The sequence below is a fragment of the Arthrobacter sp. WCS2018Hpa-7 genome, assembly GCF_031843805.1.
Taxonomy (GTDB): domain Bacteria; phylum Actinomycetota; class Actinomycetes; order Actinomycetales; family Micrococcaceae; genus Arthrobacter.
The window spans coordinates 1-114,242 of the sequence record NZ_JAVTJB010000011.1; the positions used below are offsets into that span (position 1 = coordinate 1).

Sequence of the window (114,242 nt, forward strand, 5' to 3'; positions counted from 1 at the left end):
CCTCCAGACCCACGCTCTCTCACATCCCACACCCTCCAGACCCACGCTCTCTCACATCCCACACCCTCCAGACCCACGCTCTCTCACTCTCTTGAGGAAAGCGAGCGAGCGTCCGCCCCAAACCCGAGGGACATGAGCGAGCGTCCGCCCCAAACCCGAGGGATGTGAGAGAAGGTTCGGGAAACGACAAACGCCCCCGCATCGGATACGGGGGCGTTTGGCGCGAAGAGAGTGTTTAGCGCTCGATGTCGCCGCGGATGAAGGCTTCAACCTTGTCGCGCGCGAGGTCGTCGTTGAACTGCTCAGGCGGCGACTTCATGAAGTAGCTGGAAGCGGAGAGCAGGGGGCCGCCGATGCCGCGGTCCAGTCCGATCTTCGCGGCGCGGATGGCGTCGATGATCACGCCGGCGGAGTTCGGGGAGTCCCACACCTCAAGCTTGTATTCGAGGGACACCGGCGCGTCACCAAAGTTACGGCCCTCAAGCCGGACGAAGGCCCACTTGCGGTCATCGAGCCAGGCAACGTAGTCGGACGGCCCGATGTGGACGTCGTCGGCGTGCAACTCGGCCTCAACGTTGGAGGTCACAGCCTGGGTCTTGGAGATCTTCTTGGACTCGAGGCGGTCGCGCTCCAGCATGTTCTTGAAGTCCATGTTTCCGCCCACGTTGAGCTGGTACGTGCGGTCCAGCGTGACGCCGCGGTCTTCGAAGAGCTTGGCCATGACGCGGTGCGTGATGGTGGCACCGATCTGGCTCTTGATGTCATCGCCAACAATCGGGACACCGGCCTCGGTGAACTTGTCAGCCCACTCCTTGGTTCCGGCGATGAAGACGGGCAGCGCGTTGACGAATGCAACACCGGCGTCGATGGCGCACTGGGCGTAGAACTTTGCTGCCTGGTCCGAACCGACGGGCAGGTAGCAAACCATGACGTCGGCCTTGGTCTCGCGCAGCGCTGCGACGATGTCCACGGCCTCGTCCGGGGCCTCAACAATGGTCTCGCGGTAGTACTTGCCCAAGCCATCCAGGGTGTGGCCGCGCTGGACGGTGACACCGGTGGCGGGGACGTCGGCGATCTTGATGGTGTTGTTTTCGCTGGCGCCGATGGCGTCGGCCAGGTCCAGTCCAACCTTCTTGCTGTCGACATCGAAAGCAGCAACGAACTGGACGTCGTTGACGTGGTACTGGCCGAACTCGACGTGCATCAGACCCGGGATCGTGGCCTTGGGGTCAGCGTCGCGATAGTACTGAACACCTTGGACCAGCGATGCGGCGCAGTTACCTACGCCGACAATGGCAACACGAATCGGATGTGAAGACACGGAACTCCTTTTGAGAACTAAACCTCATGTGCCAGGCGCAGCCCTGACTGGGTCCAGGGCACGACTGATTGGCACGGCGCCATTCGGCGCACTCTTGCATTGTAACCAACACAGCAGGGGCCGGCTTTGTTCCCGGCCGGCCCCTGCTGTTTTATGGCGAAACTTGGTGGGCTACTTCTGGGCCCACCGGTTGATGTCCGACTCGACCGCGAATTCGTCGATCGCCGTCAGTTCGTCCGAGGTGAACTTCAGGTTGTTGATGGCGCTGAGCGTGTCCTCAAGCTGGGCCACGCTGGAAGCGCCAACAAGCGCGGAGGTTACAGGCGATCCCTTCGGCTGATCGCGCAGGATCCAGGCGATGGCCATCTGGGCGAGCGTCTGGCCACGGCCTTCGGCGATGGCGTTCAATCCCCGGACCCGGTCCAGCTTCTCCTCGGTCAGTTGTGATTCGGACAGGAACCGCTCCTTGGCAGCCCGCGAATCGGCCGGGACGCCCTTGAGGTAGCGGTTGGTGAGCATGCCCTGGGCGAGCGGCGAGAACGCGATGGAACCGGCGCCCACCTGATCCAGGGCCTCGTAGAGGTTGGGCGAGCCGTTCTCTGTCCACCGGTTCAGCATGGAGTAGCTGGGCTGGTGGATGAGCAGCGGAGTCCCGAGCTCCTTGAGGATCCGGGCAGCTTCGAGGGTCTGCTCCGGGGTGTAAGAGGAGATGCCGGCGTAGAGCGCTTTGCCGGAGCGGACAGCGTAGTCCAACGCGCCCATGGTTTCTTCCAGCGGCGTCTCGGGGTCGGGACGGTGGCTGTAGAAGATGTCGACATAGTCAAGGCCCATGCGTTCCAGCGACTGGTCCAGGCTGGAGATCAGGTTCTTGCGGGATCCCCATTCGCCGTACGGGCCGGGCCACATGTAGTAACCGGCTTTGGTGGAGATGACCAATTCGTCACGGTAGGGCTTGAAGTCGTCCTTCAGGTGGCGCCCGAAGTTGGTCTCGGCTGAGCCGTCCGGCGGTCCGTAGTTGTTGGCGAGGTCGAAGTGGGTAACGCCGAGGTCGAACGCACGACGCAGGATGGCACGCTGTTCGTCAAACCGTTTGTCGTCGCCGAAGTTGTGCCATAGGCCCAGGGAGATGGCGGGGAGCTTGAGTCCACTGCGTCCGACGCGGCGGTAGGGCATGGTTTCGTAGCGGTTTTCCGCAGCCGAATAAGTCATACGTACCATCCTGCCACTGCACAATCCGGGGTGACGGCGCTGTCCGCCATGTGGGCGCCGTCACCCCGGATTGGCGACGGCTTAGTTGACGCGTACGACGACGGCGCTCCCGCCCGGAAGCGTCAGTGTCCCTTCATCGAGGACTGCTTCATGGTCGGTGGCCAGCAAGATGGAGCCGCTCAGGGGTGTCCCGAGTGCCTCGTCCCCGAAGTTGCATACCACCCGGACGGTGCCGCGGGAGAACTGCAGCCAGTGTTCGTCGTCGTCGTATTCCACCACTGTGCTGCCGAAGCCGCCGTCCACCAACTCGGGGGTGTTTCGGCGCAGCTGTGCTAAATCCTTGTAGAGCTGGAGCAGGCGTGCATGGTTTCCCTCGCCGGCTTCTTCCCACTTGAGCTTGGATCGGAGGAATGTTTCTGGATCCTGCGGGTCCGGCACCACCGCAGGATCCCACCCCATGCGTTCGAATTCCTTGATGCGGCCCTCGGCTGTAGCCTTCCCGAGCTCGGGCTCCGGATGGGAGGTAAAGAACTGCCACGGCGTGGACGCGCCGAATTCCTCGCCCATGAAGAGCATGGGAGTGAACGGAGATGTCATGGTCAGCACAGCACCGATGGCCAGCTTCCCATAGGACAGCGACGCGGTGAGTCGGTCACCGATGGCGCGGTTGCCGATTTGGTCGTGGTTCTGGAGGCATACAACCAAGGCTGAGGGGTGCGCCAGATCCCGTCGGATCGGCCGGCCGTGGTGCCGCCCCCGGAAGCTGGAGTAGCTGCCATCGTGAAGGAAGCCGTGCTCCAGGACCTTCGCGAGGACTGCCAGCGAATCGAAGTCCGCGTAGTAGCCGGTAGTCTCGCCGCTGAGGTTGACGTGGACGGCATGGTGGAAGTCGTCGCTCCACTGGCCTTCAAGTCCGTATCCGTTGTCCTGGCGGGGATAGATGAGGCGCGGGTTGTTCAAGTCCGACTCCGCGATCAACGTCCGGGGGATTCCCGTCTCGGCCTCGATCTGATCGCCCAATGCCCCGAAGTCCTCCAGGATGTGCACGGCCCGTTCGTCACGCAAGGCATGGACGGCGTCGAGGCGGAGTCCGTCCACGTGGTAGTCCCGGAGCCACATCGCCGCGTTCTCCAAGATATAGCGCCGAACATCGTCCGAGCCTGGTCCATCGAGGTTGACGGAGTCACCCCAGGTATTTCCCTCCCCTGATTTCAGGTAGGGGCCGAACTTGGGCAGGTAGTTTCCGCTGGGTCCAAGGTGGTTGTAGACGACGTCCTGGATAACGCCCAATCCAGCAGCATGAGCGGCGTCGACAAATCGCTGGTACGCCGCCGGGCCGCCGTAGGGCTCATGGACGGCGTACCACAAGACGCCGTCGTAGCCCCAGTTGTGGACACCGTTGAAACCGTTGACCGGAAGCAACTCGATGAATTCCACTCCGAGGTCCACCAGGTAGTCCAGCTTGGCGGTGGCAGCATCCAGCGTTCCTTCCGGGGTGAAGGTACCAAGGTGAAGCTCATAGATGAGGGCTCCCTTGAGTTGCCTGCCCTTCCAGGCTGTGTCTTTCCACTCGTGGGCAGAAGGATCGAACGTGGCGGATAATGCGTGGACGCCGTCCGGTTGCCTCCGCGAGCGTGGATCAGGGAACGGGCCCTCTCCATCAACGATGTACCCGTAGGGGACCCCGTCACCTTCCTGGCCGGCCACGTCAGCCGGCGCCCGCCACCACCCCGGGGCGGCGGCGTCGTGGTGTTCCATGGCGTACTCTCGTCCATCGGCAACAAGCCGGACCGAATCAGCGTTCGGCGCCCAGACGTCGTAGCGGTTTTTTCCAGCAGCGTGCTCCAGCATCATGCTCCCTTAGGCGTGTTCAAGCGTGCGTTGCAGTGATGGTCTGCGGTGGTGAGGGTCAGTCCGTAGGCACCAGCAGGGCCACGGGGTACTGCTCCAACAACGTAGCCAACGGGACAGTGCCGGCACCGTACGTGGCTCCAGTGAGTTCGTCCCGGGCGTTGACGGACAATTCGATGGCTGTGTCACGCCAGCCGCCTTCCCGCTCAAGTCGCTTGGGCAGTCGGGTGGCAACTGTAAGGGCACCACCTCGATCAGCTCCGCGGTCGAAGGCCACCACATGATCTGCGGCCGCACCTTGTGCTGCCACCGGCAGGTATCCGCCGAAAAGCTCAGGCCGATCGCGCCGCAACCGCAGTGCACGTGACACCACCAGCAGCTTGGCTGCTTCTTCCGTGAACAGTGGAACAGCGCCGTTGTCCAGCTCTGCCAAGGCAGATGTGCGGGCTTGGAAGTCAACAGGGCGCCTGTTGTCCGGATCGGTCAGGGAGCCGTCCCGGAACTCTGTGCCCTGGTAGACGTCCGGAACCCCGGGCATGGTCAGCTGGACCAGCTTCGCCGACAACGAGTTCGATGTCCCGTACGGTTCGAGCTCAGCGACAAGATTGGCCAATGCCGCTGCAACCTCCGGCACATCAAAGACAGAGTCGACGGCGCCGGCCAAGTGGCGCTCGAAGTCCTGGTTGGGGTCGGTCCAATTTGTTGAGTTACCGGCCTCGCGCGCCGCCTTCAGGGCATAGGACTGAAGACGCCCTCGGTCTGCCGGCCACGCACCAACTATTGACTGCCACACAAGGGCAGCCAACGGGCCGTCCGGAATCGGAGCCAACTCCTGGACTGTCCCCAGGAAGAGTTCCCACTCCGGGACGGCCTCGGAAATGACCGATATACGCGCCCGGGCATCCTCGCTTCGCTTGGTGTCATGGGTGCTCAGCGTGGTCATGGACAGCGGCAGGACCTGCTGGCGGCGGGCCATGCGCTCGTGGAAGACCTCGTTGGACACGGCGAATTCGGTGGGATCGGCCCCCACCTCGGTGAGGGTCCCCAGACGGGTGTAGCGGAAGAACGCAGTGTCCTCCACGCCCTTGGCCATCACCATTCCAGAGGTCTGTTGGAAACGCCGGGCCAAGGCGCCGGAGGAGTCGAGCAACAGCGGCGTGAGGTCTTCCAATACCGCCTTGAGGTCTGCCCGGTTTTCCGCAGCCCGGCGGATGGATTCCACCAAGACGTCCCGGCCGTACGGGAGGTAGGTGCGGTAGATCGGGAAGCAGCAAATGACTTCTGCGATGGCATCAGCCACCTTGTCAGCCGGCAAATCCATGGACGGAGGCACCAGGCGTGCGAGCCTCAGAATCTCCGACCGCAGGATGCCGTCCGCGATACGGCGCTTGGTTCCATGGATCATGTCCTCGTAGTCCGCCGGGGCGTCCGCGTCCCGCAACCTGGCATCGAGTGAGTCGAGGTATTCCTCCGCTGCGGGGTCCACGAAGAGCCGGTCCACGTCAGCGAGGGCGTCGTAACCGGTGGTTCCTTCGCAGTCGAAGGTGTCCGGCAATTGCTCCCCCGGCTCCAGGATTTTTTCGACAAGCAGATAAGCGCCGCCCGTCGCTTCCCGCAACCTGGCCAGATAGCCTTCGGGATCTGCCAGCCCGTCCGGGTGGTCGATCCTGAGTCCGTCCACCAATCCCTCGCGGAACCATCGCACGATTTCCTGGTGGGATTCGTCGAAGACCCACGGGATCTCCACCCGAACTCCGGCCAAGGTGTTGACTGCGAAGAAGCGGCGGTAGTTCAGCTCGGCGTCGGCCCTGCGCCAGCCGATGAGCTGGTAGTGCTGCCGGGCATGGACTTCCTGGGGACTGTCACCATCGGCAAAGGTGCCCTCGGCCAAGGGAAAACGATGATCGTAGTAGTGCAGTTCACCGTCCACCACATTGAGTTGTTCCAGGTCCTCGTCGCTGCCCAGGACCGGAATGCGGATTTTCCCGCTTCCGAAATCCCAATCGACGTCGAAGGCCTCGGCGTACTTGGACCCGCGTCCCTCCTTCAGGAGTTGCCACCACCAGGCGTTCTGCCCGGGAGTAGCGACGCCCATGTGGTTGGGCACGATGTCGGCAAGAATGCCCAGGCCCTGCTCACGGGCCGCCTCCGAAAGCGCAGCGAGCCCCTCGGGACCACCCCGAGCGGGATCCACGGTGGACGGGTCCGTGACGTCGTATCCGTGGTCCGAGCCCTCTTCCGCGGTGAGGATCGGTGACACGTAGACCCAGTCGATTCCGAGGGAGCGCAGATAGCCCGTGAGCTCCGCCGCGTCTTGGAGTGTCAGTTCCGGCCGGATTTGGAGTCGGTAGGTCGAGACGGGCGTTTTCATAAGTCCGCCTTCTTCGCTGCTCCGGACTCCTCGTCTGCCGGGGCGTCTCCCTTGTAGTCGAACGGCAGCGATGTCACCGCCGGCGCCGTGATGGATGCCGTCTCCGGGGTGCTCGTCTGCGTCAGAGCAGCCAGGGAGGCCGCCACCGAGTGATCGGGCTCTACCTCGGGAGTGCTGTGCGCCCGAAGCACCACCAGGGACTTTGCCCCGACCATGAGGATCTGATCCGGCTTGACGACGCCTGCTTCGGCGCCTTCACCAGCGGTATCGATCATGAGGTCCCACGCCGGCGCGTACTCATCGGAGGGGATTCGGAAGCCTACCTCGTCCTGGTCCGCGTTGAAGTAGAGCAGGAAGTTGACGTCGGTGATACGCCGGCCTTGGTTGTCGCGGCCGTGGATACCATCGCCGTTGAGGAACACTCCAACCGAGCGGCCCAATGCCTCATCCCAGTCCGAGGGACTCATGGTGCTCGCGTCGGCGTCCAACCATACGATGTCCGGCAGGCGTTCACCCTCGCCTCGGAGCACCGGGCGTCCGTCAAAGAACCGGCTTCGCCGAAGGCTGGGGTGCTTGGCCCGCAGGGCGCACACGGCAGCGGTGAACTCGATGAGCGGCTGGTCCACGTTCTCCCAGTTGATCCACGTCAGTTCGGAGTCCTGGCAGTAACCGTTGTTGTTGCCGCGCTGGGTCCTGCCGAGTTCGTCGCCGTGCAGGAGCATGGGGACGCCTTGGGAGAGGAACAAGGTGGCGATGAAGTTGCGCTGTTGGCGTGCCCTCAGGCCAAGGACCGTGGGATCGTCGGTGGGCCCCTCCGCCCCACAGTTCCATGATCGGTTGTGGGACTCGCCGTCGTTGTTGTCTTCGCCGTTCGCCTCGTTGTGTTTTTCGTTGTAGGAAACGAGGTCGGCCAGGGTGAAGCCATCGTGGGCAGTAACGAAGTTGATCGATGCCACCGGACGGCGGCCCGAGTGCTCATAAAGATCTGCAGAGCCGGTCAACCGGGACGCGAATTCACCCAAGGTGGAGGGCTCCCCGCGCCAGAAGTCGCGGACGGTATCGCGGTACTGGCCGTTCCATTCAGTCCACTGCGGCGGGAAGTTACCCACCTGGTAACCGCCGGGACCGACGTCCCACGGCTCGGCAATGAGCTTCACCTGGGAAACCACCGGGTCCTGCTGGATGAGTTCAAAGAACGTTGAGAGTTTGTCGACGTCGTAGAACTCGCGGGCCAGCGTGGAAGCGAGGTCGAAGCGGAAACCGTCCACGTGCATCTCGGTCACCCAGTAGCGCAGGGAGTCCATAAGCAACTGGAGGGAGTGCGGGCTGCGGACGTTCAGCGAGTTTCCGGTGCCGGTGTAGTCCATGTAGTACTTCTGGTCGTCTTCCACCAGGCGGTAGTACGCGGAGTTGTCGATGCCCTTGAAGGACAACGTGGGTCCCAGGTGATTGCCCTCCGCAGTGTGGTTGTAGACCACGTCCAGGATGACTTCGATGCCCGCAGTGTGCAGGGCACGCACCATGGCCTTGAAGTCCTGGACCTGCTGACCGGTATCGCCCTTGGAGCTGTAGCTGTTGTGGGGCGCAAAGAAACCAATGGTGTTGTAGCCCCAGTAGTTATTCAGGCCTTTGTCCTGCAGGATGCCGTCGTTGACGAACTGGTGCACAGGCATCAGTTCAATGGCGGTGATGCCCAGTTTCTGCAGGTGCGAGATGACCGCGGGGTGGGCCACGCCTGCATACGTACCACGTTGCTCTTCCGGCACCTCCGGGTGCATCTGCGTCAGGCCCTTGACGTGGGCCTCGTAGATGACCGATTTGTGGTACGGAATCCGCAGAAGCTTGTCTCCGTCCCAGTCGAAGAACGGGTTGATGACCACGCCCAGCATCATGTGCGGTGCGGAGTCCTCATCATTGCGGGAATCCGGGTCCCCCAGATTGTAGGAGAACAAGGCCGGGTCCCAGTCGATCTGACGGTGGATGGCCTTGGCGTAAGGGTCCAGCAGCAACTTGTTGGGGTTGAAGCGTTGGCCGGAATCCGGGTCGTAGGGCCCGTGCACACGGTACCCGTACTTTTGGCCGGGTTGAACCTGCGGAAGGTAGCAGTGCCATACATAACCATCAACCTCGGTGACGTCCACGCGGACTTCGCCGCCGTCGTCGTCGAAGAGGCACAACTCAACTTTTTCGGCATTCCCGCTGAACAGCGCGAAGTTGGTGCCGGTGCCGTCAAAAGTGGCTCCCAGCGGATAAGCCGATCCAGGCCAGACTTCCATGCGTTCTCCTCTTGATGATGCGAACAACTGCTGCAAGCCTACTCATGACCCATGACACGGACAGTAACCTTAGGGTCTTGTACGGTCGCATTCCGCGTTGAGCGAACCAACGACCCCCGGAACCGCAGCCATGATCGCCGACGCTGTAATGGGGCCGCCAGCCAATTCCGCGGACGCCGCTGACCCTGCCCGTCCATGGACGCTCGCCGCCAAAGCAGCCAAAGCAGCCCAGCGGTCGGCGACGTCCAGTCCCAAGCCTGCGTAAGCGCCGTCGTCGTCCTTGATCGTTTCCGCACTCTGCGCCAGCAAGGCCCCCAACACTCCGCCCAGGACATCGCCGCTACCCGCGGTCGCCATCCACGCTGTGCCTTCGGCTTGGCTGAATACAACGCCCGACGGCGACGCCACCAGTGTGGTTGCTCCCTTCAGGAGCACGGTGGCGCCCGTTTGTTCGGCGGCCTTCCGTACGAAATGCAGCGGACGGGACTCTACGTCATCGCGGGTCACAGCAACCTCACCCGTGGAGGGAAGGGAGTCCAGCAGGGTGGCCAGTTCTCCAGCGTGTGGCGTCAGGATCCAATGGGGCGGGCAGCGTTCCGGCAGGAGGCTCAGCGCACCGGCGTCCACCACCACCGGTACATCAGCGGCCAGGGCGGCCGCAGCAGCGTCCTTGGCGCGCTCCAACTGTTCTTCCCCATCCACGCCCGATCCCAGCAACCATGCCTGGACCCGGCCGGGTTCATCGGGTTCCCAGAGTGCTTCCGGGGTTTGGGCGAGCACCAACTGTCCCACCGTTTGAGGGCCGGCGTACCGCACCATCCCTGCTCCGGCGAGGGCTGCGGCATGAACACCCAGGACAGCAGCACCGGCAAATCGAACCGAACCGGCAACAACGCCCAGGACACCCCGGGAATATTTATGTGCTCTGCGCCCAGGATGAGGCAGCACGGATCCTGCATCCTGGAAGGTGAGACGGCGGAGCTCCGGTTGCTGGGACTCCAGCGATCCTTCGATGCCGATCTCCACCAAGCGCACCCGCCCGGCACAGCCCTCGCCCGGATCGGTCATGAGCCCCGCTTTGACGCCGCCAAAAGTGACCGTGACGTCTGCTTCGAGCACCGGCCAGTGGACTTCACCGGTGTTGGCGTCCAGGCCGCTGGGGAGATCGCAAGCCACGACCAACCGTGGACGCAGTTCCTGGAGGGATGCAATCAGTTCAGCTGACGGGCCACGCAGGCCCCCACGCGCACCCGTACCGAGCAGGGCATCGATGATGACATCGTCGCCGGCGCACAGGACCGCGAGTTCTTCAGCGTTCCCGGGTTCGAGGTACAAGGTCCTCCCGCCGGCCGTTGAAAAAGCAGCCAGCGCCTCCGGGTGGACTTCTGCCGCGGCGAGTACCGCCGTCGTGCGCATTCCCCGGCGGGCCAGCAGGGCCGCAGCGAAGAGACCGTCGCCGCCATTGTTGCCCTTGCCTGCCAAGATAGTCACGCTGGCGCCGGCCAGCTTGCGCCGTGTTTTGACCTCATGCACTACGGCTTGGGCCAGCCCGTAGGCTGCCCGGTGCATAAGAACAGCGCCCTCACCGGCGTCAAGGAGCGGTTGTTCCGCATCCCTGATCTGTTGTCCGGTGAAGGCGCTGATCATTGCTGTTGAGAGTCCGTCTAGCCCTCGGCGAGGACAGTCGCCGTAGCGATGCCGCCGTCGTGGCTCATGGACAGGTGCCAGCGTTTGACGCCCTTGGCCTCGGCCACTGCCAGCACGGTTCCCTTGACCTGGACTGTAGGGCCGTTCTCATCGAGACCGATCCAGCAGTCCTGCCAGTTCATTCCCGCGGGAGCACCCAAGACCTTGGCCACGGCTTCCTTGGCCGCAAAACGAGCAGCCAAGGAACGGGTGTTGAGCTCCCGTTCGGCAGGAACAAACAAGCGGTCCCGGAGTCCGGGCGTCCGTTCCAGTTGCCGTCCGAACCGTTCGATGTCTACGACGTCTACGCCAATGCCAACAATCATGGCGTTATTCTACGGTCACGCTCTTGGCGAGGTTACGCGGCTGATCCACGTCATAGCCCTTGGCTCCGGCCAGTTCAGCAGCAAAGATCTGCAGCGGAACCGTCGTGAGCAGCGGCATCAGCAGCGTAGGCGTCTCAGGTACGTAGAACACGTGCTCTGCGTAGTCCTTGACCGACTCGTCTCCTTCTTCAGCGATCACCAAGGTACGGGCACCACGTGCACGGACTTCCTGGATGTTGCTGACCACCTTGGAGTGCAGGGAGTCACGGCCGCGCGGGGACGGCACCACAACGAAGACCGGCTGGCCGTCGTCGATCAGGGCGATCGGACCGTGCTTGAGCTCACCAGCGGCGAAGCCTTCAGCGTGGATGTACGCGATTTCCTTGAGCTTCAAGGCGCCTTCGAGGGCAACCGGGTAGCCAACGTGGCGGCCCAGGAACAGCACGGACTTTTCGTCCTTCATGCTGCGGGCGAGCTCGCGCAGGGGCCCAGCGTTGTCCAGGATTTTCTGGATCTTGGCCGGGATCTTGTTGAGGTCCGCGAGGACGTCCTTGATCTGGCCGGAGAAGATGTTGCCGCGCAGCTGTGCCAGGTACAGGCCCAGCAGGTAGGCGGCAGTGATCTGCGCCAGGAATGCCTTGGTGGAGGCCACCGCGATTTCCGGGCCGGCGTGCGTGTAGAGCACGGCGTCGGATTCGCGCGGGATGGTTGAACCGTTGGTGTTGCAGATGGAGATCGTCTTGGCGCCCTGTTCACGGGCGTAGCGGACGGCCATCAGCGTGTCCATGGTCTCACCGGACTGGCTGATGGAAACCACCAGCGTGTTGGAGTCGACGATCGGATCGCGGTAGCGGAACTCGTGGGCGAGCTCCACCTCCGTGGGGATGCGGCACCAGTTCTCGATGGCGTACTTGGCAACCAGGCCGGCGTAGGCCGCAGTTCCGCAGGCGAGCACGATGATCTTGTCAACCTGCTTGAGGAGCTCGGGATCGATGCGGACCTCGTCCAGGGTCAGCTTGCCATCGAGGTCCGAGCGGCCCAGGAGGGTCTGCGCAACGGCGTCAGGCTGGTCGTGGATTTCCTTCTCCATGAAGGAGCTGAAGCCACCCTTTTCGGCAGATGCCGGGTCCCAGTCAACGTGGTATTCCTTGCCTTCGGCGGGAGCGCCGAAGAAGTCGGTGATTTCCACGGAGTCCGCGGTGATGGTGACGATCTGGTCCTGGCCCAGTTCCACGGCACGACGGGTGTAGTCGATGAAGCCGGAGACGTCGGATCCGAGGAAGTTCTCGCCGTCGCCCAGGCCAACCACCAGCGGGGAGTTGCGGCGGGCAGCTACGACGACGTCGGGCTGGTCTGCGTGGACTGCGAGAAGGGTGAAAGCGCCTTCGAGTCGCTGGCAGGCCAGGCGCATCGCTTCGGTGAGGTTTCCGCCGTCGCCATTGAGTTGGGTGCGGAAGATGTCGCCAACCAGCGCGGCGGCAACTTCGGTGTCGGTTTCGGACTCGAAGGTAACGCCCTTGGCCAGCAGTTCCTGCTTGAGCTCAGCGAAGTTTTCAATGATGCCGTTGTGAATAAGTGCAAGGCGGCCGCCGTCAGAGAGGTGCGGGTGCGCGTTGCGGTCGGTCGGTCCGCCGTGGGTGGCCCAACGGGTATGGCCGATGCCGGTCAGGGATTCAGGTACTGGATTTGCTTCCAGTTCGCTGATCAGGTTGCTCAGTTTGCCGGACTTTTTACGGGACGAGATTGCCCCGTCAGCCACCACTGCGACGCCTGCGGAGTCATAGCCGCGGTATTCAAGACGACGCAGCCCTTCCACGACGACGTCAAGGGCGCTGTGACCAGCTGCCTTGCGAGACGAATTGCCAACATAGCCTACGATTCCACACATGGGTACAAGCCTAACGGCTAGCGCAAACAACTGACGTGGGACATCCCAGCTCCTCCCCTTGCCAGTATGATGTCCGACCCTCACAATTCACCCTCCCGTCGTCGCGCATTTCCTGATCCGCCGTGCGGAGGGCAGAATCATGAGCGTGACTTTGCAACGCACCGAAGCTAATGGCGACGGCGCTTCCCCGTTTGTAGAGCTGGACCGTCAAACGTGGTCCAGGCTCGCAGCGCAGATGGAGCAGCCCCTCAACGAAGAGGACATCTTCCGTCTCCGCGGCCTCGGCGACCCCCTGGACATGAAGGAAGTCAGAGAGGTTTACCTCCCACTTTCACGGCTTCTGCACCTCTATGTAGAGGCTTCCCACCAGCTTCACGCGGCAACAACGACGTTCCTGGGCGAACAGACCCAGCGCACTCCGTTCGTGATCGGCGTTGCCGGTTCGGTGGCTGTCGGCAAGTCCACCATCGCCCGCGTGCTCCGGGAAATGCTCCGGCGGTGGCCCGGAACCCCCAACGTGGAACTCATCACGACGGATGGCTTCCTCTATCCCTTGGCCGAACTGAAGCGCCGGCACCTCCTTGAACGCAAGGGTTTTCCTGAGTCCTATGACCGGCGGGGGCTCCTCCGCTTTGTGTCGGAAGTCAAAGGTGGCGCCGAAGAAGTCCGCGCACCGTGGTATTCCCACGTAACGTACGACATCGTGCCGGGCAAGGAAGTGGTGGTCCGGCGTCCCGACGTCCTGATCGTGGAAGGGCTCAACGTCCTCGCCCCCGCCAGGCCCCGCATGGACGGCAAACAAGGACTGGCTGTCAGCGACTTCTTCGACTTCTCCATCTACGTAGATGCCAAAACCTCCTATATCGAGGAGTGGTACGTGGACCGTTTCCGGAAACTGCGCACTACAGCCTTCGCACAGCCGGAGTCCTACTTCCACCGCTATGCCACGCTGTCCGATGACGACGCCGAATCCACCGCGCGCGGCATTTGGAAGCGCATCAACGAACCCAACCTTGAAGAAAACGTGCTGCCCACCCGCGGCCGCGCCCAGCTGGTTCTCACCAAGGACGCCGACCACTCCATCCGCCGCATGCTGTTGAGGAAGGTCTAGGGTGGCCGATCCCCAACCGCTGCCCAGCAGGCGCGTTTTTGCGGGCCTGATTGCTGCTGGCGCCGGAATGGCAGCCATGTCCGCGTGCACGCCGGATACTGCCGTTCCCTCCCCCGCAGCCGCCAACGCCGCCAGTGGGGCTGTTACGCCTTCTGCTGCCCCTTCCAGCGCCGCCACCACGGATCCGGCAACGGCAGCGCCTGAGACTGCTGCGCCGTCGCCCAGCGCCTTGCCGTCCAGTGCCGCACCCTCCAGTGCGGTTGCACCGCAGCATTCGCTGACGGACCCCACCAGCCCTTGGGTGATCGTCAACAAGCACCGCCCCCTCAACCCCCAGGACTTTGTACCGGCCGATCTGGTTCAACCAAACATCCGCCTCGCCGTCAGCGGCGAAGCCTCCTTGCTTAACAGCACGACGGCGGCTGCCGCAGAAAAGCTGTTCGCGGCCGCTGCAACCGAGGGCGTCGTCATGACGTTGGCTTCGGGCTACCGCTCCTACTCAACCCAGGTAGCCACCTACGGCGGCTATGTTGCCAGCACTGGCCAGGCTGCGGCGGACCGTGCCTCAGCACGCCCTGGACACTCCGAACACCAGACAGGCTGGTCCTTCGACATTGCCGACGGCGGAGGGGCCTGCAGCTTCCAGCCGTGCTTTGCTGAACAACCTGCAGCGTTGTGGGCGAAGGCCAACGCCCATAAGTTCGGTTTCGTGGTCCGCTATCCATGGATGTTCCATGACATCACCGGATACTTCTACGAGTCATGGCACCTGCGTTACATCGGCGTGGAGGCAGCAACTGACATGACCGCGCACGGCATCGCGACCCTCGAAGAGTATTTCGGCCTCGAAGCGGCCCCGGATTACCTTTAGCCCTTAAATGGCTTCGGCCCGCTCCCCTGCCAGGCAGAGGTGCGGGCCGAAGTTGGTTGGGGCTTCTTAGACAGCCATTTCGCTGGAAGCGCCCAGACGTTCCTTGACCACAGCGGCAAGACTGTTGCAGATGCGCTCGGCTGTTTCCATGTCAGCGGCTTCCACCATGACACGGACCAGAGCCTCAGTACCCGACGGGCGGAGCAGCACACGGCCGGTCTCGCCCAGTTCACGTTCGGCTGCAGCGACAGCAGCCGCCACGCCTTCGTCGGTACCTGCGCGGGCCTTGTCCACACCCTTGACATTGATCATCAGCTGCGGGAGCTTGGTCATCGCCGTGGCGAGTTCCTTGAGGCTGCGGCCTGTCAGGGCAACCTGGGCTGCCAGCTGCAGACCGGTCAGGACACCATCACCGGTGGTGGCGTAGTCGGAGAAGATCACGTGGCCGGACTGTTCGCCGCCCAGGTTGTAGCCGCCCTCGCGCATTTCCTCAAGGACGTAACGGTCCCCGACTCCGGTTTCGCGGATGGTGATTCCGGCATTCTTGAGGGCGATCTTGAGGCCGAGGTTGCTCATGACAGTCGCCACAAGGATGCTGTCCTTGAGTTTTCCGGCCTCGTTGAGGGCCAGTGCCAGGATGGCCATGATCTGGTCGCCATCCACTTCGTTGCCTTCGTGGTCCACGGCGAGGCAACGGTCGGCGTCGCCGTCGTGGGCTACGCCAAGGTCTGCGCCGTGTTGGAGAACCGCTTCCTTCAGCGGGCCCAGGTGGGTGGAGCCTACGCCCTCGTTGATGTTCAGTCCGTCCGGCTCTGCGCCGATCACTACGACGTCAGCGCCCGCATCCTTGAACACCTGGGGTGAACAACCGCTCGCTGCGCCGTGGGCGCAGTCCAGGACGACCTTCAGGCCTTCCAGTCGCTTGGGCAGGGTGCCAAGCAGGTGCACGATGTAGCGGTCTTCGGCGTCGGAGAAGCGCTGGATGCGTCCGACGTCGGCACCCACAGGGCGCTGCGGCTCTTTGCCGAGCTGTGCCTCGATGGCGTCTTCGACGTGGTCCGGGAGTTTCTGGCCGCCGCGGGCAAAGAACTTGATGCCGTTGTCCGGCGCGGGGTTGTGGGAGGCCGACAGCATGACGCCGAAATCGGCGTCGAGATCTGCCACCAGGTAAGCGGCCGCAGGGGTGGGAAGCACACCGGCGTCGTAGACGTCGATTCCGGAGCTGGAAAGCCCGGCTTCCACCGCGGCGGCGAGGAACTCGCCACTCGCTCTGGGGTCCCTGGCGACGACGGCGCGTGGCCGCTTGCCGTTGGTTGTGCGGTCATGGCCGAGTACGACGGCGGCGGCCTGGGCGAGCTGCATAGCCAGCTCGGCGGTGAGCAATCCGTTTGCGAGACCGCGCACGCCATCTGTTCCAAATAATCTAGACATCGGCTCAAGTTTAGACGACGCCGGGACACCATCAGTTCAAGGGCGTGGCGGAGCGTCACATGCGCGACGCGCAACGCGCGTGTTTAACGGCGAAAGCCCGCCCCGCCGAAGTGGCGGAACGGGCTTTCGATACCCCAGCGAAGGGGCGAAGCGAATTAACGCTTGGAGTACTGCTGAGCCTTACGTGCCTTCTTGAGACCAGCCTTCTTACGCTCGATGACGCGGGCGTCACGGCGCAGGTAACCGGCCTTCTTGAGGGTGGCGCGGTTGTTGTCGACGTCGATCTCGTTCAGCGAGCGAGCAACACCGAGACGCAGTGCACCGGCCTGGCCGGAGATGCCACCGCCGTGGATACGGGCGATGACGTCGTAAGCGCCTTCGAGATCAAGGATCTTGAAGGGCTCGTTGACATCCTGCTGGTGCAGCTTGTTCGGGAAGTAGTTGTCCAGCGTGCGGCCGTTGATGGTCCACTTGCCGGAACCCGGAACAACGCGAACGCGTGCAACGGCTTCCTTGCGACGGCCAACAGCTGCGCCGGCAACGGTCAGTGCCGGGCGCTCCTTCTTGGGCGCATCTTCAGCAGATGTGCTTTCAGAGGTGTAGCTGGTGAGTGTTTCCTCGGCCTCGACGGCTTCGGCGGTCAGTTCTTCGTTCTGAGCCACGGTTCTCCTTGTAATAAAAAGTTTAGTTGGTGGCCAGGACTACTGGGCGACCTGGGTGATTTCGAAAGTCTTCGGCTGCTGAGCGGCGTGGGGGTGCTCGGGGCCTGCGTAGACCTTGAGCTTGCCCAGCTGCTGAGCGGCGAGGGAGTTCTTGGGGAGCATGCCCTTGATGGCCTTCTCAACAGCGCGAACCGGGTTGGATTCCAACAGCTCGGCGTAATTGACGGAGGTCAGGCCGCCCGGGTAACCGGAGTGGCGGTATGCGCGCTTCTGCTCCAGCTTGGCGCCGGTGAGGGCAACCTTTTCAGCGTTGATGATGATGACGAAGTCGCCCATGTCCATGTGGGACGCAAAGGTCGGCTTGTGCTTTCCGCGCAGCAGTGTTGCGGTCTGGCTGGCAAGACGACCAAGGACAACGTCGGTGGCGTCAATGACGTGCCACTGGCGGTTGATATCGCCGGGCTTCGGGGTGTACGTACGCACGGTTTTGCCTCGTTCTTGTTCTGGCGTTCATGTTTTAGGCGACACGCAATAAGGCGTGTACCTACTATGTATGCGCTACCGGAGCAGAGGTGAGGGCTCTATGTACCAGTCATCCCAGGATCTCGAAATGCCTCCGGAGTTAGCGATCCTGCAACTGGATCCCCCATAAGGCATGTGTCATCGAGATAGGACACGCACAACGACTCTAAACAATACCTTCAACGGGGCGTCCGGGTCAAAATGGGGTAACCGCCCCTGGGGGCCGCGCACTGATTGAGGGAGAGCACATGACCGACGGGCCCGCTTTTCCACTCATTATCGCCCTCGTCGGCTTCCTCCTGAGCCCAGCAGTCGAGTGGCTCATCTCCCTGCGCCTGCCGCGCCTTGGTGGGCTCCCTTCCCTGCACGTCCGGATCACGACGGCGGCTGTCACCTCGCTGCTGTTTGGCTTGCTCGCATGGCGATTCGGCGGGTCATGGGAATTGCCGGCATTTCTTTTGTTGGCATTACTTGGCGTGCAGCTTTCGCGGATCGACTTCGCCCTTCACCTGTTGCCCAACGCCCTCATTGTGATCCTCCTGGGAGGCGGCCTGCTGCTCCTGGCGGCATCCGCAGCGCTTGCTCCGGGATGGCCGGAGCTGTTGCGCGCCCTCGCCGGCGGTGCCATTTTGTTCGCGGGCTACCTCATTCTTGGAATTATTTCGCCGGGAAGCATCGGAATGGGCGATGTGAAGCTCGCAGCACCCCTGGGACTGTACTTGGGGTACTTGGGTTGGCAGCAAGTACTCTTCGGGGGACTACTGGGATTTGTGGTGGGCGGGGTGCTCACGGTGTTGATGTTGCGCCTGCGACGTGCGGAAAAGCCCACGGAAACAGCCCATGGCCCGGCAATGGTCATCGCCGTGCTTGGCGTGACCCTGCTCATGAGCTAGCCCGGCTTAGTACGCCCTTACCTCCCCCGCAGCGGGTCTCCCAATTAATAAGGCGGCTTTCGAAACCAGGTAGTTTCGACCCCTTTTTCATCGGAAACCGAGTACTCCCTGCCCTCGGCCCGGGCCGGCGAGTAGCGGCCACTCCCCCAAGTCGAGTACGGCTACGCATTGTCGCAACTGCTTCCCAGGGTGAATTCTTATCTCATCGAATTCCGGACCGCTAAAGGAAACATGGGGGTAGTTCGGGAATCGAAGCAAATTCCTATAATTTGCTGGACCTATAACCCAATTCGCAAATATTTTTTCTGGGAAGGAAATTCCAATGTCTGCTTTTATGTTCACCATTACCTCGTACATTGCCGGCGTCAAGGACCGCTTCACCAAGGACGAGAAGGGAGCGACGATGGTTGAATACGGCATCATGGTCGCCGGCATCGCCGTCCTGGTACTCGCAGCTGTATTCGCGCTCGGCGGTCGAGTCGATACCCTCTTCGACGGCATCACCTTCAACGCTCCTGCGGCCTAGCCTGCATCTTGGTTGGTCGTGGGGGCTCGTTAGCCACCACGACCAACCAATCGCTTTAACCACACATTCTGTCTGGATCTGGGACCGGGAGAAAGCCTTGAAATCTACGACAAGAGAACGGGGAGCCGTGGCCGTCGAGATGGCCATTTTGTTACCACTCTTACTCTTAATTCTTACTGGAATTATGGAGTTCGGCCGCGCTTACAATGTTCAGGTTTCGCTGACCCAAGCCGCGCGTGAAGGAGCCCGCTACGCTGCCGTTCATTACCAGGACGGCAACTTGGACGTGGCCGGCGCAGCACTGGCCGCCGCCCCGGCACTCGACGGTCTGGGTGTCACGGTCAGCGACAATGCTTCCAACTGCTCACCGGGTTCCAATGTGGAAGTGACCGCTACGGTCGCTTTGCCATCGATGACAGGATTCCTGGACGCGGGGTTCTTCGGAGGCTCCGGCATCTTCCCCCTCAACATGTCAGGAATTGGGGTGATGAGATGCGGCGGCTGACCAATATGTGGCATCGAATGCCTGCACGAGCAGGTTTCGGTCAGGAGAACGAACGTGGCGCGAGCACCATAATTGTTGCCGGCATGATGGTTGTCCTCCTCGGGTTCGCTGCACTGGCCGTGGATGTCGGGGCACTCTATGCCGAGAAGGCTCAACTACAGAATGGTGCCGATGCAGCCGCGCTGGCGGTCGCATCGGATTGTGCAAACGGAAGTTGCGGAGACAGTTCGGCGACTGCCAACATGTTCGCCAACAATAATTCAAACGACACCTCAAGTGGCGCTTCGGTCACTTTCCCCTCGTCGACCACGGTGCGGGTACTCACCAATGCCCGTGACGCGCAGACCGGGGCCAATAGCTTCACGCTCTTCTTCGCTCAGGTCCTGGGAAACGACACGGCCCAAGTCAGCGCTGTGGCTGAAGCATCGTGGGGCGCCCCCTCGTCCGCGACCACGTTGCCTTGGACAGTCAGTGAATGCGTCTTCAAGAAGTATCTCTCCCCCGCACAGCTGGCCTCTCTGAACTCCACTGGAAATTTCACAGGGGATCCGGTCCCAACTCACATTCTGTTGCAGTACGACACAAATGCACCGACCGTCCCAGGGTGCGCCACACAAAACGGCTACCAGCCAGGCGGCTTTGGTTGGCTGGTGACCAACTCAGGATGTTCCACAGATATCGATCTTGATATGACAGTCAACGGTCAAACAGGAAACCATTTCCCGAATGCAACCGGCTGCAATGCGGCCTTGGCCACCATCATGGATGAGCCCGCGCTCATACCGCTGTTCGAAACAGCAACTGGAAATGGCAGCAATGCAAAGTACACACTGGTCGGCTTCGCGGCCTTCCAGGTCACCGGCTACAAGTTCAGCGGCTCTGGGGCCGTTGTTGATCCCCTTGCTCCGAGCTGCAGCGGAAATTGCCGCGGACTCCAAGGGTTCTTCTCCCGCTTCGTATCGCTCGAAGAGGGCATGCAGACAACCGAAGGAATCCCCAATTATGGGGCCTCCGTTGTCTTGCTCACCGAGTAGTCACTCAAAGAGTCCCTGCTCTCGAACTCACGAAAGCTCAAAGGAGTAGAAAGTGAAAACACGCCTACTGGGAGGCATTGCAGCACTGCTGTTGGCAGTCATAGGCACCGTTTTGCTGGTTACCTATGTACAGGGAGCCGACAAGCGGGCGCAGCAAGGGCTTGATCCCGTAACCGTACTTGTTGTGAAGGAACGCATTCCGGCCGGCACCAAGGCTGAAGAGCTTCAGTCCAAGGTCAAGACTGAGACCCTGCCACAGTCGGCCGTTGCACCAGGAACCATCAACGCACTTACCGATCAAAAGGGCAAAGTTACCTCAGCCGACCTTCAGCCCGGTGAACAGTTGTTAGGCGTCAAGCTCGTAAGCCCCACAGAGTTGGCGCCAGGGACGGTGCCTGTGCCCGAAGGACTGCAGGAGTCTACTTTCGTCCTAGCGCCTGAACGCATCCTCGGAGGCCGCATCGAAGCCGGCGATACCGTGACCGTCTTCGCCTCCTTCAAACTCGACGAGGCTGTGCCCGCCGGAGCCAACTTGCCCGCAGGAATGACCGGGTGGAAGGACTTCACTGAGCTTTTGTATCACGATGTCCTGGTGACAGCTGTCCAGCAAGCCACCCCTGATGCAGAGAAGTCTGCCGGGACGGACAAGGGAGTTGCACTTCCAAACGGCTCCGCCTACGTGACGGTGGCTTTGAGCGATGCAAACGCAGCCAAGATGGTCTTCGGTGCCGAGTTCGGCACACTCTGGCTGTCCAAGCAGACCGACAAGACGGTCAAGAGCGATCCGCCAACAACCACGTTTGGAGGGCTGGTCCAATGAGCCGCTTCGTAGCCATCACCGCGGTCCGGGATTTTGAAGCCCGGATTCGACAAGCCATTACGGGGGCCCTGCATGGTGACCTTCAGACCTTGTCACCGACAGTTCTCCAGGCCGGCACCGACGAAATCTTCAAGCAGCTGACAGGAGCTCCGCCCGAAGTCATGATTCTTGGCCCAGGCGTCAATCCTGACGATGCGTTCAAGCTGGCCACAGTGATTGATCTGCAGTACCCGGAGATCAGCCTTTTGATGGTGGCCGAGCCCAGTGCCGACATTATTTTAAAGGCGATGCACGCAGGAGTTAGGGATGTGGTGGGACCTGAAGCTGAGGTCAACGAGCTTCGAGTCCTCTTGGAGCGCGCTTGCTTGGCCGCCGCGAGCCGGCGACGCGGGATGCAGCCTGCAGCCGAATCCGGACAGGAGCGGGGACGAGTCATCGCTGTCATGTCACCGAAAGGCGGCGTGGGCAAAACGACAGTCGCTACCAACCTTGCTATCGGTCTAGGAGCGCTTGCACCGATGAGCGTGGTGATCGTCGACCTGGATCTGCAATTCGGAGACGTTGCTTCCGGATTGTTGCTGGAACCCGAGCACTCCATCACGGAGGCGGTCCACGGCGCGGCGGCCCAGGATTCCATGGTCCTTAAGGCATTTCTCACGGTCCATCCCGCTGGCATTTACGCACTTTGCGCACCCCAAAGACCGTCGGATTCGGACTACATCACCGCTGACCACGTCACCCGCCTTCTCAACCAGCTTGCCACCGAGTTCAAGTACGTCGTGGTGGACACTGCCCCGGGCTTGGGCGAACACTGCCTGGCCACCCTTGAATTGGCCACCGACGGGGTCTGGGTGTGTGGCATGGATGTACCGAGCATCAGGGGTCTCCGGAAGTGCTTCAGCGTGCTGAAGGAACTCCAACTTTTGCCGCAAGGAAGGCATACCGTTTTGAACTTCGCGGACAGGAAAAGCGGGCTCTCCGTCCAGGACGTGGAGGCCACCATCGGAGTTCCTATAGACACAGTGATTCCCCGGTCCCGGACACTCCCTTACTCAACGAACAGGGGGATTCCGATCCTTCAGGGAACAGCGCGGGATGCGGCGATCAAAGGATTGCGGAAACTCGTCCAGCGGTTCGATCCGCGACTGGATACGGCGCAGCAGAACAAATTGCACCGGAGGGTGGTGGTGTCATGAAGCTCTCAGAGAGGCTTTCGAAAAACAACCCGCTTGCTGTAGTTGGCACAGACGATCCAAAAACCACTGACGTGGTTTCTGGTGGCATTCGGGTCACGGCCCCACCGGCAGCTACCCCGATATTGGGGGGCGCACCGACAATTCCGGCAGTGGATGCCTTGGCTGGTCTCAAGCAACGAGCTGCTTCAGCCCTGTTTGAGCGTATTGGAAACCGGATGGGCGATACCTCATCTTCAGAAGAGGATCTCCGGTCTTTTGCCGTGGACGAGTTGTCAGCCGTCATCGACGAAGAGCAGGTTCCTTTGTCTCCCGAAGAGAGGCGCCGGCTCATCCGCGAGATTTCCGACGAGGTGATGGGCTATGGTCCGCTGCAGCGCTTGTTGGAGGACCCCTCCGTTACCGAGGTTATGGTGAATCGGTTCGATCAGATCTACGTGGAGCGTCACGGTCACCTGGCAATAACGGAGCTGCAGTTCAGCTCGGATGACCACCTTCGGAAGGTCATCGAACGGATCGTTTCCAAGGTGGGACGGCGCATCGACGAATCTTCTCCGCTGGTGGACGCACGGCTCGAGGACGGCTCCCGTGTCAACGCGATCATCCCTCCCCTTGCGGTTAACGGCCCATCGCTCACAATCAGGAAGTTCAGCCACGTTCCACTCACGGTCAGAAACCTCATTGACTGGGAATCCATGAGCCAGGAAATGGCTGAACTGTTGAGCGCGTGCGTTCGTGCCAGGCTCAACGTCATCGTTTCGGGCGGCACGGGTACTGGTAAAACAACGCTCTTGAACGTTCTGTCGTCTTTCATTCCGGAATCCGACCGCATCGTCACTATTGAAGACGCCGTAGAGCTGCAGCTACAACAACAGCATGTGGTCAGGCTGGAGAGCCGCCCACCCAACATCGAGGGCAAGGGTGCCATCACCATCCGCGACCTCGTTCGAAACTCACTTCGTATGCGGCCCGATCGGATCATTGTCGGTGAGGTTCGTGGCGGCGAATCCTTAGACATGCTGCAGGCCATGAACACTGGCCACGACGGCTCGCTGTCCACGGTCCATGCCAACTCTCCGAGAGACGCAATTGCACGCTTGGAAACCCTGGTACTCATGGCCGGAATGGACCTTCCACTCCGAGCGATCCGTGAACAAGTCTCCTCTGCCGTGGATCTCATCGTTCAAGTCACCCGCCTCCGCGATGGGAGCCGCCGGGTAACCCACGTAACCGAAGTGCAGGGGATGGAAGGAGACGTTGTCACACTTCAGGACGCTTTCCTCTTCGACTACTCGGCTGGGTTGGACGCCCAAGGACGCTTCTTAGGCAAAGCTATCCCCACAGGTATTCGACCCCGTTTCCTCGACAGGTTCACAGAGCTCGGCATACAGGTATCCCCAGCGACCTTTGGTGTATCTCCAATACCAGTGGGGAGGCGGTAGCGATGGATTCTCCAGCATTCTTCGTCCTGGCCATCACACTCTGCGTGGCCGCCCTGATTGTCCTGGTAGCCGTTGTCTTGAAACCTCAGAACGGCCGTATCCCGGTCGAGCGTCGCCGGGTCGACCTGCCGCAGGACAGTTCAGCTGTGGGGCGTGTCTCGGAGTCTGCAGTCCGCTTCGTTGATACCGCAATAGGCAAGTCAGGTGGCCCGTTCAATCGAGAGGTGCTCTACAACGCCGGCGTCAAACAGGCACCCGCCGACGTCACCGTAGTGGTGGCCATCGCAACTGTGCTCATTGGTGCCTTCGGCTGGTTCCTGATTAACCCCTTCATCGGTGTCCTGTTGGCTGTTGCCGCTCCCTTGACAGCCAAGTTACTCCTTCTGGTGAAGACAGAAAAGCGCCGCGGCAAGTTTGAAGTGCAATTGACGGACACCATCCAGATGTTGATTGGCGGCCTCCGCGTGGGACACAGCATCATGCGGTCGCTCGAGGCCGCCGCATTGGAGTCCCAAGCTCCCACTTCGGAAGAGTTGGCCCGCATCGTCAATGAGGTCAGGATCGGCAAAGACGCGAGGCAGGCACTTGAGGACAGTGCCATCCGAATGGACAGTGAAGACTTTCGCTGGATCGGTCAGGCCATCCAAATCAACCGGGAAGTCGGAGGAGACTTGGCTGAGGTGATGGAGCAAGTGGCCGGTACCATCCGAGAGCGCAGCGAAATCAAGGGACACATACGCTCGCTCAGCGCTGAAGGAAAGATGTCGGCGGTGATTCTGATGGCGTTGCCCGTGGTTGTTGGCATGGCCATTACCGTAATCAACCCGGGTTACGTCCGCCTGTTCGTTGATCATCCCGTCGGCATCGCGATGATGGTGGTCAGTTGCCTCATGTTCGTCGCCGGCGGTTTTTGGATGAACCGCACTATAAAGATCAAGTTCTAGGAGGCTGCCATGACTCCCGTAGCGTGGCTCATCATCGCCATCATCGTCTTGCCGCTGTCCTACTTTGCTTGGTCATTGGCCACAGTGGACCGCAAAGGCATTGTTGCCATCCAGACAAACCTCGGATCCGGATTCGCGCAGGGGCATGGTGTCACAGTTCAACGCCCGCCCCTTCTGCTTGGTATTGCCCGCAGGCTGACCCCGGGCAGTTACGAAGCCAAACTCGACCACTGGCTTGCCCTCGCCGGCCGGCCACGATCCATGCCATTGACCAAGCTTATTGCCATGAAGCCGGTCCTAGCCGCGGCGGGATCCCTCATCGGAATACTGCTCTTCGTCGTTAGCCCAGGTCCCGGAATGGTGATCCTCGGACTATTTCTTACGGTGTTCCTCTACTTCATCCCCGACCTCCTGATCTACAACACGGGGATCAAGCGCCAGGAAGCCATCAAGCTCGAATTTCCGAACACTCTGGACCAGATGCTGATTTCTGTCGAGGCTGGGCTGGGGTTCGAGTCCGCCATGGAGCGGGCGTCATCACAGGGAACCGGCCCCCTAGCCCAGGAGCTGATGCGCACGCTCCAAGACATCCAGGTGGGCCGTCCACGGCAGGAATCCTACGAGGCTCTGGCCGAACGGTGCACCGTGCAGGATATCCGCAGTTTCGTCCTGGCGGTGATCCAAGCCGACAAATACGGCATCGGTATCGCCAACGTACTACGAGCTCAAGCAAAACAAGCGCGTGTCAAGCGCCGTCAGAACGCAGAAGAGAAGGCTATGAAGTTACCGGTCAAAGTGCTCTTTCCTCTGCTGTTCTGCATCTTCCCGGTGCTGTTCATAGTCCTTCTGGGTCCGGCGGTCATCAGGATCATGCAAGCCTTCTCCTGATCTTGCCCCGCGGGAAATAGACCGGCACTTCGCGGATCCCAGACCACGGAGTGCCACAACGGCCCCCTTCCGGTACCCAGAGCCGGGAGGGGGTCCTCCAACGTCCGGACCCCAACGGGAAAAGCTACGCCCGCCGCGCCCGCGTCAGCTCAGCCCGGGCCAGCATCTCGGCAGCCGAAGGATAGGCAACTTCCTCCAGCACCAAGGGATGCGGCGCAGCAAGCACGGACTTGGCATCCCGCTTTCGTTCCAGGAGGCGTGAGTGCAGCCAGCCCGGGGACTCCAACTCCTCCCCCACCCGCAGCGCAGATCCCACCAAGGACCGCACCATGTTGTGGCAGAAAGCATCAGCCTGAACGGTGGCAACAATGACACCGTCGCTTCCCCGGGAAAAGGAGAACTTCTGCAGCTCACGAATGGTGGTGGCACCTTCGCGCGGCTTGCAGTAAGAACGGAAATCCTGCAGCCCCAGCAAGGCCAGGACACCGTGGTTCATGAGCGACACATCCAGGGGCGCTTTGTGCCACAAGGTGATGCCCCGCAGAAGGGGATCCCACCGTTCGGGACCGTCGGCAATGCGGTAGCTGTACCTGCGCCACAACGCTGAAAAGCGGGCGTCGAATCCTCCAGGCGCCAGACCGGCGTCGTGCACTTCCACGGCACCGGTGAGGTCGCCGAGGATCCGGCTCAAAGCGCCGCGGAGACGCCGCAACAGCGCGACGGCGGGATCGAGTTCATGCCCGCGGGGCAGTGACAACCACTCGGCTTCGGTCAGGTCCAGGTGAACCACCTGGCCGCGGGCGTGGACACCGGCGTCAGTCCTGCCGGCCACCGTGACGCGGATCGGCCGTTGGAGCAGGAGCGCCAGTGCTTCCTCCAGCGAGCCCTGGACAGTACGAAGCCCGGGCTGCAGCGCCCACCCGTTGAAGGGTCCTCCGTCGTAGGAGAGATCAAGCCGCACACGCAAAAACCCGCCGCCCCCCAAAACGGGGGCAGCGGGTTTTCGTTCGTTCATAGACTTAAGTCTACTGCGAAGAATTCAGTGAATTACTTCTTGTCCTCAGCGGCCGGAGCCTCTTCGGTTTCAGCAGCTTCAGCTTCAGCAGCGTCGGCTTCAGCGGCCGGAGCCTCTTCCGTCTCAGCAGCTTCTGCCTCTACAGCTTCGGTCTCAACGACCTCTTCCTCGGCAGCCGGAGCAGCCTTGGCAGCGGCAGAAGTTGCTTCAGCAACAACGGCCTGCTTCGCGGAAACCGGCTCGAGAACGAGCTCGATGACAGCCATGGGAGCGTTGTCGCCCTTGCGGTTGCCGATCTTGGTGATGCGGGTGTAGCCACCATCGCGGTTGGCAACGGCGCCGGCGATGTCGGTGAACAGCTCGTGGACAACGCCCTTGTCGCTGATCAGGCCGAGAACGCGGCGGCGGGAAGCGAGGTCGCCACGCTTGGCGAAGGTGACCAGACGCTCTGCGTACGGCTTAAGGCGCTTGGCCTTGGTGACCGTGGTGGTGATGCGCTTGTGCTCAAACAGAGCAGCTGCCAGGTTCGCGAGCATCAGGCGCTCGTGAGCCGGGCCGCCTCCGAGGCGCGGACCCTTAGTGGGGGTAGGCATAGTTATTTCTCCTGTTGTGTAAGCCGGTCAGGTCCATCGCTGGACCCGGCGGCCAAGATCTGCTGTTTAGAGCTCGTCGTCGCTGAACGCGGCGTCGTCCTCTTCGATGGCTGCGGCGCGGGCTGCGAGATCGAAACCGGGAGGGGAGTCCTTGAGGGACAGACCCAGTTCGACGAGCTTTGCCTTGACCTCGTCAATGGACTTCGCACCGAAGTTACGAATGTCCATCAGGTCAGCCTCGGAGCGGGCAACGAGTTCACCCACGGTGTGGATGCCCTCACGCTTGAGGCAGTTGTAGGAACGGACGGTGAGGTCCAGATCCTCGATCGGCAGAGCCATGTCAGCTGCCAGGGCAGCGTCCGTCGGCGACGGGCCAATCTCGATACCTTCAGCTGCGGTGTTCAGCTCACGAGCCAGACCGAACAGTTCCACCAAGGTGGTGCCTGCGGAAGCAACAGCATCGCGCGGGGCGATAGCCTGCTTGGTCTCGACGTCGACAATGAGCTTGTCGAAGTCGGTGCGCTGCTCAACACGGGTAGCTTCCACGCGGAAAGTTACCTTCAAGACCGGCGAGTAGATCGAGTCAACCGGAATACGGCCGATCTCGGAGTCGCCGGACTTGTTCTGAGCTGCCGAAACGTAGCCACGGCCGCGCTCGATGGTCAGTTCGAGTTCGAACTTGCCCTTCGAGTTCAGTGTGGCAATGTGCAGATCCGGGTTGTGGAATTCGACGCCGGCCGGCGGAGCGATGTCCGCGGCCGTGACGACTCCGGGGCCCTGCTTGCGCAGGTAAGCAACAACCGGCTCATCGTGCTCGGAGGAAACCGAAAGGCTCTTGATGTTCAGGATGATCTCGGTGACATCTTCCTTGACACCCGGAACCGTGGTGAACTCGTGCAGCACGCCATCGATCCGGATGCTGGTTACAGCGGCACCGGGGATGGAGGAGAGCAGGGTACGGCGGAGGGAGTTTCCGAGGGTGTAGCCGAAGCCCGGCTCCAGCGGTTCAATGATGAAACGGGAGCGGTTCTCGGATACAACTTCTTCAGACAGGGTGGGGCGCTGTGCAATGAGCACTTAGGTTTCCTTTCGGCGAGCATCCGCTATATGACGCAACACAGGTGGTGGAAATCGGCTTCGGTTTCCAGCCTGACCAGCCGGGCCATGCTTATGGAGGGTCGAAACTCTCCACAGCAGGCCCGGCCAGTCAGGCAGGGAAGACCTAATTAGACGCGGCGGCGCTTCGGCGGGCGGCAACCGTTGTGGGCGCTGGGGGTGACGTCCTGGATGGAGCCAACCTCGAGGCCAGCGGCCTGAAGCGAACGGATTGCGGTTTCGCGTCCGGATCCCGGGCCCTTGACGAATACGTCAACCTTGCGCAGACCGTGCTCCTGAGCGCGCTTTGCAGCGGCTTCAGCAGCCATCTGGGCGGCGAAGGGAGTGGACTTACGGGAGCCCTTGAAGCCAACCTCACCGGCGGAAGCCCATGAGATGACAGCACCGTTCGGGTCCGTGATGGACACGATGGTGTTGTTAAAGGTGCTCTTGATGTGCGCCTGGCCAAGCGCAATATTCTTCTTATCCTTGCGACGCGGCTTACGAACCGCTCCACGAGTCTTCGGGGGCATTGTTTCTCCTACAGAAAGTTATCGGGGGAAAACCGGATCAATCCCGAGGGATTAACGTCCGGCCTTCTTCTTGCCGGCGACGGTGCGCTTCGGGCCCTTACGGGTACGAGCGTTGGTCTTCGTACGCTGTCCGCGTACGGGCAGGCCCTTGCGGTGGCGCAGGCCTTCGTAGCTGCCGATCTCTACCTTGCGGCGGATGTCAGCGGCTACCTCGCGGCGAAGGTCACCCTCAACCTTGTAGTTGCCTTCAATGTAGTCACGCAGCTGAACCAGTTCGGCGTCAGTCAGGTCCTTGACGCGAACGTCGGCGCTGATGCCAGTGGCAGCCAGGGTTTCGTGTGCACGGGTCTTGCCCACGCCGTAGATGTAAGTAAGCGCAATTTCCAACCGCTTTTCGCGGGGAATGTCTACGCCAGCGAGACGAGCCATAGTGGCGGTACTCCTTGAATAAACCGGAGGTCGTAGGCAGTACACCCACACGTTCCGTGTGGCCCCAGCCTCCGACCGGGGGTTCGCTGACCAGGCTCTGTAATGCAGTCCTGGCACAGCTTGTGCTGCCTTTATTTACTTGCGTGGGCTAGCAACCCAGGTTTGCCCTTGCGGGCGCTGATTCCCGGAAGGGGAATTAGCCCTGGCGCTGCTTGTGGCGCGGGTTCTCGCAGATCACCATGACCCGGCCGTTACGGCGGATCACTTTGCACTTGTCGCAGATCTGCTTGACGCTCGGCTTGACCTTCATGGCGTTCCTTTGCGTGTTTTGCAGTTGATCTGCTGGAGCGGCTTAGGCACTGTTGCCAGGCCGCCCAGCAATTTACTTGTAGCGGTAGACGATACGACCACGTGTGAGGTCGTATGGGCTCAGCTCAACCACTACCCGGTCCTCGGGGAGGATTCGAATGTAGTGCTGTCGCATCTTCCCAGAGATGTGTGCGAGAACGACGTGCTTGTTGGTGAGCTCAACACGAAACATCGCATTGGGCAGCGCCTCAGTCACAACGCCCTCGATCTCAATGACCCCGTCCTTCTTGGCCATATCCTCCGCTAACTGTTGTTTGCCGCCGTCCTTCAGTTAGGCACCGAAGATCCAGCGGACGTTTTTTGTTTGCTTGGCTCCCTTGAACCACGACACTAAAAAGGGCGTGGCTGCACAGACAACCAACAAATAACTCTACGCCAATCAGGCCGGAAAGTTAAATCCGTCCATGGTAGCGCAAGGGTCCCCCGCCGTCACTCCCCTGCAGGCCCGAAAGCCGGGAATTCACCTGCCGCCGTCGAGACACTTTCCGCAGCCCGGACGCCGTCGAGAATTGCGAGCCGCACCGCTTCTGCCGCGGCACTTTGGAGCGATATCAGCGACACTTGCCGCGCCTGTTCAGTACTGCGATCAAGCACGACGGCGCCAGTCGCCAAAGCGAACACGGTATCGCCGTCCGCAAGCGTGTGGGACGGATCCAAAGCCCGGGCCAACCCGGCATGCCCGGCACTGGCAGTCCGCTTGCACTCGGCCACATCCAGGGCAGCATTCGTAGCGACCACCACCAACGTCGTGTTGAGTCCCTGCGGCGGTACCAGCGGGTCTGCAGAGGGTCGCGGCCCCGTCGCGCTGAACACCGGCGCACCCAGCGCATTCACCACAGCAATGGCCCCCACCATCACCCCGCCGTCGAGAGGGATGGACGACGTCCCTATCCCACCTTTGTACTGCCCCCGCTCTATGAGCGCACCCGTGCCGGCACCCACGTTTCCACGTTCGACGGCGGCATGGTCACCTGAGGCGAAGGCTGCGGCGGCTGCCTGGTAGCCCATGCCGGCGTCGGGCCGCGCTTTCACGTCACCGCCCCGCCCGAGGTCGAAGATGGCGGCCGCAGGCACAATCGGCACCACGGTCCCGGGAACAGCGAACCCCCTGCCCTGCTCCTCACACCACAGTTGGGCACCCCCTGCCGATGCCAGCCCAAAGGCGCTGCCCCCGGTCAGCACCACGGCATCCACGGTTGATACCAGGGTGGTCGGATCCAGTGCGTCGGTCTCATGCGTCCCTGGGCCTCCCCCGCGCACATCCACAGACCCCACGGTCCCCACGGGAGGAAGTACAACAGTCACCCCGGACAGCCATCCACCCCCCACCCTCTGCACATGCCCAACCCGTATGCCGGCAACATCGGTGATCGAATTCATGGCTCCATTCTCCACCTGCCCGCCCCGCGCTTTGAAGGCCAGCCGGGGTGCGACCCGGCAGCGCGCGTCTAAGGTGGGCCCACGACGGCCGGGTTCCCTGGCCGAGCTTGCGAGGTAAGGGGGCCGTTGGGGAGGAACGACCGAGCGCGCCGAGGGTTGGACCCCGGCTGGCCCCGCCAGCCGGGGGCGGTGCGGCTTCAAGTGGGAGCCCGGCCTCGAATACGAACAAGCGAGTAACCCCGAGTAAACGGCTTGGGAAGTGTAAGACAACTATCGGTACGCACCACGGATTCGGCCCATTCAGCCGCTGTGGCTGTGGTGAGCTAGGCCTGTCTTCGCCGCCCCGGTCCGGGAGCTGGCGCCCCACGTTCGCCCGAAAACGTTAGTGACCCATGACTACCCGACAGATTCACAGCAGCACCGCGCCGGCAGGCAGGCCGGACTCCAAGCCACCGTCCCCACCGATTGAGGCAGCCCAGCACCCTCCGGTGAGAAGGCGATGGTCAGGCCGCAGCCGTAAAGATTTCCTGGTTTTCCTTGCCATGGCGTTGCCGAACTTAGTGCTGATCGGCACCTTCACGTACTGGCCCCTGATCAACAACATCTATTACTCCACGTTGGATTGGACGCTGGGTTCGGCGTCGGCCACGGTGGTGGGGCTGCAGAACTATGTCACGTTTTTCACCAGTGAGGATGCGTCAAAGGTTCTGGGGACCACGGCAGTCTTTACGTTGGTAACCGTTGGTGGCTCGATGGTTCTTGGGTTGCTGGTTGCCCTGGCCTTGAACTCGAAGGTTCGGGGAACCACGTTTGCAAGGTCCGCGGTGTTTGCCCCTTACGTGCTGTCCGGGGTGGGCGTTGGCTTGGTGTGGCTGTTCATCTTCGATCCCGGCTACGGCGTGCTGGCGTGGATTCTTCGGGGAATGGGCCAGCAGAGCCCCCAGTGGATCAACGATCCCCAGTTGTCGTTGGTGATGGTCATCATCGTCTACGTGTGGAAGAACCTGGGCTATTGCGCCGTGGTGTACCTCGCCGGTTTGCAGTCCCTTCCCCGCGACGTGATGGAAGCTGCAGCGCTTGATGGGGCCAACAGCGTGCGGAGGTTCTTCAACATCTCCATGCCGCTTCTTTCTCCCACGACGTTCTTCCTGCTGATCACCACCATGCTCAGTTCTTTGCAGGCCTTCGATCTCATCCGCATCATGACTCCGCTGGGCAATGGCACCAGCACGTTGATCTACGAGGCGTATTTGCAGGCGTTCGGCGCCTATAACCGGGCCGGCTATTCGGCCGCGATCTCGGTGATCCTCTTCGCCATCCTGCTGATCATCACGGTCCTCCAACTGCGGTTCGTTGAGCGAAAGGTCCACTACTCATGAGCGCACCGTCACCAGCCGCCGTCGTGCCTTCCCCACAAGACGCACGGCAGGACGCCAAGCAGGAGCCGCAGCAAGCTGAGCGGCCGCGGCCCTTCTCCAGCGCCAACCTGCTCCAGACTGTGGCAACGGGGTACGTCCCCTTGATCATTGCCACGCTGGTGGTGTTCCTGCCCTTGCTGTGGATGCTGTTGAGCTCCTTCAAACAGCCGGGCGAGATTGTCACCATGGATCTGAAGATTCTGCCGGAGTCCCTGAACCTGGAGAATTACGCCACGGCGATGACCACCGTCCCGTTTGCGCAGTTCTTCGCCAACAGCCTGATCGTGACTGTGATCGGTTCATCCATCAAGGTCATCCTGGCCATCCTGACCGCCTACGCCTTGGTGTTCGTGCGATTCCCGTTCAAGAACGTGATCTTCGTGCTGATCCTGGTAGCCCTGATGGTCCCGGCCCAAGTGTCCATCCTGCCCAATTACATCCTCATTGCAGGAATGGGCGGAAAGAACACGTTGTGGGGCATCATCCTCCCCGGCCTGGGCACGGCATTTGGCACGTTCCTGCTGCGCCAGCACTTCCTGACGCTGCCGCCGTCCATCCTGGAGGCCGCGGAAATTGACGGAGCCGGACACTGGCGGAGGCTCTGGCAAATCATTGTGCCGGTCTCGGTACCGTCCATCGCCACTGTGGCGTTGGTGACCGTGGTCAGTGAATGGAACGACTACATCTGGCCGCTCATCATCACCGACCGCCCCGAGACCATGACGCTGCCCGTGGGCCTGACGTTGCTGCAGAACTCAGAAGGCAACGGGGCAGGCTGGGGAATCCTCATGGCCGGCGCCGTGCTGGTGATCGTCCCCATCCTGCTGGTGTTCGCAGCACTCCAGCGCTACATCGTGGCCGGCCTGACCCAAGGAAGCGTCACCGGCTGATTTTTCCCTCCGCACCATTCGCATCGAAATACCTAGTGAAGTTATTGAGAGGAAGCACCATGCGTACCAACCTTGACCGCCGACATTTCCTGGGCCTGGCCGGACTTGGCGCCGGAGCAGCGGCACTGGCCGCCTGTGGCGGGCCTTCGACGGCGGGCACGGCAGACGCCGTCGACACCGCAGCGATCGATTTCAGCGGCGTGAAGCCGGCCGCCTCCATCGACTTCTGGACCAACCACCCCGGCAAGTCGCAGGACGTGGAGAAGGCGATCATTGAGAAGTTCCACGCCAAGTTCCCCGACATCAAGGTCAACCTCGTCACGGCCGGGGCCAACTATGAGGAGATCGCCCAGAAGTTCCAGACCTCGCAGGCCGCCAAGACGGGCCTCCCGGCGCTGGTTGTCCTCTCTGATGTGTGGTGGTTCCGCTACTTCTCCAATGGCAGCATCATCCCCATCGATGGACTGGTGAAGCAGCTGGACATCAAGATCGACGACTTCCAGAAGTCGCTGGTGGACGACTACAAGTACGACGACAAGCAATGGGCGCTCCCCTACGGCCGGTCCACGCCGCTGTTCTACTACAACAAGGACCATTTCAAGGCTGCGGGCCTCCCCGATCGCGCACCGGCCACGTGGCAGGAGTTCGCGGAGTGGGCCCCGAAGCTCAAGGCCACGTCCGGGGCACAGTACGCCTACATTTACCCGGCCCTTGCCGGTTACGCGGGCTGGACCTTGCAAAACAACCTGTGGGGTTGGGGCGGCAGCTGGTCCAAGGAATGGGACATCACCTGCGATTCGGCCGAGTCAGTTGCGGCCTTGCAGTGGGCGCAGGATTCCATCTACAAGGACGCGTGGGCTGGCGTTTCCTCCAAGGAAGCCGCAGACGACTTTGCAGCGGGCATCACCTCGTCCACCATTTCCTCCACTGGTTCCTTGCTGGGCGTCCTGAAGGCAGCCAAGTTCAACGTTGGCGTCGGCTTTCTTCCGGGCGGCCCGGAGGTGCCCAGCGGGGTCTGCCCCACCGGCGGTGCGGGCCTCGGCATCCCGAGCGGCATCACCAAGGAGGAGCAGCTTGCTGCGGCCACGTTCCTGAAGTTCATGACCGAACCCGAGAACACCGCCGCTTTCTCCGCCGCAACCGGGTACATGCCCACCCGCCTTTCGGCCGATATGTCCGCTGTTCTCGCCGCGACACCGCAGATCAATACCGCCATGGACCAGCTCCCCGTGACCAAGGTCCAGGACAACGCACGTGTGTTCCTGCCGGGCGCGGACCAGGAGATGGCCAAGGCCGCTGCAAAGATCCTCACGCAGCAGGGCGACGTCCAGGCAACCATGACCGAACTGAAAAAGACGCTCGAGGGCATCTACACCAAGGACGTGAAGCCAAAGCTGAAGGCTTAATGCCCGGCTCGCATGACAAGAGCCGGGCTGCTTCTGCAGCCCGGCTCTTGTGCTTCGGGGTGTAAGGCCCCAGGTCTTACGGGATGGGTACAGGTATTACGGAATCGGTACAGGCACGACGCCGAGCGGCGCCAACTGCTCGGCGCCTCCATCCGGGGCGGACAGGACCCAGATGCCCTTTTCGTGGACGGCTACAGAATGCTCCCACTGGCAGGAACGCTTGCCGTCAGTGGTGACAACGGTCCAGTCGTCGTCGAGGGTGGCGGTTTCGATGCCACCGCGCACCAGCATGGGTTCGATGGCCAGGCACAGGCCGGGGCGGATCTTCGGGCCGCGGTGGCTGGTCCGGTAGTTCAGCACATCCGGAGCCATGTGCATTTCGGAACCAATGCCGTGCCCAACGTAGTCTTCCAGGATGCCCAAGGGCTTGCCCTGGACCGAGGATACATAGTCATCGATCGCGTTGCCGATGTCTCCAACGAACTTTCCGTTGGCGAGGGCGGCGATGCCACGCCACATGGCAGCCTCAGTAACGTCGGAGAGCCGCTGGTCTTCGGGATCGGCGGTACCCACGATGACCGTACGCGCAGAGTCTGAATGCCAGTCGTCCACGATGCAGCCGCCGTCGATGGAAATGATGTCGCCATCGTTGAGGACCTTGGTCCCAGGGATGCCATGGACCACTTCCTCGTTGACGGAGGTGCAAATTGTGGCCGGGAAGCCGTGATAGCCGAGGAAGTTGGACTTGGCTCCGGCGTCGTTGAGGACTGCGGCAAAAACATCGTCCAGGTCTTTGGTGGTGACGCCCGGCTTGGCCGCCGCAACTGCAGCGTCAAGTGCACGGCTCAGGACCAGCCCGGCTTCCTGCATCTTGCGCATCTGCTCGTTGGTCTTGTATTCAATGCGGGGCTGACCGAACGCCATGTTCTCCTCTGGAAGGTTTGCGGATGGAGCCGATCAGGCTCCGTGCTTGAACCATTTTCCCGCATCCGAGACTGTGGTCGAAATTGGCTCGATTCCCAGCTCGCGCCGGAGGCGTTCCAAGCAGTAGGTTCGCTCCCGCCCGAGTTGGCTGACCGCATAGCGTGTAAGCCGTGGGCTCCGCCCGCCCGCCCGGGAAACCGCCTCCGAAATACCCGCCAAAGCCATGGCCGCGGGCTCGGGAAGGTACCTGATGTCCACGTCGTGAAGTCCAGAGGCGTCAAGAACCTGGCGCAGCACTCCACCCAATTCCACAGGCTCCGCGTCTCCCACGTTGATGGCACCCCAGATTTCCGATCGGCAGGAAGCCAGGACGGCTTGTGCCAGATTATCCACGTGCGTCAATTGATGTTTCACCTGGGCATGTCCGACACTCAGCAAATGGCCTCGCCTGATGTTGTTGATCAGACGTGGCAGAAGCGTTCGGTCCCCCGGCCCGTAGACACCGTGCGGCCGCAATGCCACGGCATTGCCATGGCGACGCGCTTCGACGTCGGCGAGCGCCTTGCTGCGTCCGTAGGCATTCAGGTGGTGCGTGGCTACCTCGTCCTCAGCCCGGTTGACGCATGCTTCCCACCATGGATAGACGCTGGAGCTGGAGATGTGGACCAGGCGGGTTCCGGCGAAAGCCTCGGATACGGCCCGGGTGCCCAGGACGTTGGCCCGGTGGAAGAGGGAAGAAGCACCCCAGTCGGCAACGTGTGCTGCCGCGTGCACCACCGCGTCAACGGCGGGAAGCCGCGCTGGGGGCAGTCCGGTCAGGTCCCAGTAATTCAGGCCGGGTCCATGCTGCCTTGCGAAGCGGACCACCTCCCATCCTTGGGCCTCCGCGGCGCTGGCCACGGCTCCGCCGATGAATCCCGTGGCTCCCGTGACTGCGATCCTCACTGCGCTCCCGCTGCTTCTGCCTCTGCCTCTGCGCGTGACGCGAACTCCCGCCGCAATGCTGCACGGTCAGGTTTCCGGTGCCGGCCACTGGACGGGATGGACTCCAGGACTTCAATGTGGTCCGGGAGCGCGGATTCGTCGATGAGCCTGGGGAGCTCACGGGCAAGCCGCGACTTCACCAGGGCTGCACTTTCGCCAGCCACAGAGACGACGGCGAGCCACACTGCCTCGTCTCCGACGGCATCCGGGACGCCTATCATCACTGCTTGCCGGACCCCGGGGATCCCGGCAATGACGGGCTCGTAGAGTGCCGGGTAGATGTTGGTTTTGCCTCGGATGATCATGTCCTTCTTACGCCCGATCATCACCAGCCTCGGCGCCCCGTCGCTGCCGTGGTCCACCCGGACCAGATCTCCCGTGGCGTGTTCCACCATAGGGTCTTCGCCCAAATAGCCATGGCACACATTGGGACCGCGGACCAACAGTTCGTGGTCTTCAGCCACCCGGATTTCGACGGCGGGCAGCGGCTCCCCCAGGAAGTCACCTTCACCTGTACCGTCGGGAGCCTTTACCTCAGCTTCTGCACCTGACGCGAACGCCAATTTCTCGTGTCCGTCGGCAATGGCGATCGGAAGCGCTTCCGTCATGCCGTAAATCAGTTTGAACTCGATGCCCGAGAGCAGCTGCATGGCCCGTTTCAAAAATGGAGCCAGAATCGGCGCCGCTCCAAGCATGACTGTCCTTAGCGAAGGTGGCAGCTTGACCGTTCCTTCCTCGATCGAATCCAGGATGGGCGCCAACTGTGACGGCACCAGGAAAAGGTGAGTGGCGCCGTCGTACGCTGTCTTTTTGCCGGCCACAGGCCCAAGTTCGCCCACAAGCCGGAGAGGATCGATGTGGGCGGAGAATCCGTACGCGGGCATGGTCCAGTGCGCACCGGCGATGAGTGCAGGCAGGCCCATCATGAGTTGCTCCGAGTGGACCCTGTCGCCTTCCCTGAAAGTGCAGCGCGTGGTGAGTTGTTCAAAGCCCGCGGCGAGCGATCCCCGGGTGTGGATCACGCCTTTGGGAGCGCCGGTAGTCCCTGATGTGAAGATAATGACGGCTTCCTGTGAGGATGCGTTCTCCGAGTCGACGGCCTTGTGGCTATCCCACGTTGCCGTCCTTGTCGTCGCCAGGGCCTTCACCGGAGAGGCGCCCCGTGGCACACCAGGCAGCCACGGTCCCGCGTAGTAGTGGCGGACATCCATGGCGCCATAGTCCGGGAGAAGCAGCCCTCGCCGCCGTGCGAGGGGACGGAGCGGGCTCTTGGTGCTGAGCGCATACAGGAGGGACTCGGAGGCTGCCCACTGCGGGGACGCGAGCCCTGCACGGTCCCGAAAGAGTGAAGGACCGATCCCCGGGTCAATAAACACCACCGATCCACCTGCCCGCACGGCCCCCAAGGCCAGGATGAACGCCGCTGGGCTGGGACGTACGGAGAACAACATGCGCTCCCCGAGGCCGAATCCATCCTTCTGGAGGCTGAGCGCCGTCGCCTCAATCCCGTCCACCAGCTCACGGTAGGTAATGGTCTGTCCGGCTTTCACAGCCTCCGCGCCACGCCCGCCCCTGATGCGGCGTGCTTTGCCTGGGGCTGTGATGGCCGGGTGCTCCGGAAACCGCTCCGCTGCCGCGTACACGGCGGCGATGAGGTCGGCAGTGCCCACTGACTGCTCTACTGTCTCCTCAGGCATTCGCAAGCTCCAAACTCTTGTATCCCGGAATGAGAACACCCCTGCTGACGCGGCGGCTCGAGATGGTCCAGGGTTGCTGAAGATACCGGTCCAGCAGTATTTCCAACGCTGCGTTGATCTCGGCCACGGCCAACGGCATGCCGATACAGAAGTGCGCTCCCGCTCCAAACCACAGCTGGCGTGCTTGCGGGGGCATGGCCTCTGCCGGGTCGAAGCCGCGGAGGCTCTTAGCGGCATGGACGGTGGACAGCAGTATCCTGTCGCCGGCCCGGACCGCCGTCCCACCAATGACCCCGGGCGCCACTGTATCCCGCAGCATCATGGGCGATGGCACCGTGAAGCGCAGGGCCTCATTGACCGTGGCAGGAAGAGCTGAGCGATCGCTGGCCAGATCCTCAATCCTTCCACTGTCCGAAAGCAGCGCCACCAAGCGCGGAAGGAAAGAGACCAAGGTTTCGGTTCCCACCATCACGAAAGCACTGATGATGCCCATCGCTTCGTCCTCGGTCATTCCGAGTTCCCGGAGCCTGCCGGGAAACGTCCCGGGGTCGCTCTCCCGGTAGGCCACCCTGGCCGGTCCTGCCAGGATTCCGACGGCGGAACGCCCCTTCGCGATCTGCCGCACCGTCAAGGTGGGACGCCCCAACCGGACGAGCGAGGAAATGGAAGAGCCCAGATTGAACAGTTCCTTGTTGGGAAGTCGCCCCGGTGCATCGTCGGGCACTCCCAGCAGCCGGGAAATCACTCCCCCGGCCAGGTCCTTGACGCATTCCACTACGTCCACCGGGCGTCCCGCGTCCAGTTCCCTGGCGATTCGTGTCTCGAAGGCGGATGCCGCTGGCTCCACTATCCCGGCTACCGATCGCGGTGTGAACAGATCACCCAGACGCTGCCTCAATTTCTTGTGCTCTTCGCCATCCATGTTCACCAGGGCCTTGGGACCCACTACAGGAGTCCACAGCGCACCCGAACCCGAGGGGCCATTCTTGATAAACCTCTGCTGATCCATGAGAACCTCACGAACCAGGCCGGCTTCGCTGACCAGCACCCCGAGTCCCGGCAGCTTGACCACTGGACGGAGGCTCCCCAGCCCTCGAATCATGGGATAGAGCAGCGGGTGGGCGCCCAGGTGGATGCGTCGCTCCCAACGCTCAGCTGTGGTCGCGTCCGTCATCAACGGATATCCACGTGCTCAGGACGGTATCGGTGGTCTGCGTACCAAGCCAACGTGTTCTTTAAGCCCCAGGCCTTGACGCGCCGTGAGGAACCGAACACTACAACATCACGCCGCAGGGCATAGTTCCGCGTCAGCTTTCTCACCTGGTTGGACAGGGCCCGGTCCTCATGGAGGTCTTCGATGCTGGAACGGGGGAACCCGCCGGAGCGGTGGTACATATCAGCGGTGATGGCCATGTTGCACCCCGGGAGCATCTGGTACGGACCCAGGTATCCCTCGCCCTTATTGCCTGGACGAATACGGCCAAAGAATGAGGCCACCTCCACCGCGAGCAACATCATCCGCCGTTCGCCGGCGCTGATCCCCTCATCCAGCCTGGGATTAAGCTGACCAGCGATCAGTTCCAGCCCGTCATCGAACGCAGCCATGATCCTGGCAGTCCAGTCCGGGGCTGCGAGGCAATCGGAATCGGTGCGGGCAAGCCATACTGCTCCGTGCTCCACACCGAAGCGCATCCCCGTGTCCGCAGCCGCCCCGGTACCCTTCTGCCCTTCGACCAGCAGCCGGATGTCCATTCCGGGATGTTCCGCGGCGAATTCCGCCACAATGCCACAGCTGTTATCAGTGGAACCGTTGTCCACCACCACCACTGTGAAGTCCTGGTGCTCTTGGGCCGCCAGGGACACCAGTGTCTGACGTACCAGTTTCTCCTCGTTCAACATCGGAACGGCGATGCACAGCGACTTGGTGGGAGCGCTGCTCGCCAGCCTTGTGCTGACCGACTCCGGCTGTGTGTTCATGGCCGTCACAGCCGCACCACGGCCATGCCCAGGCTAACGCCGCCGGCCAGGCCCACCAAGGCCACAAGGTCTCCAGGTCCACACCGCCCGCTGTCCATGGCGATTTTCAGTTGCAGAGGAAGGCTGACCGACGCCAGGTTGCCGAAATCCTCCACGGAAGGGACCAGCAATTCGATCGGGACCCCTGCACGCTCAGCGAAGATCCCGCGGTACGGAGCACTGACCTGGTGTACGCACACCACGGCGAAGTCCGTCCATGACAGATCAAGCCGCTCCAGAGTCTGGTCAAGAATCTCAGAACCAAGGTCCAGGAATGCGTCCTTCAGCTTTTCACCGTCCATGCTGAAATAGCTGGCCTCCGGATCACGGGGAAACGCGGAACCGCCAGCTGAGAGCGTACCCACAGACCAGTGGCTGCTCCGCGCGGTGAAAGCCATGGACAGGATCCCGGCCGCCCCTTCGGAACCTGACAGCTCCCGGTCTGCCGCTTCAAGCAGAACTGCGGCACCGCCGTCGCTCATGGTGTATCCGGGAAAACTGGACGCAAAGGTCTCAAAGTCCGGAACCTTCCACCGAACCGCCCTCGACGGCGATTCACCGGTAGCCACCAGGACGCGGGCATAGCGTCCGGTGGCGATCAGGGAGTCCGCTACTTCGACACCATTGAGGAAACTGTTGCAGGCATTCTTGACGTCCATCACCGGACATGCCAGCCCCAACTTTGCCGCAACCATGTGGCCAGTGGCCGGCTCCACCATGTCCTGGCTGGCCGAAGCAAAGACCAAGAGGTCTACTTCCGGAGCCTGCAGTCCACACTCAGCCATAACCTTGGCCGCAGCGTTGGCCGCCAGGTCCGACGCTTGTTCGGTATCAGCCATCACACTGCGGGAACGGATTCCCGTGACGCGCCCGATCAGGCCCTTCGGCACCCGAAACCCAGGACTGCTCTCACCAATTCGGCGCTCGACGGCGGACGTGTCCAGCCGGGCAGGCGGCAAGTAAACTTCAAGCCCCGAAATCCGGCTGTGCCCAGATAAAGCAGTTTGCATGCGGTTCCCCCAAAAGTCTGTCGCGAAACGAAAATGGGTGTGTCCCGCACCAATGGTACGGGACACACCCTTCGCTCCAGAGCCGGTCGAACCGGCTATGTGGAAAACACGCTAGACAGCCTTCGCCGACTCAATCGCAGTGAGGACACGATCGGTAACTTCATCGATACCGCCAATGCCATCAACCTGCGTGAGGATGCCACGCTCGGCATACTTGGCCACAACGGCTTCGGTTTGCTCGTGGTACAGATCAAGACGGTGACGGATCACGGCCTCGTTGTCATCGGAACGTCCGGTTTCCTTGGCACGGCCAAGGAGACGGGTCACCAGTTCTTCGTCATCGGCAGTCAACTGGAGCACGACGTCGAGCTCCTGCTGGCCTTCGGCGAGGATCTGGTCCAGGTAATCAACCTGCGCGGTGGTGCGCGGGTAGCCGTCCAGGAGGAAGCCATTTTCCACATCGCTCTGGCTCAGGCGATCGCGAACCATGTCGTTCGTGACGCTGTCCGGAACGAAGTCGCCCGCGTCCATGTACTTCTTGGCTTCAATGCCCAAGGGTGTTTCGCCCTTGACGTTGGCACGGAAGATATCGCCGGTGGAAATGGCGACTACGCCGAGGCGCTCGGAAATCCGCTCAGCCTGCGTACCCTTGCCCGAACCGGGAGGTCCAATGATCAGCATTCTCGTCATCGCAAAAGCCCTTCGTAGTGACGTTGTTGTAGCTGCGCATCAATCTGCTTGACGGTTTCCAGGCCGACACCCACCATGATCAGGATTGACGTGCCACCGAACGGGAAGTTCTGGTTGGCGTTGATCAGGACGAGTGCAACCAGCGGAATCAACGCCACGAAGCCCAGGTAGAGGGCTCCAGGCAGGGTGATCCTGGAAAGCACGTACTGCAGGTAGTCCGCGGTCGGTTTACCCGCCCGGATGCCCGGAATGAACCCGCCGTACTTCTTCATGTTGTCCGACACTTCTTCAGGGTTGAAGGTGATGGCCACGTAGAAGTACGTAAAGAACACAATCATGGCGAAGTAGAGCGCCATGTAGATGGGGTGGTCGCCACGGGTGAGGTTGTTGTTGATCCACTCAACCCACGGGGCCATCTGCTCCCCTGGCGCCGGCTGGTTGAACTGCGAAATCAGCCCGGGCAGGTAGAGCATGGAGGATGCGAAGATGACGGGCACGACGCCGGCCATGTTCACCTTGATGGGAATGTAGGTGCTGGTACCGCCCACTGTGCGGCGGCCAATCATGCGCTTCGCATACTGGACCGGAACACGGCGCTGGGACTGCTCCACGAACACAACCAGGGCCACAGTCAGAAGGCCAACAGCCAGCACGGTGAAGAAGGTGCCGGGACCCTTGCTCTCCCAGATGGAACCCAGCGAGCCCGGGAAGCTTGCAGCAATGGAGGTGAAGATGAGCAGCGACATACCGTTGCCCACACCCTTCTCCGTAACCAGCTCGCCCATCCACATGATGAGGCCGGTACCGGCCGTCAAAGTGATGATGATGAGGATCGTGGTCATGATGCTCTCATCAGGGATGATGGGCAGGTTGCAGCCCGGAAGCAGCTGACCGGAACGGGCCAGCGACACCAGGGTGGTGGCGTTCAGAAGGCCGAGGGCGATCGTGAGGTACCGGGTGTACTGGGTCAACTTTGACTGTCCCGAGGAACCCTCTTCGTAGAGCTGCTGGAACCGGGGAATGACCACCCGGAGCAGCTGCACGATGATGCTCGCCGTGATGTAGGGCATGATGCCCAAGGCAAAGACTGAAACCTGCAGCAACGCGCCGCCGCTGAACAAGTTCACCAGCTGGTAGATGCCCTGCGAGGTGTCACCGGTGTTCAAGCATTGCTGGACATTCTGGTAGTTCACACCAGGCGAGGGGATAAAAGCTCCCAAGCGGAAGATTGTGATGATTCCCAGCGTGAACAACAACTTGCGTCGCAAATCAGGCGTCCGAAACGCCCGGCCGAATGCGCTTAGCAAGCGTCCTCCTGAGTAGAAAGTACAAGGATGTGATCGGGCTCAATGAAACCCAACAACCGAGTCTAACTGCTTGTGACGCCGTCGTAATAATCGAGAGTCCACAACCACCAAAAAATCCCGGTACGCAGGGCCGAAGCCCCGCGTACCGGGATCCTTTATACAACGGGCATCTGCCCCACTGGCTCTTAGAGAGCAGTGGTGCTTCCGCCTGCTGCAGCAATCTTTTCCGTAGCACTGGCGGAGAATGCGTGCACCGTAACATCGACCTTGACGGTGATGTCGCCGGTGCCAAGCACCTTCACGGGCTGGTTCTTGCGAACGGCACCCTTTTCAACCAGGGACTCAACGGTGACAGCGCCACCTTCCGGGAACAGCTCGTTGAGCTTCTCCAGGTTAACAACCTGGAACTCAACCCGGAACGGGTTCTTGAAGCCGCGCAGCTTCGGCAGGCGCATGTGCAGCGGCAGCTGGCCGCCGGCAAAGCCAGCCTTTACCTGGTAGCGGGCCTTCGTACCCTTGGTACCGCGACCAGCGGTCTTACCCTTGGAGCCTTCACCACGACCAACACGGGTCTTGGCGGTCTTGGCACCCGGGGCGGGACGCAGGTGGTGGACCTTCAGAGCGTTCTGCTTCTCAGCAGTCTCTGCGGCGGTCTTGTTCTCTGCCATTACTTCGCCTCCTCTACATTCACGAGGTGCGGAACCGTGTTCAGCATTCCGACGGTCACGGCATCAGCGGAGCGGACAACAGTGTGTCCGATGCGCTTGAGTCCGAGGGACCGAAGGGTGGCGATCTGGTTCTGCTTGGCGCCAATGACGCCCTTGATCTGGGTGATTTCCAACTTGGCGTCGGAAGGAGTCAGGTTCTTAGCCATGACTAAACACCTGCCTTCTGGTTCTGGAGCGCGCGCACCAGAGCAGCAGGAGCAACCTCGTCCAGCGGCAGGCCACGGCGGGCAGCCACGGAAGCGGGCTCTTCGAGCTGCTTCAGAGCGGCAACGGTCGCGTGAACGATGTTGATCGCGTTGGAAGAACCGAGCGACTTGGAGAGGATGTCGTGGATACCCACGCACTCCAATACCGCGCGGACCGGACCACCGGCGATAACACCGGTACCGGCGGAAGCCGGACGCAGCAGGACTACGCCTGCAGCAGCCTCACCCTGCACACGGTGCGGGATGGTGTTGCCAACGCGGGGAACGCGGAAGAAGGACTTCTTGGCCTCTTCAACGCCCTTGGCGATAGCAGCGGGAACTTCCTTGGCCTTGCCGTAGCCGACGCCGACCATACCGTTGCCGTCACCGACGACGACGAGAGCGGTGAAGCTGAAGCGACGACCACCCTTGACGACCTTGGCAACGCGGTTGATGGTGACAACGCGCTCTACGAACTGGCTCTTCTCAGCCTCACGACCGCCGTCGCGGCCACCACGGCCACCACGGTCGCCGCGGCCTTGGCCACGGTCGCCGCGCTCGCCACGACGTCCGCCGCGGCGGTCATCGGTAGCGGGTGCGGTCTCAGTTGCTTCAGCAGCTACAGCTTCAGTCACCTGAACGTCCTTTTCGTTATTTTCAACGGTCACAGTGCCAGCCCACCTTCGCGAGCACCGTCAGCGACGGCGGCGATACGGCCGTGGTACTTGTTACCGCCACGGTCGAAGACAACAGCTTCGACGCCTGCAGCCTTGGCACGCTCGGCAACGAGCTCGCCGACGCGCTTGGCCTTGGCAGTCTTGTCACCGTCGAATGCACGAAGGTCCGCTTCCAAAGTGGAAGCGAAAGCCACGGTTACACCCTTGCTGTCATCGACAACCTGGACGAACATGTGACGTGCAGAGCGGTTAACAACCATACGAGGACGTACAGCCGTACCAGTGATGCGCTTGCGGATACGAAGCTGGCGACGGCTGCGTGCAGCCGACTTGCTCTTGTTCGTACGCTTCTTGTTAATTGCGATGGCCATGGTTTACTTACCAGCCTTTCCGACCTTGCGGCGGATGACTTCGCCGGCGTAACGGACACCCTTGCCCTTGTAGGGGTCAGGCTTGCGCAGCTTGCGAATGTTGGCAGCAACCTCGCCGACCTGCTGCTTGTTGATACCCGCAACAGAGAGCTTGGTCGGACCCTCCACTACGAAGGTGATGCCTTCGGGTGCAGAGACGTTAACCGGGTGGCTGTAGCCCAGAGCGAACTCCAGGTCAGAACCCTTTGCCTGAACGCGGTAACCAGTACCAACGATTTCAAGCTTCTTCTCGTAGCCCTCGGTAACGCCCTGGATCATGTTGGCGATCAGGGTGCGGGTCAGGCCGTGCAGCGAACGCGAGTTGCGCTCGTCGTTCGGGCGGGTGACCGTGAGAGTGTTCTCTTCCTGGGTAACCTCGATCGGGCTGGCCACAGTGTGGCTCAGCTCGCCTTTGGCACCTTTGACGCTGATGACGGAGCCATCGAGCTTGACCTCAACTCCGGCAGGAACGGTGATGGGGAGACGTCCAATACGTGACATTATTCTCTTCCTTTCCCGTTACCAGACGTACGCGAGGACTTCGCCGCCCACGCCCTTCTTGCCGGCCTGCTTGTCAGTCAGGAGGCCGGAAGAGGTGGACAGGATTGCGATACCCAGGCCACCCAGCACGTGCGGCAGGTTGGTGGACTTCGCGTAAACGCGGAGGCCCGGCTTGGAGATGCGGCGGACGCCAGCGATGGAACGCTCGCGGTTCGGACCGAACTTCAGGTCGAGAGTCAGCTTCTTGCCAACCTCGGCGTCTTCTTCCTTCCAGCCGGCAATGTAGCCTTCTGCCTTCAGGATGTCAGCAACGCGTGCCTTCAGTTTGCTATACGGCATGGACACGGTGTCGTGGTATGCCGAGTTTGCATTGCGCAGACGCGTGAGCATGTCTGCGACAGGATCTGTCATAGTCATTTGGGCTATAGCCCTTCCTCGTGCCGGTTTCCGCTGCGCTCGCTCCTAGGAGCCTGCGAAGACGGACCTGTCACGTAGTTAGTTTTCGGTCTTGAACGGGAAGCCAAGCGCCTTGAGCAGCGCGCGGCCTTCGTCATCGGTCTTGGCGGTGGTGACGACCGTGATGTCCATACCGCGAACGCGGTCGATGGAGTCCTGGTCGATTTCGTGGAACATAACCTGCTCGGTCAGACCGAAGGTGTAGTTGCCGTTGCCGTCAAACTGCTTGCCGTTGAGGCCGCGGAAGTCGCGGATACGCGGCAGGGCCAGCGAAACCAGACGGTCCACGAATTCCCACATGCGGTCTCCACGCAGAGTTGCGTGTGCACCGATGGGCATGCCTTCGCGCAGCTTGAACTGTGCGATCGACTTGCGGGCCTTGGTTACCTGCGGCTTCTGGCCTGTGATCAGGGTGAGGTCGCGGACAGCGCCGTCGATCAACTTGGAGTCCTTTGCGGCATCTCCAACACCCATGTTCACTACAACCTTCACCAGGCGGGGAACCTGGTTCACGTTTGCGTAGCTGAATTCGTCCTGCAGGGACTTCTTGATGGTCTCTGCATACTTCGTCTTCAGACGCGGAACGATCTTTACCGGAGTCTCGAGAGTCTCAGTCATTAGATGTCCTTCCCGGTGGCCTTGGACACGCGGATACGGACGGTCTTGGTAGCGCCATCCTTCTCAACGGTGTCGAGACGGAAACCAACACGGGTCGGCTTCTTGGTGGACGGGTCAACCAAAGCAACGTTGGAAACGTGGATCGGGGCTTCAACAACCTCGATGCCACCGGTCTTGGTGCCGCGCTGCGACTGACCGACCTTGCTGTGCTTGGTGACGCGGTTGATTCCCTCTACCAGCACGCGGTTGGTGTCGGTGAATACGCGCAGGACCTTGCCCTGCTTGCCGCGGTCGCCGCCACGTTCCTGCTTGGCGCCGGTGATGACCTGAACGAGGTCACCCTTCTTGATTTTCTTAGCCATGGACTAAAGCACCTCCGGGGCCAGCGAAACGATCTTCATGAACTTCTTGTCGCGAAGTTCACGACCAACCGGGCCGAAGATACGGGTACCGCGGGGGTCACCGTCGTTCTTCAAGATCACAGCTGCGTTTTCGTCAAACTTGATATAGGAACCATCCGCGCGGCGGCGTTCCTTCTTGGTACGGACGATGACCGCCTTAACGACGTCGCCCTTCTTTACGTTACCGCCGGGAATAGCGTCCTTGACGGTAGCGACGATCACGTCGCCAATGCCTGCGTAGCGACGACCAGATCCACCGAGAACGCGAATGGTAAGGATTTCCTTAGCACCCGTGTTGTCGGCGATCTTGAGTCGCGACTCCTGCTGAATCAATTTTTACTCCTTGCGTCGCGCTGGTTCTCAGACCGAAATCATGCATACGGAATGAGCCTTGCGGAACGGTTGATCGGGGTGTCTCTTGACCTGCCTGGATTTTGCCAGTACAGGCCTAAACGCCCGTGCCACAAGCATCAGCTTCCCTTGCAGAAAACTCTGCGCGGGGCAGTATGCAGCGGCACGATTGTTTACGAGGTAGTTGATGACGCACAAGTGGCGCCATACAAACTCAATATCCTAGCACGTTTACGGCCTGAAGCCGAAACGGCCGGAATGCGGAAAGGCCCGCATTCCCTAGGGAACACGGACCTTTCCAGTGAATCACTGCCAGGCATGCCTGGCGTCGGATTTACTTGGCCTTTTCGAGGATCTCCACCAGACGCCACCGCTTGGTAGCGGAGAGCGGGCGGGTCTCAGAGATGAGAACGAGGTCGCCGATGCCGGCGGTGTTCTCTTCGTCGTGAGCCTTGATCTTCGAGGTGCGGCGAATAACCTTGCCGTACAGAGCGTGCTTCACGCGGTCTTCAACCTGAACAACGATGGTCTTTTCCATCTTGTCAGAGACAACGTAGCCGCGACGCGTCTTACGGTAACCGCGCTGTTCAGCGCTGGCTGCTGCTTCCGTCACAGTTTCCTTCTCGCTCACTTGGCGTCCTCTCCAGCTTCAACCTCGGCCTTTTCAGCCTTGGCAGCCTTTTTGGACTTCTTTTCTTCCTTGGCTTCCACAACCGGTGCGGCAACCTCGGCACGAATGCCCAGCTCGCGCTCACGGAGAACGGTGTAGATGCGTGCGATGTCCTTCTTTACCGCGCGCAGGCGACCGTGGTTCTCCAGCTGTCCGGTGGCGGACTGGAAACGCAGGTTGAACAGCTCTTCCTTGGACTTGCGGAGTTCTTCAACGAGACGCTCGTTGTCGAAACCGTCCAGCTGTGCGGGTGCGAGATCCTTCGACCCTACTGCCATTTCTATTCACCACCTTCGCGACGCACAATGCGTGCCTTCAACGGGAGCTTGTGGATTGCCAGGCGCAGGGCCTCGCGAGCTACCTCTTCATTGACACCGGAGAGTTCGAAGAGAACCCGGCCCGGCTTGACGTTTGCGACCCACCATTCCGGAGAACCCTTACCGGAACCCATACGGGTTTCAGCAGGCTTCTTCGTCAGCGGACGGTCCGGGTAGATGTTGATCCAGACCTTGCCGCCACGCTTGATGTGGCGGGTCATCGCGATACGAGCGGACTCGATCTGACGGTTGGTGACGTATGCCGGGCTCAGGGCCTGGATGCCGTACTCACCGAAGCTGACCTTGGTGCCGCCCGTAGCAGCGCCGGAACGACCCGGGTGGTGCTGCTTACGGTGCTTGACTCGACGTGGGATAAGCATTTAAGCCTGTCCTCCTTCTGCTGCCGGAGCAGCAGCTTCAGCGGCCGGTGCTTCAACGGCAGCGGGTGCTGCCTCAGCTGCCGGACGGTCGTTACGACGACGGCGGTCGCCACCCGGGCGGCCCGGACGGTCTCCTGCACGGCCACGGGACGGAGCAGCAGCTGCCTGCTGAGCCAGTTCCTTGGCAGTTACGTCACCCTTGTAGATCCAAACCTTCACACCGATACGGCCGAAGGTGGTCTTGGCTTCGTAGAAGCCGTAGTCGATGTTCGCGCGGAGGGTGTGCAGGGGCACACGGCCTTCGCGGTAGAACTCCGAGCGGGACATTTCTGCGCCACCCAGACGGCCCGAGCAAGCAACACGGATGCCCTTGGCACCCGCACGCTGTGCGGACTGCATTGCCTTCTTCATCGCACGGCGGAAAGCCACGCGGGAAGTGAGCTGCTCAGCGATGCCCTGGGCAACAAGCTGTGCTTCCATCTCGGGGTTCTTGACCTCGAGGATGTTCAGCTGAACCTGCTTGCCGGTGAGCTTTTCGAGCTCGCCGCGGATGCGGTCTGCTTCAGCGCCGCGGCGGCCGATAACGATACCCGGGCGTGCCGTGTGGATGTCCACGCGGACACGGTCACGGGTGCGCTCGATCTCGACCTTGGCGATGCCGGCGCGCTCCATGCCGGTGGACATGAGCTGACGGATCTTGATGTCCTCGCGGACGAAATCCTTGTAGCGCTGTCCGGGCTTGGTGCTGTCAGCGAACCAGTGCGAAACGTGGTCGGTGGTGATGCCGAGTCGGAACCCGTGCGGGTTTACTTTCTGTCCCACTTAGCGAGCCTCCTCTTTCTCCGGGGTTGCGACAACCAGCGTGATGTGGCTGGTCCGCTTCCTAATGCGGTAGGCGCGGCCCTGGGCACGCGGCTGGAACCGCTTCATGGTCGGGCCTTCATCAACAAATGCTTCGGTGATGAAGAGGTCGCTGTCGTCGAATGCAACGCCGTCACGGTCCGCGAGGACACGTGCGTTGGCCATTGCCGACTGAAGTACCTTGAATACCGGCTCCGAAGCTGCCTGGGGGGCAAACTTCAGAATTGCCAGAGCCTCATTCGCTTGCTTACCACGAACAAGGTTGACGACGCGCCGGGCCTTCATAGGCGTTACGCGGATGTGACGCGCAATAGCCTTGGCTTCCATTGCTTTCCTTCTCTCGTCTAAGACGTAAAGTCAGGCGCCTAGCGGCGCTTGCCCTTACGGTCGTCCTTAACATGGCCGCGGAATGTCCGCGTGGGAGCGAATTCGCCGAGCTTGTGCCCGACCATCGACTCTGTGACAAACACCGGAATGTGCTTGCGTCCGTCGTGTACGGCGATCGTGTGCCCGAGCATGTCGGGGATGATCATCGAACGGCGGGACCAGGTCTTGATGACGTTCTTGGTGCCCTTATCGTTTTCCCGTGCGACCTTCACAAAGAGGTGCTGGTCAACGAAAGGACCTTTTTTCAGGCTGCGTGGCATGTGTCCAGGCTCCTATCGCTTGTTCTTGCCAGTACGGCGGCGACGAACAATAAGCTTGTCGCTCTCTTTGTTCGGACGGCGGGTACGGCCCTCGGGCTTGCCGTTCGGGTTAACCGGGTGACGTCCACCGGAAGTCTTACCTTCACCACCACCGTGCGGGTGGTCAACCGGGTTCATGGCTACACCACGGACGGTCGGGCGAACGCCCTTCCAGCGCATGCGGCCGGCCTTGCCCCAGTTGATGTTCGACTGCTCGGCGTTGCCGACCTCGCCGACAGTTGCGCGGCAGCGCACGTCAACGTTGCGGATTTCACCGGAGGGCAGACGCAGCTGGGCGAAACGGCCTTCCTTGGCGACGAGCTGTACCGAAGCACCTGCGGAACGAGCCATCTTGGCGCCGCCACCCGGACGCAGTTCAACTGCGTGGATTACGGTACCAACCGGGATGTTGCGCAGCGGCAGGTTGTTGCCCGGCTTGATGTCAGCGTCGGGACCAGCCTCGACGAAGTCACCCTGGGACAGCTTGTTAGGAGCGATGATGTAACGCTTGGTGCCATCAACGTAGTGCAGGAGTGCGATGCGAGCCGTGCGGTTCGGGTCGTACTCGATTTCGGCAACGCGGGCGTTGATGCCGTCCTTGTCGTGACGACGGAAGTCGATCAGACGGTACTGGCGCTTGTGCCCACCACCCTTGTGACGGGTGGTGATCTTACCGGAGTTGTTACGGCCGCCAGTCTTGTGCAGCGGACGCAGCAACGACTTTTCCGGAGTCGATCGCGTGATTTCAGCAAAGTCGGCTACGCTCGAGCCACGACGGCCCGGGGTAGTCGGCTTGTATTTACGGATTCCCATAATTTATTTCCTCGTTAAAGTGGTCTCCGCTACGCGAGCGGACCGCCGAAGATGTCGATTGTGCCTTCTTTGAGGGTGACAATTGCACGCTTGGTGCTCTTGCGCTGACCCCAGCCGAATTTGGTGCGCTTGCGCTTACCGGCACGGTTGATGGTGTTGATCGAGTCAACCTTGACCGAGAAGATCTTCTCAACGGCCAATTTGATCTCGGTCTTGTTCGAGCGAGGGTCCACCAGGAAGGTGTACTTGCCTTCGTCGATCAGACCGTAGCTCTTTTCCGAAACGACGGGTGCAAGCACGACGTCGCGCGGGTCCTTGATGGTGGTTACGCTCACTTGGAGGCCTCCTCGTTCTTTGCCTTGTCAGCGACGAACGCCTCGAAAGCAGCCTTGGTGAAGACCACGTCGTCGGAGACAAGCACGTCGTAGGTGTTCAGCTGGTCTGCGTACAGAACGTGAACATCCTGGAGGTTGCGCACGGAAAGTGCTGCAACATCGTTGGCGCGCTCGATTACGACGAGCAGGTTCTTGCGCTCAGTGACGGAGCGCAGCGAAGCCAGTGCGTCCTTGGCGGACGGCTTGGTGCCGGCTACCAGTTCAGCGATGACGTGGATGCGGCCGTTGCGGGCGCGGTCAGACAGGGCGCCGCGGAGTGCAGCAGCCTTCATCTTCTTGGGGGTGCGCTGGCTGTAGTCACGAGGGGTCGGACCGTGGACAACGCCACCGCCGGTCATGTGAGGAGCACGGATTGAACCCTGACGGGCGCGGCCGGTGCCCTTCTGCTTGAACGGCTTGCGACCTGCACCGGAAACCTCGGCGCGGGTCTTCGTCTTGTGGGTACCCTGGCGTGCAGCAGCGAGCTGTGCGACGACGACCTGGTGCAGCAGCGGCACGTTGGTCTGGACGTCGAAGATCTCTGCAGGCAGGTCTACCTTGACAGTGCTAGTCATTGAACTAGGCTCCCTTCACGGCGGTGCGTACGAGTACGACCTGGCCGCGGGCGCCGGGAACGGCACCCTTGATAAGGAGCAGCGACTTCTCAACGTCAACAGCGTGAACCGTGAGGTTCAGCGTGGTGTGACGCTCGGCGCCCATGCGGCCGGCCATTTTCAGGCCCTTGAAGACGCGGCTCGGGGTGGATGCGCCACCGATGGAGCCAGGCTTACGGTGGTTCTTGTGGGCACCGTGGGAAGCGCCAACGCCGTGGAAGCCGTGACGCTTCATAACACCGGCGAAGCCCTTACCCTTTGAGGTGCCGACGACGTCGATCTTCTGGCCGGCTTCGAAGATCTCAACAGAGAGCTCCTGGCCCAGCTCGTAGGATGCGGCGTCTGCGGTACGCAGTTCGACGACGTGGCGGCGAGGGGTGACGCCAGCCTTTTCAAAGTGACCAGCCAGCGGCTTGGTGACCTTGCGGGGGTCGATCTGGCCGTAGCCGATCTGTACGGCGACGTAGCCATCTACCTCTGCGTTGCGCAGCTGGGTGATGACGTTGGAGTCAGCCTGGACAACAGTTACCGGGATGAGCTTGTTGTTCTCGTCCCAGACCTGGGTCATGCCGAGCTTCGTGCCCAGCAGGCCCTTTACGTTACGGGTTGCGGTCATAGTCTCTCAGCACCTCCCTAGAGCTTGATTTCGATGTTCACGTCTGCAGGCAGATCGAGACGCATAAGCGAGTCGACGGCCTTCGGCGTGGGGTCGATGATGTCGATCAGACGCTTGTGAGTACGCATTTCGAAGTGCTCACGGCTGTCCTTGTACTTGTGAGGAGAGCGAATTACGCAGTAAACGTTCTTCTCTGTGGGCAGCGGCACCGGGCCGACTACCGTTGCGCCTGCGCGCGTGACCGTCTCAACGATCTTCCGCGCTGAAACATCAATGACCTCGTGGTCATATGACTTCAGCCGGATGCGGATTTTTTGTCCCGCCATGTCGCCTGACTCTCTTTCAGCTAGTGCTGCTCTAGTTAGGGCTGCTCTGTTTACTTACCTGTTGATGTGGCCGCCGAAGCGTTTGAGGATTTACCACCACACGCCGCACAAGCTGAATCCGGATATTCCGGGTTCCTCAACCTGCCGGCGCACCGACCCCCGCGGTCGGGCGTGTCGCGATTTCCACGCAGACTCGACCGCATTCCATGGGGTTCAGGGTTATGTTTGGGCTTCCACCTGGACCCTGACATCCGGCATTATCCGGATCGGGACACGAAGAAGCGCTTGAACAACTCATCCAGTATGGCGGAAATATGAGGCAAAGGCCAATCGACGGTATAAGGGCCCCGCAGGACCATTGCCCGGGCGCCTGCGCCTGAGGAAGATGGGTGGCATGACCGTCCAGGATTCAGGCTCCGTGGAAGATCTTGCCGCGCGCCTGCGTCCAGGTTTCACTCTGGGGGTGGCGTCGGCAGCTTTCCAGATTGAAGGATCCCTGACCGCTGATGGCCGCGGTCCTTCGGGCTGGGATGCCTTCGCGGAAAAGCCAGGAGCAATAGTCGACGGCGACTCCCCCACCGTTGCGTGCGACCATTACAACCGCTCCGATGAAGATATCGCATTGATGCAGGAGCTTGGCGTGGACTCCTACCGCTTCTCGTTGTCCTGGCCGCGGATCCAACCCGGCGGCAAGGGCTCCATCAACCAACGCGGCCTGGACTTCTACGATCGCCTCATCGACAAACTCCTGGCCGCCGGCATCTCCCCCATGGCCACGCTGTTCCACTGGGACACACCATTGGAACTGGAGCATGCCGGAGGGTGGATGAACCGGGACACTGCCGAGCGCTTCGCCGTCTACTGCGCCGCAGCGGCAGACCGCTTCGGTGACCGCGTTGACCACTGGGTCACTATGAACGAGCCCGTGTCAGTCACCGTGCAGGGGTACTCCTTGGGTGTGCACGCCCCGGGCCGGCAGCTGCTGTTTGATTCGCTGCCTGCCGCACATCATCAATTACTCGGACACGGAATGGCCGTTCGGGCCCTCCGGGACGCCGGCGTCAAAGGGCAGATCGGGGTGTCCAACATGCACTGCCCCGTCGAGTCCGCCAGCAACAGTCTTGGCGACCGGCTGATGACGCAGGCGCTGGACCTGATCCTCAACCGCATCTATGCCGATGCGATACTGCTTGGCCAATACCCCAAGCCACCCTGGCCCATGAAGCCGTGGTTCCGTTCACTCGGCACCATTCACGACGGCGATCTTGACTTGATCAGCCAACCCTTGGACTTCTACGGGCTCAACTACTACTACCCCGTGAAGGTGGCAGCAGGCCCTGGGCCGGCGGAGATCCCCACCGGAAGGTCGCCGGAAATGAGCGAAGTTCCTTTCCACTTGGCCGCCTACCAGGAGTATGAAACCACAGGGTTCGGCTGGCCCGTTGCACCGGATTACCTGGCGCTGCTGCTGCGCCAAATGAAGGACCGGTACGGAGACGCCCTTCCCCCGGTGTACATCACCGAAGGCGGGGCAAGTTTTCCGGAACCGGCCCACGTTGACGGCCCCCTTCAGGACACCAACCGCATTTCCTACCTGGCTGAGCACCTCGGCCACGCCCTGACAGCAACAGGCCCCGGCGGTATTGCCGAGGATGTGGATCTGCGCGGCTACTACGTCTGGACGCTGCTGGACAATTTCGAATGGGCAGCCGGCTACTCACAGCGTTTCGGTTTGGTCCATGTAGACTTCCACACCCAGGAACGGACTCCCAAGGAGTCCTACTACTGGCTACGTGCGTTGGAGCGGGCCCGCTCCCACGAACCCTAAAGCCCCTGAATAGCCCAGTCCCGCTAAAACGTCGGGTTACTTGTTCTTGTTGGCACGCCTGATGCGCTTTGCGCGTTCAATCTCGCTCCGGAAGTTCTTGCGGCCCCACAGCACGCCGCCACCGATGGCGGCAATAACTGCCAGGAAAATCAGGAATTCCATACTGCGCTCCTCTTCGTAGACTGCCAGATTATCTGATTCCGTCCCTGCCCTGTCCCCACGGGACATTGCCGGTCGCCGCATTGCCAGGGTTGAGGCCGTCGGGTTGTGCATTGTCCGGTGAAGCATTGCTCCGGTTGAAGCTGTCGGGGCTTGCGTTGCCCGGCGCGAAGTCCTGCGGGGGCACAACACCCGGGGTAAAATTCTGCGGCGGCACACCACCCGGGGCAAAGTTCTGCGGCGGCACACCCCCCGGCGCCTGCGGCTTTCGGTTCAAGCGCCACACTGCCAGGACAATCAACGCCAGGGCAACCAGCGCGAGCATGGCGAACGCGTACGAGCGCAGGGCCCACATGACGCTGAGGGCAACGCCCACGGCACCCCACCACACCATGACTCTTTCGGCCAGCAGCAATCCGGCGACCAGAAGCACCGCATGGCCCACCAGGACGTACAACTGCTGGGGGGCAGTTCCTCCAAAGATGGTCCCCAAGGATGTCGAAGACAGGACGCCCGCGGCAATGGCGAGCCGAAGCAGGCCTTCGCTCCGCTGCCTTCTTATGTAGCGCAGCCCTGCTAAAACGGCCCCAGCCAGGACGTACCACTGCACAGTCCAGAACCAGTCCGGCCCGGAGTCGCCCACAAACAACGCCGCCCGCTGGAGGGCGGCCAAAGAAGCCAGCGCCGCAATTTCTGCAGCAAGCCACTTGCTGTACGGCATCTCAACGACTACCAGCGCACCGGTCGCGACTACCAGGACAAAACCGACCCATGATGTCTCATCGCGGATCAATCCAACGGCGGCCGACGACCCCAGCGCCACGGCTGCCGTTCCCGTCAGGGCGTTTCGCCTCAAGGGCTGCCCACCGATTGCCGCTCCTCCGAGCCGCTTCACCGCGTAAAGAAGGACCGCGGTTCCAACGCCACCCACCAGCCAAGGCGCGTAGTGGCTCCACACTCCAGGCGCCATGCCCCTGAGTAAACCTTCGACGGCGGGAACGGCACCTACCAGCACGGACGGGGCGGCGCCGAGGTAGAGGGCAGGCAAGTGTTCAACGTGCGAGGCAGCGAAAAGCACTGACGCGAGGACCAGCACCGTCAACCCAGTCAGGGGGTATGACACGCCAAGGGTCAACAAGCCACCACTAACTACGAACGCAAGCGCTGCAATGAACCAGAACCAGCGCTCCGCAACGTGACCGGCGGCACCTTGTCCGGGACGGACCGTGGCACGCGCAACCCGGATAACCACGAGCACGGCGGCGAGCCCCAAAAGCACCACCGGTACCTGGGCCCTATCCAGCAGTGGTTGGTACATCCAGGTGCCCGACGGGAACGTCAAGGACGGACCGGCAGCTATCACACCGCCGGCTAGGGCAGGGATGCCGAAGTATTGGGTTCCATGGATACCCAGAAGACGCCAAGCGATCAGCGCAGAGGCTGCGGAGAGTCCCAGCTCGACAAGGACCACCCAACGGCCGCCGCCGTCGTAGCTCCCTGCCACGAGGTAAGCCACGGGTAGCAGGAGCTGGGCAGCCACAGTAGCCCACACCACGGCCTGCTGGAAGGCGATGTCCACCCCCCGGCTTCTCTGGATCCAGGTCACAGCATGCTGCAGCACAAGGACCACAGCCATGGTCATGGAGACGGTGGTGGTCGACTCTGAGAGGTCCCCCACCAGCACACCGATGAAGGCCAAAGACAAAACACGGAGTCCCAGCATGTAGGCGCCGCGTACCAAACGGCCCTTCGCCACGGCCACCATGAAACCGCTGTAGGCTGCGAAAAGCCCCAACAGGATTTCCACATCCCGCACACTTCCAAGCCGCAAAGCCAGAAGCAGCACCAAGGCTGCCGGCGCAAATAGCCACGCTGCCGGATGCCGGCGCAGGACAACCCCGCAGAGAATTGCCGCAAGTGCCGTCGCAATCGCCGCAAACCCAGGCTGCCAGCTTCCACGCAGGAACTGCTCCCCTGCTGCCATGGAAATCGTCAGGACCGCGGCCGCTCCTGCCATCACTGCTACCACAGCTCCGGCGTCCACCACCGAAGCGTGGGGGAAGCGCCTGCGGCCGCTTTGCTGCAGGGGAAGGACCAATTGCAGGGCCCCCGCCGCAACTATGACCAGTGCCACCGAGGGAAGCTCGCCAGCCACGCTGACGCTCCGACCATTCCGTATCGCGTCGAAATAGGCCGAACCGGCCAAGACGGTACCTGCAGCCCGTGCCAGCCACCAATAGGACTGGCGGTGGAAGGAAACAGGAATTCGCAAAGCAGTCGCCGTAAAGTAGGCGACCGCTGCCAGCAGGACCACGTTGCCCAATGCCATCGACACCGTGGCCGATGCCACCACGCCGGCAACGACGGCAGTGGCGGGGGCAAGTACCTCACCCAAGGTAGGACGCCAGGACTCGACGCCGGCCTCGCTTTGCCGGGTGGGCGGGTAAATCAGAGCACCCGAGGCTACGCCGGAGAACAACACCAACAGCACTGCGGCTGCTACGAGTGGATGCCCCGCAGCGTGGTCCGCGATCGGCAGGACGAGCAAGCCCGCCACTGCGAGCCCGCCGAATCCAGCAGTAGTCGCCAGTGGAACAAGCAGGTGGATGCCTGAACGTTGAAGCCAGGCGCTGACCAATTGCTGCACTCCAGCCGCAGCCACGAGCGCCACCAAAGATATGGCGATCCTGTCCGGGCTGTCCACAAAGACGCCAGCAGCCGCAGTAGGCACGGCCGCCGTCACGGCAATTCGTGCTGCAAGGACCAAGGGCTGGCGGAACGCAACCGGATGAGCAGCCGCGCGCACTGACCAGTACAGGGCGGCGGACGCCAGGAGCCCCGACACCGGCCACGCGCCCAGCAGGCCCATGAACGGCAGGGACACCGCGAGAACGACGCCGGGCGCGAACTCCGTGCCGTGGCCCAACTTCCAGCCCACCACCATGGCGGTCACCATGGTCACGGTGAGTGGAACGTAGGAGGGCAACTCGTAAGCCCCGAGGGCCACAACCACTGTCAGGATGGCTGACGTCGCCAATTGAAGGCCCAGGCAGGAGAGGGCGTCGTTCCACCAATAACGCAGCTTCAGCCCCTCTCCCCCGAGCGCAACTCCCAGGGACTGGACTCCACAGCAAGTGACTGCTGCAAGCATCACTGCACTGACATCCGAGGTGGCGTCCCAGACCACTCCCAGCAGCGCCAGCGTCAGCGTTGCCCGCGCTCCGTAGGCGTGCTGCAGCCTGTACCTGGCGTGTGGAATGAGGGCCACTACGGCGAAGTACATGCCGCACATCAGCATGACCAGCGGGTATTCACCCTTGGCAAGGAGGTGCGGCGTGAACGTGACCGCAAGCGCTACCAAGGGGACCACATAGGGATGGAGCAGCATCAGCGGACGAACATAAAGTGGCGGCAACCACCGCGGACGAATCAGCGCACCCAGGGTCAGGACAATGGCTACTCCTATCAGCGCCGTGAAGTACCAGACCAATGCGCCACCCAGCACGGATACTCCGGACCACGCGGTAGAGACCACAAAGCTGAGGGAAAGAAAAGCCAGGACCTTGTTGTCCAGGCGAACCGCGGTATAGGCATACACAGCTGTTCCCAGCAGTGAGGTGACCAGCCACGCGGCAGGACCGTTGGGCAGGACGAAGTTGTACATGGCAAGGCCCGTCACGGGAATGAGCGCCAAACCCGTGCCGACGAAGGCAACTGCGGCTGGACGCAACCGCGGCATTTTGGCATGGATGACCAAACCGGCAACGTAGAACAGGGTGGTGATGAAGCAGATACCTGCAAAGCGGAAGAGCTCAGGGAGGCTTGTCCCCACAAAGAGGGCACCCGCGGCGACCAAAAGAAGACTGGCCACGTAGAGCGTGACGTTGATGTTCTGTTGGTCGCGCTTAGCCTTGCGCGCTGCGGTTGCCTCGGGAGTTTCCCGCAGTATCGGCGCCTGCTGGCTCGCTGCCGACTGCTGCTGTGCCGCCGCGACGGGGCGCTGCGGAGATACGGGACGTTGAACGCCCGACGGCGGCATGGGGGCCTGCGCGGGGAACGGCGCGGGGGCCTGCGTGGCGAACGGCGCGGGGGCCTGCGCGGGGAACGGCGCGCCCACGTGCGTTGGTGGATGCATCGTGGGCGGCATGGGCGCCTGCGTGGGGAACGGCGCGCCCACGTGCGTTGGCGGATGCTGTGGTGCTGATGCAGGTGTCACGATCGGGCCTGCACCGGAGGTCTCGGGAACCGGAGCGGCGGGTGACTGGGGCGTCGATACCTCCGCAACCCGCATCTTGGCCTCGGCGTCGCGCCAGCCGGCCATGTGACCTGCCAGATAACCTGCCTGAAAGGCGCGCTGCTCAGATATTCCTGTGATGGCTGCGGCATCTTTTCGGCCACTGCGTCGACCGATGGCACCGCTCACCGCCCCTGTCACAGCAAGGAGTATCAGTACTAGCAGGACTTCCATGGCTACTCCTTGATGTCACGGGAATCTGGCATTTCGCCCGCGTTTATCCAATCGATAGAGTAACTATACCAAAAAAAAACCCCACCGCCGAAACGGTGGGGTTCTTCTTGAATGACTACCGGCTGGGCCGGAAGGTCACCGATCTACAAGTAGTGACTACTTGATGATGCTGGTGACACGTCCCGAACCAACGGTGCGGCCGCCTTCGCGGATAGCGAAGCCGAGGCCCTCTTCCATAGCGATCGGCTGGATGAGCGCAACGGTCATCTCAGTGTTGTCGCCAGGCATAACCATTTCCGTGCCTTCCGGCAGGGTGATAACGCCGGTTACGTCCGTGGTACGGAAGTAGAACTGCGGGCGGTAGTTGGAGTAGAACGGGTTGTGACGTCCGCCTTCGTCCTTGGAAAGGATGTAGACGTTAGCCTCGAAGTCGGTGTGCGGGGTGATGGAACCCGGCTTGACGACAACCTGGCCACGCTCGACATCGTCGCGCTTCAGACCGCGGAGCAGGAGGCCACAGTTCTCGCCGGCCCATGCTTCGTCGAGCTGCTTGTGGAACATCTCGATACCGGTAACCGTGGTCTTCTGGATCGGGCGGATGCCAACGATCTCGACCTCGGAGTTGATGGCGAGGGTTCCACGCTCGGCGCGGCCCGTAACAACGGTGCCACGACCGGTGATCGTGAAGACGTCTTCGATCGGCATCAGGAACGGCTTGTCGCGGTCACGTACGGGGTCCGGAACGGACTCGTCGACAGCTGCCATCAGGTCCTGGACGGACTTGACCCAAACCGGGTCGCCTTCCAGAGCCTTGAGGCCGGAAACGCGAACAACCGGAGCCTCATCGCCATCGAAGCCCTGCGAGCTCAAGAGCTCACGAACTTCCATTTCGACGAGGTCGAGGAGTTCTTCGTCATCAACCATGTCGGACTTGTTCAGTGCGACCAGCAGGTAGGGAACACCAACCTGGCGGGCGAGCAGAACGTGCTCACGGGTCTGAGCCATCGGACCATCGGTTGCAGCAACCACGAGGATTGCGCCGTCCATCTGGGCAGCACCGGTGATCATGTTCTTGATGTAGTCAGCGTGACCCGGGGCGTCTACGTGTGCGTAGTGGCGCTTCTCGGTCTGGTACTCCACGTGGGAGATGTTGATCGTAATACCGCGCTGGCGCTCTTCCGGAGCAGAGTCAATCGACGCGAAGTCGCGCTGCTCGTTGAGATCCGGGTACTGGTCGTACAGCACCTTGGAAATGGCGGCAGTCAGCGTCGTCTTACCGTGGTCAACGTGACCAATGGTGCCGATGTTGACGTGCGGCTTAGTCCGCTCGAACTTTGCCTTTGCCACAGGTTCCTCCTAGAACGATTTCAAGTGAAGTGCTCCTCGGCCGCGCTTTTCGCGGCAGAAACTTTAGCAAGTCTACTTGGGGGCTTGGTTTTGGTGAAATTGCAGATTCAGGAACCAATAGTAGTTCCTCGAGCCTGTTTGCGCAGGGGCGGGGCCGCGGCTGTCGCCGCAGCCCCGCCTCACGCGCTTAGATGCCTTCCCGATACCGGAATTGCATCCGTTACCGGGAGATTACTCGCCGCGGGTTTTCTGGATGATCTCGTCGGCAACTGCCTTCGGGACCTCCGCGTAGCTGTTGAACGTCATGGAGTACACAGCGCGACCCTGGGTCTTGGACCGGAGGTCACCGATGTAGCCGAACATGCCGGACAGCGGAACGTGTGCACGGATAACCTTCACACCTGCTGCGTCTTCCATGGACTGCATCTGGCCACGGCGGGCGTTCAGGTCACCAATAACATCACCCATGTATTCCTCAGGTGTGCGGACCTCAACATCCATCAGCGGTTCAAGCAGAACAGGGTTCGCCTTACGTGCAGCTTCCTTGAAAGCCATACGTCCGGCGATCTTGAACGCCATTTCCGAAGAGTCAACATCGTGGGACGCGCCATCAATCAGCGTGGCCTTGATGCCGACAACCGGGTACCCGGCCAGGACGCCGTCGTTCAGTGCATCCTGGATACCAGCGTCAACGGACGGGATGTATTCGCGCGGAACGCGGCCACCAGTGACCTTGTTCACGAACTCGTACAGCTCGCCGGAAGCGGTGTCCATGGGCTCGATCGCGATCTGGATCTTTGCGAACTGACCCGAACCACCGGTCTGCTTCTTGTGCGTGTAGTCATGACGCTCGACTGCGCGCTTGATGGTTTCGCGGTAAGCAACCTGCGGCTTGCCGACGTTTGCCTCGACCTTGAATTCGCGGCGCATGCGGTCCACCAGGATGTCCAGGTGGAGCTCGCCCATGCCGGCGATGATGGTCTGGCCCGTGTCTTCGTTGAGGGAGACCTGGAAGGTCGGGTCCTCAGCGGAGAGCTTCTGGATAGCCGTGGAGAGCTTCTCCTGGTCACCCTTGGTGTTGGGCTCGATGGCAACCGAGATCACGGGCTCCGGGAAGCTCATGGACTCGAGGACGATCTGGTTGTTGGAATCACACAGGGTGTCACCCGTGGTGGTGTCCTTCAGACCGATAGCTGCGTAGATGTGGCCGGCGGTAGCGCCCTCAACGGGCATTTCCTTATTGGCGTGCATCTGGAACAGCTTGCCGATGCGTTCCTTCTTGCCCTTGGTGGAGTTAACCACCTGGGCGCCTGCCTCAACGTGACCTGAGTACACGCGGACGAAGGTCAGCTGGCCGAAGAACGGGTGCGCAGCAATCTTGAAGGCGAGGGCCGAGAACGGCTCGTCTGCAGACGGCTTGCGGGTGAGTTCCTTCTCTTCGTCGCGAGGATCGTGACCGATCATCGGCGGGACGTCGAGCGGGTTCGGCAGGAAGTCAACAACAGCGTCAAGCATCGGCTGGACACCGCGGTTCTTGAAGGCAGAACCACAGAACACCGGGTAGAGCTCGGAGTTGATGGTCATCTTGCGGATGCCGGCCTTCAGTTCCTCAAGGGTGAGTTCTTCACCTTCGAGGTACTTCTCCATGAGCTCTTCGGAAGCCTCGGCCACAGTCTCTACGAGCTGTGCACGGTACTCTTCAGCCTTGGCCTGGAGGTCCGCCGGGATTTCCTGCACTTCGTAGGAAGCGCCCATGGTGACGTCACCCTTTGCGTCGCCAGGCCAAACCAGGGCGCGCATTTCGAGGAGGTCAACGACACCGATGAAGTCGTTCTCAGCGCCGATGGGCAGCTGCATAACCAGCGGCTTGGCACCAAGGCGGGAGATGATGGTGTCTACGGTGAAGTAGAAGTCAGCGCCCAGCTTGTCCATCTTGTTGACGAAGCAGATACGCGGAACGTTGTACTTGTCAGCCTGGCGCCAAACAGTCTCGGACTGCGGCTCCACGCCTTCCTTGCCATCGAACACTGCAACTGCACCGTCGAGGACGCGCAGGGAGCGCTCAACCTCAACCGTGAAGTCCACGTGGCCCGGGGTATCGATGATGTTGATCTGGTTCTTGTCCCAGAAGCAAGTCACGGCGGCAGACGTGATGGTGATGCCGCGTTCCTTTTCCTGTTCCATCCAGTCAGTCGTCGAAGCGCCGTCGTGCGTCTCGCCGATCTTGTGGTTCACACCCGTGTAGAACAGGATGCGCTCGGTAGTGGTGGTCTTGCCGGCATCGATGTGGGCCATGATGCCGATATTGCGGACCTTATTAAGGTCGGTAAGCACGTCCTGTGCCACGGGGTCTCCCTTTCGGATGGACTACACGTTCGCCGCCGGCTCAGTGAGCCGGCGGCGTCCGGAAAGTTTTTACCAGCGGTAGTGTGCGAAGGCCTTGTTGGACTCGGCCATCTTGTGGGTATCTTCGCGACGCTTCACAGCGGCACCAAGACCATTGGAGGCATCCAGGATTTCGTTCTGGAGGCGCTCGGTCATGGTCTTCTCGCGGCGGGCCTTGGAGTAGCCCACGAGCCAACGCAGAGCGAGGGCGGTGGAGCGACCCGGCTTGACCTCAACCGGAACCTGGTAGGTAGCGCCACCAACACGGCGTGAACGTACCTCGAGGGAAGGCTTGACGTTGTCCATGGCCTTCTTGAGAGCGGCAACGGGGTCGCCGCCGGACTTGGCACGTGCACCTTCAAGTGCACCGTAAACGATGCGCTCTGCGGTGGACTTCTTGCCGTCGACAAGAACCTTGTTGATCAGCTGCGTGACCAACGGGGAGCCGTAAACGGGATCGGAAACTAGCGGCCGCTTCGGGGCCGGACCCTTGCGAGGCATATTACTTCTTCTCCATCTTTGCGCCGTAACGGCTGCGAGCCTGCTTGCGGTTCTTGACACCCTGGGTGTCGAGTGCGCCGCGGACGATCTTGTAGCGGACACCCGGAAGGTCCTTCACACGACCACCACGGACGAGCACGATGGAGTGCTCCTGGAGGTTGTGGCCAACACCGGGGATGTAGGCGGTTACTTCTACGCCACCGTTGAGACGCACACGTGCCACCTTACGGAGAGCCGAGTTCGGCTTCTTGGGGGTGGTGGTGTAAACGCGGGTGCAAACACCGCGGCGCATCGGGCTGCCCTTCAGCGCGGGAGCCTTGGTCTTGGAGACCTTCGGCGTGCGGCCCTTGCGGACCAGCTGGTTAATCGTAGGCACTTTCGTGTTCTCCGTTGTTTGATCTCTGCCCCCACACACCGGCGCCAGCCGGTGTAAACGTGGGAACTTTGGCGTTGCTCGTGCAGCCGGCCGAAACTCCGGTAGGCGTGCAAAAGTGCGGCATTCGTTGCGCATGTTGCCCGCAACCCGGAAACAGGCTCCACCCAGCACCATGAGAACAAAACCAAAATGATGCTGCGGCGGCCTTCATCCACTGCCACACAGAACAATTACCAAAAGTCTAGCACGGCTTGATCTAAGGCCTTAATCGGGTGTATGGAGGACGACGGCGCAACCCGGCTGCCGCCGTCGTCCTCCACTCCCCCGCCTGACTGCGCGAAAAGCTGCCGCCGTTAACGGGTCCGGCCCCGCACTCATGGAGTACGGGGCCGGACCTTTACGGCGTCAACTCAGCCATGACGGCGGGAGGACAACGGATCAGCGGAAGTCGTTACCGAGGTCGTAGTCATCCAGCGGGATGGCGTGGAACTCGGGAGCTCCGTCGCCGCCCAGGGCGTCATAGGAGAAGTCGGTGAAAGCGCTGGGGCCCGTGAACAGGCTTGCCTTTGCTTCTTCCGTCGGCTCCACAGTGACCTCTGTGTAGCGGGGCAGACCCGTACCAGCCGGGATGAGCTTACCGATGATGACGTTTTCCTTGAGGCCGAGCAGAGGATCGCTCTTGCCTTCCATGGCCGCCTGCGTCAGGACGCGGGTGGTTTCCTGGAAGGAAGCAGCCGACAGCCAGGACTCAGTAGCCAAGGAAGCCTTGGTGATACCCATGAGTTCCGGACGACCCGAAGCCGGGGACTTGCCCTCGGACACGACGCGGCGGTTCTCGTCCTCGAAGCGGGCGCGCTCTGCAAGCTCACCGGGGAGCAGGTCGGAGTCGCCGGATTCGATGACGGTCACGCGACGCAGCATCTGGCGGACGATAACCTCGACGTGCTTGTCGTGGATACCAATACCCTGGCTGCGGTAAACGCCCTGTACTTCGTCCACAAGGAACTTCTGTGCAGCGCGCGGACCCATGATGCGCAGAACCTGCTTCGGGTCCACCGGACCGTTGATCAGCTTCTGGCCGACGCTGACGTGCTCGCCATCTTCGATGAGGAGACGTGAACGGCGCAGTACCGGGTAGGCAATCTCTTCGGAACCATCGTCCGGAGTGATGACAAGACGCATCTGGCGCTCGGACTCTTCAATGGTGATGCGGCCGGCTGCTTCAGCAATCGGTGCGACACCCTTCGGAGTACGGGCTTCGAAGAGCTCCTGGATACGGGGCAGACCCTGGGTGATGTCGTCGCCACCGCCGGCCGAAACAGCACCACCGGTGTGGAACGTACGCATGGTCAGCTGGGTACCGGGCTCACCGATGGACTGCGCGGCAATAATGCCCACGGCCTCGCCGATGTCAACGGTCTTGCCAGTGGCCAGCGAACGACCGTAGCAGAGTGCACAGGTACCGACCTTGGACTCACAGGTGAGTACGGAGCGGACCTTGACCTCGGTGATGCCTGCAGCCAGCAGCTGATCGATGACGACGTCGCCGCAGTCGGTGCCGCCGGCAGCCAGGACGTTGCCCTGGGCATCGACGACGTCGACAGCCAGCGTACGTGCGTAGGCGCTGTTTTCGACGTTCTCGTCCAGGACGAGCTCACCGTTGGAATCCGGCACGGCGATCGGCGTGAGCAGACCGCGCTCGGTGCCGCAGTCCTCTTCGCGGACGATGACGTCCTGCGAAACGTCCACCAGACGACGGGTCAGGTAACCCGAGTTGGCGGTACGGAGAGCGGTATCGGCCAGACCCTTACGGGCACCGTGCGTGGCGATGAAGTATTCCAGCACCGACAGGCCCTCGCGGTAGGAGGACTTGATCGGGCGAGGAATGATCTCACCCTTCGGGTTGGCCACAAGACCACGGATACCCGCGATCTGGCGGACCTGCATCCAGTTACCACGTGCACCGGAGGACACCATGCGGTTGATGGTGTTCATCGGGGACAGGCTGTCACGCATCGCCTGGGCGATTTCGTTGGTGGCCTTGTTCCAGATTTCGATCAGTTCCTGGCGACGCTCGTCGTCGTCGATCAGGCCCTTGTCGTACTGGCCCTGGATCTTGGCAGCCATGGCCTCGTAACCGGCCAGGATGGCAGGCTTGGAGGTAGGCACCTCGATGTCGGAGATGGCAACCGTGACGCCCGAACGGGTGGCCCAGTAGAAGCCGGCGTCCTTCAGGTTGTCCAGCGTTGCCGCCGTAACTACCTTCGGGTAGCGCTCTGCGAGGTCGTTGACGATCCGGGACAGTTCACCCTTATCAGCAACAGCCTCAACCCAGGGGTAGTCCTCAGGCAGCGTCTGGTTGAAGATGACCTGGCCCAGGGAGGTTTCAACGAGAGCCGGCTGACCGGCCTCCCAACCTTCCGGAGCTTCCCAGCCTGCATAAGGCACAAAGTCATCCAAGCGGATCTTGACCTGGGAGTTCAGGTGCAGATCACGGGCGTCGTACGCCATGATGGCTTCCGAAACCGAGGAGAAGATGCGGCCTTCGCCGGCAGAACCGACGCGCTTGGTGGTCAGGTGGTACAGACCGATGATCATATCCTGCGAAGGCAGGGTCACCGGACGGCCATCGGACGGCTTCAGGATGTTGTTCGAGGACAGCATCAGGATGCGGGCTTCGGCCTGGGCTTCCGGGCTCAGCGGCAGGTGGACTGCCATCTGGTCGCCGTCGAAGTCAGCGTTGAAGGCGCCACAAACCAGCGGGTGAAGCTGGATTGCCTTGCCTTCCACAAGCTGTGGTTCGAAGGCCTGGATGCCGAGGCGGTGCAGGGTAGGTGCACGGTTGAGCAGCACCGGGTGTTCGGTGATGATCTCTTCCAGTACGTCCCAGACCTGCGGACGGTAACGCTCAACCATGCGCTTTGCCGACTTGATGTTCTGGGCGTGGTTGAGGTCAACCAGGCGCTTCATCACGAACGGCTTGAAGAGCTCCAGGGCCATCTGCTTGGGCAGACCACACTGGTGCAGCTTCAGCTGCGGGCCAACAACGATGACCGAACGGCCGGAGTAGTCAACGCGCTTGCCGAGGAGGTTCTGGCGGAAACGACCCTGCTTGCCCTTGAGCATGTCGCTCAGGGACTTCAGCGGACGGTTGCCCGGACCCGTGACGGGACGGCCACGACGACCGTTGTCGAAGAGGCTGTCAACAGCTTCCTGAAGCATGCGCTTCTCGTTGTTGACGATGATCTCCGGAGCGCCGAGGTCAAGCAGGCGCTTGAGTCGGTTGTTGCGGTTGATCACACGACGGTAGAGGTCGTTGAGGTCGGAGGTCGCGAAGCGGCCACCGTCCAGCTGGACCATCGGACGCAGTTCCGGCGGGATCACCGGTACGGCGTCGAGAACCATGCCAAGCGGGCTGTTGTTGGTGGTCAGGAATGCGTTGACAACCTTCAGGCGCTTCAGGGCACGCGTCTTGCGCTGGCCCTTGCCGTTCTGGATGGTGTCGCGCAGTGACTCCGCCTCAGCCTGCATGTCGAAGGTTTCGAGACGCTTCTTGATCGCTTCGGCACCCATGGAGCCCTCGAAGTACAGACCGTAACGGTCGCGCAGTTCGCGGTACAGGCCCTCGTCGCCTTCAAGGTCAGCGACCTTGAGGTTCTTGAAGCGGTCCCAGACCTGCTCAAGGCGCTCGATGTCGGCGTCGGCACGCTTGCGGACGTTCGCCATCTGGCGGTCTGCAGAGTCCCGGGCCTTCTTCTTGTCGGCAGCCTTGGCGCCTTCACCCTCAAGACGGGCAAGCTCGTCTTCGAGGTCGCGGGCGATCGTGGCGATGTCGCTGTCGCGGTTGTCCACCATCTGCTTCTTCTCGAGGTCGTGCTCAACCTGGAGGTTCGGCAGTTCGGCGTGACGGCTTTCGGTGTCAACGCTGGTGATCATGTAGGCAGCGAAGTAAATGACCTTCTCAAGGTCCTTCGGCGCCAGGTCCAGAAGGTAGCCCAAGCGCGAGGGAACGCCCTTGAAGTACCAGATGTGCGTTACAGGCGCGGCCAGCTCGATGTGGCCCATGCGCTCACGACGCACCTTGGCGCGGGTGACTTCAACGCCACAACGCTCGCAAATGATGCCCTTGAAGCGGACGCGCTTGTACTTGCCGCAGTAGCATTCCCAGTCGCGGGAAGGGCCGAAGATCTTCTCGCAGAAGAGGCCGTCCTTCTCGGGCTTGAGCGTGCGGTAGTTAATGGTTTCCGGCTTCTTGACCTCACCGTAAGACCATCCGCGGATGTCTTCCGCGGTGGCGAGGCCGATCTGCATGAGGCCGAAGGAGGATTCGCTGGACATAGGGTCCCTGTTCTCTCTTGTTCTCTAAATTCTGAAGTCTTGGTTACGGGAAGAGGGAGCTGTTCCGACGGACAGGTGTTGAGGCTGCCCGCCGGAACAGCTGCTAGACCTCTTCTACGGAACTGGGCTCTGCACGAGACAGATCGATGCCCAGTTCTTCCGCAGCCGTGAAGACTGCGTCATCAGAGTCACGCATTTCGATCGTGGTTCCGTCCGTGGAAAGAACTTCCACGTTCAGGCACAACGACTGCATTTCCTTGATCAAGACCTTGAAGGACTCGGGAACGCCAGGCTCAGGGATGTTCTCGCCCTTGACGATGGCTTCGTAGACCTTCACACGACCATGGATGTCATCCGACTTGATCGTGAGGAGTTCCTGAAGCGTGTAGGCGGCACCGTAAGCTTCGAGCGCCCACACTTCCATTTCACCGAAGCGCTGGCCACCGAACTGAGCCTTACCACCCAGCGGCTGCTGCGTGATCATGGAGTACGGGCCGGTGGAGCGCGCGTGGATCTTGTCGTCCACCAAGTGGTGGAGCTTCAGGATGTACATGTAACCGACGGAGATCGGGTCCGGGAACGGCTCGCCGGAGCGGCCGTCAAACAGACGGGTCTTGCCGGAGGAATCGATCAGGCGGTCGCCGTCGCGGGTCACGTTGGTGGAGTCAAGCAGACCAGTGATTTCTTCTTCACGGGCGCCATCGAACACCGGGGTGGCAACGGTGGTCTGGCCGGTTTCACGGGGCAGGTTGGGCAGGTTCTTGACCCACTCCGGCTCGCCTTCGATCTTCCAACCGGTCTTGGCAACCCAACCAAGGTGGGTTTCCAGGACCTGTCCAACGTTCATTCGACCCGGAACACCAAGCGGGTTCAGGACGATGTCCACCGGGGTACCGTCTGCAAGGAAGGGCATGTCCTCGATCGGGAGGATCTTGGAGATAACACCCTTGTTGCCGTGACGGCCGGCGAGTTTGTCGCCGTCGGTGATCTTACGCTTGGCTGCAACGTAGACGCGGACCAACTGGTTCACGCCCGGGGGCAGTTCGTCGTCGTTGTCGCGGTCGAAGACGCGCACGCCGATGACCGTACCGGACTCGCCGTGGGGCACCTTCAGGGACGTGTCGCGGACTTCGCGGGACTTCTCACCGAAGATGGCGCGGAGAAGGCGCTCTTCCGGGGTCAGTTCGGTTTCACCCTTAGGGGTGACCTTTCCGACCAGGATGTCGCCGGCTTCAACCTCAGCACCAATGTGGATGATGCCACGCTCGTCCAGGCCTGCAAGGACTTCCTCGGACACGTTGGGGATGTCACGCGTGATTTCCTCGGCACCAAGCTTGGTGTCGCGGGCATCAATTTCGTGCTCCTCGATGTGGATGGAGGAAAGAACATCCTCAGCAACAATGCGCTGCGACAGGATGATGGCGTCCTCGAAGTTGTGGCCTTCCCATGACATGAATGCCACGAGCAGGTTCTTACCGAGGGCCAGTTCACCCTGGTCCGTTGCGGGACCGTCAGCGATGATGCCGCCAACTTCCAGGCGCTGGCCTTCGTTGACCAGGACACGGTGGTTGTAGCAGTTGCCCTGGTTGGAACGGGCGAACTTGTTGATGCGGTAGTTGGTCTCAGTACCGTCGTCGTTGATCATGACAACCAGCTCGGCGGAAACCTCGGTGACCACACCTGCCTTCTTCGCGATGACAACATCACCGGCGTCAACGGCTGCTGCGCGCTCCATGCCGGTGCCCACGAAAGGAGCCTCGGAACGGACCAGCGGCACGGCCTGGCGCTGCATGTTGGCACCCATGAGTGCACGGTTTGCATCGTCATGCTCAAGGAACGGAATCAGGGCTGTTGCCACGGACACCATCTGGCGCGGGGAAACATCCATGAACTGAACCTCGGCAGCGGGAACCAGAACGGGCTCGCCTCCACCACCACGTGCACGGACAAGGACGGTCTCTTCAGAGAACTTCTTGTCAGCATCCAGCGGAGCGTTGGCCTGTGCAATCAGGACCTCAGCTTCGTCGTCGGCCGTCAGGTACTGGACCTCGTCGGAAACGACGCCTTCCGCGACCAAGCGGTACGGCGTCTCGATGAAGCCGAACGGGTTGATGCGGCCGTAGGACGCCAGCGAACCGATCAGACCAATGTTCGGGCCTTCAGGGGTTTCGATGGGGCACATACGTCCGTAGTGGGACGGGTGAACGTCTCGAACTTCCATGCCTGCACGGTCACGGGACAGACCACCCGGGCCAAGTGCCGACAGGCGGCGCTTGTGGGTCAGACCCGACAGCGGGTTGTTCTGGTCCATGAACTGCGACAGCTGGGACGTTCCGAAGAACTCCTTGATGGCTGCAACAACGGGACGGATGTTGATCAGGGTCTGCGGCGTGATGGCCTCGACGTCCTGCGTGGTCATGCGTTCGCGGACGACGCGTTCCATACGGGACAGGCCGGTGCGGACCTGGTTCTCGATCAGTTCGCCGACGGCGCGGATGCGACGGTTGCCGAAGTGGTCGATGTCGTCGACGTCGACGCGGAGCTCGTGGTCTTCGCCGTCGCGCTTGCCCATGAGGGTCTTCTCGCCGGCGTGGAGCGCAACGAGGAACTTGATCATGGCAACGATGTCTTCAACGTGCAGGACCGAGGCTTCCTTGTCACCAAGGGAGCGGTCGATGCCGAGCTTGCGGTTGATCTTGTAACGGCCAACCTTGGCAAGATCGTAGCGCTTGGCGTTGAAGTACAGGTTGTCCAGCAGGGACTGGGCAGCCTCGACTGTGGGCGGCTCGCCCGGACGCAGCTTGCGGTAGATATCCAGAAGCGCGTCTTCGCGGGTCTCGGTGGCGTCCTTCTCCAGCGTTGCACGCATGGAGTCGTACTGGCCGAATTCTTCCAGGATCTGGCCTTCGGTCCAGCCAAGGGCCTTCAGGAGAACCGTGACCGACTGCTTGCGCTTGCGGTCGAGGCGAACGCCGACCTGGTCGCGCTTGTCGATTTCGAGTTCGAACCATGCACCACGGGACGGGATGATCTTCGCAGTGAAGATGTCCTTGTCACTGGTCTTGTCAGCGGTGCGCTCAAAGTAGGCGCCCGGCGAACGGACCAACTGGGAGACAACGACACGCTCGGTGCCGTTGACGACGAACGTTCCCTTTTCAGTCATGAGGGGGAAGTCGCCCATGAACACGGTCTGCTGCTTGATTTCGCCCGTGTTGTTGTTCATGAACTCGGCCTTGACATACAGCGGTGCCGAGTAAGTGGCGTCACGGTCTTTGCATTCGGCCATGGTGTACTTCGGGTCAGCGAACTCCGGCTCGGAGAAGCTCAGGGACATGGTGCCCTGGAAGTCCTCGATGGGGGAGATCTCTTCGAAGATGTCGGCAAGTCCGGAGGTGGTGGCGACGCTGAGGTCGCCCTCCTCGACAGCCTTCGCTACCCGCGCCTGCCAGCGTTCGTTTCCGACCAGCCAGTCAAAGCTGTCTGTCTGCAGGGCGAGAAGATTCGGAACATCAAGCGGTTCGTGAATCTTTGCGAATGAGAGGCGGCGGGTGGCACCATCGGTGCTTGCCGTGTTAGCGGTTTCGTTATTAGAGGTGCTCGAGGCGACCAAGAGGGATCCTTCCACAGACCTTCAGGCGTTTTCAGATCTCCCCCGTTTGCATCCCGCAGAGTGCTCCGCAGGATACTTATTCCGGTTCCGCTATATGACCCGGACCCAGTCCACTCATTGGCTATGCACGTTAAGGAACGGCACGTCAATGGCGCAGCTGAGAGGTAAAGCCCACCGCTATATGAAGGCTGAAGGTTAACAGGGAAGACGCAAATATCTACAATACGGCAAAGCAGCCTTCCTGTCTACCCCAGATCGTCCGTGATTGCAAGCACCGTTGCTGCAGGCACCTAAGCAAAGGCCTCCACAGCATCCCGATGGAATGCCACGACAGGCACAACCGTTGAAAGGGTAGGCTGGCGCACGCCCCGCGATAGCCTTGCACCACCACTCCCGGATCGGAAGAGAGACCATGACCAACTCCGCTGACGACAATGACGTTGTCATCCTTGCCGCTTCCCGCACCCCACAGGGTCGGCTCAATGGGCAATTGGCGGGGTTCACCGCCGTCGACCTTGGTGCACATGCCATCACCGCAGCCTTGGCGGCCAGCGGCGTGAAAGCCGAACAGGTGGACGCCGTGATCATGGGGCAGGTCCTCCAGGCCGGAGCGGGTCAGAACCCGGCCCGCCAGAGCGCTATTGCGGCCGGCGTTGGGTGGAACATCCCTGCCGTCACCATCAACAAGGTGTGCCTCTCCGGACTCACTGCAGTCATTGATGCCGCCCGCATGATCCGCAGCGGCGACGCCACCGTAGTGGTGGCCGGCGGCCAGGAATCCATGACGCGCGCACCGCACCTCCTGCCCGGCTCCCGGCAGGGCTGGACCTACGGTGCCATCCAGGCCCTGGACGTCGCGGCCCACGACGGACTCACTGACGCCTTCGACGGACAATCCATGGGCCTGTCCACAGAAACCAAGAACGTCACCCTCGGCATTGACCGCAAGTCCCAGGACGAAGTTGCCGCTGCTTCCCACCAGCGTGCCGCTGCCGCCATCGCGGACGGAACATTCGACGTCGAAATTGCTCCGGTGAGGGTCAAGCAGCGCAAGGGCGATCCGCTGGTCCTCAGTACGGATGAAGGCGTCCGCCCCAACACGACAGTGGAAACCCTGGCACCGCTCAAGGCCGCGTTCGCTACGGACGGCACCATCACGGCCGGCAATTCCTCTCCCTTGTCCGACGGCGCCTCCGCACTGGTGCTGACCAGTCGCCGGTTCGCCAAGGACAACGGCCTGGATTACCTGGCTGTTGTAGGAAAGCCGGGCCAGGTTGCCGGCCCGGATAACTCTCTGCATTCCCAACCATCCAACGCCATTGCCCAAGCGCTGAAGCGGGCCGGATGGGAAGCGGAGGACCTGGACTTCATTGAGATCAACGAGGCCTTCGGCTCGGTGGCGGTCCAATCCTTGAAGGACCTGCGTTATCCGCTGGAGAAGTGCAATATCCATGGCGGCGCCATTGCGCTGGGCCACCCCATCGGGGCATCCGGCGCACGGCTCGCGCTGCATGCAGCGCACGAACTCAAGCGCCGGGGAACAGGCAAGGCCGCAGTGTCGCTGTGTGGCGGTGGCGGCCAGGGTGAAGCCCTCCTCCTGTACCGCGACTGACGACGGAACCTGGACTGACTTTCGAAACGAGGACTGGTGGAGCCGACGTGAATGAACCTGTGACGGACGGTGCTGAGAGGTTCCTGTCCGATGCTGCCGCCCGCGGTCTGGACGTTGACGTCGTCGAGCGTCCCGCAGCGCGCAGCCTCGAAGAAGCTGCCGGCATCCTGGGCATCAGCCCGGCGGACATTGTGAAGTCGTTGGTGGTCAAGCACCGCGATGGCAGCTTCCTGTTCGCGCTGATTCCCGGGGACCGCCAGATCTCGTGGCCGAAGCTGCGCGCGCTGGTGGGTGTCAACAAGCTCTCGCTCCCCCACGCCGACGTCGCCTTGGCCGCCACAGGATACGAGCGGGGAACCATCACGCCCTTGGGCAGCACCACGCCGTGGCCCGTCTACGCGGACGCCACCATCACAGGGCGTCGCATCTCCATGGGCGCAGGTGCCCACGGCCGCAGTGCCTTCGTGGACGCCGACGCCCTCACCGCCGCGCTGGGCGCGATAGTAGCGGACATCAGCGAACCCAACTAAGTAGCAGTTAATGCCGTTCTGACCGCTCAGAACGGCATCTTCTGCTACTTACTTGGGTTCGTTAAACGCAGGAAGCCCCGCCCGCTCCTTAGTCGGAGCGGGCGGGGCTTCCCCAAGCAAAACGAGTTACTTGAGGGTAACCGTTGCGCCAGCTTCTTCGAGCTGAGCCTTGGCCTTCTCGGCAGCTTCCTTGGTGGCGCCTTCGAGAACAGCCTTCGGTGCGCTGTCAACAACATCCTTGGCTTCCTTGAGGCCGAGGGAGGTGATGGCGCGAACTTCCTTGATCACTGCGATCTTCTTGTCGCCAGCAGCTTCGAGGATGACGTCAAATTCCGTCTTCTCTTCAGCAGCTTCAGCAGCACCGCCGGCAGCGGGGCCGGCAACTGCAACTGCAGCAGCCGTAACTTCGAAGGTCTCTTCGAAGAGCTTGACGAACTCGGAGAGCTCGATGATGGTCAGTTCCTTGAAAGCTTCAATGAGCTCTTCGTTGCTGAGCTTCGCCATGGTGGCGTCCTTCCATTAGTTGGTGCAGATCCGGGCTAAACCGGTCCATGCACCAGAGTTTGATTGAGGGGAGAACTTAGTTCTCTTCGGTTGCAGCTTCAGCGGCTTCGGCCGGGGCCGCAACCTCTTCAGCAGCAGCCTCTTCAGCGGCCGGAGCTTCTTCAGCGGCCGGTGCAGATGCGCCGCCCTCTTCTTCAAGCTTGAGGCGCAGGGCGTCGATGATGCGAGCAGCAGCGGATGCGGGAGCCTTGAGGACACCAGCAACGCGTGCAAGCTGCAGTTCGCGGGACTCGAGGGCTGCCAGTGCGGCAACTCCTGCTGCGTCCAATGCCTTGCCTTCGAAGACGCCGGTCTTGATAACCAGCTGCTTGTTGGCCTTGGCAAAGTCCGTCAGGCTCTTGGCAGCAGCAACAGCGTCACCCTTGATGAAGGCGATTGCAGTAGGGCCGGCGAGCTGATCGTTGAATGCTTCAACTCCAGCTTCCTTGGCTGCAATGGCACTCAGGGTGTTCTTGACGACCGAGAACTTGGTGTCCTGGCCGAGCGCAACACGCAGTTCCTTGAGCTGTGCAACAGTGAGCCCGCGGTATTCGGTCAGGACAGCCGCGTTCGATTCCTTGAAATCGTTGGTGATCTCTGCAACTGCGGAGATCTTGCTAGGCGTTGTCATAACCCTCCTTCCGGGGAATAAAGCCGGTCTTCCGGGTCCCCGCTCACGAGAGCTAAAACGAAAAAACGCCCCGCGCAGATGCACGGGGCTTGGCTCAACACAGACTGAATCCGTGGAGACTTGCTTCGTTCACCTGCGCCGGCCGCCCTATGTTCAGGGTCCTTCGTCAAGGAATTCACTTTAGCCTCAAGGGCGTAGCTGCAGAATTGAGCTTCGCTCGAAAGAGTGGATTCCCATCAACCGACGGTCTTTGGTAGTTCAAGGTTACGGGAGAGTGTTCCCCAAACCAAATCGACGGCGGACTAGTCCGACGACGTCGTGTCCTTACCCCGACCGGGAAGTTCCTTCTGCCAGAGTCCGGTGACGCCCGCCGTCGTAAATCCCAACTGCTTGTTCACCGTGAGGAGGTAGCGGTTCTCGGGCGCGTTCCACGTGTAGATCACCCGGGCATCAGGGAACTGCTCGCTGAGCCTTTCCATGTTGGCCACCTTGATCAGCAAGCCCAGCTTGTTACCCCGGTGTTCCTGGAGGACCAAGGTGTCGTCCTGGAAAACCACGTCCTGGCGGTGCGCAAGGACGCTGATGGTGGTCAGGCCCACCAAGCGTCCGCTCTCGGTGTGCTCGACGGCGGTCACCACCGTGCGCCGGCCCTGCGCCATTGCGGCATCCTCAGTTTCGCGCAGTACCGTTACGTCGAAAACCATCCCGCTCGCTTCGACTTCAGGCGCGTCTTCATCTCCCTCGTCGCGGACTACCTCGCCAGCAGCATTCTCCAGTACGGCCACGGCTTCCAGCCAAGGATCGGGGCAACGGTCAGTCCAGTGGTGCAGCGTGTACCGTCCGCCGTTGGCTTCTTCGGCCTCGAGCTGCAGATCACCCACAAGTTTGGAATCCAGCGGCAGCACGCATGAGCTGAACTGCTCAATGTGCTGCAGGGTGTAGCCGGCGCGTTTGGCAAAGTCCACTTCCCTGCTGCTCACGGGAACAAAACCCGCACCGCTTCCAGGGATCAGTTGGTCCTCGGGTACCTCAGTCAGTGATGTTGCAGGATGGTTGGTGTCCACCAAGGCCATGATGCGGCCCTCAGACCGGGCCAGTTGTTCGGCGGCTTCCAAAAGCTGTCGTCCGACGCCCTGGCTTTGATACTCGGGAAGGATGTCCAAGGTGAATTCAGCCAGGTCCAGGTTGTCCGCCAAGGGCAGGGCAACATCCACCGTGCCCACAATGACGCCCTCTACTTTTGCCACCAGAATGACTTGGCGCTCGTAGGGATCAGAAAGCTCCAACAGCTTTTCCAAGGGCGTATAGGCGAGGTCGTCACTCCCCCAGGTCTCCATGCGTACCCGGCGCCCTACCTCTACGGCATCCAGGAAATCAGCAGCGTCCGGGCTGTCCAAGGTGTCAGGCACCCACAGCTGCTCGACTTGAACGGTCTTCGTCTCGTCTACAGTCATTCCAGCCGTTTCTGCCATTCGCCGTCAAAGCCGGAAGGCTTGAACCCCAAGGCGATATTTATGGCCAGCATATGCCGGTTTTCATTAGCGTTCCATGTCATCACGGACGTGGCGGCCGGCCAGATCCCTTGAATACGGCGAAGATTGGCAATCTTGACCAGCATCCCAAGGCCATGGCCCCGGTGCCCCGGAGCAACAAGCGTGTCCTCTTGGTAGACCATGCCCGGGGTGGCCTCGCGGTGGGTGAGGATGGTGTACGCCGCCAACTCCGCCGAGGCGTCATGGCGGGCAACAGCCGCCATGGAAGCGACCCCACCCGCAAGCCAGGTTGATTCCTCGACACGGACGCGGTTGCCATCCCACTCCTCGCCTTCCCAGCCCAGTCCTGCGATGGGAACCTCGGTGCTCATAAGGCTCTTGAGCTTGGCAAACACGTCCAAGAGCTCATCAGGACAGCGGTCCTGCCATTCAATGAAGCTGTAGCCAGCGGCCCGCTTGCTTGCCTGCTCTTCAAGGTCCTTCAAGAGCGCTTCCCCGACCGGAAGGGCCAGCGTGCTGTTGGTTTCGACCTGCTCCAGGGAATAGCCGTGATGGAGGGCGAAGCCGGTGGACGCCGAATCCAGCGGGACGCCACCCGTGCCGGACTTTGCCTCCAGCAACTCCCCACCCGGGATGAGGAGCCTCATTGGCTCCGAGCAAAACGCGTCAATGGACACGCGCTCCCGCTCGCGGGCCAGTTGCTCCAGCACCGCCAGGATCCTCGTCCCAATGCCGCGCCGACGATAACCGGCGTCCACCAGGACGTCCACACCCGCCGTCGTCGTGTTTTCGCTCAGCGGCAAGGTCAGCGTGCCCCTGCCCACGACGGTTCCATGAAGGCGGACAAGGAAGACGTGCCGCTCTTCGTATTCATTGCCCTGCCAGTAGAGGACAGCCTCGGCCAGCGTGGAGCAACGGTCCAGGCTGCCCCAGAGATCCATGTGATGGGCGACGTCCAGGTCATGGAAGGCGCGGAAATCGGGCGCCCCCATGGCGTCGGGGCTTTTCGGGACCGGAATCCGTTCTACGGACAACCCGGCAAGGGCGGGAACGTTCGACGACGACACGCACCACAGCCTACGGCTCACCACTGCCGGTGAACAGGGAACAAGGCAAGAAAAAGGACCGCCCGGCGTAGCCGGACGGTCCTTTATCAGAGCCAGTGCTCGCGAAGCTTACGCGTCGGTGAGAACCTTGGTGACGTTCGGGTCAACGGTGATGCCCGGACCGAACGTGGTGGCAACGGTAGCCTTCTGGATGTAGCGGCCCTTGGAAGCGGACGGCTTCAAACGAAGCACCTCTTCCAGTGCAGCTGCGTAGTTCTCGGCCAGCTTGTTGGCGTCGAAGGAAACCTTGCCGATGATGAAGTGCAGGTTCGAGTGCTTGTCTACGCGGAAGTCGATCTTGCCACCCTTGATGTCGTTGACAGCCTTGGTGACGTCCGGGGTAACCGTACCGGTCTTCGGGTTCGGCATGAGGTTACGCGGGCCGAGGACCTTACCGAGGCGGCCAACCTTGCCCATGAGGTCAGGGGTTGCCACTGCGGCGTCGAAGTCGGTCCAGCCGGCTGCGATCTTTTCGATCAGGTCATCGGAACCAACGAAGTCGGCGCCGGCAGCGATTGCTGCTTCAGCCTTGTCACCGGTTGCGAAAACGAGGACGCGGGCGGTCTTACCGGTGCCGTGCGGCAGGTTGACGGTGCCACGAACCATCTGGTCGGCCTTACGCGGGTCAACGCCCAGACGGAAAGCTACCTCAATGGTGGCGTCGAACTTGGAAGGGTTGGTGTCCTTCGCGAGGGTGATGGCTTCGATCGGGGCGTAGACCTTGTCTGCCTCGATCTTGGCTACGGCTGCCTCATATGCTTTGCTGCGCTTTGCCATGCTGCTGTTTCTCCTTGTGCAGTTGTGGTCTGCGGACCGCGCTGGGCCCTGCCACAGTCGTGGATCCGGCAAGGATCCTGCGACATTTCAAATGTTTCAGATGCCGGTTGCCCGGCGGGTGAAGGCCACAAGGGCCTTCGAAGACTACTAGCCTTCTACGGTGATGCCCATGGAGCGGGCGGTGCCGGCGATGATCAGGGCAGCAGCCTTGATGTCGTTGGCGTTGAGGTCTTCCATCTTGGTGGAAGCAATTTCCTCGACCTGTGCCTGGGTCAGCTTGGCAACCTTGACGGTGTGCGGGGTAGCTGAACCCTTGGCGACGCCTGCAGCCTTCTTGATGAGCTCTGCAGCCGGCGGGGTCTTGGTGATGAAGGTGAAGGAACGGTCTTCGTAGACCGTGATTTCCACCGGGATAACGTTTCCGCGCTGGGATTCCGTTGCAGCGTTGTACGCCTTGCAGAATTCCATGATGTTGACACCGTGCTGGCCAAGCGCAGGACCGATCGGCGGGGCCGGGTTAGCGGCACCTGCCTGGATCTGCAGCTTGATGAGGCCGGTGACCTTCTTCTTGGGAGCCAATGTAGGGTCCTTCTCTCAATAGCTTCCTGGGGCACAGGAGCGCGTCCCAGGTTTTTGGCCGCCATGGCGAGGCGGCCGGCCGCTCCCGAACTGCTAAGCAGGCAGGACTGGAGCGAAATTTTGGAATCAGCTAGATCTTGGTGACCTGGTTGAATGCGAGCGTCACCGGGGTTTCGCGCTCGAAGATCGAGACCAGGACCACCAGGGTCTGGGACTCGGGCTTGATCTCGGAGATCGTTGCCGGAAGGGTCTCGAACGGGCCCTCCTTGACGATGACCGACTCGCCGACCTCGAAGTCGACGGCCACGGGAGCCTGGTTCTGCTTGTTGACCGGCTTGCCCTGCTCTGCCTGCTCTTCTTCGAAGACCGGGGCAAGCATGGAGAAGACCTCGTCAAGGCGCAGCGGCACGGGGTTGTGGGCGTTGCCCACGAAGCCGGTGACACCCGGCGTGTGGCGAACGGCGCCCCACGAGGCGTCGGTCAGATCCATGCGGACCAGGACGTAGCCGGGAATGCGAACGCGGTTGATGACCTTGCGCTGCGCGTTCTTGATCTCGACGACCTCTTCCATGGGGACCTGGATTTCGAAGATGTAATCTTCCATGTCCAGGGTCTGGATGCGGGTCTCAAGGTTTGCCTTCACGCGGTTCTCGTAGCCTGCGTAGGAGTGGATGACGTACCAGTCACCTTCCTGGCGGCGCAGCTTGCCCTTGAATTCTTCGGCCGGATCGGCCGGAGCTGCAGCAGCAGCGGCTGCCAGGTCGTCGCCGTCGGACTCTTCCGAAGCATCGTCGTCTGCAACATCGCCGGACGCCTCATCAGACTCGGCGTCCACGTCAGCTTCGAAGTCCTCTTCGGAATCGTCGGCGTCGGCAGATTCGGGCGCAGCAGAATCAACCTCGGACTCTTCCGCAGCCTCAACTGCAGCGCCCTCAGTTTCTTCCAGCTCAGTCTCGTTTACCTCGAGCTCCTGCTCAGACACTTGGTCTCCTGCTTCCTCATTGCCTAACATGCCTATTTAAATGGCTCAATTCCGCAAACCCCGCAAAATCCCTGAACTACCAAGGAATTTCACACAGTTTGCGGACAGATCCGCTTAGCGGTCCGTAGCGCCTGACCCACCGAAGACCCAGCTGACTCCTGTGCCGAAGGCCAGGTCCAGAAGGGTGACGATGAGCATCATGATGGCCACGAACACCAGCACCACGAGCGTGTAATTGATCAGTTCCTTGCGGGTGGGAGCAACGACCTTCTTCAGTTCACCGATGACCTGGCGGACAAAAAGAGCAATACGGGCGAAGAAGCCACGATCGGCTTTCTTGGCGGGACGGCCCTTCGAGCTGCTGGCAGCTGTTTCGGTCACCTGATCCTCACTCACCTTGCAAAGTCGTTGACCCGACTCTGATCAGAGCCATGGTTGCTGCGCTTGCCCCGGCGTTTCCGCCGGGACAGCTTGCGCAGGGCAGACAGGACTCGAACCTGCAACCTGCGGTTTTGGAGACCGCTGCGCTACCAATTGCGCCACTACCCTATGGATCAAATCCATGTTTCAGGCCGCACTTCAGCCTGTGGTGCTTTTCAACACCGGTGAACCAGTCTACGCAAGAATTTCGCGATAGTCGAACCGGCCCATTTCCGGTCCTCCCAGCCCCAAAAACCTGTGACCAGCATTATCAGTCACAAAGTCCGGCGGGCACCCGGGAGGTCCGCAGAACAGCATAAGGTAGTTTACGTCGAATCCCATCATCCAGCCCACGAGCTGCCTGCGAAGAACGGTACATAGATGTCTGCCGGAACAACTACCGCCCGCATTTCACAGCGAATCTCCGCCATTGCCGAGTCCGCCACCCTTGCCGTTGACGCCAAGGCCAAGGCACTGAAGGCCGCGGGCCGTCCCGTGATCGGTTTCGGTGCCGGGGAACCCGATTTCCCCACCCCGGATTACATCGTCCAGGCTGCCATAGAAGCTGCGAGCCAGCCGAAGTACCACCGCTACTCCCCCGCCGGTGGCCTCCCTGAGCTGAAGAAGGCCATCGCAGAGAAGACCCTGCGGGACTCCGGCTACCAGGTTGACCCCTCCCAGGTCCTGGTGACCAACGGCGGCAAGCAGGCGGTCTACAACACCTTCGCTACGTTGGTGGATCCGGGCGACGAGGTCATCATCCCCACCCCGTTCTGGACCACCTACCCGGAAGCCATCCGGCTCGCCGGCGGCGTGCCCGTTGAGGTCTTCGCCGGTCCGGAACAGGGTTACCTGGTGACTGTCGAGCAGCTGGAAGCAGCCGTGACGGACCGCACCAAGATCCTGCTGTTCGTTTCCCCGTCGAACCCCACCGGCGCCGTGTACAGCCCGGAGCAGGTTGCGGAGATCGGCAAATGGGCCGCGTCCAAGGGCCTCTGGGTTGTCACGGACGAAATCTACGAGCACCTGACATATGACGGCGTGGAGTTCACCTCCATCGCCACTGCCGCACCGGAACTGGGCGACAAAGTTGTCATCCTCAATGGTGTGGCCAAGACCTATGCCATGACGGGATGGCGTGTGGGCTGGATGATTGGCCCGGCCGACGTCATCAAGGCAGCCACCAACCTGCAGTCACACGCGACGTCCAACGTCTCCAACATCATGCAGGTCGCCGCCGCCGCTGCCCTCACGGGTCCGCTGACCGCCGTCGACGAAATGAAGGTAGCCTTCGACCGCCGCCGCAAAGCGATCGTGGCCGGCCTCAACGCCATTGAAGGCGTTGAATGCCCGACGCCGACCGGCGCCTTCTACGTGTACGCGGACGTCCGCGGGCTGCTGGGTAAGGAATTTGAGACCTCCAACGGTCCTGTCCGTCCCTCTACCTCTGCGGAACTCGCCACCCTGATCCTCGACGAGGTTGAGGTAGCCGTGGTTCCGGGCGAAGCGTTCGGTCCCTCCGGCTACGTCCGCCTGTCCTACGCATTGGGCGACGAAGACCTCGCCGAAGGTGTCCGCCGTATCCAGGAATTCCTGGGCAAGGCCAAGTAGCAACCAGCCAACGCAAACGCTCTTCCACCACGGCCGGTGGGAGAGCGTTTGCGTTTAAGGCGCGGGAGGTGCGAGAGCGATCGGGAAAACCCGACGGGAAGTGAGTGAGCGTTAGAGGAGGCGGCGCTCGGCCGCCCATTTGGTGAGCTCGTGCCGGCTGGAGAGTTGGAGCTTCCTCAAGACGGCGGAAACGTGGGTCTCCACGGTCTTGATGGAAATGAAGAGTTCCTTGGCGACTTCCTTATAGCTGTATCCCCGCGCAATGAGCCTCATGACTTCGAGTTCGCGTGCAGAAAGCTTGTCCAGTTCATCGTCCGCGATATCTGCCGGAGCAGTGCCGAACGCATCCAGCACGAAGCCCGCAAGCCGCGGCGAAAAGACGGCGTCGCCATCGGCCACCCTGATCACGGCATCGGAAATCTCTTTGCCGGAGATGGTCTTGGTGACATAACCCCGGGCACCGGCACGGATGACAGAGACCACGTCCTCGGCCGCGTCCGAAACACTGAGCGCCAGGAAACTGGTGGTTCCCAGCAACGCGGCCGATCCAGCAATGACCTCACGGCCGCCACCACCCAGTCCGCCGGGAAGGTGAACGTCCAGGAGCACTACCTCCGGGCGGGCTTCGGCAATGACGGCGATGGCCTGCTCCACCGTTCCGGCTTCTCCTACAACGTCCATGCGGGCATCGAGATCGGCTTTCAGCCCGGACCGGAAGATGGTGTGGTCATCCACGATCACCACCCGCACCGTGCGTTCTGGACCACTCTGGGGATTGGTGCTCATTGCTTCGCTTCTCCATTCCGGGCTTCATTGTTCCGCTGTTCGCCCGCGTCGCCGTTGGCGGACGGCAGGGTCAGTCGGACTTCCGTCCCGTCGCTGCTGCTGCTGATGGTTGCTGCGCCACCGTGCCGCTTCATCCGGCCAATAATCGATTCTTTGACGCCCAGCCTGTCGTCCGGAACAGCATCGGGATCGAAGCCGGGACCGCGGTCCTTGATGAAGATTTCCGTGGTGCCCGCAGTACTTTCCACATACACGGACACCGTTCCGCCGCCATGCCGTGCGGCGTTGAGCATCGCTTCCCGGGCTGCCTGCACCATGGCCTCGTGCCGTTCCGTCATGTCCGTGTCGCCCACGGCCACCACCTCCACTGCGTGGCCCTGGGAGTCTTCGACCTCCGCTGCGACCGCTTTGATGCGCTCGGCCAGGAGCCCTGATTCCTTGGCTGCATCACTGAAAAGCCAGGCCCGGAGTTCGCGTTCCTGTGCCCTGGCAAGCCGCACGACGTCCTGTTCCGACCCCGCCCTGCGTTGAATCAGCGCCAAGGTCTGCAGTACGGAGTCGTGCAGATGGGCGGCAATCTCGGCGCGCTCCGTCTCGCGGATGCGTCCTGCCCGTTCAGTTTCCAGGTCCTTCCAAAACTTGAGGCCCCAGGGCAGCAGGACCAACGCTACGCCGCCCAGGACGGCCACAGACGCCAACAACGCCAGCCAGGTCTGTTCCCACGATCCCGAGCCGGACACCATGACCAGGACGCCAGCCACCACCAGCGCCAGGCCGGCCGCCAGCCGGACCCACCCGCCCGCTTGATCGGCCTTCGTCTTGTCCACCAAGCCGGCCCTGCGGGTTTCGTCGAGCTGCATCCAGGCGATCGCCGCACCGCCCAGGATGGCCGCGGCCGGTATGAGGGTCCCCAGGGGAACGTCGACGCCGAACTGGCGAGCGACCAAGATGGCGGCCACCAGGAGCAGAGCCGCGCCAAGCAGGATTTCCTTGCCATACTGGATGCGCCGTGAGGAGAACCAGGATGCCAAGCCTCCCCCAGCGCCGCTGCCCGCCCAGTCCCACGCGGCAGACGGACTGCCGAATCCTGCAGGTCCAGCAGCGGGAACCGAACCACGGCCCTGGACGTCGCCGCTGCCGGAGACCGGGCGCTCAGCAGCTGCCCCCGAAAACGGCCCGCCGACCGGGACAGAACCTAGGACAGGAGGTGCGCCGGCCGCCGATGGCGAGGATCCGGCGTCGTACGTTTTCGATGCCTGGTGACCACCAGCGCCTGTCGTGAAGCCGGCAGGCGTGGTTTCACCACGGGGCCCTGGTACGGGCGGCAGGCTCACGGCAGGAGCAATGGGCGACGCCGGACGGCGGGCATTGCGCTTGGCGTTCTCGTCCGCGGTGGGAACCATGGTCCACAGCCACGCATAGAAGGCCACACCTGCGCCGCCGGCGAAACACGCCAGGATCATGCCAAGCCGGACGAACTTGACCGGCCAGACCAAGTGATCGGCCAGTCCACTGCAGACGCCGGCAATCACGCGGTCGCTGCTGCGGACCAGCACGGGGCGTTGTACAGCGGTAGTCATGTACCAATCCAAACACGGATAAGGGTTACCCGGACCGGAAACCAGCGTTGTTCGGGGGTCTCTCAGGGATCATTCAGGGTATCCCCCAGTAGAGGGAAGGACGGGTGGGGCGGCAGGATCGAAGTATGAACGCGAACAGCATGAATCCAGAGGAACCCGGAACGCCAGGCACTGCCGGCACCTCCGGCTCACAGCAAGAGCCCACCGCCGGCGCTTCCGCGGGAACTGGTCCGGACAACGGCACCTACCCGCCGGCCGGCGCCGCTCCGGCCACGTCCCAGGAGAACTTCTTCGACTGGATCCGCAACCAAGGCATCCGCCGCGGACCGGACCGCTGGATTGGCGGCGTCGCAAGCGGTGTGGCCCACCGCTTCGGCATCGACCCGCTGATTGTGAGGGGCATCTTCATTGTCCTGGCAGTCTTCGCCGGCGTAGGGGTGCTGCTGTACGGCATTGCCTGGGCCCTCCTGCCTGAGCCCGATGGACGCATCCACGTCCAGGAAGCAGCTGCAGGCCGCTGGTCCGGAGGCATGACCGGCGCGTTGATCACCACGATCATCGGCCTCCCGAGCCTGGGCCGCGGATTCTGGGGATGGGGCTGGGATGGATTGCCCGGCCTGTTCTGGACGCTGTTCTGGATGGGTGGCGTCTTCTACCTCATCTACTTCCTGGTTCAACGCAACAAGGCCCCGAAGGGAGTTCCGCCCATGAGCCGGCAGAACTACGCCGCAGCACCCGGCAAGGCCACCGCGTACGGAACCCCAACCTCCTACGGGCCGCCTGCCGCCTACGGGGCTTCGGCTGCGACCAACACGGGCGTCCCTGTCTATGGCGCCGGCCAGCCCGGCACGAAACCGCATGGTCATGGTGCAAGCGCCGCGCCGCCGTCGGGTCCTTACACGCCGTCGGGTGCGTACACGCCGTCGGGTCCTTACAGCCCGTCCAATCCGTCCGGCCCCCGTCCGCCGCAGGGCCCCACTCCCCCGCAGGACTGGCAGCCCAAGCCCGCCGCCCCCAAGCGCAAGGGACCCGGGGCAGCGATCGTGGCAGTCTCTGCCGGTGCTGCGTTGCTGGCCGGCGGTACGTTGAAAGCGCTCGACGCCGGGAACGTCATTGATTTGGGCAACTCCGCCAACGCCGTGGTGTGGGCCACCGGCGCCGCAGTCCTGGGCCTGGGCATCCTGGTCGCAGGGCTCCGGGGCAGGACCTCAGGGTTCCTTGGCTTCCTCGCAGTAGCTGCCCTCATCATTGGCGGGATCTTCAACGTGGTCCCCAGGGACGGCGACCGGTTTACTTTCCACGACGTCAACTGGGCACCCACAACCCTGGAGCAAGCACGGCAAGGGATCGACGTCACCGGCGCCCAAGGCGTGGTGGACCTGAGCGACATCACCATGAATCCTCCCCTGATCTCCGAAGTCCTGATCCCCGTGGACGCGACCGCCAGCAACGTCACGGTCATCATTCCCGACGACGTGCCCGTGGAAGTCAGGGCGGACATGACGTTCGGCAACCTCAATGAACGCGGCTCTGACCGCGGCGGCCGGCTCCAGGACGAGCGGACCCTGTACAACACCGGGAAGCCCGGAGCCAACCTCGTGGTGGAAATCGACGGCACGTTCAGCAACGTGACCATCCAGGAAGGAAACTGACATGAGCACCAACGAGCCCGGCAAGGCCAACGAAACCCAGCCCACGGCACCTCTGCCCAAGGGAACAAACCCCACCGAGGCCCTCCCGAAGGAAACCCGTCCCACCGAGGCCCTCCCGAAGCCACGGCTCCAGGAAATCCCGCTGACGCCACCGCTGGAGCGCAGCTTCCAGGTGGAGCACGCGGACGACGACGAACCCCGGCAAGCCCGGATCGGCACCGTGGTGTGGGGGTTGATCGTGATAGCCCTGGCTGCCTTGATTGTCATCTCAACGCTCGGTTGGGTGACGCTGAACGGCACGTACGTGCTGATAGGCCTGATGATCGGCGCAGGAGCGGCCTTGGTGGTGGGTGGACTCCTCTCCGCCCGCAAGGGTTCCAAAAAAGTAACCACTACGAAGTGACAAAGCAACCACAACAGGGAAGTCTGTAGCCATGGACAAGTTCTTCAGCATCGTCAGGGGCTTCGGCCTGAAGCGTGGACCGCAACGCTGGCTGGGCGGCATCTGCGGAGGAATCGCGGCAAAGCTCAGGGTGGACGTGGCCTACGTCCGGGTAGCATTCCTGCTCTTCTGCCTGCTCCCGGGGCCTGCATTCGTGGTCTACATCCTGGGCTGGCTGCTCCTGCCGGACCAGAACAACAAGATCGCCCTCGAATCGTTCATCAGCCAGCGCTCCCGGTAAATCCCGGTCACAAAGCACGCGAAGCGTCCCGCCACCAGGCGGGGCGCTTCCTTTGTTTTCGGCCAGATTTCCAATACCGCACTGCCGGGTTCAAAAGTAACCGTTTGTGTCCCACCCCACATGCGCGTCTACAATCATGGGGAGCTCAGCGTGGCGCTCTGCACGTATTCCTCCAAGCCATGAGTGAGCAAACATGAAAATTGGCATTCTTACCAGCGGTGGCGACTGCCCCGGCCTCAACGCAGTGATCCGGGGTGCTGTCCTCAAGGGCATCGCCATCCACGGCCAGGAATTTGTGGGCTTCCATGACGGCTGGCGTGGTGTTGTGGAAGGTGATGTCATAGACATCCCCCGCACCATGGTCCGCGGTATCGCCAAGCAGGGTGGCACCATCTTGGGCACGTCACGCACCAACCCGTTCGAAAACGGCGGTGGCCCGGACGTCATCAAAGCCCATATGGAACGCCTGGGCATTGACGCGATCATCGCCATCGGCGGCGAAGGCACCCTGGCGGCGGCGAAGCGCCTCACTGACGCCGGCCTGAAAATCGTCGGCGTCCCCAAGACCGTGGACAACGACCTCGATGCCACCGACTACACCTTCGGTTTCGATACTGCAGTCCAGATCGCCACGGAGGCCATCGACCGCCTCCGGACCACCGGCGAGTCCCACCACCGGTGCATGATCGCCGAAGTCATGGGCCGCCATGTCGGCTGGATCGCCTTGCACGCGGGCATGGCCGCCGGCGCCCACGCCATCCTGATCCCCGAGCAGAAGGCAAGCATCGAGGAGATCACTGAGTGGGTCCAGGAAGCCCACGATCGTGGCCGTGCACCGCTGGTAGTGGTGGCCGAGGGCTTCGTTCCGGACCACATGGAGTCCCCGCACTCCGAGCGCGGCCTGGACACCTTTGGCCGTCCCCGCCTGGGCGGCATCGCTGACCAGCTGGCCCCCGAGATCGAGGCCCGCACGGGCATTGAAACCCGCGCCACGATCCTGGGACACATCCAACGCGGCGGCGTCCCCACCGCCTACGACCGCGTCCTGGCTACCCGGCTGGGCATGGCGGCCATCGATTCGGTGGTCGAAGGCCGCTGGGGCACCATGGTGGCCCTGAAGGGAACGGACATCTCCCACGTCGGCTTCGAGGAAGCCCTGGGCAAGCTCAAGACCGTGCCGCAGCACCGCTACGACGAAGCGTCGGTGCTGTTCGGCTAGTCGGCTAGGCTGAATCCATGACTCTTGAGCCCACGTCCGCTGCCATTATCCAGCTGGCGTGGGCTCGCCATTTGGGGCTCGACGACGACGCTTTCGCCACCGCAGCAGCCCGGCTCGCCAACTCGACGGTCGACCCCGGCGATCCCGCACACCGCATCACCCGCGTGGACGAATCAGCCGGGACGGTGGTCTTCCTCAGGCTCTTCGGAGTTTCGGCACTGGTGGGACCGCAGTGGGCCTTGGACGCCGCCGTCGGACTTCCTGATACAGAGCTCGCCCAACACGTGACGCTGTTGACCTTGACCCGGTCCCACGGAGGGCACGGGCGGGGATCAACGGCCTTGTTCTTCGCCGACGATTTGCCCCTTCAACAACCTTCCGAAGACCTCACAGTCTCCAGGGGCAACCCGGAAGCCATCAGCCTCGAAGCGCTGTGTCCTCCGGACGACGTCAATGAGGTGGGGCTGCAGGGGCTCGAACACCGGTTCACCATCATGCACCCTGACGAGGCACCACCCACCCCTGTAGCCTGCGGCGCCTACTCCGAATGGGAAGGCATCCTGGCCAACATGGGCGTTCTGGTGGCACCTCCGTGGCGTCGCCGCGGCCTGGGGACCCTGGCCGCGTCCATCGCTGCCCATGAAGCCCTGGCCGCGGGCCTGACCCTGCAATGGAAGGCCGACGTCAGCAATACCGGGGCACTCGCGATGGCCCGCAGCCTTGGCTTTGCCACGGGCGGGCTCCACGCGAGCGTGCTGCTCGGCTGACTCCCCCCGGACTTTTTGTACAGATAACGCCCTCTAGGAGCCTTCTTAAGGGCATCAGGTGTACAAAAACTCTAGGTGTTGAGATCAGCTTTGACGGTTTCCGGTGCAGTTTCGGACCTGCCGCCCCAGCCCTGCACCGACTTCGGCTTGCCAAAGAACAGTGCCACAAGAGCACCCAGCAGAACCGCGCAGGCGGGCAACAGGATGGACTGGCTCATGGCCGTCGAGAATCCTGCATGAAGGGCTTCCGGCAGTACGCCGCTCATGGAAGCTTCGCCCACCGGAGCACCGGCGGGGGCTGCGGGCAATTCCGCCGAGAGCCGCGACTGGATCAGGGCAGCGATGGCCGCTGATCCCAGGACAGCACCAATTTGGCGGGTGGTGTTGAAGACACCGGACCCCGCACCGGCCTGGCGTGGTTCCAGGTTGCGGGTGGTGGCGTTGGACACCGGTCCCCAGATAAAGGCATTGGCAACACCCTGCAGCGCGCTGGGCAGCAGGAACATCCAGATGGGAGTGTCCGGTCCCAGCAGGGCAGCAGTCCAGAACAGGGCTCCTGCCATGCACAGCAAGCCAAACGAGGCAAAGTATCTCGGGTTGGCACGGTCGATGAGCTTGCCTACGAACGGCGCCAGGGCACCGGAAATAACTGCCATGGGGATCATCAGCAGAGCCGACTGCGTTGGCGTCAGCCCGCGGACCGTCTGGTAGTAGAAGATGGTGGGCAGCGGGAACGCGGTCACCGTGAAACCGACGGCCATGATGGTGGTGTTGCCCAGGGAGAAGTTGCGGTCCTTGAAGAGGCCAAGGGGCAGCAAGGGTTCCCCGCCCCGGCGTTCGAGGAGCCATTGCCAGAACACAAAGAGAACCAGGACCACCAGACCGGTGATGATCAGGCCCCAGACGCTGACGAAGCCGGTGACTGTTCCCCACTTGTACGTCTGGCCTTCCTGGATGCCAAAGACCAGCAGGAACATGCCGACGGCGGACAGCACCACGCCGAGGATGTCGAAGGAGTGCGTGTGGGTGGTCAGTTTCGGTACAAAACGCATCACCAGGATAAAGGCCACGATCCCGATGGGGACGTTGACGAAGAAGATCCATTCCCAGCCCAGGCTGTCCACCAGCACGCCGCCCAGGATAGGGCCAACCAGCACGGCCATGCCGGCGGTTGCGCCCCACAGCCCCATGGCCGCACCGCGACGGTCCGGAGGGAAGATACGGGTGATGACGGCCATCGTCTGGGGCGTCATCATGGCTGCACCCAGGCCCTGCAGGACACGGGCGGCGATCAACATGGTGACGTCACCGGACAAGCCGCACCACAACGACGCCAGGGTGAAGACCACCAGTCCGATCAGGTACAGGTTCTTTGGTCCGAACCGGTCCCCCAACCTTCCGGTGATGAGCAGGGGCACTGCGTACGCCAGCAAATAGGCGCTGGTGACCCAGATGACGGCATTGATGTCCGTGTTGAGGCCCTCCATGATCCGCGGATTCGCGACCGACACGATGGTGGTGTCGATGAGGATCATGAAGAAGCCCACCACGAGTGACCAGAGCGCCGGCCACGGCTTAGCTACGTTTTCCAAGGGATTCCTTTGGCTTGTGTGAAATGTCTGATGGAGCCGGCAGGGGTTCGTCCCAGGGCAGGTGCCCGTTGCCCAACTCCTCGAGGAGGCCGCGGATCCACGCGATCTCCGTTCGGCGCATTGCTTGTTGATACGTGATGTCGATCCAGTACTTGCGGGCCAATCCCTTGGCCGTCACCGTGGCCTCCGCCCGGACCAGGAAGTCGAGATCGGCGTTGAGCGCCACGACCCGTTCCTCGAGGAGTTCCGTCACCACGGCTGAGGGGAGGTGATGCGCTTCGGCAATGGCGTGCGGAAACAGGGGATATTCGTTGACGGGGGTGGAGAGCATGGCCTGGAGCCGGGCGTCGAGGGCTTGGTGTCCGGCATCCGTGATCCGGTAGGTGGTCCGCTCGGGCCGGTTGCCTTCCCGCCCTGTTCCCGTGGCCTCCACGAGTCCGTTTTCTTCAAGCCTTCCCACTGCGTGGTAGAGGGTTCCCGGACGTACCTTGACCAGCCTGTCTTCGTGGCGGGCCATCAGCACTTGATACATCTCGTACGGATGCATGGGTTCCTCTGCCAACAGGGCCAGGGATGCCACCCCCAAGGGCGTGAGATCGGAAATTCTGGGCATAGTTGGCCCCTTTCCGCGGCGTATATTCCACCACAACTATTCCACGTGGAATATATGGCCGCAAGTAAGCCCGGCCGCTAAGCGACCGGGCTTCTTGGACGGGGGTTTGACTCAGCCCAGAAGGGCCAGGATCTCAGCCCGGGCGAACATGGCCGCAGCCTCGCGCGCGGTGGGGGTTCCGGCGTCGGGGTCTGCTCCTGCGTCCAACAGAATGCGTGCCACGCCCGTGTACCCCTTGAAAACCGCGCCTGCAAGGGGCGTCTGGCCGCGATCGTTGGCCTCATTGACGGCAGCGCCGTGGTGGAGGATCAGCTGCACAGCTTCCTCGTGCCCGTGATAGGCGGCCAACATCAGCAAGGAATCCCCCGCCGCGTTGGTCAGCGTGGAAGGAGCGCCGGCGGACAAGTAGCCACGCAACAGTTCGGTATTGCCCTCCCGGGCGGCATCGAACAGAGCGTGGGCAAGCGCCAACGTCTCGTCGTCGGCGCTTGCATCCGGGTTTGCGGGCTCGGAACCTGCGGGCTGGTTCAGGTGGCTCATCGGTGGGGTCCCTTCAGGAATCCGGTCTGGCGCCCGACAACCTGGCCGGCGTCGGGGGCGACGATCACTTCCTGGGCAGCGACGTACGGCTCCTCGCCATCCATCACCGTCAGGGTTTCCTCCGCTGAAACGGACCGCTTCACCACGGCCAAAGCCACGGGTCCCATTTCGAAGTGCTGCGCCACAGATGTCAGAGTACCCACCTTCCGTTCTCCGGCAAATACAACGCTGCCAACAGCGGGGAGAGTGTGCTGGGAGCCATCCAACTGCAGGAAGACGAGGCGACGGGGTGGGTGGCCGAGGTTGTGGACACGGGCGATGGTCTCCTGCCCCTTGTAGCACCCCTTGTTCAGGTGGACCGAGGTCCGCAGCAGGTCCAGTTCGTGGGGGATCGTCTTCTCGTCCGTCTCCGCCCCGAGGCGGGGACGCCACGCAGCGATCCGCAGGGCATCGGCAGCCAAAGCCCCCGCCAACGGAAGGCTTTCAACGGCGCTTTCCAGCTCGGCCGCTGGGACGAGGTACTCGAACCAAGGACGCTCGAGCCCGGGATGGGACTCCTCCGGAACGATGCTGTACGCATAACCGCCCGGGCTGACATGCGGCCACGGATCCTCCCACACCAAGCGGGAGGACAGCTGCTCCACCGGTTTGGTGGATCCCAGCACGGCCCACTGCTCCGAGACGTCCACAATCTCGACGCGGAGCATGAATTTCATCTTGTTCAGCCACTCGGCCAAAGGCGCGGCTTCTGCGGTCTCCACGATCAGCCACGTGGTTTCACCGTCGTCAATCACCCTGGCATCGAATTCGATGCGGCCCTGGACGCTCAGCATCAAGAGCTCGCTGGCAACGCCGGGCTGCAGGTTGGTGAGTTGCTGGGAGGACAACGTGTTGAGCCAGCTCAGCCGGTCCGGTCCGGACACGGTCACCACCCCGCGGTTCGAAAGATCGACGACGGCGGTGCCGGCCGCCAAGGCACGCTGCTCACGCAGCGGCTCGCCATAGTGGGCAGCGACGCCGGCGTCCAGGCCGGTGTCCTCGACGGCGCCAGGGCGCGACAAGAGAGGGCTCGTGTAAGTCATATGTAGTAGAAGTCCTTGCAGCTCAGCGGTATTCCATGTGTGGCAATATTTCAGTTCAGCGGTATTCCGGATTTTCGAAGTCGAATCGGGTGCCCGCTTTCCACTCCTCCGGCAGGTTGCCGTAAGCCGGAATGCCCCCGGCGTCCCTGAGGATTTTGGCCATATGGAGCAGGTTCCAGGTCATGAAGGTGGTGTTCCTGTTAGTAAAATCACTCTCCGGTCCACCCGATCCTTCGTCCAGGTAGCTGGGTCCTGGCCCTACGGGACCGATCCACCCGGCGTCGGCCTGGGGTGGGATGGTGAAGCCGATGTGCTGGAGGCTGTACAGCACATTCATGGAACAGTGCTTGATGCCGTCCTCGTTGCCCGTGATGAGGCAACCGCCTACCTTGGGATAGAACGCCCATTGGCCGTTGCTGTTCAGCTCGCCCGAATGCGCATACAGCCGCTCGATGAGTTTCTTGGTTTGGGAAGAGTTGTCGCCCAACCAGATGGGGCCGGCCACCACCACGATGTCGGCGTCGCGGACATCAGGGTAGATCCCGGGCCATTCGTCAGTCTTCCAGCCATGCTGGCGCATATCGGGATAGACACCGCTGGCGATGTCGTGGTCGACGGTCCGGACGAGCTTGGTAGTGACGCCCTGCTTCTCCATGATGTCCCGGCTGATCTTGATCAGCCCATCCGTGTTGCTGGATTGCGGCGAAGGCTTCAGCGTGCCATTGAAGAAGACGGCCTTGAGGCCCTCATAGCCCTCCGGCTTGAGGTGGGTGTTCACTTTCTGCTCCTTCCGCTGGCTGCTTGCTGGAACGTACAGTGAGGCCCCGGTCAGGACACCTTGTGCAGGAATGCCGAGGCGTGGGCTTCGAGTGCTTTGCCGCTGGCAGCAACATCCCAGCGCCACAGGAGGTTCCCGTCCACCAGGCCGAAGATCCGGGTGGCTGCGGTGTATTCCTTGGAGTGGCTCCCGCGCATCACCATGTCGGTGCTCAGCTGGATTTGGGGTCCCTTGATCTGGCCGTAGTAGAGCTCGGTGATGCCGCCTGGGTGCGCGATCGACACCGAGATGTCGAAGCCGCCGTCTTCGTTGCGGCGCTCTTCCACGTCATCGGCGGTCTTGAGTACCGGGACGATGTCCGCCGGAATCAGGCCGGGACCGCCGTCGCCTTCCTGGAGCTTCCGCTCCAAGGCCCAGAACCCGGTTTCGACAGTCAACGGACGCAACTTTGCGCCGTCGTCGTCACTGAGCCAGGTCTCGGCCCTGTACTGCAAGTACGGCAAGCCGTTATGGGTGAAGGAAACGTGCTGGACGAAATGCTCCGAATCCTCGTCACCGCTGCCGAGCCGGCCGCGGCCTTCCCACTCACCAATGAGCCAGGAAAGGGGGACGAGTTCAGGCGTCAGATCGGTAGGGATCTCAATAGGCACAACGGCTACCTCTGTTGGAGAGCAGGATCAGAAAGTTTACTTCTGGCCCTTGAAAAGGCGGTATACGACAAACCCTGCAAACCATGCCATGGCGACGCTGGCCAGGCCAAGGAGAACGAGGAAGAAGATTTCAAATGCGAGTACAGACATGATGCCATCCTAACCGTTAGTAGATGAGTAGTTTGTCTATGAAGTACACCAAGGCCCCCACCGCCCAGACGGGGGCGACGCCCATTCCCACTGCTGCCGGAATGTTCAGGCGTCCGCGCCGAAGGGTGGTCATTCGCCGGAAGCACACCAGGACGGAGCCAACCACCACGCCAACCAACGCCGCGGGAAGTACTGCAATATCAGAGAATACAAGACCAGCAAGGGGACCCATGAGTCCGGCCATGACAACGCCCAGCGGAGCGACGATGCGGTCCGGCCAGCGGATGATTCCCACCATCAGGGCCACAGCTGCGCTCAGGCCGGCCACCAAGACCATTTCCTTGACACCATTGAACCGCGCGCCGGCAATCCACCCTGCGCCAAGGCAGTTCAGGAGCACGCCGGCACAGCATCCGAGGGTCGATTCCAGTCGCTGCGCCTGCCCCGTTCCACGCACGAGCTGGACCACGAAGACCGCCATCACTCCTACGGCAACGAATGCCGGTGTTCCGTCCAGGAACCCAGGAGCCGGAAGGTAGGCAGCAGTCACGGCCGATCCCGCGCCTGACAACCCGATCACCGCCGCCAGTGTTTTCTTGGCAGGGACGCCAAGGAAATGCGGCCAGCCAATCCCCACGGCCGCGGAGGCAGCAATACCGACGCCCACCATGGCTTCCCGGGAAACGAAGGTGCTGGCCACGATGGCGATGAGCGCCACGAGTCCAAATACCCCGATGCTCCAAGACTTCACTGTGTGCCGACCTCAATCCGATGCGTCTTACGACCTCTCGACAATCCTGCCTTAACCCGGCCCAATATGTCGTAATTCCGGTGCCCGCCCGTCACGAATCCATGTGTCGCAGGGCACTGATGGGTATACTCAGACTTCAACGGCGCACTGTATTGGCCTGGATCCCGTTACAACGGGCAGAGGCTGCCAATGCGCTGTGACCGGCCGGGAATCTCCGGTTTCGACGCCCGATGATGCGCGTACAGCCCATTGGAGGAACTATGTCGCACATCCTGCTCCTGACGAACAGCACCGGCTCATCGGTGGACATTTTGCCTGCCTTGGAGTTGTTGAACCACCGCGTACACATTCTCCCGGCAGAACCCACGGCCTTGCTTGAAACCGATCCCACGGACATTGTTTTCCTGGATGCCCGCAAGGATCTGGTGGGGGCCCGCTCGTTGACCCAACTGCTGAAGGCCACCGGGCTCAGCGCTCCGCTCATGCTCATCCTCACGGAGGGCGGCATGGCTGCCGTCTCCTCGGCCTGGGCAGTGGATGACATTGTGCTGGACTCCGCCGGACCGGCCGAGGTGGAGGCCCGTATCCGCCTCGCCATGGCACGGGCGGTTCCCGGTGAAGAGGAAGCCCAGACGGAGATCCGCGCTGCCGGGGTCGTCATTGACGAAGCGAGCTATACCGCCCGCGTCAGCGGCCAGCCCCTGAACCTGACGTTCAAGGAATTTGAACTCCTGAAGTACCTGGCGCAGCACCCGGGACGGGTATTCACCCGCCAACAACTGCTGACCGAGGTCTGGGGCTATGACTACTACGGAGGCACCCGCACCGTGGACGTCCATATCCGGCGGCTTCGCGCCAAGCTCGGAGTGGATCACGAGAACCTGATCAGCACGGTCCGCAACGTGGGCTACCGGCTCACACTGGTCCGGCAGCCGGACGATGAACTTTCGGAGGCCTGAGCGGCCCTGGAACCATCCGCAACACCTGAAGACACATGAAAGAGGCCGGAATCCCTGCGGATTCCGGCCTCTCTCATGTTCTTGGTGGAGGACATACGGGTCGAACGTATCGAGGCCACCCCACTGGTGGATCCCCCCTGCGCTGGCTGACGAAACTGACTTACCGTGCCGCAAAGCCGAACGAGATAATGAGACTACCTCCGTTCCATCGGGACTTCAAATCACGGGGCTTGCACCGGACGTATAGCCTTGCATCATGAGTCACGCGCACCCGGAAAACTGGCCCGTCCTGATCATCGCCGGCGCCTTGGACCCCGACCTCCTCAAGGACGTCAAGTCCCTCGCCGCCGCAGCTGAGGAGTCCGACGGGAACCCGCCCTTTTCGGAGCAGACGCTGGTCATGCTGCGCGGCGTCGATTCCGGAGACCACTCGGTCCTGTCCTTGGCCCTTTACGCACCCGACGAAGATTCCGATCCGGCTACCGGTGAAGACCTGGCGGGTATCGCCGTCGTCGTTGAGGCGCCCGACTCAAGCGGCGTGCTGGAGCTGGCCGTCCACCCGAGCTACCGCAACCAGGGTGTGGCTGGAAGGCTGCTGGGGGCCCTGCAGGGCAAGCGGAGCCTCGACGGACTCAGCGCATGGTCGCACGGAAACCACGAGGCCGCCGCCGAGCTCGCCACAGGCTTCGGATACGGGCCGGTCCGTGAGCTGTGGAAGATGCGGCTCATGTCCTCTGCTTCAGCACTGCCCGACGCCGGCCTGCCGGACGGCGTCTCCCTCCGCGCCTTCGTTCCCGGCCAGGACGAGCAAGCATGGCTGGCAGCCAACCGCGCTGCGTTTTCCCACCACCCCGAGCAGGGTTCGATGACCCTGGCGGACCTCGAAGCCCGGAAGGCTGAAGACTGGTTCGATCCCGAGGGGTTCCTCTTGGCCGTCAACACCGACGGGGAGCTCCTGGGCTTCCACTGGACCAAAGTCCATCCCCGGCAAGGCCCACACCCGGCCATCGGCGAGGTGTATGTGGTGGGCGTTGCACCGGCGGCGCAAGGCCTGGGCCTGGGCAAGGCCCTGACAGTCGCTGGTATCAGGCACCTCCAGGACAAGGGCCTCCATGCAGTAATGCTGTACGTGGACGCCGATAATCAGGCGGCGGTAGCCCTATATCAGAAACTGGGCTTCGTTCGTTGGGACACCGATGTGATGTATGGGCCTTTAACCAAAAATTAACCTGACGGGATCACTTGCGGGAAAGCAGGTGACATCTTGGATTCGAGCACCGGAATTGCTTGTAATGTGGGAGGAAACCCCGTCCTGAGCTTAGGAGACACCCATGCAGCCGGACCCCGTCGGCACCGCCGGATCCACCTCGAAGGGTGCAACCTTGCCCCCACGCTTCGGATCCTCGGAAGTGCCGGCCTCGCGAGCCACCCAGGACCGCATCGACATTCCGGAATTCGCGCCGAGCCTTGAGCCTGAAGGCGACATCTCCCCGGACCGTTTCCTGGACCGCGAGCTCAGCTGGCTGGCGTTCAACTCCCGCGTGCTGGAACTCGCCGAAGATCCTGACCTTTTCCTGCTGGAACGCGTCAGCTTCCTCTCGATCTTTGCCTCCAACCTGGACGAGTTCTTCATGGTCCGCGTTGCTGGCCTCAAGCGGCGTATAGCCACAGGACTGGCCGTGCCTTCACCGGCCGGGCTGAGCCCCATTGAGGTGCTGGAACAGATCAGCGAAGAGGCCCACAGGCTTCAGGAACGTCACGCAAGGGTCTTCGCTGAGCAGATCCGTCCTGCGCTGGCCTACGAGCACATCCACATCATGCACTGGAATGAACTGGATGAGGATGCCCGCCACCGGATCAGCATCATGTTCCAGGAGAAGGTCTTCCCGATCCTGACGCCGTTGGCTGTGGACCCCGCACACCCCTTCCCCTACATCTCCGGCCTCTCCCTCAACCTTGCCGTGATCGTCAGCAACCCGATCAGCGACAAGGAGCTCTTCGCACGCGTCAAGGTTCCGGACCAGCTCCCACGCCTCATTTCCGTGGACGGACCCCGCGCAGGCGCCATCCCGGGCCGCGTGGCCCGGTTCATCGCGTTGGAAGAAGTCATTGCCGTCCACCTGGATAAGCTCTTCCCCGGCATGGAAGTCCTGGAGCACCACACCTTCCGCGTCACCCGCAACGAGGACTTGGAGGTTGAAGAGGACGACGCCGAGAACCTCCTGCAGGCCCTGGAGAAGGAACTGCTGCGCCGCCGCTTCGGTCCTCCGGTGCGCTTGGAAGTCACCACGGATATCAACCCGAACATCAAGGCGCTGTTGATCCGCGAACTGGGGGTTGAAGAGTCGGAGGTCTACTCGGTGCCGGCACCGCTTGACCTGCGCGGCTTGTCGGCGATCAGCAACATCGACCGTGCCGATCTCCACTACCCCAAGCACGTCCCGCACACTTCGCGGTACCTCAACGAATCCGAGACGTCCAAGGCAGCCAACGTTTTTGCCGCCATGCGCCGCCGGGACATCCTGCTACACCACCCGTACGACTCCTTCTCCACCTCCGTTCAGGCCTTCCTGGAGCAGGCCGCCGCGGATCCGAAGGTGCAGGCCATCAAACAGACCTTGTACCGGACGTCAGGCGACTCTCCCATTGTGGATGCGTTGATCGATGCCGCAGAAGCCGGCAAGCAGGTGCTGGCACTGGTGGAAATCAAGGCCCGCTTCGATGAGCAGGCCAATATCTCCTGGGCACGCAAGCTGGAGCAGGCCGGCGTTCACGTGGTGTACGGCATTGTGGGCTTGAAGACCCACTGCAAGCTCTCGCTGGTGGTCCGCCAGGAAGTGGACGGTCTCCGCCGCTACTGCCACATCGGTACCGGCAACTACCACCCACGCACGGCCCGCTACTACGAAGACCTTGGCCTTCTCACAGCCAACGAACAAGTGGGCGAGGACTTGTCCAAGCTGTTCAACCAGCTCTCCGGCTACGCGCCGAAGTCCACGTTCAAAAGGTTGCTCGTGGCGCCGCGTTCGGTGCGGGCCGGATTGATGGACAGGATTGAAGCGGAAATCCGCCACGCCCAGGCCGGCGCTCCCGGATTGGTGCAGATCAAGGTCAACTCCATGGTGGACGAAGCCATCATCGATGCCCTCTACCGGGCCTCGCAGGCCGGTGTGAAGGTTGACGTCGTAGTGCGCGGCATCTGCTCCCTGCGCCCGGGTGTGCCTGGACTCAGTGAAAACATCAGGGTCCGTTCCGTTCTGGGTCGCTTCCTTGAGCACTCACGCGTCTTTGCTTTTGGCAACGGTGGCGAGCCCGTGGTCTACATCGGCTCCGCCGACATGATGCACCGCAACCTGGACCGCCGCGTGGAGGCCTTGGTGCAGTTGGCCAGCAAGGAAGACACTGCCACCGTCATGGACCTCATGCGCCGTTACGTGGACGACGACACTGCCAGCTGGCACTTGGACAACCAGGGCCACTGGACGCGGTTCCACCAGGACGAGGACGGCAAGCCGCTGCTCGACATGCAGTCATGGCTCCTGGACTCCCGTTCGCGCCAGCGGGCATCGGCACGGCGGTAGAGGAACCACTTGAACAGCGATACCCCCGTGGCGGATCAGACTGACCACCCCGGCGAGCCGGTGGCTGTTGTCGCAGCCGGCGCCATTCCGTGGCGGATCAACAAGGGTGCCCTTGAGGTTCTCCTCATCCACCGACCGCGGTACGACGATTGGTCCTGGCCCAAAGGAAAGCTCGACGCCGGCGAAACAGTTCCCGAGTGCGCAGCCCGCGAAGTGTGGGAAGAGATTGGCCTCCAGGCTCCCTTGGGCATACCTCTTCCCGCCATTCATTACCATGTGTCTGCGGGTTTGAAGGTGGTCCGCTATTGGGCTGTCCGCGTCAACGGAGCCCAGCTCAGGCCGGACGGCAAAGAAGTGGACAGTGTCATGTGGTGCAGCCTTGACAGGGCGGCCTCGTTCTTGAGCAACCCCACCGATGTGGAGCCGCTCGAATACCTTGAGAAGGCGCACGTCCGCGGCGAGCTGGACACCTGGCCACTGGTGCTGATCCGCCACGCCAAGGCAAAGCCCCGGTCCTCGTGGACCAAGGCTGAGGGCGACCGCCCGTTGGCAGCTACGGGCCAGCGGCAGGCAGTTGCGGTTCAGCGCCTCCTGGAGGTGTGGAAACCTCAGCGTGTGGTCACCAGCCCCTGGGCACGGTGTGTTGCCACGATCGCCCCTTACGCCAAGGCCAGCGGTGCCAAGGTGAAACTGGTGGAGGCGCTCACCGAGCACAGCCACCAGCGCTCCCCCAAGAAGACGGCGGCAGCGGTGGAGGCCTTGTTCGACAAACAGGTTCCGATCGCCGTCTGCACGCACCGCCCTGCGCTTCCTACTGCCCTGAAACAGCTGGGACAACACATGTCGCAGGGCCTGAAAGCCCTCCTTCCGACATCGGACCCGTACCTGACACCCGGCGAAGTGATCGTCTGCCAGGTAGCGCGTGGATCTGAGCGGAAGATAGTTTCCGTGGAACAGGTCAAGCCGTTCGACGACTGACACCACGCGGTCCCGGAGTTGACCCCCGGTCTTTTGTATCAAATACTTAGTACATTGATAAAAAAGACTTGGGGGTCTTTTCCGTGTATATAAACCTGCCGCCCTTGCTGTTCCTTGGGCCTGCAGTGGGCGCCGTGATCGTTTACCTGTTTCTGCGCATGCAGGTGTGGTCCAAGCCCGACGCCCAATCCATTGCCTCGCATGGGCTATGGGTGGGAATCATTGGGTGGATGGCCAGTTCCCTGCAGGGTGCCATGACCGCGGGGATCATCCGTGCGAATCCGATGGGATCGAACGCTCCTGCCACTCCGGACCAAATCGCCGGCGCTCTGGCCTGGCCCATACTCGCCTGCCTTGCCGTCCACGCGTTGGGTCAACTGAGTTACCCCGCGCCCAAGGCGCCCCGCAGGTACGCCGAACTGACCGTCCGCAGAATCAGGGACTTCCTCCCCCGCAAACTTGCCTGGACTACGGCTGGGATTTTCGCGGGTTCGGCATTGGTCATCGCGTGGATCGCGACGCTTCCGGGCCACACGCCGGTGCTGCCTCAGCCTCCGGGGCAGGCGCCGCCAACGGACAGCGCCTATCCGGACAGTGGCTACATGGGCCAGGGACAGGATGGCCGGATTCCCGGGTGGGAGCTGGCCTCGTGGCTGGGCGGGGCGCTGCTGCTCCTCGCTGTTGGAACGTGGCTGACACTTCTGTTGATCGCGCGCCGCCGGCAGCTGGAAACACTCGACGGCGAGGACAACCGCACCATCAGGACCATCGCCACCAACCGTTTACTCCGCACGGTCGCGACCATCGCCGCAGGGCTGGCTGCCATTGCTGGAAACTTTGCAGCGCAGCCGGCCCCGGGTGCCCTGTGGCAGGCATCGTGGTTCAACGTCCTGGGCCTGTTCAACATGGTGGTGCTCCTCATGATGTGGTGGTGGCGGGTTCCCGAACTGCCGTCGCTGCTCAAGGCCACCAAGACCACCAGTGCCGCCACGCTCCGCGCCGATCCCCGAACCCACCGGGCTGCGCGGCTCAGCATTTCGATCGGAGCAGCACTGGGCATGCTGGGCGGGCTGGCGCTGGTGGCGGGTTTCGCCGCGATCCTCCTCCCGGGGAACACCCCCGAAACCTGGGCTTTTCCCTCCATGGTCGGCTTGGTGGCAGTGGTTCTCTTGGTCGCCATCGCTGCGGGCGAGCTCCTGACCGCCAAAAACTACGGGTCGGCCGCCGTTCCCAAAGAGTGGCCGCGGCAACCCGTCTCCAAGGGCCTGCTCTCTGTTGCGATCGGCAGCAGCCTGGTACTGGCCGTGGCCGTTGCCTTCGCTGTGGCCGGCGAGGTGCAGCCGTTTGGGCCCAAGGTCTGGCCAGCAGCGGTTCTCGTCTCCGTGGTGGTGGCACTGGCCGGTGCCGGAGCAATCCTGGCCGTGCGCCGCCGTCGTGGTATCCACGAAACGGGCGGCAACGCAGGGCTGGACGTCGCACTCCGGGCCATCAGCATGTACAGAATCGTCCGTACCTTGGCAGCGTATTGCCTGGGGCAGGCCGCCGTGCTGCTGATCAGTACCGGCAACGCCTGGTACGGAGTGTTCCCGTCCACATCTGGAGCGGATCCGATCGGCCCCAGCCCACTCCCCATGATCGGCATGGTCCTGGCCGTCATCGCGGTCATCGTCGCCGTGACGCCGGTGCGGAGCCTGTTCCGGACCATCCCCCGTGGCGAGCCGGCGCTGCAAGGAGAGCACGCACAATGACTGCCGGGATCACGGTGGACCTATCGGATCCCGTCCCGCCGTACGAGCAGATCCGGCGACAGCTCAGCTCACTCATCGCGGTCGGAGTGCTGGAGCCTGGAAGCCGCCTGCCGACGGTCCGCAGCCTTGCAGCGGACCTCGGCATCGCAGCGGGAACAGTGGCGCGCGCCTACAAAGAACTCGAGCAGCAGGGATTGATTGAATCACGACGACGGAACGGGACTGTCGTCGTCGGGCCGCCCCGGATGCCGGGAGGCGCTGTGCGGGCAGACGCGGCGGTGATGGCCGCCGTCGACGGTTTGATCCAGACGGCTCGTGACGCCGGAGTTGGTGACGAATCGCTCGTGGACCTGCTTCGGGGACGGCTTGCTCAGACCAGTAAGCTGGACTCGTGAGCATCCCCACCCCTTATGAAGACCTTCTGCGCGACGTCATGGCCAACGGCACGCACAAGTCGGACCGCACCGGTACCGGAACGCGCAGCGTCTTCGGCCGTCAGTTGAGGTTCGACCTCGCCGAAAGCTTCCCGCTCATCACCACCAAGCGGGTCCACTTCAAGTCCGTGGCCGTGGAACTGTTGTGGTTCCTGCGCGGGGACTCCAACGTGAAGTGGATGCAGGACCAAGGCGTCTCCATCTGGGACGAATGGGCTGATGCCGATGGCGAGCTCGGCCCTGTCTATGGCGTGCAGTGGCGCAGCTGGCCGACCCCCGACGGCGGGCACATCGACCAGATGTCCGAGCTGATGACCAACCTCGCCGCCAACCCGGATTCACGGCGGCACATCGTGTCGGCGTGGAATGTTTCCGAACTCAAGGACATGGCATTGCCCCCATGCCACGCGTTCTTCCAGTTCTACGTGGCCGACGGCAAACTGTCCTGCCAGCTGTACCAGCGCTCCGCAGACACATTCCTGGGCGTCCCTTTCAACATTGCCTCCTACGCCCTGCTGACCCGCATGGTGGCGCAGCAACTGGATCTTGAGCCCGGCGAATTCGTCTGGACCGGCGGTGATGTCCACGTCTACGACAACCATGTGGACCAGGTTGCCGAGCAGCTCAGCCGTGAGCCCTACGAATACCCGCAGCTCACAATCCTCCGGAAGCCGGACTCGATCTTCGACTACACGCTGGACGACTTTGAGGTTGTGGACTACCGCCACCACCCCACCATCAAGGCGCCGATCGCAGTATGAGCACGCCTTCCTCCGAGACTCCCTCCCAGCTTCCCGGCGTGATTTTCACCCAGGAAACTGCGGCCCGCATGACGGGCATCGGCATGGTCTGGGCCCAAACCACGTCCGGTGTGATCGGCAAGGACGGCGCCATGCCGTGGCACCTCCCCGAGGACCTGAAACACTTCAGCCAGCTCACCACCGGCCACCCCGTCATCATGGGCCGCAAGACGTGGCTGTCATTCCCCGCCAAGTACCGTCCGCTCCCTGGCCGCACCAATATTGTGGTGACCCGCAACGCAGACTGGGCCTCGACGCCCGAGGCGGAGGGCGCCGTCGTGGTTTCATCGCTGGACGCGGCCCTGCTGGAATCGCAGTTCGCACCCGGAGGCCAGAAGGTGTGGATCATCGGTGGCGGCGAAATCTTTGACCAGTCCATGGGCATCGCCAACCTGGCCGTCATCACCATTATCGATGCCGACCTGGAGGGCGACACGTTTGCCCCCGAACTCGGTGATGAGTGGACCTTCGACGCCGTAGCCCCGTCCGAAGGCTGGCTCACCGCAAAGAACGGCACCAACTACCGGTTTACCACGTGGCGCCGGAACGCAACCCAGGAAAGCCAAGAGAGCTGAGCATGCTGAAGAAACCCGAAACCCTGTTTGTGCTGGGCTATATGCTGCTGCCGCTCTTTGCCCTGATCTCCGCCATTGTGGGTCTGACCATGATCCTCGCCGGCAACCGGATTGCCGGCATCATCGTGCTGATCGTTGTCACGCAGGTGTTCACGTTCGGTGCATTCTTCGCCCTGCGCAAGCGCAAGGCCCTGTTGCTGCAAGAGCACGACGCCGGCCACTAGCCACTGCGGGCGGCGAGCCAGCGCTCTTGGGCGGGTGCCGGCGTCGCGGAGTTCCTGCGTGACGTAACCAACAGCGGCTCTGCGCTGCGAAAGTTTAGACTTGGTCAATGACTACAGCAGCTAATCCGTCCGTTGGACTGGTCGGTTGGCGTGGCATGGTCGGCTCCGTCCTGATGCAGCGCATGCAGGACGAGAACGACTTCGCCAACATCAACCCGGTATTTTTCTCCACCTCGAATGCAGGAGGTGCCGCCCCCTCCTTCCTGAGCTCTGCCGCTGGCGATCCAGGCAAGCTCGAGGACGCGTTCGATATTGAGACGCTGGCCAAGCTGCCGATTATTGTCACCGCCCAAGGCGGGGACTACACCAAGCAGGTCCACGGCGAACTCCGCAACCGTGGCTGGGACGGCCTCTGGATCGACGCTGCTTCCACCTTGCGCATGAATGACGACTCGATCATCGTGCTGGACCCCATCAACCGCGACGTCATCGACGCCGGCCTCTCCGGTGGTGTAAAGGACTTCATCGGCGGCAACTGTACCGTTTCCTGCATGCTCATGGGCCTCGGCGGCCTGTTCAAGAACAACCTGGTGGAGTGGGGAACCTCCATGACCTACCAGGCCGCTTCCGGTGGCGGCGCACGCCACATGCGTGAGCTCCTCAACCAGTTCGGCACCCTCAACAACGAGGTCAGCAGCGAACTGGACGACCCCGCGTCGGCCATCCTCGAAATCGACCACAAGGTCCTCGCGGCCCAGCGCACAGGCGTTGACGCCACACAGTTCGGCGTACCGCTGGCAGGGTCCCTGATTCCCTGGATCGACGCCGACCTCGGCAACGGCCAGTCCAAGGAAGAATGGAAAGCCGGAGTAGAGACCAACAAGATCCTCGGCACCGGAAACGGCACCGCCGGCAAGGACCACATCGCCATGGACGGCCTGTGCATCCGCATCGGCGCCATGCGTTCCCACTCCCAGGCCCTCACGCTTAAGCTGCGCGAAGACCTGTCCGTGACCGAAATCGAGAACCTCCTGGCCAAGGACAACGAATGGGCCAAGGTTGTTCCCAACACCAAGGAAGCCTCCATGGCGGATCTGACCCCCGTGGCCGCATCCGGCACGCTGGACATCCCCGTCGGCCGCATCCGGAAGCTTGAAATGGGCCCGGAATACATCAGCGCCTTCACTGTGGGCGACCAGCTCCTCTGGGGTGCAGCCGAGCCGCTGCGCCGCATGCTCAACATCGTGACGGGCAAGCTCTAGGCTTCCCGCCCCGGTTGGTTGACAACCCGCTGTTCCGTTGCTGCCCAGCAATGGAACAGCGGGTTTTCCACGTCTTAGGGTGTGTTCAGCCGGCGGGATCGGCCACCATCATTCAGCCGGCCATGAACTTCAGGTATGCCCTCCCCTGAGCCTCGAAGGAACGTCCGGCGGTGGTCCCCAACTGCCCGGCGAACGGCTCCGGCGCAACGCCCACAGACTTCCCGCTCACGGCCCTGGCCCACGTTCCCACCACTTCCCCGCCGGAGACGATGATGCGCTTGAAAACACCGTTCTTGCCCGGCACTACCCGTTCGGCGTACTCGGGAGCGAGTACCAGGCTACGGTCCTGGTAACCGAGCAGGTACTCATCGAACCCGGGAAGAGCCAGCAGCGAGCGTGAGCCGGGAACGCCGTCGTCGAGCATTGCCGCTGTCTCGGGCGACAACCAATAACTGGTGCCGCCCAGCGGCACCTCAATCAGCCGGTCATGCAGGGTGGTGAGAGCTGCGCGCGCCTCAGCGAGCGGTACTTGGCTCCACCACGAAAAGTCCTTGATGGTCGCCGGTCCGTGGCTCCTGAGGTAGCGGAACAGCAACTCCGCGATGCCCTCCTCGCGACCAAGCTCCCGGGATTCAGGAATCCACTCATCAAAGGGCACGAACAGTTGCTGCACGCCCGCTTTGCCGCTGGACGCAGCCATCGGCCCCTGAACCAGCCACGCACGCTGGCACAAGCTCCCCAGCAAGTGAATCCCGCGCTGTGCTTTGGTGATCTGACCGGCTTCCTCAAACGCCTGGAACAGCTGCTCCCGTGTTGCGCCGTGTGCGCCCTCCGTTGCCTTCAGCACCTCGGTGGTTTTGACGGCGATGTCCCGGCAATGGCTGATGTCGTCCTGGGTAATGCCGAGTTCACGATGCCGGCCGGCCACCATGGACATGAGTCGGTCGCTGGTGATGCCCAGAATCCAGCGGAGGTCCTCGGGGGCCAGGAGGTGCAGCGTCCCGCGCATAGGCCAGGAACGGACCACGGTCCCGGCGTCCAGGGCAGCCCTGACGTCCGAGGCCCTGGTGCCGGGCACGCGCTGCCCCACGGCCCACAGCGCATGGCCAAGGTCCTGGGCCTGCATGGCCGTCATCCAACGAACCGCGTCGGCAACCGAGGGAAAGCCCCCGGCCAACAGGCCTTGGCTGGCGAGCCTCAAACGGCCCATGACGCGCGGACTGGGACTATTGCGGGTTGCAGGCATGCTTCATCCTAAAAGGGCCGGCATGCACAGGGAACCTTGCCGCGCCTCCCAGCCCTCACCCAGCAGCGGATCCTAGGATGGATTCATGCTTTTTGGAGATCTTGCCCCGTTTGTGCGGCCGATGAGCCGGTGGTTGGCTACCGCCGGCTGGTTCTGCACGCTGGTGGGACTCGGCGCCGGGCTGATCGTAGCCGTCGGAACGGGCGTGAGCCTCTCCCCGTCAATGCGGGCCATCCAGACAGCCAGCCTCGTGGCGACTGCCGCGGCCGCGCTCCTCATCGGAACCGCCGCAGCCAGCCAGCCCGTCTCCGATCGCGACGACGACGCCCCCGAACCATGGTTCTACCCGGCGGCCGCCGCACAGGTCCGCAGCTTCCTGCTGGGAGCCATCGTCATGCTCCTGGGCTTGGTGGGCTTCGCCACTGCCGGACTGTTCATGCCCAGCGGACCATCGCCGCAGAGTATCGCGTTCAGCCAGATCTTCCTGCTGGGCTCGGTCAGTTGCGGGCTGACGTTCCTGCTGCTCAACAAGATCCTGCCGATCGCAGAGCGGCGTACACGCTAGGTCTGGCTTTGACGCCTGGCGCCGAGGGGCTGGATCTCACCCCTATCGCACCCCCCATACCCCCGAGAGCCAACCCCTCACGAGCTATGGCCTAGAGCGATACGCCGATCAGCAGCGGTTCGGGATGCAGTTCAATACCAAAACGTTCGACGACGCCGGACCTCACCTCGCGCGCGATGGCCACCATATCCGCGGCCGATGCTGTCCCCCGGTTGGTAATGGCGAGGGTGTGCTTGGTGGACAGGGAAGCCCTGCCGCCTGAGACACTCGATTCCTCAAGTCCAAAGCCCTTACCGAACCCGGCGTGGTCGATCAACCAGGCAGCGGAAAGCTTCACGAGCCCGTCGTCGCCGGCGGGATATTTGGGCGCGTTTTCCGGCAACTCTGCAGCGCGTTCTGCCTCCACGATCGGGTTGGTGAAGAAGGAACCCGTTGAGTAGGTGTCCCGGTCTGCTGCATCCAGGACCATGCCCTTGGATGCCCGGAGCCGGAGGACTTCCCTACGGACATCGTTGGAGTAGGCGCGCTTGCCTGCCTCAACGCCCAGCACCCGGGCCAACTCGGCGTAGCGGATGGGGGCGCTCATCCGTCCCAGCGGCAACTGGAATTCTACTGTCAGCACCACGTAGCGGGGGGAGCCCTCAACCGTGGTCTGTTTCAGGATGGAGTCGCGGTACCCGAATTTGAGCTCGGAGTTGGTAAACGTCTGAACCGCGTTGCGTTCACGGTCCCAGGTCCGCACGGCGGCAATGGTTTGTGAAACGTCCGAACCGTACGCGCCCACGTTTTGCACAGGAGTGGCTCCCGTAGCACCCGGAATACCGGAGAGAGCTTCCAGACCGGACCAAGCGTGCAGTACGGCGTGTTCCACGAGGGCATCCCAGTTGTGTCCGGCCTGAACCACCACCGACACACCGCCACAGCTGTCCTCGGAGTTCACAGTGAAACCCTGGGAGGCAATCTTCAGCACGGTCCCTGGGTAGCCTTCGTCCGAGATCAGAAGGTTGGAACCGCCTCCGATGATCAGGAGCTTCTGGCCTGCAGCGTCAGCCGACCGGACGGCGTCGACGATTTCAGCCTCGGTGCGGGCCTCCACATAGTTTCCTGCGGGGCCGCCGACGGCAGCAGTGGTCAGTTCGGAAAGCAGTGTTTGGGTCACCCATCAAGCCTAACGGGCGTGATCGGACTGATCGGACTTGGCCTTCTGCTGCCCGGAAAGCGGGGCCAGGAAGAAACTGACCACCAGGAGCACCAACGGCGCCAACAATGAGTGAAGGATCCCGAAGTGTTCGGCCAACAGTCCCAGCAATGGAGGCCCGCAAAGGAAAGCGCCGTAGCCGATGGTGGAGACCACCGAAACCCGTGCAGCGGCGTGGACGGGGTCATCGGCAGCGGCGGACATCCCCACCGGGAAACCAAGCGATGCGCCGAGGCCCCAGATGGCCAGCGCTACAAACGCCAGCCATGGAACCGGCGAAAAGACAAAGAGCGCGAGACCCACGACGGCGGTCGCCGAGCACCAGCGCATCACCACCACACGGCCAAACCGGTCGAGGATGGACGTGCCGGCGAAACGGCCGATGGTCATGAAGGTGACGAACAGTCCGTAACCCACTGCGCCTGCGGCATCGGACTGTCCGTGGCCGTCGGCAAGCGCCAATGCCACCCAGTCCCCCGCAGCTCCCTCGGCCAACGCCAGGCCGAGGACCAGGACGCCGATCAGGAGGGTTCTGCGGTCACGCCAGGCAAGGGCCACGAGCCGCTTGTTGTCGAGTGGGGCAGCGGCCTTGCCTGGTTGGGGCTGCGTCTCCTGGGACCCTGTGATGATGGGCAGTGGACCGGTGGAGGGGTCCTGGAAAGTGTCCGTCTCATCTTGCCGGTAAGTGTGCGTAGCAGCTGCTGTCTTTTCCGCGCGGAACCAGAAGCCGGCAGTCACCACGGACGTGGTGACCACGACGCCGGAGATCAGGAAATGCCAGAAGACCGGCATGTGCACCGCAGCAGCCCAGGCACCAAAACCGGCGGCGGCTACAGTGCCGAGACTGAATGCTCCATGGAGGTGCGGCATGATGTGCCGGTCCAACGCGCGTTCCAGCGCAGCTCCCTCAACGTTGGACGCGGTGTTCCAACTTGCCGTGCCGAGACCGAGCACCACCAGGCCTGCTGCCACCACCAGCGGACTCGCCGCGATGGACGCGCCAAAGCCCACGGTGACCAAGCCGGCGCCCACCATGCAACTGCCGATCCTCGTGGTGAGTTTCGGCCCCAGCCTGAGCACGATCAGTCCCGAGGCCGAGATGGAGATGAAGGAGGCCACGGTCATGCACATCAGCAGAAGGCCAATGCCACCCGGCGTGAGGTCCAGTCCATCGCGGATGGCGGGCAAGCGGGACACCCACGTGGCAAAAGCGATGCCGCTGGCCGCGTAAGAAGCAAGAACAGCGGCGCGCCACCGCGACATTTCAGTCGGTGTGGCGCGCCGTTGAGTGGTGTTCAGTTGGTTCAAGAGACCTTCACGACCGCCTGCGATTTCATGAGGACCTTCAGTCCTGCTGCCACAACGGTGAGGTCAATACGGGCGGTGCGGGCATCGGCGTCGAGCGCTCCCACCACACCGGTGACGTCGATGACAGCGCCGGCCTCATCGGTTCCGGTCGTATCGGTGACCAGCACCGGCTTGGTGAAGCGGGTCTGGTAATCGACGACGGCGGCCGGGTCGCCTGCCCAGTCGGTCACCAACTGCACTGCGGCACCCATGGTGAACATGCCGTGGGCGATTACGCCGGGCAACTCTACCGAGGTTGCGAATGCTTCGTTCCAGTGGATGGGGTTGAAGTCGCCGGAGGCACCTGCGTACTTGACCAGGTCCTGGCGGGTGACCTCAATGCTGCGGGTGCCGATTTCCTGGCCAACCGTCAGTTCTTCGAATGTGGGGCTCATGGTTACTGTCCCTCTCCGCGGACCAGGATGGACGAGGTGGTGGTGGCGACTTTTTCCCCTGCCACGGTGGAAATCTCGGAGCGGGTGGTGATCATGGCTCCGCCGCCCATGGCACGGACGCCGTCCACATGAAGTTCGGCTACCAACTGGTCACCGGCGACGATGGCGCGGTGGTGCGTGAACCGCTGGTCAGCGTGGACCACGCGGGAGAAATCGATGCCCGATTCCGGGTCCTCCACCAGCTGGGCATCAGCACGCTGGGCAACGATGATGGCGAACGTTGGCGGTGCTACGAGGTCGCTGTGTCCCAAGGCCTTGGCGGCCTCCACCTCGAAATGTGCCGGGTTGTTGGCTTTCACAGCCTTGGCAAACTCGCGGATCTTTTCGCGGCCGACGTCATATACCTCTGCGGCAGGGTAGCTTCGGCCCTGCAGGTCCGGATTGATACTCATGCTCCAACCCTATCGGGCCGCGAGGACTTGGAGGCAGCGCCTTCTTTGGGTGGCCTCTACTTCTTGTAGCTCTTACGGATCTTCTGGCCGCGAATGACGAGACCCGTGACGTGGAGGAGCAGCCCCACGCCAATGACGGGCAACGAAGCCATGGCCAGCCCTTGGTTGCCGGACGTGTTCCCCACGATGGACAGGATGAGCCCGACGGCGATCAACCCCATGGCGCCGAAAACCAGCGCTTTGTAGGAGGTGGAGGCGGTGGCCCAGAATTCGTTCAGCACCGTCCAAGTCTACCGGCTGGGTTGGGGCCGGGCCGTTGCGGGGCCCGCTCTGCGCCCCCGGAACACGAAATGCCCCGCAAAGCGGGCCCCACAACGGGAAGGTGTTGCCAAGGGGGTGGATCTCAAGTCAAAGACGGGCGTTAGAAAAGGGAGTCCTGCAGCGCCGGGATGTCCGTAAGGTGCGGGCCGAACTCGATCTTGCGGCCCTTCAACGCGCCCAGGTCTGCCACGAAGCTGCCCTCCACCTCTGCACCCGAAGCGTCGGGAAGACCTGCCAAGGCGATGGCCCCGGACAGTGCGCGGACCCGCAGACCGTGCCCGCCGGCGTCGAACGTTACGGGGTATGGGTGGCGACGCCCGTCGCCGGCAGCATCACAAAGCCGGTCCGCCAGCGCAGGCCGGTCCCACTCTTCCTCCACAACGGAGTAGCCGGTCATCGCGAGCCCGCCCAGCAACCCGCGCACCCGCCCGGCGTGCTGACGGTTCAACGCCGAAAGCTCGACGCCGGCACGCGGCTCCACGAGGCCGGCGGCCTTGGACGCGGAACGGACTTGTTGGACGAGGCCGAGCTCGCGTGTGACCATGTCCTCGAGGATGCGGACAACACGGCCGTCCTCGGCGTGGGCCACGTAGGAAGCGTGCACGGCCCCCTGCTCGGCCAGTCGGTTCCATTTGCGCTGCGCGGAGGCCGTACCCACTTTGGTGGCACCGTTCGCGAAAGTAGCCACGTAGAGCCAGTGCGGCTGCATCAGGTAGGCCCGCAGGCCTGTGGGCACGGAGGTGCCGCGATGGAAGTCGTGCATGAGCCGGGAATCGTCGCGGGCAAAGCAGGCCCCGCATTGCTTGCCACGCTCCGCCGGGGAACTGCTGCGGCAAGGGACGTGTGTACGGTCCCCCGGACCGTGGACCTTGGTATGGCCCAGGCACCACAGACCGGGGATAACGCGCAGGCCCAGGGCTGAGCCCCGGGCCAACGCAATCTCACTGAACTCCCCATCCGGCGCGAACAACTTCAACGCCGGCGACGAGGAGTCCCAAACGACTCCGTGAACCAGCATCCTTACAGGGAAGGCTGGACTCCGAAAGCCACTGCGAGCTTCATGATCTTCTCAGCACGGCCCAAACGCGGGAGGTCCGAACCGTCGCGGATGACGCGGCCGTTGGCTTCGAAGTCGTTCATGAAGTCGGTGGCCCAGGCGACGTCGGACGGCGTGGGGCTGATGACCTCATTGATCACGGTGGTCTGATCGATGGCCAAGCACAGCTTGCCGGTCATGCCCATGGTCACAGTGATGCCGGTCTGCTCGCGCAGGATGGGGTGGTTGGTGCCGACGGTGGGGCCATCGATGGGGCCCGGCAGGTTGCCCACGCGGCTGGCAACAACCAGTTTGGCGCGCGGGTAGGCCATGGCCTCGGGGGTAGCCGCCATGCCGGTGTCGCGGCGGAAGTCGCCGGATCCGAAAGCAAGGCGGAAGGCACCCTGGGCACGGGCAATGTGGTTGGCTTCCTCGATGCCGAGGGCAGACTCAACCAGAGCGATTACGGGAGTCTTGCCGTCCATGCGGTGGTAGGACTCGGTGACCTGGTCAGCGGATTCGGTCTTGGCCAGCATCACGCCGAGCAGGCCAGGGGTGCCGCGGAGACCGGCGAGGTCGTCCGCCCAGAACGGGCTGGTGGCGTCATTGATGCGGACCCATGCCTGGCCACCGGCGGTCAGCCAGTTAACGACGTTCTCGCGCGCCTGGTCCTTCTGGGAAGGATCCACGGCGTCTTCGATGTCCAGGATGATGGCGTCAGCCCGTGAACCCGCAGATTCGTCAAAGAGCTCCGTTTTCATGGCGTTCACAAGGAGCCAGGAACGGGCGATATCAGCGGGAATGTTGCGGGTAGGCCGAATGGACTCGGCGGCGATGCTAGACGTCATGTATCTACCGTATCCGCCCGGCGCCTCACAGGGCGAAGAAATACGGCCGGTTGTGAGGATCAATACGAACTAAACCCCATATGACTGTGGGGTCCAACAGTATGAAGGTCCGACGGCGGTACGGGCCAGTCACACCCTGCCCACCTGTCGCTGTTGTTCACAAGGCTCAACGCGGCGTCTTTGTGTCCTCCGATTGCCGGGAATGGCCCAGGATTTCGCCCTGTTTCGGGCTGTTTCGCAGCGTTTCCAGGCGTTACCCCAGCGCTTCCCACGCACCACCGGGATGGGCTTTCATCGTTCCCAAGCCGTTGCACGGGTTCCCAAGCTCTTGCGTCAGCCGGCTGCCCACCACATCGCAATCCACCGAAAGTAGCTCCCATGAAACTGCATCTGCCCCTCCTGAGCGTCGCGGCCGCCGTCGTACTAGCGCTGACGGTGAGCGGCTGCGGCGGTACAGCTGAAGCCGGTCAAGGCGGTCAATCCGGCAACGAGGTCACCGAACTCCGCTACCAGGGCTGGGCCAACCAGGTCACCTTCCCGGAACTGGCCGAGGACCTCGGTTACCTGGGCGACGTCAAGCTGAAGTGGGTGGGCAACACCACCAGCGGGCCGCAGGACATCCAG

Annotated in this window: 115 protein-coding genes and 1 tRNA gene (1 of these 116 running past the window's edge); 35 read left to right on the forward strand and 81 right to left on the reverse strand. The window is 62.2% G+C overall.

Annotated features, from left to right (window positions below; all coding sequences use genetic code 11):
* Positions 1-235 precede the first annotated feature (235 nt).
* The 8 genes from RQH14_RS13100 to glmS all read right to left on the reverse strand — a co-directional run bounded on the left by RQH14_RS13100 (position 236) and on the right by glmS (position 12,928).
* Positions 236-1,321, reverse strand: a complete 1,086-nt coding sequence (locus RQH14_RS13100; protein WP_311213654.1) for an inositol-3-phosphate synthase — start codon at positions 1,319-1,321, stop codon at positions 236-238.
* A gap of 171 nt (positions 1,322-1,492) precedes the next feature.
* Positions 1,493-2,530: an L-glyceraldehyde 3-phosphate reductase gene (gene mgrA, locus RQH14_RS13105; protein WP_311213655.1), complete on the reverse strand. Its 1,038-nt coding sequence runs from the start codon at positions 2,528-2,530 to the stop codon at positions 1,493-1,495.
* An 81-nt stretch (positions 2,531-2,611) separates the two neighbouring features.
* Positions 2,612-4,381 carry a malto-oligosyltrehalose trehalohydrolase gene (treZ, locus tag RQH14_RS13110; RefSeq protein WP_311213750.1) on the reverse strand — a complete coding sequence of 590 codons (1,770 nt, stop codon included), beginning with the start codon at positions 4,379-4,381 and terminating at the stop codon, positions 2,612-2,614.
* 58 nt (positions 4,382-4,439) lie between these two features.
* Positions 4,440-6,752: a malto-oligosyltrehalose synthase gene (gene treY, locus RQH14_RS13115; RefSeq protein WP_311213656.1), complete on the reverse strand. Its 2,313-nt coding sequence runs from the start codon at positions 6,750-6,752 to the stop codon at positions 4,440-4,442.
* Positions 6,749-9,028 carry a glycogen debranching protein GlgX gene (glgX, locus tag RQH14_RS13120; protein WP_311213657.1) on the reverse strand — a complete coding sequence of 760 codons (2,280 nt, stop codon included), beginning with the start codon at positions 9,026-9,028 and terminating at the stop codon, positions 6,749-6,751. Before glgX ends, treY begins: the two co-directional genes overlap by 4 nt.
* Before the next feature lie 69 nt (positions 9,029-9,097).
* Positions 9,098-10,675 carry an NAD(P)H-hydrate epimerase gene (locus tag RQH14_RS13125; protein WP_311213658.1) on the reverse strand — a complete coding sequence of 526 codons (1,578 nt, stop codon included), beginning with the start codon at positions 10,673-10,675 and terminating at the stop codon, positions 9,098-9,100.
* A 17-nt stretch (positions 10,676-10,692) separates the two neighbouring features.
* Positions 10,693-11,040 carry a holo-ACP synthase gene (locus RQH14_RS13130; protein ID WP_011775548.1) on the reverse strand — a complete coding sequence of 116 codons (348 nt, stop codon included), beginning with the start codon at positions 11,038-11,040 and terminating at the stop codon, positions 10,693-10,695.
* A 4-nt stretch (positions 11,041-11,044) separates the two neighbouring features.
* Positions 11,045-12,928 carry a glutamine--fructose-6-phosphate transaminase (isomerizing) gene (glmS, locus tag RQH14_RS13135; RefSeq protein ID WP_311213659.1) on the reverse strand — a complete coding sequence of 628 codons (1,884 nt, stop codon included), beginning with the start codon at positions 12,926-12,928 and terminating at the stop codon, positions 11,045-11,047.
* 139 nt (positions 12,929-13,067) lie between these two features.
* On the opposite strand from glmS, the gene coaA reads away from it, so the two are divergent.
* Both coaA and RQH14_RS13145 read left to right on the forward strand, forming a co-directional pair.
* Complete coding sequence (gene coaA / locus RQH14_RS13140) at positions 13,068-14,039, forward strand: type I pantothenate kinase (RefSeq protein ID WP_011775550.1); 972 nt, start codon at positions 13,068-13,070, stop codon at positions 14,037-14,039.
* A 67-nt stretch (positions 14,040-14,106) separates the two neighbouring features.
* Positions 14,107-14,910, forward strand: coding sequence for a M15 family metallopeptidase (locus tag RQH14_RS13145; RefSeq protein WP_311213751.1), 804 nt, complete (start codon positions 14,107-14,109; stop codon positions 14,908-14,910).
* A gap of 66 nt (positions 14,911-14,976) precedes the next feature.
* On the opposite strand, the gene glmM is transcribed toward RQH14_RS13145, so the two are convergent.
* The 3 genes from glmM to rplM all read right to left on the reverse strand — a co-directional run bounded on the left by glmM (position 14,977) and on the right by rplM (position 17,486).
* Positions 14,977-16,341 carry a phosphoglucosamine mutase gene (gene glmM, locus RQH14_RS13150; protein WP_311213660.1) on the reverse strand — a complete coding sequence of 455 codons (1,365 nt, stop codon included), beginning with the start codon at positions 16,339-16,341 and terminating at the stop codon, positions 14,977-14,979.
* Positions 16,342-16,496: 155 nt separating this feature from the next.
* A complete protein-coding gene (gene rpsI, locus RQH14_RS13155; RefSeq protein ID WP_035760464.1) occupies positions 16,497-17,003 on the reverse strand; it encodes a 30S ribosomal protein S9 in 507 nt (168 codons plus the stop codon).
* Between the two features lie 39 nt (positions 17,004-17,042).
* Positions 17,043-17,486: a 50S ribosomal protein L13 gene (rplM, locus tag RQH14_RS13160; protein WP_011775554.1), complete on the reverse strand. Its 444-nt coding sequence runs from the start codon at positions 17,484-17,486 to the stop codon at positions 17,043-17,045.
* 287 nt (positions 17,487-17,773) lie between these two features.
* Here rplM and RQH14_RS13165 point away from each other — a divergent pair, with 287 nt between their 5' ends.
* From RQH14_RS13165 to RQH14_RS13205, 9 genes are all read left to right on the forward strand, one after another.
* Positions 17,774-18,418 carry a prepilin peptidase gene (locus tag RQH14_RS13165; protein ID WP_311213661.1) on the forward strand — a complete coding sequence of 215 codons (645 nt, stop codon included), beginning with the start codon at positions 17,774-17,776 and terminating at the stop codon, positions 18,416-18,418.
* Between the two features lie 322 nt (positions 18,419-18,740).
* The gene (locus tag RQH14_RS13170) at positions 18,741-18,944 is read left to right on the forward strand and encodes a Flp family type IVb pilin (protein ID WP_311213662.1); all 204 of its coding nucleotides are present in this window, start codon (positions 18,741-18,743) and stop codon (positions 18,942-18,944) included.
* Positions 18,945-19,071: 127 nt separating this feature from the next.
* Positions 19,072-19,449 carry a pilus assembly protein gene (locus RQH14_RS13175; RefSeq protein ID WP_311213663.1) on the forward strand — a complete coding sequence of 126 codons (378 nt, stop codon included), beginning with the start codon at positions 19,072-19,074 and terminating at the stop codon, positions 19,447-19,449.
* Entirely contained in the window at positions 19,437-20,483 is a 1,047-nt protein-coding gene (locus RQH14_RS13180) for a Tad domain-containing protein (protein WP_311213664.1), read from the forward strand. The genes RQH14_RS13175 and RQH14_RS13180 overlap by 13 nt, the downstream gene beginning before the upstream one ends.
* Before the next feature lie 52 nt (positions 20,484-20,535).
* Positions 20,536-21,303 carry an RcpC/CpaB family pilus assembly protein gene (locus RQH14_RS13185; RefSeq protein WP_311213665.1) on the forward strand — a complete coding sequence of 256 codons (768 nt, stop codon included), beginning with the start codon at positions 20,536-20,538 and terminating at the stop codon, positions 21,301-21,303.
* On the forward strand, positions 21,300-22,499 hold the full coding sequence (locus RQH14_RS13190) for an AAA family ATPase (protein ID WP_311213666.1): 1,200 nt from the start codon (positions 21,300-21,302) through the stop codon (positions 22,497-22,499). The genes RQH14_RS13185 and RQH14_RS13190 overlap by 4 nt, the downstream gene beginning before the upstream one ends.
* A complete protein-coding gene (locus RQH14_RS13195; RefSeq protein WP_311213667.1) occupies positions 22,496-23,938 on the forward strand; it encodes a CpaF family protein in 1,443 nt (480 codons plus the stop codon). The genes RQH14_RS13190 and RQH14_RS13195 overlap by 4 nt, the downstream gene beginning before the upstream one ends.
* A 2-nt stretch (positions 23,939-23,940) precedes the next feature.
* Positions 23,941-24,882, forward strand: coding sequence for a type II secretion system F family protein (locus tag RQH14_RS13200; protein WP_311213668.1), 942 nt, complete (start codon positions 23,941-23,943; stop codon positions 24,880-24,882).
* A 9-nt stretch (positions 24,883-24,891) separates the two neighbouring features.
* Positions 24,892-25,770, forward strand: coding sequence for a type II secretion system F family protein (locus tag RQH14_RS13205; protein WP_311213669.1), 879 nt, complete (start codon positions 24,892-24,894; stop codon positions 25,768-25,770).
* 124 nt (positions 25,771-25,894) lie between these two features.
* Here RQH14_RS13205 and RQH14_RS13210 read toward each other — a convergent pair whose 3' ends face one another.
* From RQH14_RS13210 to RQH14_RS13245, 8 genes are all read right to left on the reverse strand, one after another.
* On the reverse strand, positions 25,895-26,785 hold the full coding sequence (locus RQH14_RS13210) for a tRNA pseudouridine synthase A (RefSeq protein WP_311213670.1): 891 nt from the start codon (positions 26,783-26,785) through the stop codon (positions 25,895-25,897).
* Between the two features lie 32 nt (positions 26,786-26,817).
* A complete protein-coding gene (gene rplQ, locus RQH14_RS13215) occupies positions 26,818-27,378 on the reverse strand; it encodes a 50S ribosomal protein L17 (protein WP_311213671.1) in 561 nt (186 codons plus the stop codon).
* A 66-nt stretch (positions 27,379-27,444) separates the two neighbouring features.
* Positions 27,445-28,455 (reverse strand): DNA-directed RNA polymerase subunit alpha, encoded by a 1,011-nt coding sequence (locus RQH14_RS13220; RefSeq protein ID WP_136321891.1) that lies wholly within the window; start codon positions 28,453-28,455, stop codon positions 27,445-27,447.
* Positions 28,456-28,604: 149 nt separating this feature from the next.
* Positions 28,605-29,006, reverse strand: coding sequence for a 30S ribosomal protein S11 (gene rpsK / locus RQH14_RS13225; protein ID WP_014922380.1), 402 nt, complete (start codon positions 29,004-29,006; stop codon positions 28,605-28,607).
* A gap of 51 nt (positions 29,007-29,057) precedes the next feature.
* Positions 29,058-29,435, reverse strand: coding sequence for a 30S ribosomal protein S13 (gene rpsM, locus RQH14_RS13230; protein WP_011775569.1), 378 nt, complete (start codon positions 29,433-29,435; stop codon positions 29,058-29,060).
* A 196-nt stretch (positions 29,436-29,631) separates the two neighbouring features.
* Positions 29,632-29,745 (reverse strand): 50S ribosomal protein L36, encoded by a 114-nt coding sequence (gene rpmJ, locus RQH14_RS13235; protein WP_011775570.1) that lies wholly within the window; start codon positions 29,743-29,745, stop codon positions 29,632-29,634.
* 72 nt (positions 29,746-29,817) lie between these two features.
* On the reverse strand, positions 29,818-30,039 hold the full coding sequence (infA, locus tag RQH14_RS13240) for a translation initiation factor IF-1 (protein WP_011775571.1): 222 nt from the start codon (positions 30,037-30,039) through the stop codon (positions 29,818-29,820).
* A 194-nt stretch (positions 30,040-30,233) separates the two neighbouring features.
* Positions 30,234-31,184, reverse strand: a complete 951-nt coding sequence (locus tag RQH14_RS13245; protein ID WP_311213673.1) for a P1 family peptidase — start codon at positions 31,182-31,184, stop codon at positions 30,234-30,236.
* Positions 31,185-31,576: 392 nt separating this feature from the next.
* On the opposite strand from RQH14_RS13245, the gene RQH14_RS13250 reads away from it, so the two are divergent.
* Genes RQH14_RS13250 through RQH14_RS13260 form a run of 3 tightly spaced genes read left to right on the forward strand, consistent with a single transcriptional unit; the run spans position 31,577 to position 34,898 of the window.
* Positions 31,577-32,563: a sugar ABC transporter permease gene (locus RQH14_RS13250; protein WP_311213674.1), complete on the forward strand. Its 987-nt coding sequence runs from the start codon at positions 31,577-31,579 to the stop codon at positions 32,561-32,563.
* The gene (locus tag RQH14_RS13255; RefSeq protein WP_311213675.1) at positions 32,560-33,492 is read left to right on the forward strand and encodes a carbohydrate ABC transporter permease; all 933 of its coding nucleotides are present in this window, start codon (positions 32,560-32,562) and stop codon (positions 33,490-33,492) included. Before RQH14_RS13250 ends, RQH14_RS13255 begins: the two co-directional genes overlap by 4 nt.
* Before the next feature lie 59 nt (positions 33,493-33,551).
* Positions 33,552-34,898, forward strand: a complete 1,347-nt coding sequence (locus RQH14_RS13260; protein ID WP_311213676.1) for an ABC transporter substrate-binding protein — start codon at positions 33,552-33,554, stop codon at positions 34,896-34,898.
* 96 nt (positions 34,899-34,994) lie between these two features.
* Here the strand turns inward: RQH14_RS13260 and map are convergent, their stop codons facing one another.
* The 28 genes from map to rpsJ form a co-directional block, all read right to left on the reverse strand.
* Positions 34,995-35,822: a type I methionyl aminopeptidase gene (gene map, locus RQH14_RS13265; RefSeq protein ID WP_311213677.1), complete on the reverse strand. Its 828-nt coding sequence runs from the start codon at positions 35,820-35,822 to the stop codon at positions 34,995-34,997.
* A gap of 33 nt (positions 35,823-35,855) precedes the next feature.
* Positions 35,856-36,767, reverse strand: a complete 912-nt coding sequence (locus RQH14_RS13270) for an NAD(P)-dependent oxidoreductase (RefSeq protein WP_311213678.1) — start codon at positions 36,765-36,767, stop codon at positions 35,856-35,858.
* The gene (locus RQH14_RS13275) at positions 36,764-38,503 is read right to left on the reverse strand and encodes a class I adenylate-forming enzyme family protein (protein WP_311213679.1); all 1,740 of its coding nucleotides are present in this window, start codon (positions 38,501-38,503) and stop codon (positions 36,764-36,766) included. The genes RQH14_RS13270 and RQH14_RS13275 overlap by 4 nt, the downstream gene beginning before the upstream one ends.
* Complete coding sequence (locus tag RQH14_RS13280) at positions 38,496-39,677, reverse strand: cytochrome P450 (protein ID WP_311213680.1); 1,182 nt, start codon at positions 39,675-39,677, stop codon at positions 38,496-38,498. Before RQH14_RS13280 ends, RQH14_RS13275 begins: the two co-directional genes overlap by 8 nt.
* Positions 39,677-40,480: a glycosyltransferase family A protein gene (locus tag RQH14_RS13285; protein ID WP_311213681.1), complete on the reverse strand. Its 804-nt coding sequence runs from the start codon at positions 40,478-40,480 to the stop codon at positions 39,677-39,679. Before RQH14_RS13285 ends, RQH14_RS13280 begins: the two co-directional genes overlap by 1 nt.
* 5 nt (positions 40,481-40,485) lie before the next feature.
* Positions 40,486-41,358 (reverse strand): 3-oxoacyl-[acyl-carrier-protein] synthase III C-terminal domain-containing protein, encoded by an 873-nt coding sequence (locus tag RQH14_RS13290; protein ID WP_311213682.1) that lies wholly within the window; start codon positions 41,356-41,358, stop codon positions 40,486-40,488.
* A gap of 282 nt (positions 41,359-41,640) precedes the next feature.
* On the reverse strand, positions 41,641-42,210 hold the full coding sequence (locus RQH14_RS13295; RefSeq protein WP_311213752.1) for an adenylate kinase: 570 nt from the start codon (positions 42,208-42,210) through the stop codon (positions 41,641-41,643).
* Between the two features lie 5 nt (positions 42,211-42,215).
* Complete coding sequence (gene secY, locus RQH14_RS13300) at positions 42,216-43,526, reverse strand: preprotein translocase subunit SecY (RefSeq protein ID WP_024817581.1); 1,311 nt, start codon at positions 43,524-43,526, stop codon at positions 42,216-42,218.
* A gap of 185 nt (positions 43,527-43,711) precedes the next feature.
* Complete coding sequence (rplO, locus tag RQH14_RS13305; RefSeq protein ID WP_089595793.1) at positions 43,712-44,194, reverse strand: 50S ribosomal protein L15; 483 nt, start codon at positions 44,192-44,194, stop codon at positions 43,712-43,714.
* Positions 44,194-44,400: a 50S ribosomal protein L30 gene (rpmD, locus tag RQH14_RS13310; protein ID WP_089595794.1), complete on the reverse strand. Its 207-nt coding sequence runs from the start codon at positions 44,398-44,400 to the stop codon at positions 44,194-44,196. Before rpmD ends, rplO begins: the two co-directional genes overlap by 1 nt.
* Positions 44,401-44,402: 2 nt before the next feature.
* Entirely contained in the window at positions 44,403-45,074 is a 672-nt protein-coding gene (rpsE, locus tag RQH14_RS13315; RefSeq protein ID WP_179128297.1) for a 30S ribosomal protein S5, read from the reverse strand.
* Between the two features lie 29 nt (positions 45,075-45,103).
* Entirely contained in the window at positions 45,104-45,487 is a 384-nt protein-coding gene (rplR, locus tag RQH14_RS13320) for a 50S ribosomal protein L18 (RefSeq protein ID WP_024817584.1), read from the reverse strand.
* A 3-nt stretch (positions 45,488-45,490) separates the two neighbouring features.
* A complete protein-coding gene (gene rplF, locus RQH14_RS13325) occupies positions 45,491-46,027 on the reverse strand; it encodes a 50S ribosomal protein L6 (protein WP_011775583.1) in 537 nt (178 codons plus the stop codon).
* Between the two features lie 18 nt (positions 46,028-46,045).
* A complete protein-coding gene (gene rpsH / locus RQH14_RS13330) occupies positions 46,046-46,444 on the reverse strand; it encodes a 30S ribosomal protein S8 (protein WP_024817585.1) in 399 nt (132 codons plus the stop codon).
* Positions 46,445-46,522: 78 nt separating this feature from the next.
* Positions 46,523-47,101 carry a 50S ribosomal protein L5 gene (gene rplE / locus RQH14_RS13335; protein WP_011775585.1) on the reverse strand — a complete coding sequence of 193 codons (579 nt, stop codon included), beginning with the start codon at positions 47,099-47,101 and terminating at the stop codon, positions 46,523-46,525.
* Positions 47,101-47,463 carry a 50S ribosomal protein L24 gene (gene rplX, locus RQH14_RS13340; protein ID WP_024817586.1) on the reverse strand — a complete coding sequence of 121 codons (363 nt, stop codon included), beginning with the start codon at positions 47,461-47,463 and terminating at the stop codon, positions 47,101-47,103. The genes rplE and rplX overlap by 1 nt, the downstream gene beginning before the upstream one ends.
* Before the next feature lie 3 nt (positions 47,464-47,466).
* The gene (rplN, locus tag RQH14_RS13345; RefSeq protein ID WP_024817587.1) at positions 47,467-47,835 is read right to left on the reverse strand and encodes a 50S ribosomal protein L14; all 369 of its coding nucleotides are present in this window, start codon (positions 47,833-47,835) and stop codon (positions 47,467-47,469) included.
* Positions 47,836-48,187: 352 nt separating this feature from the next.
* Positions 48,188-48,484, reverse strand: coding sequence for a 30S ribosomal protein S17 (rpsQ, locus tag RQH14_RS13350; RefSeq protein ID WP_011775587.1), 297 nt, complete (start codon positions 48,482-48,484; stop codon positions 48,188-48,190).
* The gene (rpmC, locus tag RQH14_RS13355) at positions 48,481-48,801 is read right to left on the reverse strand and encodes a 50S ribosomal protein L29 (RefSeq protein WP_014922387.1); all 321 of its coding nucleotides are present in this window, start codon (positions 48,799-48,801) and stop codon (positions 48,481-48,483) included. Before rpmC ends, rpsQ begins: the two co-directional genes overlap by 4 nt.
* A gap of 2 nt (positions 48,802-48,803) precedes the next feature.
* Positions 48,804-49,220 (reverse strand): 50S ribosomal protein L16, encoded by a 417-nt coding sequence (gene rplP, locus RQH14_RS13360; RefSeq protein ID WP_003803795.1) that lies wholly within the window; start codon positions 49,218-49,220, stop codon positions 48,804-48,806.
* Positions 49,221-50,042 (reverse strand): 30S ribosomal protein S3, encoded by an 822-nt coding sequence (gene rpsC, locus RQH14_RS13365; RefSeq protein ID WP_011775589.1) that lies wholly within the window; start codon positions 50,040-50,042, stop codon positions 49,221-49,223.
* Positions 50,043-50,408, reverse strand: a complete 366-nt coding sequence (gene rplV / locus RQH14_RS13370; RefSeq protein ID WP_011775590.1) for a 50S ribosomal protein L22 — start codon at positions 50,406-50,408, stop codon at positions 50,043-50,045.
* Between the two features lie 38 nt (positions 50,409-50,446).
* A complete protein-coding gene (gene rpsS / locus RQH14_RS13375) occupies positions 50,447-50,728 on the reverse strand; it encodes a 30S ribosomal protein S19 (protein ID WP_011775591.1) in 282 nt (93 codons plus the stop codon).
* Between the two features lie 12 nt (positions 50,729-50,740).
* Positions 50,741-51,580, reverse strand: a complete 840-nt coding sequence (gene rplB, locus RQH14_RS13380; protein ID WP_011775592.1) for a 50S ribosomal protein L2 — start codon at positions 51,578-51,580, stop codon at positions 50,741-50,743.
* A 29-nt stretch (positions 51,581-51,609) separates the two neighbouring features.
* Positions 51,610-51,915 carry a 50S ribosomal protein L23 gene (gene rplW, locus RQH14_RS13385; protein ID WP_011775593.1) on the reverse strand — a complete coding sequence of 102 codons (306 nt, stop codon included), beginning with the start codon at positions 51,913-51,915 and terminating at the stop codon, positions 51,610-51,612.
* Positions 51,912-52,529 (reverse strand): 50S ribosomal protein L4, encoded by a 618-nt coding sequence (rplD, locus tag RQH14_RS13390; protein ID WP_089595800.1) that lies wholly within the window; start codon positions 52,527-52,529, stop codon positions 51,912-51,914. Before rplD ends, rplW begins: the two co-directional genes overlap by 4 nt.
* A 4-nt stretch (positions 52,530-52,533) precedes the next feature.
* Positions 52,534-53,184 carry a 50S ribosomal protein L3 gene (gene rplC, locus RQH14_RS13395; protein WP_026539807.1) on the reverse strand — a complete coding sequence of 217 codons (651 nt, stop codon included), beginning with the start codon at positions 53,182-53,184 and terminating at the stop codon, positions 52,534-52,536.
* A 17-nt stretch (positions 53,185-53,201) separates the two neighbouring features.
* Complete coding sequence (gene rpsJ, locus RQH14_RS13400; RefSeq protein ID WP_003803825.1) at positions 53,202-53,510, reverse strand: 30S ribosomal protein S10; 309 nt, start codon at positions 53,508-53,510, stop codon at positions 53,202-53,204.
* 394 nt (positions 53,511-53,904) lie between these two features.
* Here rpsJ and RQH14_RS13405 point away from each other — a divergent pair, with 394 nt between their 5' ends.
* Positions 53,905-55,338, forward strand: coding sequence for a GH1 family beta-glucosidase (locus RQH14_RS13405; protein WP_311213683.1), 1,434 nt, complete (start codon positions 53,905-53,907; stop codon positions 55,336-55,338).
* Between the two features lie 36 nt (positions 55,339-55,374).
* Here RQH14_RS13405 and RQH14_RS13410 read toward each other — a convergent pair whose 3' ends face one another.
* The 8 genes from RQH14_RS13410 to rpoB form a co-directional block, all read right to left on the reverse strand.
* Positions 55,375-55,500: a hypothetical protein gene (locus RQH14_RS13410; protein ID WP_268825391.1), complete on the reverse strand. Its 126-nt coding sequence runs from the start codon at positions 55,498-55,500 to the stop codon at positions 55,375-55,377.
* Between the two features lie 28 nt (positions 55,501-55,528).
* Positions 55,529-59,965 carry a hypothetical protein gene (locus RQH14_RS13415; RefSeq protein ID WP_311213684.1) on the reverse strand — a complete coding sequence of 1,479 codons (4,437 nt, stop codon included), beginning with the start codon at positions 59,963-59,965 and terminating at the stop codon, positions 55,529-55,531.
* 156 nt (positions 59,966-60,121) lie between these two features.
* Positions 60,122-61,312 (reverse strand): elongation factor Tu, encoded by a 1,191-nt coding sequence (gene tuf / locus RQH14_RS13420; RefSeq protein WP_011775598.1) that lies wholly within the window; start codon positions 61,310-61,312, stop codon positions 60,122-60,124.
* Between the two features lie 231 nt (positions 61,313-61,543).
* Entirely contained in the window at positions 61,544-63,658 is a 2,115-nt protein-coding gene (fusA, locus tag RQH14_RS13425) for an elongation factor G (RefSeq protein WP_311213685.1), read from the reverse strand.
* 69 nt (positions 63,659-63,727) lie between these two features.
* Positions 63,728-64,198: a 30S ribosomal protein S7 gene (rpsG, locus tag RQH14_RS13430; protein ID WP_003803829.1), complete on the reverse strand. Its 471-nt coding sequence runs from the start codon at positions 64,196-64,198 to the stop codon at positions 63,728-63,730.
* Position 64,199: 1 nt separating this feature from the next.
* Positions 64,200-64,574: a 30S ribosomal protein S12 gene (gene rpsL / locus RQH14_RS13435; RefSeq protein ID WP_009358312.1), complete on the reverse strand. Its 375-nt coding sequence runs from the start codon at positions 64,572-64,574 to the stop codon at positions 64,200-64,202.
* A gap of 438 nt (positions 64,575-65,012) precedes the next feature.
* The gene (locus tag RQH14_RS13440) at positions 65,013-68,912 is read right to left on the reverse strand and encodes a DNA-directed RNA polymerase subunit beta' (RefSeq protein ID WP_089595805.1); all 3,900 of its coding nucleotides are present in this window, start codon (positions 68,910-68,912) and stop codon (positions 65,013-65,015) included.
* 103 nt (positions 68,913-69,015) lie between these two features.
* Positions 69,016-72,522 (reverse strand): DNA-directed RNA polymerase subunit beta, encoded by a 3,507-nt coding sequence (rpoB, locus tag RQH14_RS13445; RefSeq protein WP_311213686.1) that lies wholly within the window; start codon positions 72,520-72,522, stop codon positions 69,016-69,018.
* Between the two features lie 412 nt (positions 72,523-72,934).
* Between rpoB and RQH14_RS13450 the strand changes: the two genes are divergently transcribed.
* Positions 72,935-74,134, forward strand: a complete 1,200-nt coding sequence (locus RQH14_RS13450; protein ID WP_311213687.1) for an acetyl-CoA C-acetyltransferase — start codon at positions 72,935-72,937, stop codon at positions 74,132-74,134.
* Positions 74,135-74,181: 47 nt separating this feature from the next.
* Positions 74,182-74,664 carry a YbaK/EbsC family protein gene (locus RQH14_RS13455; protein ID WP_311213688.1) on the forward strand — a complete coding sequence of 161 codons (483 nt, stop codon included), beginning with the start codon at positions 74,182-74,184 and terminating at the stop codon, positions 74,662-74,664.
* Between the two features lie 126 nt (positions 74,665-74,790).
* On the opposite strand, the gene rplL is transcribed toward RQH14_RS13455, so the two are convergent.
* From rplL to RQH14_RS13500, 9 genes are all read right to left on the reverse strand, one after another.
* Positions 74,791-75,168 carry a 50S ribosomal protein L7/L12 gene (gene rplL / locus RQH14_RS13460; RefSeq protein WP_024817599.1) on the reverse strand — a complete coding sequence of 126 codons (378 nt, stop codon included), beginning with the start codon at positions 75,166-75,168 and terminating at the stop codon, positions 74,791-74,793.
* Positions 75,169-75,244: 76 nt separating this feature from the next.
* Entirely contained in the window at positions 75,245-75,838 is a 594-nt protein-coding gene (gene rplJ, locus RQH14_RS13465; RefSeq protein ID WP_011775605.1) for a 50S ribosomal protein L10, read from the reverse strand.
* A 302-nt stretch (positions 75,839-76,140) separates the two neighbouring features.
* Positions 76,141-77,310 (reverse strand): GNAT family N-acetyltransferase, encoded by a 1,170-nt coding sequence (locus RQH14_RS13470; protein WP_396136300.1) that lies wholly within the window; start codon positions 77,308-77,310, stop codon positions 76,141-76,143.
* On the reverse strand, positions 77,289-78,398 hold the full coding sequence (locus RQH14_RS13475) for a GNAT family N-acetyltransferase (RefSeq protein WP_311213690.1): 1,110 nt from the start codon (positions 78,396-78,398) through the stop codon (positions 77,289-77,291). Before RQH14_RS13475 ends, RQH14_RS13470 begins: the two co-directional genes overlap by 22 nt.
* A 108-nt stretch (positions 78,399-78,506) precedes the next feature.
* A complete protein-coding gene (gene rplA, locus RQH14_RS13480) occupies positions 78,507-79,214 on the reverse strand; it encodes a 50S ribosomal protein L1 (protein WP_089595811.1) in 708 nt (235 codons plus the stop codon).
* Between the two features lie 147 nt (positions 79,215-79,361).
* Entirely contained in the window at positions 79,362-79,793 is a 432-nt protein-coding gene (gene rplK, locus RQH14_RS13485; protein ID WP_011775609.1) for a 50S ribosomal protein L11, read from the reverse strand.
* Between the two features lie 130 nt (positions 79,794-79,923).
* Positions 79,924-80,775 carry a transcription termination/antitermination protein NusG gene (nusG, locus tag RQH14_RS13490; protein ID WP_311213691.1) on the reverse strand — a complete coding sequence of 284 codons (852 nt, stop codon included), beginning with the start codon at positions 80,773-80,775 and terminating at the stop codon, positions 79,924-79,926.
* Between the two features lie 114 nt (positions 80,776-80,889).
* The gene (gene secE / locus RQH14_RS13495; protein ID WP_024817604.1) at positions 80,890-81,171 is read right to left on the reverse strand and encodes a preprotein translocase subunit SecE; all 282 of its coding nucleotides are present in this window, start codon (positions 81,169-81,171) and stop codon (positions 80,890-80,892) included.
* Positions 81,172-81,251: 80 nt separating this feature from the next.
* A tRNA-Trp gene (locus RQH14_RS13500) sits at positions 81,252-81,324 on the reverse strand.
* A 252-nt stretch (positions 81,325-81,576) separates the two neighbouring features.
* On the opposite strand from RQH14_RS13500, the gene RQH14_RS13505 reads away from it, so the two are divergent.
* The gene (locus tag RQH14_RS13505; protein WP_311213692.1) at positions 81,577-82,806 is read left to right on the forward strand and encodes a pyridoxal phosphate-dependent aminotransferase; all 1,230 of its coding nucleotides are present in this window, start codon (positions 81,577-81,579) and stop codon (positions 82,804-82,806) included.
* A gap of 111 nt (positions 82,807-82,917) precedes the next feature.
* On the opposite strand, the gene RQH14_RS13510 is transcribed toward RQH14_RS13505, so the two are convergent.
* A complete protein-coding gene (locus tag RQH14_RS13510; RefSeq protein WP_311213693.1) occupies positions 82,918-83,592 on the reverse strand; it encodes a response regulator transcription factor in 675 nt (224 codons plus the stop codon).
* Positions 83,589-85,172: a PspC domain-containing protein gene (locus RQH14_RS13515; protein WP_311213694.1), complete on the reverse strand. Its 1,584-nt coding sequence runs from the start codon at positions 85,170-85,172 to the stop codon at positions 83,589-83,591. The genes RQH14_RS13510 and RQH14_RS13515 overlap by 4 nt, the downstream gene beginning before the upstream one ends.
* A 125-nt stretch (positions 85,173-85,297) precedes the next feature.
* On the opposite strand from RQH14_RS13515, the gene RQH14_RS13520 reads away from it, so the two are divergent.
* From RQH14_RS13520 to RQH14_RS13540, 5 genes are all read left to right on the forward strand, one after another.
* Positions 85,298-86,824, forward strand: coding sequence for a PspC domain-containing protein (locus tag RQH14_RS13520; protein ID WP_311213695.1), 1,527 nt, complete (start codon positions 85,298-85,300; stop codon positions 86,822-86,824).
* A gap of 1 nt (position 86,825) precedes the next feature.
* A complete protein-coding gene (locus RQH14_RS13525) occupies positions 86,826-87,227 on the forward strand; it encodes a hypothetical protein (protein ID WP_311213696.1) in 402 nt (133 codons plus the stop codon).
* Between the two features lie 31 nt (positions 87,228-87,258).
* A complete protein-coding gene (locus RQH14_RS13530) occupies positions 87,259-87,507 on the forward strand; it encodes a PspC domain-containing protein (protein WP_026539791.1) in 249 nt (82 codons plus the stop codon).
* A 193-nt stretch (positions 87,508-87,700) separates the two neighbouring features.
* A complete protein-coding gene (locus RQH14_RS13535; protein WP_311213697.1) occupies positions 87,701-88,726 on the forward strand; it encodes an ATP-dependent 6-phosphofructokinase in 1,026 nt (341 codons plus the stop codon).
* A 17-nt stretch (positions 88,727-88,743) separates the two neighbouring features.
* Positions 88,744-89,493, forward strand: a complete 750-nt coding sequence (locus tag RQH14_RS13540) for a GNAT family N-acetyltransferase (protein WP_311213698.1) — start codon at positions 88,744-88,746, stop codon at positions 89,491-89,493.
* 71 nt (positions 89,494-89,564) lie between these two features.
* Here the strand turns inward: RQH14_RS13540 and RQH14_RS13545 are convergent, their stop codons facing one another.
* The 7 genes from RQH14_RS13545 to RQH14_RS13575 form a co-directional block, all read right to left on the reverse strand.
* Positions 89,565-91,085 (reverse strand): DHA2 family efflux MFS transporter permease subunit, encoded by a 1,521-nt coding sequence (locus tag RQH14_RS13545; protein ID WP_311213699.1) that lies wholly within the window; start codon positions 91,083-91,085, stop codon positions 89,565-89,567.
* The gene (locus tag RQH14_RS13550; protein WP_311213700.1) at positions 91,069-91,698 is read right to left on the reverse strand and encodes a PadR family transcriptional regulator; all 630 of its coding nucleotides are present in this window, start codon (positions 91,696-91,698) and stop codon (positions 91,069-91,071) included. The genes RQH14_RS13545 and RQH14_RS13550 overlap by 17 nt, the downstream gene beginning before the upstream one ends.
* A 111-nt stretch (positions 91,699-91,809) precedes the next feature.
* Complete coding sequence (locus tag RQH14_RS13555) at positions 91,810-92,238, reverse strand: ankyrin repeat domain-containing protein (protein ID WP_311213701.1); 429 nt, start codon at positions 92,236-92,238, stop codon at positions 91,810-91,812.
* Positions 92,235-93,320 (reverse strand): folate-binding protein, encoded by a 1,086-nt coding sequence (locus tag RQH14_RS13560; RefSeq protein WP_311213702.1) that lies wholly within the window; start codon positions 93,318-93,320, stop codon positions 92,235-92,237. Before RQH14_RS13560 ends, RQH14_RS13555 begins: the two co-directional genes overlap by 4 nt.
* 55 nt (positions 93,321-93,375) lie before the next feature.
* Positions 93,376-94,098, reverse strand: a complete 723-nt coding sequence (locus tag RQH14_RS13565) for a flavodoxin family protein (RefSeq protein WP_311213703.1) — start codon at positions 94,096-94,098, stop codon at positions 93,376-93,378.
* A 50-nt stretch (positions 94,099-94,148) separates the two neighbouring features.
* Complete coding sequence (locus tag RQH14_RS13570) at positions 94,149-94,748, reverse strand: FABP family protein (protein ID WP_311213704.1); 600 nt, start codon at positions 94,746-94,748, stop codon at positions 94,149-94,151.
* Positions 94,749-94,914: 166 nt separating this feature from the next.
* On the reverse strand, positions 94,915-95,649 hold the full coding sequence (locus tag RQH14_RS13575; RefSeq protein WP_311213705.1) for a permease: 735 nt from the start codon (positions 95,647-95,649) through the stop codon (positions 94,915-94,917).
* A 260-nt stretch (positions 95,650-95,909) separates the two neighbouring features.
* Between RQH14_RS13575 and RQH14_RS13580 the strand changes: the two genes are divergently transcribed.
* The 10 genes from RQH14_RS13580 to asd all read left to right on the forward strand — a co-directional run bounded on the left by RQH14_RS13580 (position 95,910) and on the right by asd (position 106,210).
* Positions 95,910-96,608, forward strand: a complete 699-nt coding sequence (locus tag RQH14_RS13580; RefSeq protein ID WP_311213706.1) for a response regulator transcription factor — start codon at positions 95,910-95,912, stop codon at positions 96,606-96,608.
* 256 nt (positions 96,609-96,864) lie between these two features.
* Positions 96,865-97,836, forward strand: a complete 972-nt coding sequence (gene mshD / locus RQH14_RS13585) for a mycothiol synthase (RefSeq protein ID WP_311213707.1) — start codon at positions 96,865-96,867, stop codon at positions 97,834-97,836.
* A 103-nt stretch (positions 97,837-97,939) separates the two neighbouring features.
* Positions 97,940-100,189, forward strand: a complete 2,250-nt coding sequence (locus RQH14_RS13590; protein WP_311213708.1) for an RNA degradosome polyphosphate kinase — start codon at positions 97,940-97,942, stop codon at positions 100,187-100,189.
* Positions 100,190-100,198: 9 nt separating this feature from the next.
* Positions 100,199-101,167 (forward strand): NUDIX hydrolase, encoded by a 969-nt coding sequence (locus tag RQH14_RS13595; protein WP_311213709.1) that lies wholly within the window; start codon positions 100,199-100,201, stop codon positions 101,165-101,167.
* An 83-nt stretch (positions 101,168-101,250) separates the two neighbouring features.
* Positions 101,251-102,915: a hypothetical protein gene (locus RQH14_RS13600; protein ID WP_311213710.1), complete on the forward strand. Its 1,665-nt coding sequence runs from the start codon at positions 101,251-101,253 to the stop codon at positions 102,913-102,915.
* Positions 102,912-103,310: a GntR family transcriptional regulator gene (locus RQH14_RS13605; RefSeq protein ID WP_311213711.1), complete on the forward strand. Its 399-nt coding sequence runs from the start codon at positions 102,912-102,914 to the stop codon at positions 103,308-103,310. Before RQH14_RS13600 ends, RQH14_RS13605 begins: the two co-directional genes overlap by 4 nt.
* On the forward strand, positions 103,307-104,110 hold the full coding sequence (locus tag RQH14_RS13610) for a thymidylate synthase (RefSeq protein ID WP_311213712.1): 804 nt from the start codon (positions 103,307-103,309) through the stop codon (positions 104,108-104,110). The genes RQH14_RS13605 and RQH14_RS13610 overlap by 4 nt, the downstream gene beginning before the upstream one ends.
* Positions 104,107-104,724 carry a dihydrofolate reductase gene (locus tag RQH14_RS13615; RefSeq protein ID WP_311213713.1) on the forward strand — a complete coding sequence of 206 codons (618 nt, stop codon included), beginning with the start codon at positions 104,107-104,109 and terminating at the stop codon, positions 104,722-104,724. The genes RQH14_RS13610 and RQH14_RS13615 overlap by 4 nt, the downstream gene beginning before the upstream one ends.
* 2 nt (positions 104,725-104,726) lie before the next feature.
* Entirely contained in the window at positions 104,727-104,948 is a 222-nt protein-coding gene (locus RQH14_RS13620) for an NF038396 family protein (RefSeq protein WP_311213714.1), read from the forward strand.
* A 107-nt stretch (positions 104,949-105,055) separates the two neighbouring features.
* Positions 105,056-106,210 carry an aspartate-semialdehyde dehydrogenase gene (gene asd, locus RQH14_RS13625; RefSeq protein WP_311213715.1) on the forward strand — a complete coding sequence of 385 codons (1,155 nt, stop codon included), beginning with the start codon at positions 105,056-105,058 and terminating at the stop codon, positions 106,208-106,210.
* A 112-nt stretch (positions 106,211-106,322) separates the two neighbouring features.
* On the opposite strand, the gene RQH14_RS13630 is transcribed toward asd, so the two are convergent.
* Positions 106,323-107,456: a winged helix DNA-binding domain-containing protein gene (locus tag RQH14_RS13630; protein WP_311213716.1), complete on the reverse strand. Its 1,134-nt coding sequence runs from the start codon at positions 107,454-107,456 to the stop codon at positions 106,323-106,325.
* An 85-nt stretch (positions 107,457-107,541) separates the two neighbouring features.
* On the opposite strand from RQH14_RS13630, the gene RQH14_RS13635 reads away from it, so the two are divergent.
* Positions 107,542-108,021, forward strand: coding sequence for a hypothetical protein (locus RQH14_RS13635; RefSeq protein WP_311213717.1), 480 nt, complete (start codon positions 107,542-107,544; stop codon positions 108,019-108,021).
* 91 nt (positions 108,022-108,112) lie between these two features.
* Here RQH14_RS13635 and RQH14_RS13640 read toward each other — a convergent pair whose 3' ends face one another.
* The 7 genes from RQH14_RS13640 to RQH14_RS13670 all read right to left on the reverse strand — a co-directional run bounded on the left by RQH14_RS13640 (position 108,113) and on the right by RQH14_RS13670 (position 113,618).
* Positions 108,113-109,180, reverse strand: coding sequence for a UDP-N-acetylmuramate dehydrogenase (locus RQH14_RS13640; RefSeq protein ID WP_311213718.1), 1,068 nt, complete (start codon positions 109,178-109,180; stop codon positions 108,113-108,115).
* A 9-nt stretch (positions 109,181-109,189) separates the two neighbouring features.
* Positions 109,190-110,527, reverse strand: a complete 1,338-nt coding sequence (locus RQH14_RS13645; protein ID WP_396136301.1) for an MFS transporter — start codon at positions 110,525-110,527, stop codon at positions 109,190-109,192.
* A complete protein-coding gene (locus RQH14_RS13650) occupies positions 110,524-110,961 on the reverse strand; it encodes a MaoC family dehydratase (RefSeq protein WP_311213719.1) in 438 nt (145 codons plus the stop codon). Before RQH14_RS13650 ends, RQH14_RS13645 begins: the two co-directional genes overlap by 4 nt.
* Positions 110,962-110,963: 2 nt before the next feature.
* Positions 110,964-111,413, reverse strand: coding sequence for a MaoC family dehydratase N-terminal domain-containing protein (locus RQH14_RS13655; protein ID WP_311213720.1), 450 nt, complete (start codon positions 111,411-111,413; stop codon positions 110,964-110,966).
* A 56-nt stretch (positions 111,414-111,469) separates the two neighbouring features.
* A complete protein-coding gene (locus tag RQH14_RS13660; RefSeq protein ID WP_261609365.1) occupies positions 111,470-111,694 on the reverse strand; it encodes a DUF3188 domain-containing protein in 225 nt (74 codons plus the stop codon).
* A 140-nt stretch (positions 111,695-111,834) separates the two neighbouring features.
* The gene (locus RQH14_RS13665; protein WP_311213721.1) at positions 111,835-112,752 is read right to left on the reverse strand and encodes a DUF2797 domain-containing protein; all 918 of its coding nucleotides are present in this window, start codon (positions 112,750-112,752) and stop codon (positions 111,835-111,837) included.
* 2 nt (positions 112,753-112,754) lie between these two features.
* Entirely contained in the window at positions 112,755-113,618 is an 864-nt protein-coding gene (locus RQH14_RS13670) for a CoA ester lyase (protein WP_311213722.1), read from the reverse strand.
* Between the two features lie 378 nt (positions 113,619-113,996).
* Between RQH14_RS13670 and RQH14_RS13675 the strand changes: the two genes are divergently transcribed.
* A protein-coding gene (locus tag RQH14_RS13675; protein ID WP_311213723.1) for an ABC transporter substrate-binding protein crosses the window boundary here: on the forward strand, positions 113,997-114,242 show its start. The gene runs 780 nt beyond the window's last position; 246 of the gene's 1,026 nt are visible here — the first part of the coding sequence; the start codon lies at positions 113,997-113,999; its stop codon lies off the right edge, out of view.

Excerpts from the sequence above, each read along its gene's own strand:
- RQH14_RS13275 (WP_311213679.1), bottom strand. The coding sequence starts at position 38,503 with ATGCCTGAGGAGACAGTAGAGCAGTCAGTGGGCACTGCCGACCTCATC.
- rplE (WP_011775585.1), bottom strand. The coding sequence starts at position 47,101 with ATGACTGAGACTCTCGAGACTCCGGTAAAGATCGTTCCGCGTCTGAAG.
- RQH14_RS13615 (WP_311213713.1), top strand. The coding sequence starts at position 104,107 with ATGAGCACGCCTTCCTCCGAGACTCCCTCCCAGCTTCCCGGCGTGATT.
- asd (WP_311213715.1), top strand. The coding sequence starts at position 105,056 with ATGACTACAGCAGCTAATCCGTCCGTTGGACTGGTCGGTTGGCGTGGC.
- RQH14_RS13650 (WP_311213719.1), bottom strand. The coding sequence starts at position 110,961 with ATGAGCCCCACATTCGAAGAACTGACGGTTGGCCAGGAAATCGGCACC.
- RQH14_RS13130 (WP_011775548.1), bottom strand. The coding sequence starts at position 11,040 with ATGATTGTTGGCATTGGCGTAGACGTCGTAGACATCGAACGGTTCGGA.
- rpmJ (WP_011775570.1), bottom strand. The coding sequence starts at position 29,745 with ATGAAGGTCAAGCCGAGCGTCAAGCAGATCTGCGACAAGTGCAAAGTG.
- RQH14_RS13620 (WP_311213714.1), top strand. The coding sequence starts at position 104,727 with ATGCTGAAGAAACCCGAAACCCTGTTTGTGCTGGGCTATATGCTGCTG.
- rpmD (WP_089595794.1), bottom strand. The coding sequence starts at position 44,400 with ATGGCTAAGAACCTGACTCCTTCCGACGCCAAGTTGGAAATCACCCAG.
- rplB (WP_011775592.1), bottom strand. The coding sequence starts at position 51,580 with ATGGGAATCCGTAAATACAAGCCGACTACCCCGGGCCGTCGTGGCTCG.
- RQH14_RS13535 (WP_311213697.1), top strand. The coding sequence starts at position 87,701 with ATGAAAATTGGCATTCTTACCAGCGGTGGCGACTGCCCCGGCCTCAAC.
- RQH14_RS13525 (WP_311213696.1), top strand. The coding sequence starts at position 86,826 with ATGAGCACCAACGAGCCCGGCAAGGCCAACGAAACCCAGCCCACGGCA.
- RQH14_RS13450 (WP_311213687.1), top strand. The coding sequence starts at position 72,935 with ATGACCAACTCCGCTGACGACAATGACGTTGTCATCCTTGCCGCTTCC.
- rplJ (WP_011775605.1), bottom strand. The coding sequence starts at position 75,838 with ATGACAACGCCTAGCAAGATCTCCGCAGTTGCAGAGATCACCAACGAT.
- RQH14_RS13295 (WP_311213752.1), bottom strand. The coding sequence starts at position 42,210 with ATGCTGATCATTGGACCTCCCGGTTCGGGCAAGGGTACGCAGGCTGAG.
- RQH14_RS13210 (WP_311213670.1), bottom strand. The coding sequence starts at position 26,785 with ATGAACGAACGAAAACCCGCTGCCCCCGTTTTGGGGGGCGGCGGGTTT.
- RQH14_RS13510 (WP_311213693.1), bottom strand. The coding sequence starts at position 83,592 with ATGAGCACCAATCCCCAGAGTGGTCCAGAACGCACGGTGCGGGTGGTG.
- RQH14_RS13255 (WP_311213675.1), top strand. The coding sequence starts at position 32,560 with ATGAGCGCACCGTCACCAGCCGCCGTCGTGCCTTCCCCACAAGACGCA.
- rplO (WP_089595793.1), bottom strand. The coding sequence starts at position 44,194 with ATGGCAGAGAACAAGACCGCCGCAGAGACTGCTGAGAAGCAGAACGCT.
- rpsG (WP_003803829.1), bottom strand. The coding sequence starts at position 64,198 with ATGCCTCGCAAGGGTCCGGCCCCGAAGCGGCCGCTAGTTTCCGATCCC.
- RQH14_RS13200 (WP_311213668.1), top strand. The coding sequence starts at position 23,941 with ATGGATTCTCCAGCATTCTTCGTCCTGGCCATCACACTCTGCGTGGCC.
- rplL (WP_024817599.1), bottom strand. The coding sequence starts at position 75,168 with ATGGCGAAGCTCAGCAACGAAGAGCTCATTGAAGCTTTCAAGGAACTG.
- RQH14_RS13190 (WP_311213666.1), top strand. The coding sequence starts at position 21,300 with ATGAGCCGCTTCGTAGCCATCACCGCGGTCCGGGATTTTGAAGCCCGG.
- rpsJ (WP_003803825.1), bottom strand. The coding sequence starts at position 53,510 with ATGGCGGGACAAAAAATCCGCATCCGGCTGAAGTCATATGACCACGAG.
- rplV (WP_011775590.1), bottom strand. The coding sequence starts at position 50,408 with ATGGAAGCCAAGGCTATTGCGCGTCACATCCGCGTAACGCCTATGAAG.
- RQH14_RS13125 (WP_311213658.1), bottom strand. The coding sequence starts at position 10,675 with ATGATCAGCGCCTTCACCGGACAACAGATCAGGGATGCGGAACAACCG.
- RQH14_RS13630 (WP_311213716.1), bottom strand. The coding sequence starts at position 107,456 with ATGCCTGCAACCCGCAATAGTCCCAGTCCGCGCGTCATGGGCCGTTTG.
- rplD (WP_089595800.1), bottom strand. The coding sequence starts at position 52,529 with ATGACTAGCACTGTCAAGGTAGACCTGCCTGCAGAGATCTTCGACGTC.
- mgrA (WP_311213655.1), bottom strand. The coding sequence starts at position 2,530 with ATGACTTATTCGGCTGCGGAAAACCGCTACGAAACCATGCCCTACCGC.
- RQH14_RS13290 (WP_311213682.1), bottom strand. The coding sequence starts at position 41,358 with ATGGCTGATACCGAACAAGCGTCGGACCTGGCGGCCAACGCTGCGGCC.
- rpsH (WP_024817585.1), bottom strand. The coding sequence starts at position 46,444 with ATGACTATGACAGATCCTGTCGCAGACATGCTCACGCGTCTGCGCAAT.
- RQH14_RS13205 (WP_311213669.1), top strand. The coding sequence starts at position 24,892 with ATGACTCCCGTAGCGTGGCTCATCATCGCCATCATCGTCTTGCCGCTG.
- RQH14_RS13635 (WP_311213717.1), top strand. The coding sequence starts at position 107,542 with ATGCTTTTTGGAGATCTTGCCCCGTTTGTGCGGCCGATGAGCCGGTGG.
- RQH14_RS13285 (WP_311213681.1), bottom strand. The coding sequence starts at position 40,480 with ATGAACACACAGCCGGAGTCGGTCAGCACAAGGCTGGCGAGCAGCGCT.
- RQH14_RS13580 (WP_311213706.1), top strand. The coding sequence starts at position 95,910 with ATGTCGCACATCCTGCTCCTGACGAACAGCACCGGCTCATCGGTGGAC.
- glmM (WP_311213660.1), bottom strand. The coding sequence starts at position 16,341 with ATGTCTAGATTATTTGGAACAGATGGCGTGCGCGGTCTCGCAAACGGA.
- RQH14_RS13655 (WP_311213720.1), bottom strand. The coding sequence starts at position 111,413 with ATGAGTATCAATCCGGACCTGCAGGGCCGAAGCTACCCTGCCGCAGAG.
- rpsS (WP_011775591.1), bottom strand. The coding sequence starts at position 50,728 with ATGCCACGCAGCCTGAAAAAAGGTCCTTTCGTTGACCAGCACCTCTTT.
- RQH14_RS13170 (WP_311213662.1), top strand. The coding sequence starts at position 18,741 with ATGTCTGCTTTTATGTTCACCATTACCTCGTACATTGCCGGCGTCAAG.
- RQH14_RS13540 (WP_311213698.1), top strand. The coding sequence starts at position 88,744 with ATGACTCTTGAGCCCACGTCCGCTGCCATTATCCAGCTGGCGTGGGCT.
- RQH14_RS13165 (WP_311213661.1), top strand. The coding sequence starts at position 17,774 with ATGACCGACGGGCCCGCTTTTCCACTCATTATCGCCCTCGTCGGCTTC.
- RQH14_RS13605 (WP_311213711.1), top strand. The coding sequence starts at position 102,912 with ATGACTGCCGGGATCACGGTGGACCTATCGGATCCCGTCCCGCCGTAC.
- RQH14_RS13470 (WP_396136300.1), bottom strand. The coding sequence starts at position 77,310 with ATGGCAGAAACGGCTGGAATGACTGTAGACGAGACGAAGACCGTTCAA.
- rplX (WP_024817586.1), bottom strand. The coding sequence starts at position 47,463 with ATGGCTAAGAAAATCAAGAAGGGTGACCTCGTTCAGGTCATCACCGGC.
- treY (WP_311213656.1), bottom strand. The coding sequence starts at position 6,752 with ATGAAAACGCCCGTCTCGACCTACCGACTCCAAATCCGGCCGGAACTG.
- RQH14_RS13245 (WP_311213673.1), bottom strand. The coding sequence starts at position 31,184 with ATGAATTCGATCACCGATGTTGCCGGCATACGGGTTGGGCATGTGCAG.
- RQH14_RS13515 (WP_311213694.1), bottom strand. The coding sequence starts at position 85,172 with ATGACTACCGCTGTACAACGCCCCGTGCTGGTCCGCAGCAGCGACCGC.
- glgX (WP_311213657.1), bottom strand. The coding sequence starts at position 9,028 with ATGGAAGTCTGGCCTGGATCGGCTTATCCGCTGGGAGCCACTTTTGAC.
- RQH14_RS13550 (WP_311213700.1), bottom strand. The coding sequence starts at position 91,698 with ATGCCCAGAATTTCCGATCTCACGCCCTTGGGGGTGGCATCCCTGGCC.
- RQH14_RS13280 (WP_311213680.1), bottom strand. The coding sequence starts at position 39,677 with ATGACGGACGCGACCACAGCTGAGCGTTGGGAGCGACGCATCCACCTG.
- rplF (WP_011775583.1), bottom strand. The coding sequence starts at position 46,027 with ATGTCACGTATTGGACGTCTCCCCATCACCGTTCCTGCCGGAGTTGAG.
- rplR (WP_024817584.1), bottom strand. The coding sequence starts at position 45,487 with ATGGCCATCGCAATTAACAAGAAGCGTACGAACAAGAGCAAGTCGGCT.
- RQH14_RS13410 (WP_268825391.1), bottom strand. The coding sequence starts at position 55,500 with ATGGAATTCCTGATTTTCCTGGCAGTTATTGCCGCCATCGGTGGCGGC.
- RQH14_RS13440 (WP_089595805.1), bottom strand. The coding sequence starts at position 68,912 with ATGTCCAGCGAATCCTCCTTCGGCCTCATGCAGATCGGCCTCGCCACC.
- glmS (WP_311213659.1), bottom strand. The coding sequence starts at position 12,928 with ATGTGTGGAATCGTAGGCTATGTTGGCAATTCGTCTCGCAAGGCAGCT.
- treZ (WP_311213750.1), bottom strand. The coding sequence starts at position 4,381 with ATGCTGGAGCACGCTGCTGGAAAAAACCGCTACGACGTCTGGGCGCCG.
- infA (WP_011775571.1), bottom strand. The coding sequence starts at position 30,039 with ATGGCCAAGAAGGACGGGGTCATTGAGATCGAGGGCGTTGTGACTGAG.
- RQH14_RS13590 (WP_311213708.1), top strand. The coding sequence starts at position 97,940 with ATGCAGCCGGACCCCGTCGGCACCGCCGGATCCACCTCGAAGGGTGCA.
- RQH14_RS13670 (WP_311213722.1), bottom strand. The coding sequence starts at position 113,618 with ATGACGTCTAGCATCGCCGCCGAGTCCATTCGGCCTACCCGCAACATT.
- RQH14_RS13530 (WP_026539791.1), top strand. The coding sequence starts at position 87,259 with ATGGACAAGTTCTTCAGCATCGTCAGGGGCTTCGGCCTGAAGCGTGGA.
- RQH14_RS13180 (WP_311213664.1), top strand. The coding sequence starts at position 19,437 with ATGCGGCGGCTGACCAATATGTGGCATCGAATGCCTGCACGAGCAGGT.
- RQH14_RS13405 (WP_311213683.1), top strand. The coding sequence starts at position 53,905 with ATGACCGTCCAGGATTCAGGCTCCGTGGAAGATCTTGCCGCGCGCCTG.
- RQH14_RS13260 (WP_311213676.1), top strand. The coding sequence starts at position 33,552 with ATGCGTACCAACCTTGACCGCCGACATTTCCTGGGCCTGGCCGGACTT.
- rpmC (WP_014922387.1), bottom strand. The coding sequence starts at position 48,801 with ATGGCAGTAGGGTCGAAGGATCTCGCACCCGCACAGCTGGACGGTTTC.
- RQH14_RS13250 (WP_311213674.1), top strand. The coding sequence starts at position 31,577 with ATGACTACCCGACAGATTCACAGCAGCACCGCGCCGGCAGGCAGGCCG.
- rpsK (WP_014922380.1), bottom strand. The coding sequence starts at position 29,006 with ATGCCCCCGAAGACTCGTGGAGCGGTTCGTAAGCCGCGTCGCAAGGAT.
- RQH14_RS13665 (WP_311213721.1), bottom strand. The coding sequence starts at position 112,752 with ATGCTGGTTCACGGAGTCGTTTGGGACTCCTCGTCGCCGGCGTTGAAG.
- RQH14_RS13555 (WP_311213701.1), bottom strand. The coding sequence starts at position 92,238 with ATGAGCCACCTGAACCAGCCCGCAGGTTCCGAGCCCGCAAACCCGGAT.
- rplC (WP_026539807.1), bottom strand. The coding sequence starts at position 53,184 with ATGACCGCAACCCGTAACGTAAAGGGCCTGCTGGGCACGAAGCTCGGC.
- rpsM (WP_011775569.1), bottom strand. The coding sequence starts at position 29,435 with ATGGCTCGTCTCGCTGGCGTAGACATTCCCCGCGAAAAGCGGTTGGAA.
- rplP (WP_003803795.1), bottom strand. The coding sequence starts at position 49,220 with ATGCTTATCCCACGTCGAGTCAAGCACCGTAAGCAGCACCACCCGGGT.
- RQH14_RS13145 (WP_311213751.1), top strand. The coding sequence starts at position 14,107 with ATGGCAGCCATGTCCGCGTGCACGCCGGATACTGCCGTTCCCTCCCCC.
- RQH14_RS13415 (WP_311213684.1), bottom strand. The coding sequence starts at position 59,965 with ATGGAAGTCCTGCTAGTACTGATACTCCTTGCTGTGACAGGGGCGGTG.
- RQH14_RS13195 (WP_311213667.1), top strand. The coding sequence starts at position 22,496 with ATGAAGCTCTCAGAGAGGCTTTCGAAAAACAACCCGCTTGCTGTAGTT.
- RQH14_RS13520 (WP_311213695.1), top strand. The coding sequence starts at position 85,298 with ATGAACGCGAACAGCATGAATCCAGAGGAACCCGGAACGCCAGGCACT.
- rplQ (WP_311213671.1), bottom strand. The coding sequence starts at position 27,378 with ATGCCTACCCCCACTAAGGGTCCGCGCCTCGGAGGCGGCCCGGCTCAC.
- mshD (WP_311213707.1), top strand. The coding sequence starts at position 96,865 with ATGAGTCACGCGCACCCGGAAAACTGGCCCGTCCTGATCATCGCCGGC.
- map (WP_311213677.1), bottom strand. The coding sequence starts at position 35,822 with ATGGCGTTCGGTCAGCCCCGCATTGAATACAAGACCAACGAGCAGATG.
- RQH14_RS13505 (WP_311213692.1), top strand. The coding sequence starts at position 81,577 with ATGTCTGCCGGAACAACTACCGCCCGCATTTCACAGCGAATCTCCGCC.
- coaA (WP_011775550.1), top strand. The coding sequence starts at position 13,068 with ATGAGCGTGACTTTGCAACGCACCGAAGCTAATGGCGACGGCGCTTCC.
- rplA (WP_089595811.1), bottom strand. The coding sequence starts at position 79,214 with ATGGCAAAGCGCAGCAAAGCATATGAGGCAGCCGTAGCCAAGATCGAG.
- RQH14_RS13560 (WP_311213702.1), bottom strand. The coding sequence starts at position 93,320 with ATGACTTACACGAGCCCTCTCTTGTCGCGCCCTGGCGCCGTCGAGGAC.